The organism is Planomonospora antibiotica, assembly GCF_014647955.1.
GTDB classification, from domain to species: Bacteria; Actinomycetota; Actinomycetes; order Streptosporangiales; family Streptosporangiaceae; genus Planomonospora; species Planomonospora parontospora.
This window is the reverse complement of record NZ_BMQE01000012.1, coordinates 57672-171825: the sequence shown is the minus strand read 5'-3', so window position 1 is coordinate 171825 and position 114154 is coordinate 57672. Positions and strand designations below refer to the sequence as shown.

Here is a 114154-nt window from a genome sequence, read left to right as displayed (position 1 = left end):
ATCCTGTCCCCCGACCACGCGATCGGGTTCTCCCAGGGGTCGATGATGGCCCCGGACGGCCAGTGCAAGACCTTCGACGCCCGCGCCGACGGCTACGTCCGCAGCGAGGGCGTGGGCATCGTCGTGCTGAAGACCCTCTCCCGGGCGCTGGCCGACGGCGACCGCGTCCACGCGCTGATCCGCGGCGGCGCCGCGAGCAACGACGGGCACGGCGAGAGCTTCATGGCGCCGCAGGTCGCCGGCCAGGCGGCGGGGCTGGAGGCGGCCTACCGCGACGCCGGGGTGGACCCGCTCAGCGTCGCCTACGTGGAGGCCCACGGGACCGGGACCAGTGCGGGCGACCCCGTCGAGATCGCCGCGCTGGACGCGGTCCTGGGCCGCGGTCGTCCGTCCGGCCGGCCGCTCCTGGTGGGTTCGGTGAAGACCAACCTCGGCCACACCGAGGGCGCGGCCGGCGTCACCGGCCTGATCAAGGCCGTGCTGTGCGTCAAGTACGGCCGGCTGCCCGCGAGCCTCAACTTCTCCACCCCCAGCCCCGCGATCCCGTGGGATCGGACGGCCGTGCGGGTCTGCGACCGGGACCAGCCGTGGCCGGAGCAGGACGGGCCCCGCAGGGCCGGAGTGAGCAGCTTCGGCATCACCGGCACCAACGTGCACATCGTGGTCGAGGAGCCGCCCGCCCCGCGGCCGGAGGACGCGGACGGGGACCCGGGAGAGGCCGCCGGCCGCGGCGACCGGCCGGTGCTGCTGCCGGTCTCCGCGCGCACCCCGAAGGCGCTGGCCGAGCTCGCGGGACGCTACCGGGACCTGCTCGTCTCGACGGAGACGCCGCTGCACCGGGTGGCCGCCGCCGCGGGCGTACGGCGCAGCCACCACGACTTCCGGCTCGCGGTGGTCGCGGGCACCCGCGAGGAGGCCGCCGCGCGGCTGGACGCCTTCGCACGGGGCGACCGGCCCGACGGGACCTGCAGCGGGGAGGCGGAGGAGTCCGAGCGGGGGCACCGGACCGCGTGGGTCTTCCCCGGCCAGGGGGCGCAGTGGGCCGGGATGGGCCGCGACCTGCTCGCCGCCGAGCCGGTCTTCGCCGCGGCGGTCGCCGAGTGCGAGCGGGCCATGCACCCCTACACCGGCTGGTCGCTGACCGGTGAGCTCACCGCGGACCCGGAGGAGTCGCGGCTCTCGCGGATCGACGTCGCCCAGCCGGTGATCTTCGCGGTCCAGGTGGCGCTCGCCCGGCTCTGGCGCTCCTGGGGGTTCGAGCCCGACGCGGTGGTCGGGCACTCGATGGGCGAGGTCGCCGCGGCGCACGTCGCGGGGGTCCTGAGTCTCGACGACGCGGCGCGGATCATCTGCGGCCGCAGCCGGATCATCCGCACGACCAGCGGGCGCGGGGCGATGGCCGCCGTCGAGCTGACGGCCGGACGCGCCGGGGAACTGGCGGCGGCCGGCGGCGACCGGCTGGCGCTGGCGGTGCACAACGCCCCGGCCTCGTGCGTGCTCGCCGGGGACCCGGAGGCGATCGACGCCGTCCTGCGCGACCTGGAGGCCGAGGGCGTCTTCGGGCGGCGGGTGCAGGTGGACATCGCCTCGCACAGTCCGCAGATGGACCCGCTGCGCGGGCCGCTCCTGGAGCTCCTGGCGCCGCTGCGCCCGCAGGACGGCACCGTACCGATGTGGTCCACGGTCACCGGGCGCTTCCAGCGGGGCGCGGAGATGGGCGCGGAGTACTGGGCCGACAACCTGCGTCTGCCCGTGCTGTTCGCCGACGCGGTGCAGGGCCTGGCCGAGGCCGGGTTCGACACCTTCGTCGAGTTCAGCCCCAACCCGCTGCTGGCCCGCGCGGTCCAGCAGAACCTGCGCCACACCGGCGCCGCCGGGACGGCCGTCACCGCCCTGACCCGCGAGACGCCCGGCCCGGCCGCCGTGCGCGAGGCGGTGGCGGAGCTGTACGCCGCCGGCCGCGCGGTGGACTTCGGCCGGATGCAGCCGTACGGCTCGCACCGCGGCGCGCAGGCCGGGCGGGCCCGGGTCGCGCTGCCCGCCTACCCCTGGCAGCACGAGCGGTACTGGAGGACGCCGGGCCGGGTGGAGAAGGGCCGCGCGGCCTCCGCGTACGGCGCCGGCCACCCCATCGCCGGGGAGGCGCTGCGCCTGGCCCCCGGCGACCGGCTCGTGTGGGACTTCGATCTCGACCTGGACCGCCTGCCGTACCTCCTCGACCACCGCGTGCACGGGATGCCGGTCCTGCCCGGCGCGGCCTACCACGAGCTGGCGCTGGCCTGCGGCCTGGAGGCGTACGCGGGCGGGCCCTTCCAGGTGGAGGAGTTGACGATGGAGCGCGCCCTGTTCCTGACCCCCGGAGCCCCCCAGCGCGTCCAGGCCGCCCTGGAGGAGGCGGACGGGGACGGGAGCCGCCGCTGGACGCTCTACACCGCCGAGCCGGCCCCCTCCGGAGGACCGGTCGAATGGGCGCGGGCCGCCACCGCGCTGCTCCGTCCCCGCACGGCGGACGAGGGCGGGCGGGAGGACGGCATCGACGTCTGCGACCTGTCCGCCTACCCCGGGCGGTTCGACGTGGCCGGGCACTACGCGGCCTCGCGGCGCCGCGGCATCGAGCAGTCCGGGGCCTTCCGGGGCGTCGCGGCGCTCCACCGGGGCGACGGGGCGGTGGTCGCCGAGCTGACCGTGCACGAGGGCGTCGCCGCGGGAGCGGAGCGCTACCTGCTCCACCCGGCGCTGCTGGACTCGGCGCTCCAGCCGCTGATGACGCTGCTCGACACCGCCGGCGCCGCGCAGGACACCTATCTGCCGGTGCGCACCGGGGTGTGCCGGTTCCACGCCAGGCCGGAGGCGGGCCGCCGCCTGTTCTCCCGCGCGGTGCGCACCTCCCCGGAGGGGGAGCGGGACCTGGTCGAGGGCGACGTCCTGGTCACCGACGACGCGGGCCGCCCGCTCGTCTCCGTCACCGGGTTCCGGCTCAGGAGGCTGGCGTCCGACCTGCCGGAGGTCGTCGAGCGGAAGGCGGGCAGGCTGCTGTACGGCACGCACTGGCAGGAGCTGGAGGCGCTGCCGGCCCCCGTGCCGGAGGCGGGCGGCGAGCCGGGGGACTGGCTGGTCGTGAGCGACTCCCCGGCGGGGGCGCGGCTGTGCGCCCTGCTCGCCGAGCACGGCGGGCGGGTGGTGCTGGTCCGGCCGGGCGACGGCTACCGGTGGATCGACGCCGGGCACCGCGTGCTGGACCCCGGCTCGGAGGACGACTGGAGGAGACTGGTCAAGGAGCAGACCGAGGCCGGGGCCTGGCCGCCCCGGGCCGTCGTCCACCTGTCCGCCACCGGAACGGCGGCCGCCCCGGCGGCCGGTGCGGTGGCCGGGGCCGAGGCCGTGGACGGCTGCTTCGGCGTGCTGAACCTGGTCAAGACGCTCGCCGCCGACGGCGCGCAGCCCGCGCCCCGGCTCTGGCTGGTCACCTCCGCCGCGCAGGCGCCGGACGGGACCGAGGACGTCGACCCCGGCCAGACGGCCGTCTGGGGACTCGGCCGGGTGGTCCCCTACGAGCACCCGGAGCTGCGCTGCTCCCTGGCCGACCTGCCCGCCGACCCGGGCGAGGCCGTGCTCCGCGCCCTGCGCGACGAGATCCTGACCGGCGGGCAGGAGACCGAGCTCGTGCTGCGGGCCGGGAGCCGCCGGGCCGCCCGCCTCCGGCACCGGCCGCTCCCGGCCGCGCGGCCGGTCCCGGTGAGCTCCGGCGCGACCTACCTGATCGCCGGCGGGTTCGGCGGAGTGGGGCTGCTCACCGCCGAGTGGCTCGCCGCGCACGGCGCCCGCCACCTCGTCCTGGTGGGCCGGAGCGGCGCCCCCGCCGAGGCGCGGGACCGGATCGCCGCGCTGACCGCCGCCGGGGTGGAGGTGCTCGAGGCCGCGGCCGACATCACCCGCCGCGAGGACCTGGCCGGGCTCCTGGACGGGATCGCCCGGCGCATGCCGCCCCTGCGCGGCGTGGTCGACTCCGCGGTCGTCCTCGACGACGGGACGCTGGCCCAGCTCGACCGCGCCAGGTTCTTCGCGCCGATGCCGCCCAAGGTCGCCGGAGCGTGGTACCTGCACGAGCTCACCCGGGACCTGCCGCTGGACTTCTTCCTGCTCTACTCCTCGGCGGCCTCGCTGATCGGCTCGCCGGGCCAGGGCAACTACTCCACGGCCAACGCCTACCTCGACGGCCTCGCCCAGCACCGGCGGGCGCGGGGGCTGCCGGCCCTCAGCGTCAACTGGGGCCAGTGGGCCGCCACCGGGCAGGTCGCCAAGGCGGACAAGGACCTGCGCCTGGCCGAGCGCGGCTTCGACGGGTTCGCCCCCGAGGACGCGCTGGCGATCCTCGGGCGCCTGCTCGCCGATCCGCCGGTCCAGGCGGGCGTCATGTCCTTCGACCCCGCCAGGTGGACGCACTACTTCCCGGCCCTGCGCTCGGCCTCCCTGCTGCGGGAACTCGTGCAGGAGGGTCCGGCGGACGGGACCGCCGCGCCCGCCCTCACCCGGGAGGCGCTCACCGGGTGCGCGCCCGGGGAGGCCGGCCGGCTCGTCGTCGACTACCTGTGCGCGCAGGTCGCCGCGGTCGTCCAGCTCCCCAGGGAGAAGGTCGACGGGGCCCAGCGCCTGCACCGGCTGGGCTTCGACTCCCTGATGGCGGTCCAGCTGCGCAACCGCGTCGCCCTCGACCTGGAGGTGAGCCTGCCGGTCGCGGTCCTGCTGCAGCGCCGGTCGATCGCCGACCTCGGCGCCCTGCTGCTGGCCCGGATCGAGGACCCGGACGCCTCCGGCGACGGCCGGGGCTGAGCCTCCCCGCGTGCGCTCCGCGGGTCAGGCCGCGTACCGCGGGTAGCCGTAGCCGACGACCTCGGCCTTGGGGCGGACGCGCCGCTCGACCTTGCCGTTGCCGGTGTTGCCCTCGATCGTGGTGATCGTGCCGTCGCCGTTGTCCTCCTCGACCAGGCCGACGTGGTCGATGCCGGCCAGGCTGTCGCCCCGCTTCCAGTCGAAGAAGACGACCGCGCCCGGGGCGGCCTTCCCGCCCCAGCGGTCGTTGGCCTTGAACCACTGGGCGTAGGTCACGGTGTAGGCGTCCCATCCCACGGTGGGCCGGAGACCGGCCTGCTCGCCGACCCAGGAGACGAACATCGCGCACCAGGGGGCGTTGGCGTAGGCCCTGACGTTCCCGCCGTCGCGCTCGACGGTCTCCCGCGCGCGCTGGGACTCCATGTACCACTTGTGGAACCTGGTGCCGCCGCCCCGGTCGTTCTCCTCCACGCCGATCTGGCCCTCGGCGATCCTCAGCAGGTCCTGAGCGGTCACGCCGGGCGCCTTCGCGCCGGTGGCGGAGGGGGCCGGGCCGGTCGCCAGGGCGCCCGCGGCCAGGGCCACTCCGCCGGCGAGGCTCGCGCCCAGGACGGCGGCCATGACACGGGTACGGGTGGTGAACCGGGCGAAGGAGATCATGGAGGAAGGAGGTCCGTTCGTCGGGAGCGGGACGGTCCCGGCCCGGCTGTGGCGCTCGGCCGCCGGGCCGGTGCGGCCGGGAACCGGCCGCCTTCATCCATTGGGCCCGCGCGACGTAGCAGCAGGAGAGCGGGAGAGGTGCCGTACGGTTGCCCGCGGCGGGAAAGGCTCGTCCGGCCCGCCCCGGACGTCCGCCCTCAGCGCGACCCTCCCGGGAGGCCCGCCCTCCTCGCCTGCCGTCCCCGCCCGGTAGCGGCCGCGTCCTCCACGTGGCGGTCTCCTCCGCGGTGGCGTCAGCCGACGCGGAGCACCAGCTTGCCCCGGGTCCGGCCCTCGGCGAGGCGCTTGTGCGCCTCGCCCGCCCGCTCCAGCGGGAAGACCTCCTCGACCTCGATCCGGACCCGGCCGTCGTCGATCAGCTCCGCGATGCGGGCCAGCGCGGGGCCGTCGGGCTCGACGAGGAACGCGCTCGCCCGCAGGCCGCGCTCCTGCGCCCGCCGGGCCAGCTCGGGGGAGACGCCGGAGGGCACCGCGAGGAGCAGGCCGCCGGGGACCAGCACGTCCAGGGAGCGCGTGCCGGTGGCGTCGTGGTCGTCACCGATCAGGTCGATGACCACGTCGACGTCCTCGACGGTCTCCTCGAACCGGACCGAGGTGTAGTCGACGAGCTCGTCGGCGCCGAGCCCGCGCAGCCACTCGTGCTTGCCGGAGCGGGCGGTGCCGATCACGTACGCGCCGAGGTGCTTGGCGAACTGGACCGCGAAGTGCCCGACGCCGCCCGCCGCCGCGTGCACGAGCACGCGCCGGCCCGGCCGGATCCCGGCGGCGTCCACCAGGGCCTGCCACGCGGTCAGCGCGGCCAGCGGCACGGCGGCGGCCTCGTCGTGGCCCACCGAGCGGGGCTTGAGGGCGAACTGCCGGGAGGGGGCGGTCACGTACTCGGCGAAGGCGCCGGCCTGGCGGGGAAACCACGGCATGCCGTACACCTCGTCCCCGGGGCGCAGGTTGTGCACCCCGAACCCGACCTCCTCCACGACCCCGGAGACGTCCCAGCCGAGGACGAAGGGGGGCTCGCCCAGCACTCCGGCGATGCCCCCGCCCTCGCGGGTCTTGACGTCGACCGGGTTGAGCCCCGCGGACACCACGCGCACCAGGACCTCGGTGGGCAGCGGCTCGGGCCGCGGCAGGTCCACGGTGCGCAGGACCTCGGGACCGCCGAAGGCGTCCTGGCTGACAGCGCGCATGAGCGCCATGTTCTCCTCCTTGCCGATGGGGGTTGGCGACGCCGGCGACGCTATCCTGATGACCCCAGTAACCATCAAGGGCTTCTACTTACCTTTGGGAAGCATCCAGGGAGGAAGGGGTCGGCCGTGTCCATGACCTGCACCACGGGCCGCCACGACAAGCACGACGTCTACGCCGCCCAGTGCCCCTGCCGGGGCGTGCTCGACCTGCTGGCGAGCAAGTGGACGGCACTGGTGATCGGCGCACTGGAGGAGGGCCCGCGGCGCTTCGGCGAGCTGCAGCGCCGGCTGGAGGGCGTCAGCCCCAAGGTCCTCACCCAGACCCTGCGCCGCCTGGAGGAGTCCGGGTTCGTGGACCGCACGGTCTACCCGGCCGTCCCGCTGCACGTGGAGTACGAACTGACCGACCTGGGCTTCGGCGTCGCCGAACCGCTGGCCGCGCTGCGCGGCTGGGTCGAGCGGAACCTGGACGACATCCGCCGGGTGTGACATCCGTCGTCCCGGTCCGGTCCCGGCCTGTCCGCGGGCGTGCGGCCGCGCGCGGACGGAGTGGGATCCTGGGCGGATGGAAGAAGCGAGAAGCCGCTGGGCGGAGATCGCGGGCGAGGACGCGGGGGAGCGGTACGCGGCGCGGTTCGCCGAGCTCGCCGCCTCCGGGGCGGACGTGCACGGGGAGGCGCGGTTGTGTGCGGCGCTCGCGCCGCCGGGATCGCGGGTGCTGGACGCCGGGTGCGGCACGGGGCGGGTGGCGATTCGGCTGGCGGAGCTGGGCTACGCGTGCGCGGGCGTCGACCTGGACGAGTCCATGCTCGCGGTGGCTCGGAGCCGGGCGCCCGGGCTGACCTGGGTGAGGGGGGACCTGAGCACGCTCGACCCGGGCGCGTTCGGTCCGGACGTCTCCCGTCCGGGCGCTCCCGGCCGGGACGCCTCCGGTCCGCACGCGTCCGCGCCGGGCGCGGCCTTGCCGGACGCCTCCGGCCCGGGAAGGCCCTTCGACCTCGTGGTCGCCGCCGGGAACGTGATCCCGCTGCTGGCGCCGGGAACCGAGGCGCGGGCCGTACGGCGGCTCGCCGCCCTGCTGCGGCCGGGCGGCCTGCTGGTGGCCGGGTTCGGGCTGGACGCCGCGCACCTTCCGCTGGCCTCGGCCACCGTGGGGCTGACGGAGTACGACGCCTGGTGCGAGGCGGCGGGACTGGTCCTGGAGCGGCGTATGGCGACGTGGGACGGCGACCCCTACGACGGCGGGGGATACGCGGTGAGCGTGCACCGCCGGATCCCGGACGGGACAAGTTCGGAATAGTAGTAATTTCAACCCATGCGACTGGGCGTTCTTGATGTCGGTTCCAATACGGTCCACCTCCTGGTGATGGACGCCCATCGGGGGGCCCGTCCGCTGCCCGCCTACTCCCACAAGGTGGAGCTGAGGCTCTCCGAGCACGTCGAGCGCGCGGAGGGCGGTGACCGGCTCTCCGAGACCGGCGCGGCGCGGCTGCACGGGTTCGTCGAGGAGGCCCTGCGGATCGCCGAGGACAAGGGCGTCGAGGACCTCATGGCCTTCGCCACGTCGGCGGTCAGGGAGGCCGTCAACGGCGACGACGTGCTGGAGCGGATCAAGGCCGCCACACAGGTGGACATCCAGGTGCTCTCGGGGCAGGACGAGGCCCGCCTGACGTTCCTGGCCGTGCGGCGGTGGTTCGGCTGGTCCTCGGGGCGGCTGCTGGTGCTGGACATCGGCGGGGGATCGCTGGAGATCGCCTCGGGGATCGACGAGCAGCCGGACGTGGCGGTCTCGCTGCCGCTGGGCGCGGGCCGGTTGACCCGCGACTGGTTCACCGCCGACCCGCCGCCCGCCGAGGAGGTGCGGGCGCTGCGCCGGTACGTCCGGGCGGAGATCGCCCGCTCGGTGGGCGACGTCGCCCGGTACGGCCAGGCCGACCACGCGGTGGCGACGTCCAAGACGTTCAAGCAGCTGGCGCGGATCGCCGGGGCCGCGCCCTCGGCCGACGGGGAGAACGCCCGCAGGTCGCTCCGGCACGCGGACCTGACCGGGTGGACCGGCCGGCTCGCCGCGATGGACGTCCGGGAGCGGACAGGGCTCCCCGGGGTGTCGGCAGGGAGGGTGCGGCAGCTGCCGGCGGGGGCGATCGTCGCGGACGCCGCGATGGACCTGTTCGGCGTGGCGGAGCTCGAGGTCTGCCCCTGGGCGCTGCGCGAAGGGGTCATCCTGCGGCGGCTGGACGCGCTGCCGGGCTGAGCCGCCGTCCTGCCGTCCTGCCCGGGGTGGCGGCGTTGCCCCGGGGTAAGTCCTTCACACCTGGTCGCGGGAAGGTTTGCGCCTTCTTTGTGAGGTAAGAGCGCATGGTTATGAACAGCGCACAGGTGGAAGGCGCCGCGCGCAGAGCGGCGAACAGTCAGACACTGGACAGGCTGGCCCGTCTCGGCATGGCCTGCCGCGGCGTCCTCTACGGATTGATCGGATTCCTGGCGCTGCAGATCGCCTTCGGCGGCGGCAGCGGCGGCAAGGAGGCCGACAAGACCGGAGCGATCGAGATGGTCCAGGAGCAGCCCTTCGGGAACGTGCTGCTCTGGCTGATGGTGGTTGGCTTCGCCGCCCTGACGCTCTGGCAGCTCTCGGAGGCGGTGATCGGCCGGGGCCGGACCAAGGACCGGGCCGAGTCGGCCGGGCGCACGGCGGTCTACGCCCTGATCGTGGCCACGCTGCTGGGCCTGCTGCTGCGCGGGGACTCGGGCGGCTCCACCGACCAGCACTCCCAGGACCTCACCGCGCAGGTCATGGAGTGGCCCGGCGGGCGGTTCCTCGTCGGCCTGGTCGGGCTGGGCCTGATCGCCCTGGGCGCCTACTGGGTCCACAAGGGCTGGAAGAAGAAGTTCCTGCAGGACCTGCGGACCGGTGAGATGCCGGCCAGGGCCAGGGACCTGGCCGAGAAGCTCGGCATGGCCGGTTACCTCGCCCGGGGCGTGATCGCCGCGGTGGCCGGTGTCTTCGTCGTCCAGGCGGCGGTGACCTACGACCCCGACAAGGCGAAGGGGATCGACTCGACGCTCCGCTCGCTGGCCGAGACCCCGGTGGGCCCGTGGCTGCTGGGACTCGTCGCGGTCGGGTTGCTCCTGTTCGCGGTCTACTGCTTCTTCGAGGCGCGCTGGCACCGGGTGTGACGGAAGGAGGCGCCTGTGGCTGCGGAGGCGGGCACGCAGGAGAAGGCCCGCGGAGCAAGTCCGAGCTGACTGTCCGGTAAGCCATCCCATTCCTACTTTTCCGTGACATCGCACCTTCCGAGCCCCGCGTCTTCCCAGAGTCGCGGACAGCATCGGGAGGGCTGTATGGACCTGTCGGAGTACGACGAAGATCTCGGCGGAGAGCCGGGCGGAGAGCCGGGCGGGTGGATCGGCGGCGAATGGGTCCTCCGCCTGGCGGGCTCTCCCGAACAGGTGATGCGGGCCCGCCGCCTGGTCTCCGCGACCCTGGGCCGGGACCACCCGCTGCACGACGACTGCGTGCTGCTGACCAGCGAGATCGTCACCAACGCGGTGGTCCACTCCCGGTCCGGCAGGGGCGGGGCGTTCGTCCTCGGGATCTCCTGCTCGGTCCGCGGGGTGCGGGTGAGCGTCCAGGACGAGGGCTCCTCCTCGGCGCCCTGCGTCTGCCACGCCTCGGACGAGGCGACCGGGGGCCGGGGCCTCCCGCTGCTGGAGGCGCTGGCCCACCGGTGGGGCCTGGTCCGCCGGGCGGGTTCGAACCGGGTCTGGTTCGAGCTCGAACTGGAGTCGGCCGAGCTGTCCAGACCCCGCCTGGCCGGCGTCAGGTGAGCACCGGTCGTCTCCCGGACGAGCCGGAGGACGACCGGCGGGGTCAGAGGTAGAGACCGGTGGAGACGGCCGGGACGGCCGCGGTCCGCTGCGCGAAGCCGTCCCGCAGCGCGAACAGCTCGGCGAGGGTGGCCCCCTCGGGGGAGACGTCCTCGGCGGTGCCGAGCCAGGCCGCCGCCTCGTCGTGCGGCAGCGCGCCCACCTCCAGCTGGGCCAGGCAGCGGCCCGGACGGACCACGGCCGGGTGGAGGCGGGCCAGGTCCTCGTTGGTGGTGATGGCCACCAGCACGTCGCGGCCCTGGCCGAGGAGTCCGTCGGTGAGGTTGAGCAACCGGGACAGACCCTGTCCCGTGGCCTCCTTGGCGCCGTTCCTGATCAGCTCGTCGCAGTCCTCCAGAACCAGCAGGCGCCACTTCTCGCCGTCCTGGGCGGAGTCCGAGCCGACCGCGACCTCCATCAGGTAGCCGGGCGAACCGAACAGCCGCTCCGGATCGAGCACGCAGTCCACCTGGCACCACGACCGCCACTCGTGGGCGAGCGTGCGCAGCAGGGTGGTCTTGCCGGTGCCCGGCGGGCCGTGCAGCAGGAGCAGGCGGCCGTGCACCTCCGCGGGGGTGAGGGACATCAGCCGGGAGATCGGCTCGTGCAGCGAGCGCGCGTAGTTGCCGCTCACCTCCGCCCACGGCGAGGTGGTGATCGGCTTGCCGGAACGGCGGCTGCCGTGGTCGCTCTGCCACCAGAAGCCCATCTGGACGTGGTCGTCCTCGGGGGCGGGCTCGGTGGCGTCCCTGACGGTCTCCTCGATCACCGAACGGGCGAGCTCCTCGCTGACCGCGGTCACGCTGACCGTGGCCGAACGGCTCTTGTAGCGGATCACCCGCAGCGTCCAGCCCTCACCGGTCACCAGCCGCGACTCCCGGCCGTCCTCCTCCCCGGCGGCGCGGACGAGGGTCCCGCCGGCGGGCATGAGCGGTGCGTCGGAACGCACGCGCTCCAGGGTCGCGGTGCGGGCCCAGGGCTGCGTCCCCGTGGCGAACGGAGAGAGTGCGAGCGCGTCGATGACGTCCACCGCGGTGTCGCCGTCGTCGAGCCAGATGTTCATGGGCAGCTCCGCCTGCTGCTGCTCCGAGGGGAAAGGGACCTCCTTCAACACGGACATGCCGGTAATGATCCCGTCTGCGAGCGCGGAGGTCGATGGGTTTTCCGGTTTCCGTCCGTCCCGGAGGGCGCCGCACGGGCCCGCGCCGGGCCGTACGGCTCCGCGGAGCCTTCCCGCGGACCGCCGCCCGCGCGCCGCGCCGGGGTCAGGAGGTCCTGGCCAGGTCGCCGGTCTGGGTGACGATGCCGAGACCGGGGACGTCCTTCCAGGTGTAGGTGAGCAGCCGGCCCTTGCGGGTGAGCCAGACGGTCCCGGCGACGCAGCCGGTGCCCTGCCCCAGCTCGAACGTCAGCGTGTCCTCCTCGACGGTCTTCAGCGTGATCCGGCCCTTGCAGCCGTGGGCCGGCTCGGCCCACGCCGCGTCGTCGTCGCCGGCCACCAGCTCGACCTCGATCCTCGTCCCGCCCGGGGAGAGCGGGTTGGTCGAGGTGATGTCGTCACCGGCCCACCTCCCGGCGAAGGAGGCCGGAATCCCCGCGCTCGCGGAAGAGCAGCTTGACCGCGACGGGCTCGCCACCGGGCGTGTGCGCCAGGTAGACGACGCCCTGCCCGCCCTCGCCGAGCCGTCCGGCCAGCCGGTACTCGCCGAGGCGGACCGGGTCGTCGGGGGTCAGGGGGGTCGCGGTCATGCGGGCAAGGTAACCGATACCCGCCCGATACGGGTACGGTTCGCGCGTGTGTGGGCGGCGGTCCATCCGGCCGTCCCCGGATCTGTGCCGTCGTGCCACATCCGTGATCGGATCGTCTCCGGACCGCTCCGGATGCGCGTTCAGCGCCTTCGGCCCGGGGCGTCCGGGCCGGGCGGCGCCGTGCGGACCGGAGTCATCACGCCTGATCGGACCGGATCGGCGCGCTTCCGAGCCGGTCTCGGGAGGCCGGTCCCGCGGTGGGCAGGCGGACGGTGAAGACGGTGCCGCCGCCCTCCCGCGGGGCGGCGGTGACGGTGCCGCCGTGCGCCTCGACGACGGCCCGGGTGACGGCCAGGCCCAGGCCGGTGCCCGTGATCCCGGCCCGCCGGGCGGTGGAGGCGCGGAAGAACCGGTCGAACAGGCGGGGGTACTCCTCGGCGGGGACGCCGATGCCGGTGTCGGCCACCGTGACCGCGACCGTTCCGCTCCGGCAGGTCTCCGCCTCCCGGGGCGGGGACTTTCCTCCGTCGTGCTTCCGGCTTCGGCGGCCGTCGTGGTCGGGCGCGTCGTGGTCGGACGCGCCGTCCCCGGCGGCACCGTGGTCGGGCGCGCTGTGGCCGGGGGCGCCGTGGCCGGCGTCGCAGCCGGCGGTGACGGTGACGGTGCCGCCGCCGGGGGTGTACTTGATCGCGTTGGACAGCAGGTTGTCGAGGACCTGGCGCAGCCGTACCGGGTCGGCGCGGGCGGGCAGGTGCAGGGCCAGGTCCACGTCGACGGTCAGGTGCTTGGCCGCGGCGGCGGCGCGGTGGTCGTCGACGGCCTGGCGCACCAGCCGGGTCAGCGAGACGGGCCGGGGGTCGACGGCGATGTGGCCGGCGTCCAGGCGGGCCAGGTCGAGCAGGTCGTCGACGAGGTGCTGCAGGTGGGCGCTCCTGCGGTCGATGACGTCGGCGAACATGCGGGGTTCGTCGGTCAGGCCGGGCAGGTCGGCGAGCATCTCGGCGTAGCTGCGGATGACGGCGACGGGGGCGCGGATCTCGTGGCTGACCAGGGCGACGAGTTCGTCCTTCATCCGGTCCAGGTCGCGCAGGCGGCGGACCTGCTCGCGTTCCTGGGCGAGCAGGTGCTCGCGCTCCTCGGCGATCCGGTGGCGCTCGGTGACGTCGGTGGAGATGCCGTCGGCCAGCAGGCGGCCGCCCTCGCGGCGGGGGAAGGCGCGGGTCCAGATCCAGCGGGTGACGCCGTCCAGGCCGATGAGGCGGTACTCGGCCTGGACGGGCCGCCCGGCGCGGACCCCGGCGAGCAGCTCGCCGAAGGCCTGCCGGTCGTCGGGGTGGACCTGGTCGCCGATGACGGCGGCGGCGTCGACGCCGAGGGGGACGTGGCCGCCCAGGATCCCGGCGGTGCTCCCGCCCTGGTAGATCCAGCGGGCCGCGCCGTCCTCCTCGATCTCGGCGCTCCACACCAGGTCGTCGAGCTGGGCGACGACCCGGTCGAAGCGGCGCCGGCTGGCGGTCAGGGCCAGGGCGAGGTCCTCGGCGCGGCGGCGCTCCATGAAGCGGCCGACGTGCGCGCAGACGCCACCGAGCAGGTCGAGCAGGTCGTCGTCGGGTTCCTCGGCGGTGTCGGTGAAGAAGGTCAGCACGGCCAGCACCCGTTCGCCGCTGCGCACCGGCAGCCCGACGGCGGTGCGCAGGCCGGCCTCGAGCGCCTCCCCGTCGCGGACGAGCCGGTCCGGCTCGGTGTTCAGGTCGCGGATCCACACCGGGCGCGCAGCGGTGACGACCCGGCCGGGAAAGCCCTGCCCGGAGCGGACGGTCATCGCATCCGGGCCGGTGAAGGCCGACAGGTCCCGGCCGGGCCGCGTCCACGAGCCGGTGCGGGAGACGCGCTCCCCGCCGGGATCGACCTGCCAGTACTCGCCGCAGGCCCAGCCGAGCGTGCCGCCGATCGCGCCGATCACGCCGCAGGCGGCCTGCTCGGCGGAGCCGGCGTCGGCGAGCGCCTTGATCACGGCGTGCTGGGTGTCGCGGAGCGCGTGGAGGCGGTGCTGGGCGGTGATGTCATGGCCGACGTTCACCGCGCCGAGGCGCTGCCCGGTGGGGGAGTCGAGCGGGTGGCCGTTGACCAGGTAGCGGCGCGCGGGCCGTCCGGGACGGCGGACCATCACCTCCTGGCCGGTGAACCGCTCCCTCAGGGCCCGGACCAGGGGCAGATCCCCCTCCTTCAGCAGGTGCTTGCCGTCGGCGTCGAACAGCTGGTAGGCCTGTGCCCAGTGACTGCTGTGCACCGGGGTCTCCGGCCCCTGGAGGGCCTCGCGCATCGGCTGGTTGAACCGGACGATCCGGCCTTCGGTGTCGCACGCCGAGACCGGGACGTCGAGGCTGTCCAGCAGGGCCGACAGGAACATGCGCTCCTCCTGCAGCTCCTGCCGGGCCCGCTCCGCGGACCGCGAGGAGATCTCCGCCTCCGCCATCACGGCCAGGCTCCCCAGGGTCTCCAGCTCCTCCCGGCCCCACGCGCGGGGGCGGCCGTCGATCACGCACAGGGCGCCCAGGGGCTGACCGCAGGGGGCGTGCAGCGGCGTTCCGGCGTAGGCGGCCAGCTCACCGCGGGCCACGGCGCCGATGTCGCGCCACCGCTCGTCGCACCGGGCGTCGTCCACCGCCAGCGGGGCGTCGTCGACGAGCAGATGCCGGCACATGGACTGCGACAGGGGAACGTCCCGGGAGGGCGGGAGCCCTCCGGCCCCGGTGTAACTGAGGATGACCTGCCGGTCCTCGGCGATCAGCGTCACCAGCGCCGCCTGCACGCGCAGCAGCCGGACCGCCATCCGGGTCACCTGGTCCAGCAGCGGCACCCGGCGCGCCTCCAGCAGGCCGGTCGAGCGCAGCGCCTCGAGCCGCTCCGGATCACGGACGCGGTCTTCCGTCGTCATGTGCCCATCTCCCCGTGGATCTCTCGTCAGTGAGAAATCGGTAGATGTAAACCGTTTATGCCCTATGTTGTGCTGAGAATCCCATTTTCTGCTCGCCGTCCGCGGGTGAGGGCGGCCGGCGGAAGCGTTTGGACGCGCTTCTCGGGGAAAGGGAGTCGGGGCCTCCCCGTCCGGAGGCGGGCCGGGCCGGTGTCCGATCGGGAACCGGTTGGCGAACCGTCCCGTGTCGCACCGCGCGACCCGTTACGCTCCGGTCATTCCCCCGACAATCGAATCCCCCTGGAGAGATTCCGTGGCCATCGACCTCGTCACCCGGCGCGAATGGGGTGCTCGCCAACCGCGCGGTTCGTACACGCAGATCAGCTCCACCAGGGGCGTGAAGGTCCACTACACCGGCGGCCGGGTCGATCCCGGGATCGTCAACGACCACACCCGGTGCGTGGCCCTGGTGAAATCCATCCAGAACAGCCATATGGATGGAAACGGCTGGATGGACATAGGTTACTCGTTAGTGGTCTGTCCGCACCGGAAGGTGTTCGAAGGGCGGGGACCCAGGCGCCTGCCCGCCGCCAACGGCTCCGGGCTCAACAGCGGCCACTACGCCGTGCTCGGCCTGGTCGGCTCCTCCGGCCTGGTCCAGCCCACCGACAACATCCTGCACGGCATCCTCGACGCCGTCGAGTACCTCCGGGAGCGCGGCGGCGCGGGCCGGGAGATCAAGGGCCACCGCGACGGATACGCGACCTCCTGCCCCGGCGAGCCGCTCTACGCCTGGGTGCGGCGCGGCGCTCCCCGGCCCGGCGGCGCCCCCAACCCGCCCGAGCCGCACCCGTCGTTCCCCGGCCGGACGCTCAAGTACCCTCCGGTCATGGCCGGCGAGGACGTCCGCACCTGGCAGCAGCAGATGCGCAAGCGCGGCTGGGCCATCGAGGTCGACGGCCTGTACGGCGAGCAGTCGCGGGACGTGTGCCGGGCCTTCCAGGAGGAGAAGGACCTGACCGCGACCGGCGCGGTCGACCGCCTCACCTGGAACGCGACCTGGCAGGAACCGATCACCTGACCGCCGGCCGCGGCGCGGATCCCGTCAGCCCACCCCCTCCGGGCGGTGGCACGCCACCCAGTGGTCCTCGCCGATCCGGCGCATGACCGGTTCGGCGGCCGCGCACTCCGGCGCGGCCTTGGGGCAGCGGGTGCGGAAGCGGCACCCGCTGGGCGGCGTCACCGGCGACGGCGGCTCACCGCTGATCAGCCGCTCCGCCGGGGGCAGGCCGAGCCCGCCGCGCGGGATGGAGGCCAGCAGCGCCCGGGTGTAGGGGTGGGCGGGGCGCTCCACCAGGGCGTCGCCGGAGGCCAGCTCGCAGGTCTTGCCGAGGTACATCACCAGGATGCGGTCGCTGACGTTCCTGACGACGGCCAGGTCGTGGGCGATGAACACCAGCGTCAGCCGGTAGCGCTCCTTGAGCCGCTCCAGCAGGGTCAGGATCTGCGCCTGCACCGAGACGTCCAGCGCGGAGACCGGCTCGTCGCAGATCACCACCTCGGGGTCGAGCACCAGCGCCCGTGCGATGGAGACGCGCTGGCACTGCCCGCCGGAGAACTCGTGCGGCCGGCGGACGGCGGCGGTGGCCGGGTCGAGCCCGACCGCCGCGAGCATCTCGTCGACCCGGTCGGCGCCCGAGCCCCAGATCCGGGGGCCCTCGGCGACGATGTCGCGGACCCTGCGGCGGGGGTTCAGCGAGGAGACCGGATCCTGGAAGATCATCTGGAGCCGTCTGCGGGTCGCGCGCAGCGCCTCACCGCGCAGGGCGGTGAGCTCCACCCCGTCCAGCCGTACCGAGCCGCGGCGCGGCGGGGGCAGCTGCATGAGCGCCCGCGCGGTCGTGGACTTGCCGCAGCCGGACTCGCCCACGATGCCGAGGGTCTCGCCGCGGGCCACGTCGAAGCTCACCCCGGAGACGGCGTGCACGCTCCGCCCGCCCCCGGCGGGGAACTCCACGAACAGGTCCTCCACCCGGAGCACCACCTCGCCTGCGGGACGGAGGTGGGCGGTTCCGCTACCTGCCACGGCTGTCGGCTCCTTCGCTGAAGTCGCTGCGGCCACCGGGGCCGCCGATGCCTTCGGCGTCCTGGACGCCATCGGGGTCACCGGGGCCGCTGTCGTCGGCGGTGCCGCCGGAAGCCTGCGCCCCGATGCCCCGGGGGTACCAGCAGGCGTAGAGATGACCGGGCGTCCCGGCATGGAACAGCGGCGGCTCCTCGGCCGCGCACCGCGGCCGAGCGTGGGGGCAGCGCGGCTGGAACGAGCAGCCCGGCGGCGGGTCGGCCAGGTCCGGCGGGTGTCCCGCGATCACCCGGAGCGGGTGGTGGGCGGGGTCGGTCAGCTTCGGCACCGCCGCCAGCAGCGCCTCCGTGTACGGCATGCGGGCCCGCTCGAACAGCGCGGCGGCGGGCCCCCGTTCGACGACCCTGCCCGCGTACATGACGGCGACCTCGTCGGCGTGCTCCGCCACCACGGACAGGTCGTGGCTGACCAGCACCACGGCCATGTCGTTCTCCTCGCGCAGCCGCCGGATCAGCCGGAGCACCTGGTCCTGGACGGTGACGTCGAGCGCGGTGGTCGGCTCGTCGGCGAAGAGCACGTCCGGCCCGCAGGCCAGCGCCATCGCGATCGTCACCCGCTGCCGCATCCCGCCGGAGAGCTGGTGCGGGTAGCGGCGCATCACCCGCGCGGGCTCGGGGATGCCGACCGAGGCGAGCAGTTCCGTGCCGCGCGCCCAGGCGGCCTTGGCGCCCGTGCCGAGGTGGACGCGGAGCGGTTCGGAGACCTGCACGCCGATCCGGCGGACCGGGTTGAGCGCCGTCATCGGGTCCTGGAAGACCGAGCCGAACCGGGTGCCGAGGACCCGGCGCATCTCCTCGTCGCCCAGGCCGGTGATGTCGTTCCCGTCCAGATAGACCCTGCCGCCGCGCGACGCCCCGGTGCCGGGCACCAGGCCCAGGATGGAGCGGATCAGCATGGACTTGCCGGAGCCGGACTCGCCGACGACGGCCAGGGTCCGGCCGCGCCGCAGGGTGAGGGAGACGCCGTCGACGGCCCGGACGGTGCCGCGCGGGGTCGGCAGGTGCGTGCGCAGGCCGGCGACCTGGAGCAGCACGCCGGGCTCCACCCGGTGCGGCTCGGTCCCCTGCGGGGCGGCGGCGCCCCCGAGGACCTCGGGGTCCGCCCGGTTCCCGGGGTCCGTGAGGTCCCGGCGGGGCCGTACCGGGGCCAGGCCGCTCTGCCGGACGTCGGTGAGCGCCCGCAGCCGGTCGCCGACCAGGTTGGCGGAGAGCACGGTCAGGAACATGACGCACGAGGGGAGGAGCACCGCGTGCGGTGCGGTCTCCATGACGGGGCGGCCCTCGTTGATCAGACCGCCCCAGGTGGGGGTGGGCGCCTGGACGGACAGGCCGAGGAAGGCCAGCCCGCCCTCGGCGACGATGGTGACGGCCATGCCGACGAAGGCGTAGGAGGCGGCGGGCAGCGCCACGTTGGGCGCGATCTCGCGCCACAGGACGCTCCGGTCGCGGGCTCCCAGGGCACGGGCCGCGGTGACGAACTCCCGCTCGGCGAAGACCATGGTCGTGCCCCGGACGAGCCGGACCCACGCCGGGACGCCGAGCACGCCGAGCACGGCGAGCACGTTGACCAGGCTCGCCCCCGTGAACGCCACCACGGCCAGCGCGAACACCATCGCGGGGAAGGCGAGCGCGACGTCGTTGGCGCCCATGATGACGGCATCGGTCCTGCGCCTGCGGTACCCGGCCAGGACGCCGAGGGGGGCGCCGACCGCCAGGCCGAGCAGCACCGCGCCGACGCCCACGCCGAGGGAGACGCGGGCGCCGTGGGCGACCCGGCTCAGCAGGTCGCGGCCGAGCGCGTCGGTGCCGAACGGGTGCTCCGCGCTCGGGCCGGACCGGGGCGGACCGGCGAGGGTCTCGTCGTAGCGGGGCAGCGGGAGCAGGTCCGCCGCCGCCGCGACGGCGACGACCAGCGCCAGCCAGCCCGCCGCGAGCCAGAACGCCGGGCCCGGGCGCCGCAGGGGCCCCGGGCGTCCCGGCGGCCTACGCACGCCGGATCCTGGGGTCGACGGCGGTGTAGGCGAGGTCCACCGCGAAGTTGACGAGCACGTAGCCGACCGAGATCAGCACCACGCCTCCCTGCACTGCCAGATAGTCACGGGCGAAGATGGAGTCCACGACGAACCGGCCGACGCCGGGCAGGCCGAAGAGCGTCTCGACGATCACCGCTCCGCCGATCATCGCCCCCAGGTTGAGCCCGATGGCGGTGACCAGGGAGACGGCCGAGGGGCGCAGCGCGTGCCGCCACAGGATGCGGCGCGGGGACAGGCCGCGGGCGCGGGCCAGCGTGATGTGGTCCTCCTGGAGGGTGGCGATCAGGTCGGTGCGCAGCAGCCGGGAGTAGACGGCCGTCTCCGGCAGGGCGATGGTGACCGCGGGCAGCAGCACCGAGGTCAGGTTCCAGCCGAGGTCCAGCGAGATCGGCGTCCAGCCGGTCGCCGGGAGCAGTCTCAGCCGGATCGCGAACACGAAGATCAGCAGTACGCCGAGCACGAACACCGGGGTGGACAGCAGCCCGAAGCAGATCGCCGTCAGCGCGTGGTCCAGCGGCCCGCCCGGCCGCCGGGCGGCGGCGACCGCCGCCGGCACGGCGACGCCGAGCGCGACCAGCTGCGCGGCGGCCAGCAGCTCCAGGGTGACCGGGAGCCGGTCGGCCAGCGACTCCAGGACGGGGACGCCGGTGATGTAGGAGGTGCCGAAGTCGCCGGTGAGCAGACCGCCGAGCCAGGAGCCGTACCGGACGAGCAGCGGGTCGTCGAGGCCGAGCTCCCGGCGGAGCCGCTCGTGCGCCTCCGGGGTCGCAGCCCCGCCCAGGATCTGCCCGACCGGGTCGCCGGGGAGCAGGCTGAGCAGGGCGTACGACAGGAAGGTGACGACGAGCAGCACCACCAGGAGGCGGACCGCCCGGAACGCCGCGGTCATGACCGGCTGAGCCAGACGGAGCCGAACGGGTGGTAGGGCGTCGGCTGGCCGGTCAGCGGCAGTCCGGGCGAGCCGTCGGGCAGGGTGTGCTCGCCGATGCCGCGGACCCTGCTCCTGGCGATGACCGCCCCGGTGCTGAGGTGGTCGACGAAGATGTACGGCACCAGCTCGCGCAGCCGTTTCTGCACGGTGGCGTAGGCCCGCCTGCGCACGTCCGGCTGCGGGTTGGCCCGGCCGGTGTCGAAGGCGGTGCTGAGCTCGGCGTCCCTGATCCGGGAGACGTTGATGGAGATGTCGCCGACCGGGCGGGCGTAGTTCTGGTGCAGGTAGATGTACTCCCCGTCGGGGTCCTGCGCGCTGAAGCCCACCGTGAGCATGGCGTTGAAGGCGCCGGTGACGGCGCTGGCGACCATGTCGGCCTGGTCGGCCTGCTTGACGGCGACGTCCACGCCGGCCCTGCGCCACATGTCCTGGGCGAGCTCGACGCCCTGCAGGCTGTTGGGGTCGGGCGTGGTGTGCAGGGTGAAGGAGACGGGCCCCTTCTCCGCCTCGACCTCCTTGATCAGCGCGGCCGCCCTGGCCGGGTCGTAGGCGGGGTAGTCGCCGCCCGGGGCGTACCACTCCGACTCCTTCGACCAGGGGCCGTCGGCCGGCTCGGTCAGGCCGGCGCGCAGGGTGGTGGAGAAGGCCTTGCGGTCGAGGGCGTGCCCGAGGGCCCGGCGGACCCGCAGGTCGTCGAGGGGGGCGACGGCGGTGTTCAGCACGAAGGAGTATTCGGGGACGGCCATGCCGGCGGCCCGGTGGACCGTGTAGGCGTCCTTCAGCGCGCCGAACCTGGTGATGTCGTCGTCGCGGGTGGTGCCCATGGCGTCGATCCCGCCCGCCTCCAGGGTCTGGGCCCGGGTCTGGCTGTCGGGCAGGATCCGGAACTCGATCTCGTCGAGGTACGGCAGGCCCTTGCGCCAGTAGCCCGGGTTCCTGGTCACCACCATGCGGCTGCCCGGCTGGTACTCCTTGAACAGGAACGGGCCCGTCCCCACCGGCTTCCTGGAGGCGCCCTCCGGGTCGGCGAGCGACGCCCTGGGGACCATCATGCCGATCTGCGAGGCGAGGTAGTTGGGGAAGGCGACCCAGGGCCCCCGGAGCCTGATCTTCACCGTCATCGGGTCGACGGTCTCGACGGACTCCACCGGGGCGAAGACCGCGCTGGTGAGCCGGGAGGCCTTCTGCGCCTCCAGGTTGGCCCTGACCACCTCGGCGTCGAGCGGCTCGCCGTTGGAGAAGGCGATCCCCGGGCGCACCTTGACGGTCCACTCGTCGGCGTCCGCGCTGGGGGTCACGGACTCGGCCAGGTAGGGCTTCCACTCGCCTTTCGCGTCCATGCTCACGAGCGGTTCGATGATCGTCGTGGCCATGCTGTAGGTCTGCGAGGCGAAGGAGTCGGCCGTGGGGTCGAACCCTCCGGCGTCGGCGCTGAGTCCGTAGACCAGCCGCCCGCCCGGCACCGGGGAGGCTCCGGGGGCCCGTGAGGCTCCCGGCGGCCCCGTCTCCGCGGTGGGGCGCTCCCCGCTGCACGCGACCAGCCCCAGTGGGACGAGCGACGCCAGCGAGACCGCCGCGATCCTCAGACGTTTCACACGTTCTCCTCCCGGTAGCCCCCGAGAGCAATTTCACCGATAGTACTATCGGTGGAAAATCGCACAAGGCCTTCGCGCCGTCCGTTCGCGCCGCCGGCTCCGGAGAAGCCGCAGGTAGAGTTGTCGGCGGATCGGGGAGGGCATCACGGAGCAGGAGACGGGGTGGCAGTGGCCGACGCACCGCTGAGCCGCAGTGAGGCCAAGGACCTCACCCGGCGCCGCCTGATCCGCGCGGGCTTCGCCATCCTCGACGCCGAGGGCGAGGCGGGGCTGACCACCGTCAAGGTCGCCCGGGCGGCGGGCATCGCCCAGTCGAGCTTCTACGTGCACTTCAAGGACCGGCAGGACCTGCTGCGGGCGCTCGGCGAGCAGGCGGGCGAGCGGCTGCGGGAGGCGATGCGCGAGGCGCGGATGCGGTCGCGGGAGGCCCCCGACGACAGGGAACGGCTCCGCGACGCCTTCCGGCTCCCGCTGGAGGCCATCTGCCGTCACCCCGAGCTGTTCCGCATCGGCCTGCGCGCCCGGCACGACCCGGCGTCCCCGTTGCGGGAGTACGCCCTGGCGACCGCGGCCGCCTACCGCGCCCACTTCGTCGCGGACCTGACGGCCATGGGCTTCCCGGTCGCCGACGAGGGCGACCGGCGCCGCCTGGAGATGATCGCCGACGGGGTCGGCGCGCTGACCAACGCGATGGCCCTCGGCCATCTGGAGGGGCGCTACCCCGACCTGGAGGAGGCCGTCGACGTCCTGGTGACCTTCTCCCGGGGCTACCTGCGGCTGCTGCGGCCGCCGCACCGGCCGTTCAATGGGGTCTAGGGGCGGTGCCCGGGCGGGCGAACGCATACTATCCCCTGCATGACCGTCCCACCTGAGGAGCTCCGGCCGGCCGCGGACCTCCCGCCGCCCACCCGCGACGAGTGGCGGGAGCTGGCGCTCGGGGTCCTGCGCAAGTCGGGGGTGCAGGCGTCCTCCCCGGAGGAGGCGCTGGCCTCGACGACCTACGACGGCGTGACCGTCGCGCCCCTGTACGACGCCGCCGACCTGCCCGGCGACCCCGGCCTGCCGGGGGCCGCCCCCTACCTGCGGGGCGCCCGCCCGGTGCGCGGCGGCTGGGACGTCCGGCAGCGGCACGAGGCCGCCGACCCCGAGGCGGTCCTGGCCGACCTGGAGAACGGCGTCACCTCCCTCTGGCTGGCCCTGGCCCCCGAGGACCTGCCGCGGGTGCTGGAGCGGGTCCACCTGGAGCTGATCTCGGTCGTCCTGGAGGCGGGCGAGCGGACCGGCGAGGCGGCCGAGGCGCTGCTGGCGATCGCGGCCCGGCGGGCGGAGCCGGCGGGTTCCGGGGCCGCCGGGCTCACCGGGAACCTCGGCGCCGACCCGCTGGGCCTGCGCGCCCGTACGGGGAGCACGGCGCACACGGGGACGGGCACCGCGACGGGCGCCCGGACGGACGCCGTGACGGACACGGCGATGGAGGAGGCCGTCGCGCTGGCCCGCCGGTGCGCCGCGGACCTCCCCGGACTGCGGGCGCTGGTGGTGGACGCGACGCCGTACCACGACGCGGGCGGCGGCGACGCCGAGGAGCTGGGCTGCTCGCTGGCGACCGGGGTGGCCTACCTGCGGGCGCTGACCGGCGGCGGGCTGGGCCTGGAGCAGGCGTTCGGGCAGCTGGAGTTCCGCTACGCGGCCACCGCCGACCAGTTCCTCACCGTCGCCAAGTTCCGCGCCGCCCGGCGCCTGTGGGCACGGGTGGCCGAGGCGTGCGGGGCGGGCCCCGAGCCCGATCCGGCGGACCCGGGGCGCGCCCTGGCCGCGCAGCTGCAGCACGCGGTCACCTCCTCGGCGATGATGACCGCCCGCGATCCGTGGGTGAACATGCTCCGCACCACCCTGGCCTGCTTCGCCGCCGGGATCGGCGGCGCCGACGCGGTGACCGTGCAGCCGTTCGACGCCCGGCTGGGCCTGCCCGACGCCTTCTCCCGCCGCATCGCGCGCAACACCCACGCGCTGCTGGTCGAGGAGGCGCACGTGGCCCGGGTGACCGACCCGGCCGGCGGCTCCTTCTACGCCGAGCGGCTCACCGCCGACCTGGCGGAGCGGGCCTGGGCGTGGTTCCAGGAGATCGAGCGCGCCGGCGGCATGGCCCGGGCGTTGGAATCGGGCCTGGTCGCCGGCCGGCTGGCCGCGACCCGGGAGCGGCGCGCGGCGAACATCGCCCGCCGCCGGGACCCGATCACCGGCGTCAGCGAGTTCCCGAACCTGGACGAGCGGCTCCCGGAGCGGACGCCCCGGCCCGCCGCACCCGGAACGCCCCGGCCCGCCGCGCCCGGGACGGCCGGAGCCGCCGCGCCCGGGACGGCCGCGCCGGCCGGGGCCGCCGGTGCGGAGGGCCTGCCGGTCGTGCACCACGCCCGGGAGTTCGAGGCGCTGCGCGACCTGGCCGACGCCCAGGAGACCCGCCCGGCCGTCTTCCTGGCCACGATCGGCCCGGTCGCCGCGCACACCGCGCGTGCCTCGTTCGCCGCCAACCTGTTCCAGGCGGGCGGCCTGGCCACCGTCGCCTGCGGACCGCTGACCGACCCCGGTGAGATCGCCGCCGCGTTCACCGCGAGCGGCGCGCGGGTCGCCTGCCTGTGCTCCGGCGACAAGCTGTACGGCGAGCACGCCGAGGCGGTCGCCGCCGCGCTGGCCGGGGCCGGGGCGAAGCGGATCTGGCTGGCGGGCAGGGGGGACCACCCGAACGTGGACGGCAACGTGTACGCCGGGTGCGACGCCCTCGCCGTGCTCCGCGAGACCTTCGGCGACCTGGGGGTGGGCCGGACCGCTCCGGACGGCCCGGCCGGCCCCGGCGGCCCGGGGACGGACCCGGCCGCCGGCGGCGGTCCCGTGACGGCTCTCGACGAGAAGGGAGAGGCCCGATGACGATTCCCGACTTCTCGCAGATCGAGCTGGCGGGCGGGGCCGCGGCGCAGGCCGGGCCGGACCCGGCCGCCTGGGCGGAGGCCGTACGCCGGGCGACCGGGCAGGAGCCCGCCGACCTGGTGTGGGAGACCCCGGAGGGCATCACGGTCAAACCGCTCTACACCGCCGCCGACACCGCCGGCCTGGACTTCCCGCACACCTACCCGGGGATCGCGCCGTACCTGCGCGGGCCGTACCCGACGATGTACGTCAACCAGCCGTGGACCGTCCGGCAGTACGCCGGGTTCTCCACCGCCGAGGAGTCCAACGCGTTCTACCGGCGCAACCTGGCCGCCGGGCAGAAGGGCCTGTCGGTCGCCTTCGACCTGGCCACCCACCGGGGATACGACTCCGACCACCCGCGGGTGGCCGGCGACGTCGGCATGGCGGGCGTGGCGATCGACTCGATCTACGACATGCGGCAGCTGTTCGACGGGATCCCGCTGGACCGGATGAGCGTGTCGATGACCATGAACGGCGCGGTGCTGCCGATCCTGGCGCTGTACATCGTGGCCGCCGAGGAGCAGGGGGTGGAGCCCGGGCAGCTGGCCGGGACCATCCAGAACGACATCCTCAAGGAGTTCATGGTCCGCAACACCTACATCTACCCGCCGGCGCCGTCGATGCGGATCATCTCCGACATCTTCGCCTACACCAGCGAGCGGATGCCGAAGTTCAACTCGATCTCGATCTCCGGCTACCACATCCAGGAGGCCGGGGCCACCTGCGACCTGGAGCTGGCCTACACCCTCGCCGACGGCGTCGAGTACCTGCGCGCCGGGGTGGCGGCCGGGCTGGACGTCGACCGGTTCGCGCCGCGGCTGTCGTTCTTCTGGTGCATCGGGATGAACTTCTTCATGGAGGTCGCCAAGCTGCGGGCCGCCCGGCTGCTCTGGGCGCGGCTGGTGGCCGGCTTCGGCGCGAAGAACCCCAAGTCGCTGTCCCTGCGCACCCACTCGCAGACCTCGGGCTGGTCGCTGACCGCCCAGGACGTGTTCAACAACGTCGTGCGCACCTGCGTGGAGGCGATGGCCGCCACCCAGGGCCACACCCAGTCGCTGCACACCAACGCGCTGGACGAGGCGCTGGCCCTGCCGAGCGACTTCTCCGCGCGGATCGCCCGCAACACCCAGCTGCTGCTGCAGCAGGAGTCGGGCACCTGCCGGGTGATCGACCCGTGGGGCGGCTCCTACTACGTCGAGCGGCTCACCTGCGAGCTGGCCGAGCGGGCGTGGGCGCACATCCAGGAGGTCGAGGCGGCCGGGGGCATGGCCAGGGCGATCGACGCCGGGCTGCCCAAGCTCCGCATCGAGGAGGCCGCGGCCCGCACCCAGGCGCGCATCGACTCCGGGCGGCAGCCGGTCATCGGCGTCAACAAGTACCGCCCGGACGCCGACGAGCCCATCGAGGTGCTCAAGGTCGACAACACCGCCGTGCGGGCCAGCCAGCTGGAGAAGCTGCGCAGGCTGCGCGCCGAGCGCGACCCGCGGGCGGTCGAGGACGCGCTGGCGGCGCTCACGGCGGGCGCGGCGGGGGACGCCAACCTGCTGGAGCTGGCGGTGGCGGCGGCGCGGGCCAAGGCGACGGTCGGGGAGATCTCGGATGCGCTGGAGAAGGTCTTCGGCCGCCACGCCGGGCAGATCCGCACGATCTCCGGGGTGTACCGCGAGGAGGTGGGCTCGGGGGTGGAGGCGGTGCGCGCCGCGTGCGCGCGGTTCGAGAAGGCCGAGGGACGGCGGCCGCGCATCCTGGTCGCCAAGATGGGCCAGGACGGCCACGACCGCGGGCAGAAGGTGATCGCCACCGCCTTCGCCGACCTCGGTTTCGACGTGGACGTCGGCCCGCTGTTCCAGACGCCCGAGGAGGTGGCCCGCCAGGCGGTCGAGGCCGACGTGCACGTGGTCGGCGTCTCCTCGCTGGCGGCCGGGCACCTGACGCTGGTGCCCGCCCTGCGCCGGGCCCTGGCCGACCTGGACGCCGAGGACGTCATGATCGTCGTGGGGGGCGTCATCCCGCCCGGCGACTTCGAGGAGCTGCGGGCCGCCGGCGCCTCGGCGATCTTCCCGCCGGGCACCGTCATCGCCGACGCGGCGCTGACCCTGCTGGAGGACCTGTCGGCCCGGCTCGGCCATGCGTCTTGACGACTACCTCCACGGGGTGCGGTCCGGTTCGCGCCGCTGGATCGGCCGGGCCGTCACCCTCGTGGAGTCCACCCGGGCCGACCACCGGGAGCTGGCGCAGCGGCTGCTGGTCGAGCTGACCCCGCTGGCCGGCAGGGCCCGCAGGATCGGCGTCTCCGGGGTGCCCGGCGTCGGCAAGTCCACCTTCATCGACGCGCTCGGCACCCACCTGACCGGGCTGGGCCACCGGGTGGCGGTGCTCGCCGTCGACCCGTCGTCCACCCGGACCGGCGGGAGCGTGCTCGGCGACAAGACGCGGATGGCCCGGCTGGCCGCCGACGAGAACGCCTTCATCCGCCCCTCGCCCACCTCCGGGACCCTGGGCGGGGTGGCCAAGGCGACCCGCGAGGCCATGGTCGTCGTCGAGGCGGCCGGCTACGACGTCGTGCTCGTGGAGACCGTGGGGGTCGGGCAGTCGGAGACCGCCGTCGCCGACATGGTGGACACCTTCCTGCTGCTGGCGCTCGCCAGGACCGGGGACCAGCTCCAGGGCATCAAGAAGGGCGTGCTGGAGCTGGCCGACGTGATCGCGGTCAACAAGGCCGACGGCCCGCACGAGCAGGACGCCCGCAGGGCCGCCAGGGAGCTGGCCGGGGCGCTGCGGCTGCTCCGCACCGAGCGCACGGTCCCCGTGCTGACCTGCAGCGGGCTGACCGGGACCGGCCTCGCGGAGCTCTGGCGGCAGCTGGCCGCCCACCGGGACGCCCTGGAGGCGTCGGGCGAGCTCGCCGACCGGCGGCGGCGCCAGCAGGTCGGCTGGACCTGGGCCCTGGTCACCGACCGCCTCCTGCGGAGGCTGCACGACCACCCGGGCGTGGCGGCGGTCGCGGGAGAGGTGGAGCGCGGGGTCCTGGACGGCTCCCTCACCCCGGCGCTGGCCGCCGACCGCATCCTCGGGGCCTTCGCGGAGGACGGCCCCCGGCCCCGACCGTGCGGAGATCCTCACCCTGCGTGACGTGCGGAGGCCGGGGCGGGCCGTCAATTAAGGCGTTTCGGGTAACTCGCGGTTAAAGTTGCGGTTCTTCCGGTTTGGGGAGATTTCGGGGCAGAGGCGAGCTTGATCAATGGTAGTCGATCATGTGATACTTCGTCCCGAGAATTACGAATGTCGTGATGCGATCCGCTTTGAATGTGTAGCGCCTGAAAGAAGGTGAACGGCGAGACAGGCGCGGGCCGGGTCCGATCCGTGTCCGTGCAGAGAGCGCCGGGCACCGACCGCCGTCTCCGCATCTGCTGTCGCCGTACCGCTGGACACCGCGGACCCGCATCGCGCAGGTGGGAGACAGGCAGTGCCGATCGACGTGGACACCGGGCCTTCCCGGCGGGTGAGGTCCGTTCCGGTGCGCCGGGCGCTGCCGAGGCTGGTGCGCGACCCGGTGAGCGCTCTCGCCGAGTTCGCGCGGGAGGCCGGGGGAGAGGTCGTCCGGCTGCACCTGGGCCCGTTCCGGCCGTACCTGGTCACCCATCCGGACCACGTCCAGCAGGTGCTCCGCACGGAGTGGACGAACTACCAGCGTCAGGGCGTGTTCTGGAAACCCCTGGGGCGCATGCTGGGCAGCAGCATCCTCGGTGAGGGCGAGCCCTGGAAGTCCAGCAGGAAGGCGCTGCAGCCCCTCTTCACCTCCCGGTACGTCGCCGAGATCGCCGGCGAGATGGCCGCGACGATCAACGAGCGGGTCGGGGAGCTGGCCGGGTACGCCCGTGGCGGCCGACCGATCGACGCCGCCCGGGAGATGAAGGACATCGTGAACCAGGCCGTCGTCCGGGTGCTCTTCGGAGACAAGATCAGCCGCGAGGACGGGGAGCGCCTCGCGCCGGCCTACGACACCGCGGCGGGTTCGATCGGCCTCCGGTTGCTCATGCCGTTCGTCCCCTACTCGGTGCGCGTACCCGGCGACCGCGCCTTCATGGAGGCCGTCAGGACGGTCGATGACGTGGTGTTCCCGTTGATCCGCGAGGCGCGGGCCGACCCCGGTGACGGGACGGACGTCATCTCCGCTCTGTGCCGGGACCGCGGTAAGGAGGTCGACGACCGGCAGATCCGCGACGACCTGGTCAGCGTGTACGGCGCGGCGTCGGAGACCACGGCGATGACCCTCACCTGGCTGTGGCCGCTGCTGGACGCCCACCCGGAGGTGGCGGCGAAGCTGCGCCGGGAGATCGAGGACGTGGTCGGCGCGGGACCCGTCGCGCCGGCGCACGTTCCCGGCCTGGGCTACACGCGGATGGTCCTGCAGGAACTCATGCGGCTGTACCCGGCGGGCTGGATCTTCCCGAGGATGGCCATGGAGGACGGGGTGATCGGCGGAGTGCGGATCAGAGCGGGTTCACAGCTGCTGATCACGCCCTACGCCACCCACCGGCTGGACGGGTTCTGGGAGCGGCCGCTGGAGTTCGATCCTGATCGGTTCCTGCCCGGGAAGCAGGAGCGCAGACACCGGTACGCCTACTTCCCCTTCGGCGGCGGCCCGCACCAGTGCCTGGGGCAGCACCTGTTCTATGTCGAGGCGCCTCTCCTGGTGGCCGCCGTCCTGAGCCGGTTCCGCACCGCGGTGCGGAGTCCGGGGCCGTTCACTCCGGCCAGGAGCGCCTCCCTCCGTCCCGAGCAGAAGATCGAGCTGGACCTGACCGAGGTCGTCCCCGTCCGGAGAGCGTCGTGACGGCGGCCCGCCCCGGCCTCGCGGACCGGGTGGCGGCCGCGGAGAGCGGGACGGTCTGCGCCGTCGCGGGACGGTCCCAGCGGGAGATGAACGAATGGGCGCAGGTCTATCCAGGCCTGTTCTCCGCCAGGCCGTTCGACGCCGCCCTGTACAGCACGCTCTCGCTCGCCATGGCCTTCAGCGGGCCGTGGTTCACCGCCGGGCAGCTGCGCATGGCGAACAAGGCCTCCCTGTGGGCGTTCGGGCTGGACTGGCTCGTCGACTACGTCGCCACCTCGCCGCAGGAGGTCGAGGAGATCGCCCGGCGGTGCCTGGAGGTGGCCGCTGGAGCCCCGCCGGCCGACGGCGACGACCTGGCCCGCATGCTCGCCGACATCCGGGACGAGCTCGCCTCCTCCTCCGCCTTCCCCGAGCTCGGACCGGTCTGGCGGGACGAGCTGGAGCGGATGCTGGACGGGATGCTCGCCGAGTGGCGCTGGAAGGCGGACAAGACCGTCCCGACGTTCGAGGAGTACCTGGGCAACGCCGGCAACCTCGGTTTCTCCTTCGTGTTCGCCGCCCACTGGATCCACGTCTCGGACCGGGACGCGGTCGCGGACGTCGACCGGGTGCGGGAGGCGAGCCACGCCGTGCAGCGGGTCATCCGCCTCCTCAACGACCTGGGGACCTACGAGCGGGACGTCGCGTGGGGCGACCTGAACGCCCTGCTGCTCGACGTCACCCGCGCCGAGGTGGAGCGGCGGGTGGCCGAGCTCGCGGCGCGGAGCCGGGAGCTGGTCGAGCCGCTGCGGGACGCCCAGCCGGAGCTGGCGGGCTACCTGGAGCGGCAGATGGACTTCTGCGCCGGGTTCTACCGGGTCGGTGACTACTGGGGGACCCTTTGAGCGTCAGCGTGAACGTCGGTACGGTCCTCCGTCCGGAAGCGGGCGGGAGCGGCGACGCACCCGATCCGGCCGCCGGAGCCCGCGAGCTGGTCGCCGGTCTCCTGGCCCGGCCGTGGGGGCAGGTGTCCCCGTCGGTCTACGAGACAGGGCGCGTGGTGAGCCTCGCCCCCTGGCTGACCGGTCACGCCGAGCGGGTCGGCTTCCTGCTCGGCGCCCAGCGGGCGGACGGCGGCTGGGGCCGCCCCGAGGGCGGGTACGCGCTCGTCCCGACGCTGAGCGCGGCCGAGGCGCTCCTGGCGGAGCTGCGGCGCCCGTCCCCCTGCGCGGACCCGGTCGTGCTGGCCGGGGCCGTCCGCCGGGGGCTGGAGGCGGCCCGGCGCTGGTCGGGCCCGGATGGACCGCCGCTGCCCGACATGCCGGCGATCGAGCTGATCGTTCCGTCCCTGGTCTCCCTGATCGACGGGCACCTGGCCGACGGGCGTCTGGAAGACGGGTGCCCTGGCGCGCATTCGCAGAACGGGGCCCCGGACCGGGCGGACCCGGCCGGCGGGGGCCCGGGTCTTCCGGCGGGCATGGACGGCTCCAGGCTCTCCGCGGTCCGGGCCTGGCTGGAGGCGGGCGGGCGGGTCCCGCGCAAGCTGGTCCACGCGCTGGAGGTCGCGGGTCCCGCGGCGGCCGCCGCGGAGATCGTCCCGACACCGGTGAGCCCGGGTGTGGCGTCCGTCGGGGCCTCGCCCGCGGCCGGTGCGGCGTGGCTGGGCGCGGTGCGGGCCTCTGACGACCCGGGGCGGCTCCGCGCCGCGGCCGGGGTGCGGCGCTACCTGGAGGCGGTCGTGCACGGCTCCGGCGGGCCGGTGCCGTGCGCGATCCCCGTCACCGTGTTCGAGCGGGGCTGGACGCTGAGCTGGCTGCGCCGGGCCGGCGTGCCGGTGGACGTCCCGGCGGAGCTGGCGGCGAGTCTGCGGGAAGGGCTGGGCCCGGAGGGCGTCGCCGCCGGGCCGGGCCTCCCGCAGGACGCGGACACCACCTCCGTCGCGCTGTACGCGCTGGCGCTGCTCGGCGAGCCGCGCGAGCCGGACGGGCTCTGGCCGTACGAACTGGAAGCCCACTTCTGCACCTGGCAGGGGGAGGAGGGCTTCTCCCCGACCACGAACGCGCACGTGCTCGACGCCTTCGGCGCCTACCTGCGCGCGACCGCCCGCACCCCCGTCGCCGGAGGCGCCGCGTCCTCCGTGTCCTCCGTGTCCTCCGTGTCCTCCGTGTCCTCCGAGACCCCTTTCCCCGCGTCGGCGCCCCCGGCTCCGGCGGGCCATCCGGCGGCACGTTACGCGGCCGCGGCGCGGAAGGTGTCGGCACGGCTGCGCGGCTGCCAGAGCGAGGAGGGGAGCTGGCTGGACCGCTGGCACGCCTCGCCGTACTACGCCACGGCCTGCTGCGCGCTCGCGTTGCACGAGTTCGGCGGCGCGGGGTCGGCGCGGGCGGTGGACCGGGCCGTGCGCTGGGTGCTGGCCGGCCAGCGCGCGGACGGGTCCTGGGGGCGGTGGGAGGGCACGGCCGAGGAGACCGCCTACGCACTGCAGACCCTCCTGCTGACCCTCCCGGAGCGCGGGGGCGCGCCCGCGGAGACGGCGGAGGCGGTGGCGCGCGGCCGCCGCTTCCTGGCGGACGCCGCAGAAGGGGGGGAGGGGCCGCGGCTCTGGCACGACAAGGACCTGTACTTCCCCGCCGCGATCGTCCGGGCGGCCGTCCTGGGGGCGCTGCACCTCGCCGACGGGTTCCTGGCTTCGGGACGGACCTCTGCAAGGCGGTCATGACAGCTGTTATGGTTTATATTTACTGGCGGCAGTTAGGGCTCTAAAAGGGACAGACGGTTACATGTGGCCGGGGCTGCCTTGAGTGTAATTACCGGCGTTGCTAGGGTTCGGCGGGTGCGATGGGCTGTGCCCCGCCACTTCGGTCTTGTGGCCTCTGTGGATTCACGCGTCTATCGCCGTGAAATTTAATGCTATTTCTTTTCATTTTCCCAGGGTGGTGTCATGCGCTTGCGCAATGCGCGTCTGCGGACCAAGGTCACGGCGCTGCTGATGTCGCTCGCGGCCCTCTGGGCGTTCACCGCGTGGGTCACCGTCCGTGACGGTCTGAACATGCTGGGCGTGGCGACGCTGAACTCCGGTGTGGCCGAGCCGAGTGAGCGGCTCCTGGTCGAGTTGCAGGCCGAGCGGCGGCTCACGGTGACCCTGCTGGGAGCCTCCGGCGAGGACGCCCGGCAGCGCGAGGCGCTGATGGCCCAGCGCAAGCGGACCGACGAGGCCGGGGCGAACCTGCGTGAGCGCTCGTCCTCCGCCGACGTGGGACTGGCGGCGAGCGAAGAGCTCGTCCGGCGTATCGACGGGGTCCTCCGGCGGCTGGACGGTCTGGGCGCCGCCCGTCAGGCGATCGACGACAGCCGCCTGGACCGGCTCCGGAGCGCGGAGGCGTTCACCGGCGTCATCGACGCACTCCGGCGTGTCTACGACGCCATGGCGGTCCTGGACGACGAGGAGATCGCCAAGACCACCCGTACGCTCATCGACCTGACCGATGCCGCGGAGATCCTGGCCCAGGAGGACGCCCTGGCCGCGGGCGCTCTGACGGCGGGGCGGTTCACCGACGGCGAGCGTGTCCTGTTCACGCAGATCGTCGGCACCCAGCGTTTCCTCACCGCCCAGGCGGTGGCCGAGTCGCCCGCCGCCGTCCAGGAGGAGTACGGCCGGCTGACCCGCGGCGAGGATTTCATCCGGTTGCGCGCGATGGAGGACCTGCTGCTCCAGGGCCGGGCGGCGGGCCGGGTCGACGCCGGGCAGTGGACGGCCTCCGCGCAGCGTGTTCAGGCGGAACTGTGGCAGATCGTGCTGAGGGCCGGTGACAGGCTGGTCGAGCAGTCCACCCCGGTCGCCGCCGGCGTCATCGTACGGCTCGCGCTCGCCGGCGGCCTGGGACTCATCGCCGTCATCGCCTCAGTGGTCCTGTCCATCACCACGGCCCGCGCCCTGATCCAGCAGCTCGAGAAGCTGCGGGTCGCAGCCTGGGAGCTGGCCGACAAGCGGCTGCCCGGCGTGGTGGACCGGATCGGCCACGGTGAGGAGGTGGACATCGCGGCCGAGGCCCCGCCGCTGCAGTTCGGCGACGACCAGATCGGGCAGGTCGGCCAGGCGTTCAACGCCGTCCAGCGGACCGCGATCAAGGTCGCGGTCGAGCAGGCCCAGCTCCGCCGCGACATCGCCGACATCCTGCGCAACCTCGCCCGCCGGACCCAGGGCCTCGTGCACCGCCAGCTGACCGTCCTGGACACCATGGAACGGCGCGAGCAGGACCCGCAGGAACTGCGCGACCTGTTCCGGCTGGACCACCTGGCGACCCGCATGCGCCGCTACGCGGAGAACCTCCTCGTCCTGGCCGGGGCCGCCCCCGGCCGCGCCTGGCGGGACCCGGTGCCCATGCTCGACGTGGTGCGCGGAGCGCTGGCGGAGATCGAGGACTACACCCGGGTCGACGTGCTCCCGATGGGGGAGGCGTCGCTGGACGGGCGGGCCGTCGGCGACGTGATCCACCTCGTGGCCGAGCTGGTCGAGAACGCGGCCTCCTTCTCCCCGCCCTACACGACGGTGAAGGTCGTCGGGCACAGCGTGGCTCACGGCTACGCCATCGAGATCGAGGACCGGGGCCTGGGCATGAGCGAGGAGGACATCGCCTCCGCCAACGAGCGGATCGCCAACCCGCCCGAGCTCAAGCTGGCGGGCAACGCCCGGCTGGGCCTGTACGTCGTCAGCAGGCTCGCCGAGCGGCACGGCGTCCGGGTGACGTTCAAGGCCTCGCCGTACGGCGGCACCACCGTCGTGGTGCTGATCCCGCAGGGGCTCGTCGTCCAGGGCGCGGGCTCCGAGGACTCCGGCGGCGTGAGCGTCCCGGCGGCCCGCACCGGGGCCGTCCCGGCGACCCGGGCGGAGGCCGAGGGACGCGTGTCGGTCCCCGGGCGGGCGGAGGCCGAGGGACGCGTGTCGGTCCCCGGGCGGGCGGAGGCCGGCGCGGACGCCGCCGTCTCCGGTTCCTCCTCGCCCTCCATCCTGCCGCCGCCCGACACCAGCCACACCCCGGGCGGCCTGCCGCGCCGGGTCCCCCAGACCCACCTCGCCGTGCCGCTGCGCGAGGACGACCCGCTCCCGGAGCCGGAGCCGCCCGCGGAGGACGGCGAGCGTTCCCCCGAGGAGATCCGCGCCGCCTTCTCCTCCTTCCAGGCGGGAACGCGCCGGGGCCGGTCCGACGCCGCGCAGCTGCTCACCGGGGACGGAGGATCCGCGGACGGCGGCAGGCCGTCCGCGTGACCCCAGCGACGACCGTGATCCACGCGTGCCCGCGGGCGCCGGAGGCCGGAGCCCGAACGGCGAAGAGAGGACGACAAGTGGTGCAGGGAACAGGATCCGTCACCGACCTGGCCTGGTTGCTGGACGACCTGGTCACACGCGTGGCCGAAGCGGAGAACGGCATCGTCTTCTCCACCGACGGGCTGCTCATGGCCGCCTCGGCGGGGCTGAGCCCGGCCGACGCCGAGCACCTGGCCGCCGTGGGGTCGGCGATCCAGAGCCTGGGCAGGGGGGTCAGCGACCGGGTCGGCGGCGGAGCGGTGCGCCAGACCATCATCGAGATGCGCTCGGCCTACCTCGTCGTCTCCGCGGCCGGGCAGGGCGCCTGCCTGGCGGTGCTCTGCACGCACGAGGCCGACGTCGGCCTGGTCGCCTACGAGATGGCCATGCTCGTCACCCGCGTCGGGCAGTACCTCACCTCGCCCGCCCGGACGGCGGGTGCCCCGGCCAAGGGCGACGCGGCCGGATGAGTTCCCGCGACGAGCATCCCGACGTCCAGTGGGTCGACGAGGAGGCGGGCCCGATCGTCCGGCCGTACGTCCTCACCCGGGGCCGGACCGAACCGGCCCGCGGCCGGTTCGACCTCATCACGCTGGCGGTGACCCTCCGGCCCGTCACGCCGGGGGAGACGGAACTCGGGCCGGAGTGCCTGGCCATCGCGCGGCTCTGCGCCCAGCCGCAGTCGGTGGCGGAGATCACCGCGCACGTCAACCTGCCCGCGGGCACCGTCCGCGTGCTGCTCAGCGACCTGCTCGACCAGGGTTACATCACCCTGCAGGAACCCCAGACGGAGACGGACATGAACGACGAGAGGCTGTATCAGGCGGTGCTGGATGGACTCCGTGCGCTCTAGCCGCGACGCCGGGCGGGCCGTGCTGCCCAGGGCGATCAAGATCCTGGTCGCGGGCGGGTTCGGAGCGGGCAAGACCACCCTGGTCGGCGCCGTCTCCGAGATCGAGCCGCTGCGCACCGAGGAGACGCTGACCGACCGCGGGGTCGGGATCGACGACCTGTCCGGCGTGGAGGGCAAGGGCACCACGACCGTCGCGATGGACTTCGGCCGCATCACCATCGGCGACGCCTACCGGCTCTACCTGTTCGGCACCCCCGGCCAGGAGCGGTTCTGGTTCCTCTGGGACGAGCTGGCGCTCGGCGCGATGGGCGCGGTCGTGCTGGCCGACACGCGCAGGCTGGCCGACTGCTTCCCGTCGCTGGACTACTTCGAGCGGCGGGACACGCCCTTCATCGTCGCGGTGAACTGCTTCGACGGCGCCCGCCGCTACGACCTGGACGAGGTGCGGCTCGGGCTGACCCTCCCCGAGGACGTCCCGATCGTGCTCGGGGACGCGCGCAGGCGGCAGTCGGGCAAGGAGATCCTGATCACCCTGGTGGAGCACGCGATGAAGGTCCGCCTCGGCCGGGCCGCGGATCCGGGGAGGCTGGAGACCACCCGGTAGAGAAATATGTCCACCCGAGTAGGGATAAATCATCTCATCGGAAGGACGCGTTCCTGGCGGTCCGTGCGCGCCGTGCCACGATTGCGGCGATCATGACGAGCCCGCCCGAGGAGCATGCATGTGCGACGATCCCGCTCTCCCCCCGGCGGTGGCCGGGGCGCTGGACGACTACCGGACGCTGCTGGCCGAGCACGGGGTCACCTGGGGCGAGGACCCGATCTTCTACGTCAAGTCGATGGCCGCCGACGCCTACCTGATGGGGCCGCGCGACTTCTGGGGCGTCTGCCACCGGAAGGTCGCCGAGCGCCACCCGGACGCCGACCCCCGGGACCTGGAGGACCACCTCGTCGAGCTCGACATGGCCGAGGTGGTCAGGGACGTCCTCGCCGGAGAGGTGCTGGAGAACCTGGCGGTGCTCCGCCTCACCGGCGACGGGGCGGTGCTGGAGGCGAAGACGCAGGCCGTACTGGACGGGCGGCCCCTGGAGACGACCCTGCTCGTCGACTCCGCCCGCACCGGGCCCGCGACCGTGCTGGTGGACGGCCGCGCACACGAGATCACCCCGCGCGGCGCGCTGCTGGTCCGGATCACCTCCGGCAGCGAGGTCGCCGCCGACGGGTCGAGGATCGATCTGGCCCCGCTGACCCGCCCCGCAGCCGCCGCCCGCCTGCGGGTGCGCGCGGGCATGCCGTGCCGGTGGAGCGTGTACGGCGAGCACGGCCAGGGCTGGTACCCGGCCGGCGCCCCGCACCGCCGCGACGCCCACGTGCGCCCCTACTTCCACGGCGACGACCTGGTGCTCGACGTCCCCGCCGAGCCGCTCACCGTCCGGGTGGCCCGCGGCATGGAGTACGGCTCCGCGGAGGCGGCGGTCACCCCGGTCGCGGGGGAGGAGACGCTGGTCGAACTGGTCCCCGGGCGGCTCCACGACGCGGCGGCCCGGGGCTGGTACGGCGGGGACATGCACGTCCACCTCAACTGGGCCGGGGACATGGTCGGCACCCCCGGCCTGGCCGCGGCCATGCAGCACGGCGAGGACCTGCACGTGCTCAACCTGGTCGCCGGGAACGTCTCCTCGACGCGGGTCTACGACGCCGAGGCACTGGAGCACTGGGCGGGCAAGGACCTGCCGTGGTCGGACGCCACCCACCTGGCCCGGCTCGGCGTCGAGTACCGCAACGACCTGCTCGGTCACTTCTACGCCTTCGCCCCGGCCGCGCCGCCCTCCCGCTTCCACACCGGCTTCCTCGGCACCGCCGACTGGCCGCCCAACAGCACGGCCTGCGAGGAGCTGCGGGCGCTGGGCGCGGTCACCGGCTACAGCCACCCCTTCCACACCCCGGTCTCCGAGACCGACGGCCCGCAGGCGGTCCTGCACCGGCGGCGCAACTGCTCCTCGCGGGAGATCGTCGCCGACGCGGCGCTCGGCCTGGTCGACGCCCTCGACGTGCTCAACCACTCCTCGGTCGAGGCGACCGCCCTCGTCTACCGGCGCCTGCTCGGAGCCGGCAACCGGCTGGCGGTCACCGCCGGGACCGACTCCATGCTCTCCTTCGCCCGCCGGGGCTGCCAGTCCAGCCCGCCGGGCTGGGCACGGGTGTACGCCCGGGTGGAGGGGGCGCTCACCGCGGAGTCGTTCGCCGAGGCGATCCGGTGGGGCCGTACCTTCGGCACCACCGGACCGTGGCTGGAGCTGTCGGTGGACGGGCACGGGCCGGGCGACACCCTGGACCTGCGACCGGGAGCCCGGGTGACGGTGACGGCCAGGGCGGTCGGCCCGGAGGTGGAGCGGCTGGAGATCCGCACCGCCGACGGGGTGGTCGCCGCGGGACCCGGCGGCGGTGTGACCGTCGCGGGTTCCGTCGGTGCTGTGACCGTCGCGGGTTCCGTCGGTGCTGTGACCGTCGCGGGTTCCGCCGGTGGTGTCACCGCCGCGGGGCCGGGCGGCGGGCCGGGTGGTGCGCCGGTCACCGAGGTGACCGCGGAGCTGGTCGTGGACGAGCCGACGTACGTGGTCGCGGTCGCCTCCGGCGGGCCGCACGAGCGCAGCTTCCACCCCGTCGGCGTGTACGCGCACACCAGCCCGGTCCACCTCGACGCGGACGGCCGCCGGGTGGCCCGCCCCGAGGACGTCCGCTGGTGCCTGGAGTGGCTGGACGGACTGGAGGCGATGGTCCGCGAGGAGGGCCGCTTCGAGACCGCCGGGCAGCTCGCCGACCACCTGGCCCTGTACGACCGGGCCCGCGCGGTGTACCGGAGCCGGCTGCGCTGACCCCGCCCGGCCGGTTCCGGGGCCGCGTCCGGCCGGTTCCGGGGCCGCGTCCGGTCCGTTCCGGGCCGCGTCCGGTCCCTCCCGGGCCCCGGCCGGCCCGCTCCGGGGTCTCGCCCGGTCCCCCGGCGCCCCGCTCGGTACCCTGGCCCGCGTGAGGTTTCGAACAGGGACGGCCCTGACGCTGGTCGCGCTGCCGGTCGCCGGCTGCGGGGCGGGCTCCGCCGTCCGCGACCACGGGAAGGTGACCGAGGGGCGGATCGGCACGACCGTCCAGGTCGAGGTCGCCCCCGGCCAGCGCTTCTCCCTCGCGGTGGACGAGAACGCCTCCGTCGGGGACAGCTGGCGGATGGAGGCGCTGCCCGACGTGGCCGTGGCCTCGTTCATCAGCGACGAGTACGAGCACGAGGGCGAGCCCGGCACCACCGGCGGGGGCGGCACCCGCTACTTCGTCTTCAACGCCAAGCGCCCCGGCACGACCGCCGTCACCCTCTCCAACTGCTGGCGCTGCGCGGCGGACCGGGTCCCGGCCGACGAGCAGAGCCGCCGCCTCTCCGGCGCGGCGACCTTCCGGATCACCGTGCGCTGAGGCGTGCCAGTCTGGGAGGCATGAACCGACTGGCTGAGATCGACCTGTCCCGGAGACTGCACAAGAAGGAGGCGTCCGAGCGGCTCGACGCCGCGCTGCACCGCCTGCTGAGACTGCGCCTCATGCTCGGCGGCCAGATCGGGGACAAGCGCATCGGCCCGCCGCTCTGCGTCGTCTTCGAGGGCTGGGACGCCTCCGGCAAGGGCGGCGCGATCAAGCGGCTGGTCCGCCCGCTCGACCCGCGGCACGTGCGGGTCGCCCAGTTCGCGGCCCCGACCTACGACGAGAAGCGCCACCACTTCCTGTGGCGGTTCTGGCCCGTCCTGCCGGGCTGGGGCGGCATGGCGGTGCTCGACCGGTCCTGGTACGGGCGGGTGCTGGTGGAGCGGGTCGAGGGCTTCGCCACCGAGGACCAGTGGCGGCGGGCCTACGGCGAGATCGTGGAGTTCGAGCGGACCCTCGCCGCCGAGGGCATGATCCTCGTCAAGTTCTGGATGCACGTCTCGGAGGAGGAGCAGCTCCGGCGCTTCCAGGACCGGGCCGACGACCCGCTGCGCGCCTGGAAGCTCACCGCCGAGGACTGGCGCAACCGGGAGAAGCGCCCGCAGTACGAGATCGCGGTGGAGGAGATGCTGGAGCGCACCGACCACCCGGACGGGCCCTGGCACATCGTGCCCGGCGACGACAAGCGCCTGGCCCGGGTCACGGTGGTGGAGGCGGTGTGCGCGGCGGTCGAGGCCGAGCTGTCGGCCCGCGGCTACGACCTGAGCGACCCGGCCCCCGACTCGACCGACCAGGACTGACCAGGCGGAACGGGCGGTTGACGATGATTTTTCCTGCCACGACCAGGGGGGAGGGACAGTCCGGGGAAGGTGGCGGATGAGGCCGGGTTGCTCCGCGGAATGAGCGGGTAGGGCAGCCGATCCACGCCTACGGCCACCGAACGAGGAGAGGCGAATGACCTTCAATCCGTTGCAGGAGCGGGGAATCCCGCTCGACCGGCAGCTGCGCAACTGGCGTGAGCTGAACGTCAACCCGATCGACCCCGACCACTCCGATCCCTACACCCGGTGCCGCATCATCGCGATGAACGGCATCGAGGTCGAAGCGATCATGTTCAGCCACCACATGGCCCGGCACTGCCCGGATCCGCTGGTCAAGCAGCAGCTGGCCGAGGTCCGCTACATCGAGGCCCAGCAGCAGAAGGTCGTCAACTGGCTGCTGCCGGGACTGGCCTCGGTGCTGGAGACCACGCTCGCCTACGAGCAGGTCGCGGTGGACCTGACCGCCTGGGTCGCGCGGATGGAGCCGGACCCCTACCTCAAGCAGGCCTACCAGTTCGGCGTGCTGGAGGACTTCGACCACCTGTACCGCTACGCCAACCTGTTCGAGATGATCGAGCACCGCAAGGCGGAGAAGATCGTCGACGGGCTGACCGAGGTCATGCCCGGCCGCCCGACCTACCTGCACCACCGCCATCCGATCGACAACGTGCGCGCGCCGTACGACAGGAGCGTCACCGAGCCGATCTCGAAGCTGCACGCCCTGACGATCATGGCGGCCGAGCAGCAGACCATGAACTTCTACATGAACGTCGGCCCGACCTACATGGAGCCGATCGCCCGCCAGCTCTACCAGGAGATCGGGCTCATCGAGGAGGAGCACGTCACCCACTACGAGTCCCTGGTGGACCCGGGGGAGACGTGGTGGGAGATGCTGCTCAACCACGAGTACAACGAGTGCTACCTGTACCACTCGTTCATGGAGACCGAGTCCGACCCGAAGGTGAAGGCGGTCTGGGAGCTCCACCTCAACATGGAGCTGGAGCACCTGCGCATCGCCGCCGAGCTGTTCAAGCGGCACGACGGCCGCGACCCCGAGGCGGTCGTGGCCCCGTACCTGCCGGCCCCGGTGACCTTCGAGCCGAACAAGGAGTACGTGCGAGAGCTGCTGGCCACGCAGATCGACTACACCACGATCGGCACCGGCTACGTGCAGGAGATGCACGAGCGGTTCGAGAAGCTCCAGGCGTCCATCCACGGCGGGGAGAAGCCGCCGAGCGAGCTCGTCATCGACGAGAACCGCGCCAAGTCCGGCCGGGAGTACCGCCACCAGACGGAGGGCGAGCACCCGGTCGCCAGCCTCCGCGGCATCAGGTAGGCGCCGGTCGCGGGCGCCCGCCCGGCGCCCGCACACCGTACGGCCCGCACCCCTCTTCCCAGGGGTGCGGGCCGTACGGCGTGCGGGGCGGGCTCAGCCGTCCTTGCCCATCGCGTTGCGGATGGCGTCGCGGACCCGGTCCATCATCGCCACCGGGGTGCCGATCAGCAGGTTCTTGGTCGCCGACTCGACGCCGGGGTGGGGGTGGGTGGGGGCCATCGCCTCGGCGGCCTTCAGGCCGGCGGCCATCGCCCGGCGCTCGGTCTCGCTGGTGCGGGCGCGCAGCTGGGTGAACTCGTAGCGCTCCTCGCTCCTGGCGTGGGCGAGCACGGAGGCCCGCAGCACGGCCAGGTTCGTCATGAACCGGGAGTCCTCGGGACCCGCCTTGTCCATCTCCATCAGGAGCTTCTTGGCCTCGTGCTCCTCTGCCAGGCGGTCGTCCACCACCGCGTCCCCGCCCTCCAGCTTGCGGCGGGCGTAGGGGTGCACGATCTCCTCCTCGGCCGTCTCGTGCACGGCCAGCATCCGGACCAGCCGCTGGAACGCCTCGCCCCGTTCGGTGCCGGACGCCTTCTCGACCTCGTCGAACATGTCCCTGATCAGCGCGTGCTGCCGGATCAGCAGGTCGACGACGTCGTTCTCTTCCATCAGTTCGGGCACCGTCCGGTGCTCTGCCATGTCGTTCTCCCTTCGTGTACCGGTGGCCTACCCGTGTCCGCGGGCCGAAACCAGGCCGCTGCCGCACCCCTGCTCCGGGGCGTTTGCCCCGCGATGGGCGGGGCACCGGCGACGCATGGGAGAAGACGTGGAAGCAGGTGCGGGGCGAGACCCGGAGCAGGGGACGGGCACACCGTGGGCGGCGCGCTGCCACGGGGCGTTCAACGTTGCGTCGGGGGTGTGGCCGCTGGTGCACCTGCCGAGTTTCGAGAAGGTCTTCGGCCCGAAGGAGGACGACTGGCTGGTCCGCACGGTGGCCGGGCTGCTGGTCGGGGTGGGCTGGTCCCAGTTGCGGGGCGCGGCCACTCCGGAAGGCCGTGAGCACGCCCGGCGGGTGGGGATCGCCACGGCGGCGACCCTCCTGGCGATCGACCTGGTCTACGTGCCCAAGGGGCGCATCCGGGCCACCTACCTGCTCGACGCGGCGGCGGAGGCCGCGTGGATCCTGCTGTGGTCCCGCCGCCGCGCGGGCCGCGGGAGCACCGGCCGGAGTCCCGCCGGGCGGAGGTGAGCGCGGTGCGGGCGGGCGGCCGGCGGCCGGACACGGAAACCGGCACGGAAGCCGACGAAACCGGCGACATGGAAACCGGCGCGGAAGCCGACACGGAAACGGCGGAGGACGCTCGATCCCGTCCTCCGCCGCTTCCGTGTCCGGCACGTCAGCCCTTGAAGGCGTCCTTGATCTTCTTGCCGGCGTCCTTCACCTTCTCGCCCGCCTGCTTGATGTTCCCCTCGGCCTGGTCGGCCCGGCCCTCGGCGCGCAGGTCCTCGTCGCCGGTGGCGTATCCCACGTTCTCCTTGGCCCGGCCCTTGAGCTCCTCGGCCTTGTTGGAGATCTTGTCCTCGGTGCCCATGATCGTCCCTCCGTAGGTGCGTTCTCCGACGAGGACAGCCCCTATCCCCGCAGCCGCGGGGCAAACACCGCGGGCACCACTACAGGTCCAGTTCGGAGCGGCCGAACCGGTCGCGCAGGAAGCGGCCCTGGTCGCGCAGGGCCTGCTCGTCACCCCGGTGCACGGCGCGAGCGATCTCGCGGAGTGCGTCGTCCAGCAGGCCGAGCTGGGCCAGGAGCTCCTCGTGGGCGCTGCGCTCCCGGCCGTCCCGGCGTTCCAGCGCGTAGGCGCGGGGCAGGGCGGCGTAGGCGTCCAGGCTCGCCGGCAGGTAGTCGCGGATCGTCCGGGAGACGACGTGCAGGTGGTCGGGGGAGGCGGCCAGCGCCTCCGCCCGCTCCAGCATGCCCGCCAGCAGTCCGGCCAGGTCCTCCACGCGGGCCGTCACGTCGGCGGGGAACCGTCCGGGACCGGTCACCCGCCCGCGCAGCGCGTCCAGGTCGGCGCGGAGCGCGCCGGTCTCGGCCTCGGCGGGGGAGACGGCCGGCCGGGGCCGCTCGGGCGGGGCCAGCAGCGCGCCCACGCCGTACAGGCCGCCCACCACCAGCGGCCAGAGCGTGCCCGCCAGCCCGAGGAAGTGCGCCGCCAGGCCGGCCAGGGCGAGCGCGCAGCCGGCGATGTTCCGGGTGGAGCCGAGATAGCGCAGCACCCCGTCGCCGGAACCGGCCCGGCCCCTCCCGCGGCGGCGCCGGTCACTGGTAGCCACGGATCTCCTTGAAGGCCTCGGCCAGGGAGCCGTCGCGGGCGTCGAAGACGGCGCCCCCGGTCAGCGTCGCGACGCGTTCCATCTCCCCTGCGTCGCTCTCGCCGAACAGCACCACGAAGGTCCGCGCCCGCCGTCCCTGCGGGACCATCCGGTACAGCGACTCGAAGTCCTCGAAGGAGGCGCCGTCGGTGTTCTTCCCGTCGGTCATCAGCACGATCGAGGTGTAGTGGCCGGGATCGGCCCTGACGCTCTCCGCGTAGGCGGCCCGCAACCCGTCGTAGATCGCGGTGCCGCCGCTCGCCCGGAGTCCCTCGGCGTACCGCCCGATGTCCGCGAGCACCTGCTGCGGCGCGTTCTCGGGCAGGTGGAAGGTGCGCGTCTCGCCCACGCCCCCGCTGAACGGGATCATGGTCACGGTCTCGCGGGCGCGGAACCGGGAGAACGCCCCCGAGGCCGAGCGGTCGGCGCCGGTCAGCGTGACCAGGGCCCGGCGCAGCGCGTCGATCCGCTCGCCCTGCATCGAACCGGAGGTGTCCAGCACGAACAACGCGTGCGCCGGGGTCCGCATCTCGTCGAGGTAGGCGGTGATCAGCCCGTCGGCGGTGGCCCGGCGGTTGGGGAACGGCAGCTCCAGCAACGGCTCCGCGCCGAACTCCGGACCGGGCCGCACCCCGGGTACGGCGGGCCGCCGGTGGGTGCCGGTCATGATCTCGCGCTGCGTGTCCGGCGCGCGCAGCCAGGCGGCCAGCCTGCCGTACAGCTCCTTCTTCTCCGCCGGGGCGGAGGCCAGCAGGGTCAGCGGGTAGTCCGCGGTCACCACGCCGTCGGACGGGCGGACGAGGGTCAGGCCCTCCATGCCCAGCAGCACCGATTCGTAGTTGACGAGGCCGTCCACCCCGCCGCCTCGCGCGTAGGCCTCGGCCAGCCAGCCGGAGGAGCCCGAGGTGAGCTTCTGGGCGGCGAAGAACTCCTTGAGTCGCGGCGTCACCGCGGTGACCTGCTCGGCGGTCAGCGCCCCGGCCGCGCCCGACAGTCCGGCGGCCACGCCGACCAGCGCGGAGAAGCCGGAGTTGGACGAGGCCGGGTTGGTCATGCCGAAGGTGAAGCGCCCGTCGCGGGCGGCGGTGGCGATCTCCTCCCAGGTGGCTCTGCCGTCCGCCCAGCCGAGCTCGGCGGCCTTGGCGGTGCGCAGGCCGAGCAGCACCGGGGAGATCATGGTCCGCGTCTCGGTGGACAGCCGGGCCCGCGCGCCGTCGATCAGCGACAGGTAGCGGTTGGAGGAGAACCAGACGGCGTCGTACCGGCCGTCGGCGCCGCCGGACGCCACCTGCTCGGCCCCGTCCAGGGTGCCGGTGTAGGTGAGCTTCACCTTCACGCCGGACCGCTCCAGCAGCGGCTCCAGATCCGCCACCTCGCTGCCGGCCAGCACCCGCAGCACGTCCGGTCCGTCCTGCGGCTCGCCGCCGGCGCCGCACGCCGCCAGGCCGAGCACCAGCACCGCCGCCACCGCGGCGGCGACCGGCCGGCGCAGCAGCCCCGCCGTTCCCCGTGGCCTCCGTGTCCTGCCTGTCCTGCCTGCCCCGCGCGCGCTGCGGCGGGCGCCGCCGGGCGTCGCGCTCACCGGCCCGGCTCCGGCTGCTCGACGGCCCGCGAGGCCGCCCGCTCGACGTAGGTCCTGGCGTGCTCCAGCTCGACGGTCAGGCTCTCCACGGTGACGGCCATGTTCCGCACGGCCTGCGCGCGGAAGGAGTCGATCATGTCCATGGTGGCGTAGACGTCGTCGAACGCCCGGCGCAGCGTGTCCATGTCCACGGTGGTGGCGGCGGCCCGGTTCTGGATCGCGCCGGCCTGGGTGCGGAGCATCTCGCCGGTGGCCAGGATCAGGTCGCCGGTCATGGTGTTGAGCGCGGTGATCTGGTCCAGCACCAGCTTCTGGTTCGCCAGCGCCTGGGCCACGATCACCGCGGTGCGCAGCGCGGCGACCGTCGTGGTGGTCGCCCGGTCCACACCCTTGATCAGCTCCCGGTTGTTCTTGCGGACCAGGTCCAGAGCCAGGTAGCCCTGCACGGAGACGGCCAGCTGGGTGAGGATGTCCTGGTGCTTCTGCCGTACGGCGAACAGCGCGTCCGAGCGGAGCGCGGTCGCCCGCTCCGGGTCGGCCGCCTCCAGGTGGAGCAGGCGCTCCTCGATCGCGGCGTCGAGCGCGGCGGCCAGCACCGCGTACTCCTGCAGCCGGGTCATCGCCTCCCACAGGTTCGCCTTCTCGCCCTCGATCGCGGCGTTGTCCTTGAGCAGCTCGTCCTGTCCGGACTTCAGCGCCCGGACGATGTCATCGATGTGCCTCTGGGCGGAGGCGTACCCGGCGAAGTAGTCGCGGAGCCGGTCGCCGAACGGGATCAGCCCCAGCAGTCTGCGCGGCCCGCCCGCCGCCTGCTTCGGGTCGAGGTCCACCACGGTACGGCGCAGCTCCACCAGCCGTCCCGCCACCCGGGCCTGGGCGTCGGCGCCCTCGCCCCCGCCCGCGGACAGGGCCGCCACCGGCCGGCCGAGCATGCGGCCGGCCACCTGCGAGGCGGAGCGAATCTCGCCGTCGCCCATCGAGGCGATGTCGTCCACCCGGCGGGTGAAGTCCGGCGTACGGGGGTCCATCGAGGCCAGTTCCGCCGCGAAGTCACGGGCCTTGGCGGTCAGCTCGGCCCGGCGCTCCTCGGGCAGCGGCAGCATGTCCGCGGCCTGCTGCGCCGGGACGGCCGTCACCGGGGCGGGCGGGGTGAGCGTCAGGCCGTCCACCCCGGTTCCGGGTGGGGTGAGCGTCAGGCCGCTTCCGGCCGTGCCCGCGGCGTTTCCGGCGGTCCCGGCGTTCTCGGTGCTCCCCGTACTCTCTGTCACGGTCAGGACCCTCCCTCGGTCCGCGGTGCGGCGCCGCCGGCGTAGCGCCGTTCGATGCCGGTGATGAGCTGGTCCAGGTGCTCGTAGGCGGGCGGCTCGACCACGTCCACGAGGTTGCGCGCGACCGGCGCCCGGTGTTCGGCGACCAGGTCGGTGAACGCCTTGGGGTCGGCGGTGCGGAAGCCGTGCCGCGCGGCGAGGGCGCGCAGCTCGGGGTCCTCGGTCAGCAGCCGGCCGACCCGCTCCCCCTGCTCGCCGAGCGGCACCAGCGTGTGCTTGCTGAGCACGGTCGGCGCCGGGTACAGCAGCCGCATGTCGGAGGTGATCGACCCGTCGCCGGAGAACAGCCGGGAAAGGTACTGCGCCTCGTAGATCACGACCATCGGGGTCTTGCCCGACCCCATGACCAGGTAGTCCTGGAACGGCGCCTCGCTGGAGGCCTGCGAGTAACCCTGGTCGAGGAAGACCGGCGCCAGCTTCTCCGCCAGTCCGGGCACCTGCGCGGCGGAGTTGACCACGTCGTCGCCGTTGGCGACGTAGCTGGTCATCGCCAGGTACATGGCGGCGGAGTTGGAGGTCCGCACGTCGGTGGTGGTCAGCAGCACCCGCTTGCGCGCCGGATAGGCGGTGTTGCCGGGCAGCCGGTCCCAGCGGGTGCCCTCGGCGACCAGGTCGAGGTAGGCGGCGAGGTCGAGGACCTGGTGGCCCCGGCCGGAGTCGCGGACCAGCCCGGCGCGGGCCAGGACGCGGACGACCGGCTCGAAGGTGGCCACGGCCATGGGCGAGTGGAAGGGGGAGAAGACCCGGGTGACCTTCCGGTCCTTCCTGATCTTCTCCGCCGCGGGGAGGCTGGAGGGAAAGGCGAACGCGTAGCCGTCCAGGTCGGACTCCGTGGCGATCTGCCGTGACCCGGCGGTCTCCACCTCCACCCGCAGCCCGTGCTTCTCGAACGCCGCGCGCACCCGGGGGTCGTTGAAGAACGGCTCCTTCTCCGAGCCGATGACCCCCCGGACGACGACGGGCTCGCCGCCGCCGTTGCCGAGATGGACGGCGACCGCGACCACGGCGGCGAGCAGCAGTGCCAGGGCGATGCCGAGCGACCGCTTCATCGCACCCCATTTCATGGAAAACACTTTTGATGGGAATTATCTGGGGCGAATAAAAGAGGTGCGCGTGGGATATGGGGATGGTCGGCAGAATTAAGTGCCTGTTCATTTGCCCGTCATTCGAGAGGGTGGGGACGATGCGGTTGCGGGAGCGGCTCGGCAGGATGGACCGGCGGTTGTTCGCCGCCGTGGCGGGCGCGCGGCTCCCCGGCCTCGAACGCGTGGTTCCGGCCCTGTCACGCGCGGCGGACAACTCCCTGCTCTGGGCCGGCATCGCCGGGACACTGGCGGTCAGCGGCAGGCGCCCGCTGCGCCGGGCGGCGACCCGGGGCCTGCTCGCGGTCAGCCTGGCCAGCCCGCTGGTCAACCTGGTGGGCAAGCAGGCCTTCCGCCGGAACCGGCCGTCCCCGGACGGGCTCCCGCTCGCGCGGCTGGTCAGGATGCCGCTGTCCGCGTCGTTCCCCTCCGGCCACTCGGCCTCGGCCGCCGCGTTCGCCGCCGCCGTGGCCATGGAGGCGCCCCGGGCCGTCGCGGTCCCGGTCGGGCTGCTGGCCGCCGGGGTCTGCTTCTCCCGGGTCTACACCGGCGTGCACTATCCGGGGGACGTGCTGGCCGGGGCGGCCGTCGGGGTGGCGGCGGGAGTGCTCACCCTGCGGCTGTGGCCGGAGGCGGCCGAGGCGGGACGGGCCCGCGCCGCCGTCACCGCGCCTCCCGTCCGGCTCGACCCGGAAGGGGAGGGACTGGTCGCCGTGGTGGACGAGGGGGCCGGGCGCGGCGCGGGGGAGGAGGGTGGGGAGGCCGCGTTCGCCGGGGCGGAGGCCGGGACGAGGACGGCGGACGCGCTGCGCGCCGCGCTCCCGAGAGCCGAGATCTACGAGCCCGGCCCCGGGGACGACCTCGCACAGGTGGTGGGCGAGGCCGCCTCCCGCGCCAAGGTGCTCGCGGTGGCCGGGGGCGACGGCGTGGTGAGCCGGGTCGCCGGGCAGGCGCTGCGGACCGCCGTCCCGCTGCTGGTCGTGCCCTCGGGCGCGCCCGGTGACTTCGCCCGCGCGCTCGGGCTGCTGACCGTGGACGACGCCGTCGACGCCTACCGCTCCGGTGACCTGGTGACCGTCGACGTCGGGGAGGCCGCCGGACGGCCCTTCGTCGGCTCGGCGAGCATGGGCATCTACCCGGAGGTGCTGGCCCGCAGGCAGCGGCGGCAGGGCCGGATCGGCAAGTGGCCCGCGCTGCTGTGGGCGATGGCCGAGGTGCTCGGGCCGGGTGGCGCGCGCCCCGCCGACCTCGTCGTGGACGGCGTGCCGCGCCGGGTCTGGCTGGTCTTCGTGGGCAACTGCCGCCACCAGGTGCGCGGGGCGGCGCCCACCCGGCGCGAGCGGCTGGAGGACGGCCTGCTGGACGTGCGGATCCTGACCGCGGCCGGTCGGCTGCCGCGGGCGCGGGCCTTCCTCAGCGTCCTGACCGGCAGGTTCCGGCTGTCACGCCACTACCAGCAGTGGCAGGCCGACACGCTCCGAGTGTCCTCCCCCTCGGGCCGGGTGCGGCTCGCGTGCGACGGCGAGGTGTTCACCGTCTCCGGCGAGGTGGAGTTCGCCAAGCGACCCCGCTCGCTCCTGGTGTTCCGTCCCCTCGGCTGAGCGGCGCGACGCGTCCGGGCGGCGTCGCTCCGATGTCCGTACGGCCTCGGACCCCGAGCGTCCGGGCGGCCCGGTGGCCGTCGACCTCCGGTCCCGCCGTCCGGGCGGCCCGGGTTCCGGTGCCCGTACGGCCTCGGGCCGCCGTCCGGGCGGGAAAAGGGTTGACGCCTCCGGGTCCGCGACGTACCGTCGATGACGTCCTGTCGCCGTCATCTGGGGAGTCCGGTGGAGTTCTGAGGTTCGGACACCGCGCTGTGAGAGCCGCTCTGCGGCCCGGCGCGCACCTGACCTCAGTGGAGCCTCCCCGTCTCCGACGGCGCTTTTTTGTGGGCTCTTCCCTGCCGAGGCGTGCGTGCCCGCGGTGTCTCCCGTGTCCCCGAAGCCACGACACATTCCCGGGAGCCGCCCATGTCATCCTCCATCCCTTCCTCCATCGTCTGCGACCGCCTCTCGTTCGCCTGGCCGGACGGCACCGTCGTGCTGGACGGTCTCGACGCCGCCTTCCCGGCCGGCCGTACCGGCCTGATCGGCGTCAACGGGTCGGGCAAGTCCACCCTGCTCAAGCTCGTCGCGGGTGAGCTCGCCCCGCTCTCCGGGTCGGTCGCCGTCAACGGGGAGACCGGCCACCTGCCGCAGAACCTCACCCTGGCGGCCGGCCGTACCGTCTCCGACCTGCTCGGCATCACGGACCGGCGGAACGCGCTGCTGGCCGTCGAGCGCGGCGAGGTCGCCGAGCACGAACTGGCGGAGTACTTCGCGGTGATCGGCGACGACTGGGACGTCGAGGAGCGCGCCCGCGCCGAACTCGGCCGGCTCGGCCTCGGCCACGTCGGCCTCGACCGGACGGTCGCGACCCTGTCCGGCGGCGAGACCGTCATGGCGGGCCTGGCCGCGCTGCTGCTGCGCCGTCCCGAGGTGCTGCTGCTGGACGAACCGACCAACAACCTCGACCTGGACGCCCGGCACCGCCTGTACGCCGCGGTGGAGGCGTGGACCGGCGTGCTGGTGGTGGTCAGCCACGACCGGGCCCTGCTGGAGCTGGTGGACACCGTGGCCGACCTGTCCGGCGGCGCGGTCCGGATGTACGGCGGGAACCTGGCGGCCTACGAGGAGATGCTCGCCGCCGAGCGGGAGACCGCCGAGCGGATGGTCCGCACGGCCGGGGCCGACGTGCGGCGGCAGAAGCGCGAGTGGGAGGAGGCGCAGGTGAAGCTGGCCCGCCGGGTGCGCTACGGCAACACGATGTACGAGCGCAAACGCGAACCGAAGATCATCATGCAGGAGCGGAAGCGCCAGGCGCAGGTCGCGGCGGGCAAGCACCGCACGATGCACGCAGGCAAGCTCGCCGAGGCCCGCGACCGGCTCGGCGAGGCCGAGTCCGCGGTCCGCGACGACCCCGAGATCCGGATCGGGCTGCCGGAGACGGCGGTGCCCGCGGGCAAGACCGTGCTGACCGTGACCGGCCTGCGGACCGCGAGCGGGACGCTGGTGGAGGAGCTCGTCGTCCGGGGGCCGGAGCGCGTCGCGCTGACCGGCCCCAACGGGTCGGGCAAGACCACGCTCCTGCGCACGGTCGTCGGAGAGCTGGAACCGGTGGAGGGAGCCGTCGCGGTGGGCGTGCCCGGCGTGCGGTACCTGCCGCAGCGGCTCGACCTGCTGGACGACGGGCTCAGCGTGGTGGACAACGTCCGCAGGTTCGCGCCGTCGGCCACCGCCAACGAGGTCCGGGCCAGGCTGGCCCGCTTCCTGCTCCGGGGCGACCGGGCCGACCGGCCCGCCGCGACGCTCTCGGGGGGTGAGCGGTTCCGCGCCGTGCTCGCGGCGCTGCTCTCCGCCGAACCGCCGCCGCGGCTCCTGCTGCTGGACGAGCCGACCAACAACCTCGACCTGGCGAGCGTCCGGCAGCTCGCGCAGGCGCTGGGCGCCTACCGGGGGGCGCTGGTCGTGGCCAGCCATGACGAGCCGTTCCTGGAGTCCGTCGGGATCACCCGCCGACTGACCCTGGACCGGGCGGGCGCGCTGTCGGAGCAGCCGGCCTCCCCTGTCCGTGAGGAGGTTTGACGTGGGCTGATCAACCGGGCGATAGTGGGGCAGATGAGTCCCCTGGCTGCCCCCCGCACGCGCTCCCGCGCCGCGCTCGCCGCGACCGCCACCGCGGCCACCGCCCTGGCCCTGGCCGCCTGCACCTCCACCACCGGCGTCCGGCCCGTCGCAGGACAGGCCACCGCGAGCGGAGTGGTCGGATCGCTCGGCGCCCCGGCCGGCACCTCGTCCGGCGGCACCGCCGCGAGCGCCACGCCCTCCCCGTCCACCCTGACCGCGGAGGCCTACCGGGCCGAGCTGCAGCAGGCGCGGGGCCCGGTCCGGGACGCCCTCAGGAAGGTGGCCGACACCGGCGGGCTGAAGAACCTCGACAAGCGGATCGGCCAGGCCGCCACGGCGGTGAGCGAGGCGGCCTCCCGGCTGGAGACGCTGGCGGCCCCGCCCGAGCTGGCCGTCCAGCACGCCACCTACCTCGACGCGCTGCGCACGTTCGGCACGGCCCTCGACGGGGCGCGCCCGGACGTGCTGGCGCAGGAGACGTGCACCGGCCCCGCGGTGCTGACGAAGCTGGACCGCGCCGGCGACCTGGCCGACATGAAGGAGGCCGCCGCGGCGCTGACCGGTTACCCGGCCGACGTCGTCTCGGTGAAGGCCGCCAAACAGAAGACCCGCCGCCTGTCCAACGGGAAGATCATCCAGTCCGAGAGCCGTACCGGGCGGGGCTCGATGAAGGTGCACAACGGCGGCTCGCGCGACGCCGTCGTCGTGGTGATGCGCGGCAAGAAGAAGGCGTTCAGCCTCTACGTGCGCAAGAAGTCCAAGGCCACGGTCCCGGGCGTGCGCGACGGCAGCTACCGCGTCTTCTACACCACCGGCACCGACTGGGACTCCGGCGCCAAGGCGTTCACCCGCTCGTGCGGGTTCACCGAGTTCGGCAAGAGCGTGAAGTTCAGGACCACCAGCTCCGGCGGGTACATCCGCTGGAACAACTGGACGCTCACCCTGCACGCCGTCAAGGGCGGCACCGTCCGCTCCAAGCCGGTGGACCCGGACAAGTTCCCGAACTGACCGCCGCGGTTCTCCGGCGACCGCTCCGGCCGGGCCCGGCCGGAGCGGCGCGTGACCCCGCTCGGGTGCCCCTGGGCGCGTGATCCATCCGTACGCGAAGACGCCCGTGCGCGAAGAGGCCCGTACGCGAAGACGCCGGTACGCGAAGACCGCGACCTCTCCGAGGCCGCGGTCTCGTGTCATCCCCCCTGAGCCGATCGGGACCCGATCAGGACCCGATCAGGTGGAGAAGAGCATGCCCACCCAGCTGCGCTGGCGGTGGTGGCCGTAGTGGCCGCCGTAGTGCGGGGCCGGGGCTCCCCAGCCCGGGGCGCCGTGGGCCGGCGGCGGGGGCGGCGGGGCGGGGGCGGCGTGCTGCTGGGACCACTGACTCTCCATGCGGGTCAGCGTCTCGAGCTCGCCGTAGTCCAGGAAGATCCCGCGACAACCGTCGCACTGGTCGATGTGGACACCATTGCGCTCGTACGTGCGCATGTTGCCGCGACACTTCGGACACTGCATGTGGTCGATCTCCTTGCCTTGGCATCGGGTCGTCGTAACAACAACCTACTGCGTGTCAGCACTATGGCAGGCGCTCCGGAACCGGACAATCCTCTGGCAGGAGTCGATCAGCACCTGCTCCACCTCGTCCAACTCCCGCCCCGCCCGCCCGGCCGCCGCCACCGCCGCCGCCGCGAGCTGCACGGTGAGCGCCTGGGCCGGGAGGTCCAGCCGCTCCCACGGGTCGCCGCCGGCTCCCACGGCGCACCCGCCCGCGGCGCGGTAGGCCGCCAGGAAGCGGTGCCAGACCTCCGGCTCCAGCAGGCCGGCCGCGAACCAGGCCGCGGGCCGGGCCAGGTCCCAGGCCGGATCTCCGACTCCCAGGTCGTCGGCGTCGATCAGGATCCACTCGCCCCGGACGCGGACCATCTGCCCCAGGTGCCAGTCGCCGTGCGCCAGTGAGCACGGCCCGGCCGGGCGCTCCCCGGCGGCGTGCGGGAGACCGGGACCGGCCGGCCGTCCGTCCGGTCCGGGCAGCGCGGGCAGCCCGGGCAGGCAGTCGAAGGCGCGGCGCACGACGCGCTCGGCCGCGGAGGCGGCGGGACCGGAGGCCAGGCGGGCGACGGTCCTCCCGACCCGCGCGGGCCCGCCCGCGGGCGGCAGCGGCGGCAGCGCCCCGGCCGGTACGGCGTGCAACCCGGCCAGCAGCCGCGCCCCCGCCTCCCAGGGGGCCGCGTCCGGGTCCTCGGGATCCACCGGTGTACCGGCCGGCCAGACGGTGACCAGCCGGTCCCCGGCGGCCATGACCTCGCCCGTCACCGGCTCCAGGAGGATCCCGCGCAGTTCGGGACCGGCGACGGCCCGCATCCGCGCCTCCAGCGGCTCCCGTCCGGCTCCGGGGGCGTGCGCCTTGACCACCACGGACCCGGCCCGCACGATCACCACGTCCGGGCGGGTGGGCAGCACCACGGGGGGCGCGTCGCCGTACCGGAGGCCGATCCGGCTCAGTTCGTCGATCAGTTCGCCGCTCGCCCGCAGAGTCTCGTCCACCCCGCAAGTCTCGCCGATCCGGGAGGTTCCGCTCACTCGCAAGTCTCCCCTTCCGGGAGGTTCCGCCTATCTGGGAGGTTCCGCCCGCCCGGGGACATCGCCCATCCGGCGGACTGCTCCGCCCCGGGAGGCGGGCCGGGCTCCGCCCACCCCGCCCCGTCCTGCCGCGGCGGGCGCGTGAGCCGCAGGCGGGGCGCGTAAGGTGCTCGGCATGAGGATCGGATTCGCGGTGCCGGTGTCCGGGTCGTGGGCGACGCCCGCCAACATGGTCCGCATCGCCCGGCGGGCCGAGGAGCTCGGCTACCACGAGCTGTGGACCTTCCAGCGGCTGCTCTACCCGCAGGGCCACCCGATGGGCCCGGTCTACCGCAGCGTGCACGACCCGGTGGTCACGCTGGCCTACCTGGCGGGTGCGACCAGCCGCGTCCGGCTGGGCGTGGCGGTGCTGAACATGCCGTTCTTCTCGCCCGCGCTGCTGGCCAAGCAGCTCGCGAGCCTGCAGGCGGTCTCCGGCGGCCGGCTGGACGCCGGGCTGGGGCTGGGCTGGCTGCCGGAGGAGTTCGCCGCGTCCGGGACGCCGTTCGAGCGCAGGGGCGCACGCGGGGAGGAGTTCGTCGGCCTGCTGCGCAGGCTCTGGTCGGAGGAGACCGTGGCGCACGACGGCCGGTTCTACCGGCTGCCGCCGGTGCACCAGGCCCCCCGGCCCGACACGCCGCCGCCGATCCTGCTCGGCGGGAGCGCGGAGGTGGCGCTGCGGCGCGCGGGACGGCTCGCGGACGGCTGGATCAGCTCCAGCCGGGAGGACCTGTCCCGCATCGACGAGAAGATCGCCGTCGTCGGGGAGGCGGCCCGTGCCGCCGGACGCGACCCGGGGGCGCTGCGCTTCGTCACCCGGGGCGTCACCCGGATCCGGCCCGCCGGGGCCGCGGACCGCGCGCCGCTGAGCGGGTCGTTCGAGGAGATCCGCGAGGACGTGGCGGACCTGGCGGCCCGGGGTGTCACCGACGTCTTCCACGACCTGAACTTCGACCCGGAGATCGGCTCGCCCGACGCCGACCCGGAGGAGTCGATGCGCCGGGCCGAGGCCGCGCTGGAGGCCCTCGCCCCCTGACGGCGCGGTGCGCCGGTCACTATGGACCTGTCATCCTGGTTGTCTCCAGACAGGACCGAATATAGGACCGAAAAGCGGGTGACATCAGATCATGCTGGACGTGCGGAAGCCGATCGAGTGCTGGCTGTCGGACATGGACGGGGTGCTCGTCCACGAGGGTCACCCGGTGCCGGGGGCCGACGAGTTCATCCGCCGCCTGCGCGAGACGGGCCGCCGGTTCATGGTGCTCACCAACAACTCCATCTACACCCCGCGCGACCTGGCCGTACGGCTGCGCGCCGCGGGCCTGGAGATCCCGGCCGAGTCCATCTGGACCTCGGCGCTGGCCACCGCCCGGTTCCTCGCCGACCAGCGGCCCGGCGGCTCCGCCTACGTGGTCGGCGAGGCCGGGCTCACCACCGCCCTGCACGAGATCGGCTACGTCCTGACCGACCTCGACCCGGACTACGTGGTCCTGGGCGAGACCCGCACCTACAGCTTCACCCAGATAACGCGGGCGATCCGGCTGATCGAGGGCGGGGCCCGCTTCATCGCCACCAACCCCGACCCGGTCGGCCCCTCCATCGAGGGCTCCCTGCCCGCCTGCGGCGCGGTCGCGGCGATGATCACCAAGGCGACCGGCGTCGAGCCGTACTTCGTGGGCAAGCCGAACCCGATGATGATGCGCAGCGCGCTGCGGGCCATCGACGGGCACAGCGAGACCACCGCGATGATCGGCGACCGGATGGACACCGACATCGTCTCCGGCATGGAGGCCGGGCTCCACACCATCCTGGTGCTCACCGGGGTGATGGCCCGGGAGCAGATCGACCGCTACCCGTTCCGCCCGTCCCAGGTGGTGGAGTCGGTCGCCGACCTCATCGACGCGGTCGAGTGAGCTCCCGCGGCTGACCGCGGGGCGGCGGGAGGGCGGGGCCGCGCCGGGGCCGGACGGGCCGGCGGAGCGGGCCGGACGGGCGTGACCAGGAGGGATTCCGGGCGGCCTGGCTGGGAAGACCAGTGAGGTGACGATCGAGCGGACCGGGACGGGGAGCGGGACCGGGGACGGCGCCGGACCGCCCGCTGGAGTGCTGCCCGGCGGGGCGCTGCTGCAGGCGGTCTTCGCCGGGCTGGGCGAGGGCCTCTACCTCACCGACCGCGACGGGCGCATCAGCGCGGTCAACCCGCGGGCCGCCGAGCTGCTGGGCCGCCCGGCGGAGACGCTGCTGGGGGCGGACGCCCACGATCTGCTGCACCGGGCCGCCGACGGCTCGGTGATCCCCCGCTCGGCGTGCAGCCTGTGGCCGGTGCTGGAGCACGGTCTCGCCGTCCGGGGCGGGTGCGCCCGCTTCCTGTGCGGCGACGGGCACCTGCTGCCGGTGTCCTGGTCGGTCTCGCCGGTCCTGCGGGACGGCCGGATCCGCGCCGCGGCCGTGCTCTTCACCGACGCCACCGAGCACCTGGAGGCCGCCAGGCGCCGGGCCGACCGGCTGGCGGCGCTGGAACGGCTCGCCGACCGGCTGGCGGCGGCCACCGAGGCCGGCGCGATGCTGGCCCGGACGCCGGAGGCGGACGAGGCGCTGCGCCGGCTGGGCCGCCTGATCGTGCCGCGGCTGGCCGAATGGGCGGCGGTGGACCTGCGCACCGGCTCCGAGGAGCTCCGCCGGGTCGTGGTCGTCGCGCCCGAGGGCTACTCCGGAGACCCCGCCTGGGAGGGGCCGCTGCCGCCGGTCACCGACTCCTCCGGCGCGCCGCTGGCCCGCGTCCTGCGCGGCGGCGAGGCCCTGCTGCTCGGTCCCGACGACCTCGCCGCCTGCGACGACGAGCCGCTGGCGGCCGCCCACCGCGAGCTGGTCTCCGCCTTCGGCGCCACGTCGGTGATCATCGCACCGCTGCGCACGGCCCGGCGGACCCTGGGCGCGCTGACCGTGGCGCGCACCGACCCGGCCCGTCCCTTCGACGCCGCCGAGCTGGCGCTGGTCGAGGACCTCGGCCGGCGCGCCGGGCTGGCGGTGGACGGCGTCCTCCTGTCCGACCGGCAGCGCGAGGTCGCCGAGACCATGCAGCGCCATCTGCTGCCCCCGCTGCCGCAGGCGGGCCGGTTGGGCCTGGCGGCCCGCTACCGGCCGGCGCCGGAGGGCTCGGCGGCCGGAGGCGACTGGTACGACGTGCTGACGCTGGCCGACGGCGCGACCGCGCTGGTCGTCGGCGACGTGGCCGGCCACGACGTGCAGGCCGTCGCGCGGATGGCGCAGATGAGCAACATGCTGCGGTCCATCGCCTGGGACCGGGTGGAGCCTCCCAGCCTCATCGTGGACCGCCTGGAGAACGCGGTGCTCGCCGTCGGGGACCCCACCCTGGCCACCCTGGTCATGGCCCGGATCGAAGGCCCGGAGGAAGGCCCCTGGCAGCTGCACTGGACCAGCGCCGGCCACCCGCCGCCCCTGCTGGTCACCGAGGACGGCCGCGCCCGCTACCTGGAGTCTGCGCAGAACGTGCTGGTCGGAGCCGAGTGGCACGACGTCGGCGACCGCCACGACGCGATCGAGCCGCTGCCGGCGCGCAGCACCGTGCTGCTGTACACCGACGGTCTCGTCCACGCGCCGGGGACCGGACTGGACGCCGGCCTGGACCGGCTGCGCCGCCGCGCCGCGGCGCTGGCCCGCCGCTCGGTGGAGGGATTCTGCGACGAGCTGCTGGAGGGCGCGCCGCCCGGCGGCGTCGACGACATCGCCCTGCTCGCCCTGCGGGTGCCCGGTCCCGGTGAGGACGCATGACCGCCCCGTACGGCGGAGCCGCCCGCGCCGGGCACCGGCCCGGCGCCACGGTCCCGGCCGGTCCGGGGGACGCGGGCGGGGCGGGGCCGTGATGACGGAGGCACGGGACCCCGCCGAGGGGGCGGAGCACCTCCGGGAGGAGGACCGCAAGCGGCTGGGCGGCAGCCGCGTCGTGACGGACGACCAGGGGCCGGGCGAGTGGCGGGAGGCCGCCTCCCCTCCGGCTCCCACGGTCCTCATGGAGCCGGATTTCTCCGCCCTCGCCACCTCGGCCGCACTGGCCTGCGAGACCCCGATCGCGCTGGTCAGCGTGATCGGGACCGGCGACCGGCGGCTCACCGGCCGCGCCGGCGCCGGCACGGAGGCCCTGGACGAGCACGCGCTGTCGTTCTTCCCCTGCACCGTCCAGGGCCGCGAGCTGCTGGAGGTCCCCGACGCCCGCGACGACCCGCGCTTCCGCGACGATCCCGCGGTGACCGGGGAGCCGGGGGTGCGCTTCTACGCGGGGGTGCCGATGATCGGCCGGTCGGGGAACGTCCTGGGCGTGTTCTGCGTGATGGACCACCGCCCCCGCCGCCTCTCCGACGAGCAGCACCGGATCCTGCGCAGCCTGACGGCCGTCGCCACCGTGTTGCTGAAGACGTACCGCTACGCCCGCAAGTCCGACCAGATCATCCACGGCCTGCAGGACCTCAAGGACCAGTTCCTGCGCACCGTCAACCACGAGCTGCGCACCCCGCTGACCTCGATCCGCGGCTACCTGCAGCTGGTGCGGGAGGGCGGGCTGGACGAGGCCACCGAGCACCGCTTCCTGCAGGTGATCGAGCGCAACAGCGAGCACATCCTGGGACTGATCGACGAGCTGCTGCTGATGTCCAGCCTGAACGCCCGCACCGCTGTCTTCACCCCCGAACGGATCGACCTGGTCGCCGTCGTCCGCCGCGCGGTCGGCGACGCCGCCGCCGAGGCCGAGAGACGGGGCCACACCCTGCGGCTGGAGGCCCCGCCCTCGATGACGGCCTGGGCCGACGCCCGGCGGCTCCAGCACGCGCTGGACCACCTGCTGGAGAACGCGGTCAAGTACACCCCGGACGGCGGCACGATCGAGGTAACCGTGACCGCCGACCCCGCGCGCCGCATCCGGATCCGCGACACCGGGATCGGCATCCCGCCCGGCGAGGTGGAGCGGGTCTTCGAGGACTTCTACCGGACGCAGCAGGCCGAGGAGCTGACCGGCGGCACCGGGATGGGCCTGCCCCTCGTCGACAAGATCATCCAGCTGCACGGGGGCAGCATCCGCATCGACAGCGAGCCGGGGAAGGGCACCTCCGTACGCGTCACGCTGCCCGTCCCGCCCTCGGCTCCCTCTCCGGACTGACCGGCGGCCTGGATGCCTCCGCCGACCGGCCGGCGGCTCGGCGCGCCGCCCGGACCGGCCGGGGCGGGCCCGGGCAGCCAGAGATCAGGTCGGGCAGCCCGAGATCAGATCGGGCAGCCGGGTGACGGCGCCGGCGAGATAGTCGCCCAGCTCCCGGGGGACGAGGTTGAGGGCGCTGATCTCGCCGGGGTCGAGGGGGACCCGCACCACCTCGTAGACGCCGCGGGCGGGGTCGGCGAACTCCGGGCCGCAGCGCAGGGCGGGGTCCATGGAGACCAGGCGGCAGCCGTACACGTGCTGGAGCTTGACACCTTCCTCGCGCGGGCAGCGCAGGGTGGTCAGCGGGGTGACGGCCGAGACGGTGGCGCCGAGCTCCTCCAGGAGCTCGCGGTGGAGGGTGTGCTCCAGGGAGGCGTCCTCGGGCTCGACGTGGCCGCCGGGGGCGGACCAGTACAGCTCCTTGCCGGGCACGGTGCGCCGGAACAGCACGAGCCGGTCGTCGTCGAGGAGGACGGCGCGGACACTGGGAACGGGCGGCATCTTCCGGATTCTCGCATCCGCTCCCGCGGGGGTCTCCCCCGGGGAGTCGAACACCGGGACAAGGCCCGGTCGAAAGGCCCGCTCAGAAGCTCCGGTCAAACGGGCCCGGTCGAGGAGCCGGGTCGAGCGAGCCGGGTCGAGCGAACCCCCGCGGGAGGACGGCGCGGGCCGCGGACGTCGCGGCGGGGTCGAAAGGCGCCTCAGACGTCGCGGCGGAGCCGCTTGAGGTCGGAGCGGTGCTTCTTGGCGGCGATGCGGCGCTCGACGGCGCCCCTGCTCGGCTTGGTGGGGCGGCGCTTCTTCGGGGGCGGGGCGACGGCCTCGCGCAGGAGCTGCGCCAGGCGCATCTCGGCCGCCTCGCGGTTGCGCAGCTGGGAGCGGAACTCCGAGGCGGCGATGGTGACGACGCCGCCGGTCAGCCGGGAGGCGAGGCGCTCCAGTGCGCGGGTCTTGAGCAGCGGGGGGAGGGACTCGGTGGCGGCCAGGTCGAAGCTGAGCTCGACGCGGCTGTCGGTGGTGTTGACCCCCTGGCCGCCGGGGCCCGAGGAACGCGAGAAACGCCAGTGGAGCTCGGACTCGGGAACGGAGACCGAGCCGCTGATCTGAAGCGGACCGGGCATGGCGGACGACTCCTTCGGGCAGGGGGTGCGTGTCCAGCGTAGCGAGGGGGCACACCCGTCGATCAACCGGTTTATGCCCCGTTCGCCCCTTTCCCATCGGCCGATGGCCGCCCGCGCCGGTCTTGTGGCGCCCGGTTCCTTCCGCCACAGTGATGGCCGGTACGCAAGCCGTACATGTCGGTAGATGAGGGGCGAGGGCGCGTGGGTGCGATCGTGGGCGTGCACGGGATCGGGAAGTACCGGTACTACCGCGAGGCGGGGAACTCTGTCGCCGGGGCGGAGGCGGCGATGCGTGCCAAATGGGACCGCTACCTGCACCGGGGGCTCGCCGCCGGGGCGCCGCACGCGGGGGAGCGCTACGTCACCGAGATCGCCTACTACGCCCACCTGCTCGGCGAGCACAAGCAGGACGGAGACCCCCGCACGGTGCGGAGCATGGCGGCGGGGGAGCAGGAGGTGCTGGTCGCCTGGGCGCGTCAGCTCGACGCGGTCGGCGAGGGGCTGACCGGCGCGCTGCACCTGGTGGCGGGCTGGGTGCTGGAGCGCATGCCGGACCAGGCGGCGCGGTTCGCCGCGCTCTTCGCCCCCGAGGTGGCGGCCTATCTCGCGGCCGGGGGCGAGGCGAGGGCCGGTGCGCGGGCGGCGGTGGCCGAGGTGATCCGGCGCAACCGCCCGAAGGTGGTCATCGCGCACTCCCTCGGCAGCGTGGTGGCCTACGAGACGCTCTGGGCCCACCCCGACCTGGAGGTCGAGCTGCTGATCACCCTCGGCAGCCCGCTGGGCATGCGCGACGTGGTCTTCGAGCGCCTGCTGCCGGCCCCGGTGAACGGCCGGGGCGAGCGGCCCCGCCAGGTGCGGCGGTGGGTCAACATCGCCGACCGGCACGACATCGCCGCGATCCCGCCCGCCCTGCGGTCGTGCTTCACCGGGGTCGACCGGGAGGTCCTGGTCGACCTCGACCGGCTCGACTTCCACACCGTGGAGAAGTACCTGGGCTGCGGGGCGCTGGGCGAGCACCTGAGGCCGTACCTGTCCTGACGGTGGGGCCGCGGGTGCGGGTCCCCCTCCCGGTGGGGCCCGGCGCCCGTCCCGGCGGGAGTGTTCACCTTCCGGCAGGGAAGCGGGCCGCCCGCCGGCCCCGGGGCGTCCACCCCGGCGGGGAAGGCGCGCCCGGCCGTCCGACGGCTGTTCACCCCGCCTTGACGTGCAGGTCACGGCGGGGACAGGCGGGGCGGCTGCACTGGTGGCGTGGAGCAGAAGCCGTCACGCAGAGCGTTCCTGTCCGCCGCCGCGGGTGCCGGCGGCCTGTTGCTCGCCGGGGCCGGGCCCGCCTCGGCGGCCGCCCCGCCGGCGCGGTCCGGGGCCCTGGCCCGGGACCCGTTCACCCTGGGGGTCGCCTCCGGGGACCCGTCGCCCGGCGGGTTCGTGCTGTGGACCCGGCTGGCGACCGATCCGCTGAGCGGGGACGGCCACGGGGGGATGCCGGGCCGGGACGTGGACGTGCGGTGGCAGGTGGCCGCCGACGAGCGGTTCGCCGAGATCGTGCGCTCGGGCACCGAGACCGCGCGCCGGAGGCGGGCGCACAGCGTCCACGTGGAGCTGGACGGGCTGGAGCCCGGCCGGGAGTACTTCTACCGCTTCCGCGCCGGCGGCCACCTGTCGCCGGTCGGCCGCACCCGTACCGCCCCGTCGGCGTCGGCGGCGCGGGGGGCCGGGCTCACCTTCGCCGTCGCCGCCTGCGCGCACTACGAGCACGGCTACTACACGGCCTACCGCAGGCTCGCCGAGTCCGAGCCCGAGCTCGTGGTCCACCTGGGCGACTACATGTACGAGTACGGGCCGCAGGGGTACACCGCGCTCGGCGGCGGCGTCCGGGAGCACACGCCGGGCAAGTGCGAAACCCTGGCCGACTACCGGATGCGGCACGCGCAGTACAAGAGCGACCGCGACCTGCAGGCCGCGCACGCGGCCGCGCCCTGGCTGGTCGCCTTCGACGACCACGAGATCGAGAACAACTGGGCCGCCGGGGTGTCCAGCACCGGTGCCCCGGCGTTCGCGCGGCGCCGGGCCGCCGCCTTCACGGCCTACTACGAGAACATGCCGCTGCGCCGCTCCAGCGTCCCCGGCGGCGCGTCGATGCGGGTGCACCGGCGGGTGGACTGGGGCCCGCTGGCCCGCTTCCACCTGCTCGACACCCGGCAGTTCCGCGACGACCAGGCGTGCGAGGACGGTGTCCGGGCCGGCTGCGACGACCGGCTCTCCCCGGAGCGCACCCTGCTCGGCGCCGACCAGCGCGACTGGCTGCTCGGCGGGCTCGCCGCCTCGACCGCCCGCTGGAACCTGATCGGCCAGCAGATCCTGATGGCCCAGCGCGACCACCGGACCGGTCCCGGCAGCGAGGTCAACCTGGACTCCTGGGACGGCTACGCCGCCGAGCGCACCCGCCTGCTGACCGGCCTGCGCGACTCCGGCGCGGCCAACCCGGTCGTGCTGACCGGTGACGCGCACATGCACCACGCCGCCGACCTCACGCTCGACTTCGACGACCCGGACGCGGAGAAGGTGGCGGTGGAGCTGGTCACCTCCTCGGTCTCCAGCGACGGCGACGGCTACCGGGACGAGAGCCGGGTCGCCGAGATCGTGGCGGAGAACCCGCACATCTCCTACCTGGACCAGCGGCGCGGCTACCTCCTCTGCCGGCTGACCGAGGAGGAGCTCAGGGCGGACTTCCGCGTGCTGGAGTACATCAGCCGCCGCGGGGCCCCCGCGAGGACGGGCGCCCGCTTCACCGTCCCGGCGGGGGAGCGGACGCTCGACTCCCGCTGACCCGGACGGGCCGCCGACCATGCGGGGAGCCGGTCCGGACGGGCCGCCGACCATGCGGGGCCCGATCAGGCGGCGCTCGGTCCGGGCGGGTGCCCGATCAGGCACAGGGGCCCCGCCCGGAGGACGACCGGGTGGCGCGGCCGGCCGGGTCGGGCGACTGGACCGGCCGAGTAGGGGGAAAATCGCGCGATTTGCTGGAAAATGGGCCATATGAGTCACCCTGTTACGAGGTTCACCGCCGCGGCCCTGGCCGCCGCGCTGGGCGGCACCCTCCTCCAGACCCCCGCCGCGGCCGCGGGCCCGGCCGCTCCCTCGGCCTCCGTGACCGCCGTGGCCCCGGTGCTCACCGCGGCCGCCGGGACCTCCGGCGCCTCGGCGGCCGCCAAGCCGCGGTTCACCGCCTCGGTCCGCTACGACAAGTACGTCCGCCGGGGCGGTTACGTGACCTACCGGGTCAAGGTGACCAACAAGGGCGGTTACCGGGGCCAGGCCTACGCCCTGCTCGGCGGGAGCTTCCCGTCCGGGACCCGGCGGATCAAGGTGGTCGCCAAGCCGCGCAGCATCAGCTGCAAGACCAGAGGCCGGACCCTGAACTGCTGGATCACCTCGCTCGACGACGGCGACACCACCTCGGTGACGGTCCGCGCCTGGCTGCGCCCCGCCAAGCGCGGCAGGTACGTCCCGAAGTTCGGGGTCGCCTACACCGCGGACCACGACGCCGACCGGAACCGGCTGTTCCGCGCGATCCGCTTCAAGAAGCTCACCGGGACCCGGATCCTCTGAGCGCGTAGCCGAACAGGGCGCTCCCGGCGCCGGTGGCGAGAGTCCGCGCCGTCGCCGGGCGCACCCCCGGATGCGCCCCCTCCCGCGCGCCTCCGCGCAGCAGGACGAGCCGGCCCGAGGCCGGCGCCGCCACGACCAGGCCCCGCCCGGGCACGATGGCCAGCGCCGCGCCGAAGTCGCCTCCGCGACCGGTGACCAGCAGGTCGTTCCGCTTCGTCAGGCCGCCGGACCGGGTCCCGGCGAGCACCTGGACGGCGTTCTCCCCCGGTGCCCCGATCGCCAGCTCGTCGTCGCCGTCCCCGTTGAGGTCCCCGGCGGCCAGCGCCGCGCCGAACCGGTCGAAGTAGCGCGGCACGCCGTCGAGCCCCCGCTGGGACCAGGCCTCGGAGGCCGCGGTCCGCAGTCCCCGCGCCGACCCGTGGACGGTCATCACGGTCCCGTCGCCGTAGTCCATCGCCCGCTGGTTCGCGGTCAGGCCCTCACCCGGCACTCCGACGGCCAGGTCGGCGCGGCCGTCGGCGTCGAAGTCCCCCGTCGCCAGCGCGGCGCCGAAGGCGTCCCAGGGCTCGGCGGCGCCGGCGACGCCCGGACTGTCCTGGGTGAGGCGCAGGGCCTTGCGCCGCCGCACGTCGAGCACGGTGACCGAGCCCTCCCCGCTCTTGCGGAGGCTGTCGGCGGGCGCGCCCACCGCGATCTCGGCCCGGCCGTCGCCGTCGAAGTCGCCGGTCGCGAGCACCGACCCGAACTGGTCGGTCTTCCGCTCCCGCTGCCCCACCCAGCGGGTCCGCTGCGTGACGACGTACGGCCTGCGGCCCTCGGTCCCGTGCACCCCGACGGCGCCCCCGCCCAGCCCGGGGATCCCGATCACCAGCTCGTCGTCGCCGTCCCCGTCCAGGTCCCCGGCGGTCAGCGCCGCGCCGAACCGGTCGGGCCCGCGCCCGCGCCCCAGTTCCCCGGCGTCGAGCACCGCGCCGGGCCGCAGTCCGCCGGGCGAGCCGCGGAAGAGCTGGACCACGCCCCTGCCGTCGGAGCCCGGCCCCGGCCGGTCCTCCTCCGACACCCCGACGGCCAGGTCCGCGCAGCGGTCGCCGTCGAAGTCGCCGACCGCCAGCGCCGAGCCGAACGCGTCGCCGGTCTCGGCCTCCCCCGGCACCCCGGGGTCGTCCTGGGTGAGCCGCCGCTCGGTGCGCATGCCGTACAGGACCGTGACGGAGCCCGCGCGGGCGTGGCCGCCCACCTCCGCGTACGGCGCGGCGACCGCGAGGTCGGCGCGGCCGTCGCCGTCGAAGTCGGAGGGCACGCCGGAGCACGCCCGCAAACCCGCCGCCGCGACCGGGGCGGAGACCGTTCCGGTGGAAGGCCCCGGGGCGGGAACCGGGGAGGCGGGGAGGGCCGGGGCGGCGGGGGAGGCGAGGGCGGTGGCCAGAGCGGCGGAGGCGAGGAGCATTGCTCTCATAACCGGGATGTTCTCCGGCGTTTCGGACTCCCCTCCCTCCGCCACGTGAACGATATGTGGCCGGTTTCGGTAGAGCGCGTGCCAGGATGAGCAGATGGACATCGACCTGGCTGATCTGGGGTTCTGGCGCCGTCCGATGAAGGAGCGGCACGAGGCGTTCGCGAGGCTGAGAGAGCTGGAGCGGCCGGTGTTCTTCACCGAGAAGCGGGTGCCGCTGCTCCGGTCCGGCAGCGGGTTCTACGCGCTGGTGCGCCACGCCGACGTCGTGGAGGCCAGCCGCAACGCCAAGGTGTTCTCCAGCGAGCCGGCGGCGAGCAGCCCCGAGCCGCCGGGCTGGGTCAAGCACGTGTTCGGCGAGTCGATGGTCAACATGGATGACCCCCGCCACGCCCGGCTGCGCCGGATCGTCTCACGCGCGTTCAGCCCGAAGATGCTCGCCAACCTGCAGGGCGACATCGAGAAGGCCTGCGCCCGGATCGTCGACGACGCCGTGGCGGCGGGCCCGGGCGGCGACTTCGTCGAGCAGGTGGCCGCCCGGCTGCCGATCCATGTCATCTGCGACATGATGGGCGTCCCGGACGACCTGCGCGAGCAGGTCCACCGGCACGTGGACGTCTCCACCGCCTACACCGGCGTACGGCCCAGCCTCGCCCGGACCGTGCGGATGGCCGTGGGCAACATGCTGGCCCTGCTCGCCCTGCAGCGCATGGTGATCGGCCTGGGCCGGGAGCGGGCCGAGCAGCCCCGCGACGACCTGGTCTCGGCGCTGGTCACCGCCAACGTCGACGGGGAGCGGCTGACCGACCGCGAGCTCGGCTCGTTCTTCGCGCTGCTGCTCGTCGCCGGCAACGAGACGGCGCGCAACACCATGGCGCACGGCATCAAGCTGCTCACCGACAACCCCGAGCAGCGGCGGCTGCTCTGCGAGGACTTCGACGGCCGCATCGGCGGCGCGATCGAGGAGATGGTCCGCTACGTCTCGCCCATCATGCAGTTCCGCCGGACCGTCACCGAGGACTACGACCTGCGCGGCCTGCACCTGAAGCCGGGCGACAAGGTCGTGCTCTTCTACGGCTCGGCCAACCGCGACGAGACGGTCTTCCCCGACGCCGACCGGTTCGACATCACCCGCGAGGCCAAGGGACATGTGGGCTTCGGCGGCCCGGGCCCGCACTTCTGCCTGGGGGCCAACCTCGCCCGCCAGGAGATCCGGACGATGTTCCGCGAGCTGTTCACCCGGCTGCCGGACGTGCGGTCGGTGGGCGAGCCGGAGCTGCTGCTGTCGAACTTCGACAACAGCGTGCGGAGCCAGAGGTTCACCTTCTGAACGGACACATGGTTTCAGCTGCGTAAACGGCTATGGCTCACCTTCTTGGGCCGCTGCTGGGCCGTCAGCCGCAGACACGGGCCGCCGCAGCGCGGCGTCGATGGTGCTCTTCATCCGATGCTCGGACGCCGGCATCAGGTGGGCGTACGTCGGCAGGGCGAACGCCGCGCTGTGGTGTCCGAGCCATTCGGAGACGGCCTTGGCCGACTCGCCGTCACCGGGCCCGGAGGCGACCCGCTGACCGTGCAGCTCGCCTCGGCCAAGACCGGTAGCCGCGAGACGGGGTCTCGCGGTCGGCCGGACAAGCCGGCAGCGGTGACGTAGCCTCCGCAACGTGACTGCACACGCACAGGCGTCGGCGCGGGCCGCGCTCCCCGCCGACGAGATCACACGGGTCGCGGCGGCGTTCGACGTGGGAACACCCAGCGGGGCGGTGTTCCTGCCGGCGGGGATGATGAACCGCAACTGGCGCATCGAGACGCCGGAGGGCGTGTTCGCGCTCAAGGAGATCGCGGACGTGCCCGTGGCGAAGGCCCGCAGGAGCCTGACCGTCCTGCAGGCACTGGCCGCCGCCGGGCTGCCGGTGTGCCCGCCGCGGTCGACCGTCTCCGGCGACCTGGTCGCCGCCGTCGACGGCCGCTGCTGCACTGGTGGACGGCCCACCGCGACCAGGTGCGGGCCGCGTTCACCGCCCGCCCGTAGACGGCGGCGGCGGACGACCAGCGCGGCATGACCAACGACCCGGAGATCCCCACAACGGCATCGATCACCGACTACGTCGCGCGCCGTCTCGCCCTGGACTTCGTCCCCTACGGGGAGCGGGCCCGGCTGAGCGTGCTGACACCCGCCGAGCAGACCGCGCTTACCGCACACCGCGCCGCGGCCGCCGACGACGAGGCAGCAGCACCCCGGCCGCGCGGCCGGGGTGCCGGCCACCGTCTGACCCAGGCCTACGACCGGCAGTCCTGGAGTCGCGGCCGCTGCTCGAATTCAGGAAGATCGCTTGTGTGGCGAGGTCGGCCAGCACGTGCGCTCCGTACAAGCGGTCCCCGGCGGCCTTGGACAGGCGCAGCGCCTGCGTGAACGCGCGCTGCGCGGCGGCGTGGCCGCCGCCGTCGTCGTCGGCGCTGTACCCGAGGTGACTCTCGGCAGGTACGCCGAGGACAGCCAGGACAACAACCGCTCCTTCGAGTAGCCCACCCCCGAGGAGGGCCGGGCCGGTGACCCGGTCCGGTCGGCGGGGCCGATCCCGCGATGTGATCGAGCCCGCGATCAGGACCTCTTCGGCAGGTGCAAGGTTTCCCGCCGCCCGGAACGGTCGGAACGGAGCGCGAGCACCATCAGGACCACCGCGGGGAGTTGGTAGAGGTCCCCGCCGACCGCGGAGAAGACAGGCCACTGCGGTCCCCCGTCCATGGACTCCGCCGACCCCTCCACCAGGAAGAGCACGAGATGCAGGCTGTACATCGGGACCAGGACGGCCGCGAGGAGTCCGGCGGCGACCCGGCCGGTCCGCGGCCGGCCCAGCCGGGCGCCGAGCAGGCGCATCCCCAGCCCGAGCAGCACGTACGGCGCGACACCGAAGATCCCGGTGAACTGCACCTGGCGGATCAGTACGAGAGCTTTCAGGAGGCGGCCGCCGGAGAAGAGCTGGACCATCCCGTAGATGTCCCCGTCGTACTCTCCCGGGGGAGCCGGGGGAGTCGGCGGGGTCAGCAGTTCTTGCAGCTCCAGCCAGACCAGGTAGGCGACCGGAGCCGTCGCCCACAGCAGGGCGGCGGCCCACAGCATCCGAGATCGTCGTGTCACGCCGGGCGACTCTAACGGGGCACGGCGACGGTTTCGTCACGGCCGCGTCCGGTCGGCGATGGTGGAGGCGTTGATCGCGTCGGTGTGGCACCTGAAGATCGCGTTGGTCCTGTGGCTGACCAGGCAGACCTTTGCGGCTGTGCGGGTGATCTCGCCGAACACCACCTACCAGGTCGGCTCCGCGCTCGGACTGGCGGTCATGACCGCGATCGCCACCTCCTCCGGCGCCGACCGGCCGGCTGCGTCAAACGAGTCCACGAGAATCGAAATACGGTAGGGGGGTATTGTGTTATGAGAGGTGCGACCACGACGACCGGAAGGCGGGGACATGGCGGGATACAGCCACGACAAGCAGGACCACCTCAAGCGGCTGCGCCGTATCGAGGGCCAGGTGCGCGGCCTGCAGCGGATGGTCGACGAGGACCAGTACTGCATCGACATCCTGACCCAGGTCTCGGCGGCCAACCGGGCCCTGCAGTCCTTCGCCCTGGCGCTGCTGGAGGAGCACATGGCGCACTGCGTGGCCGACGCCACCGCCAGGGGCGGCGCCGAGGCCGAGGCCAAGGTCAAGGAGGCCTCCGACGCCATCGCCCGCCTGGTGCGCTCCTGACCGCCCTGACCACCGGATCAATCAGCAACGACAAGGAGTGATCATCATGACCGTCACCTACACCGTCGCCGGGATGACCTGCGGCCACTGCGTCAGCTCCGTCACCGAAGAGATCGGCGCCGTCCCCGGCGTCACCGGTGTCGACGTCGATCTGGCCACCGGCCGGGTGAGCGTGGACGGCGACGGCCCGATCGACGCCGCCGCGATCGCGGCCGCCGTCGCGGAGGCCGGATACGAAGTGGTGACGCCGCCGTGAACACCCCCGCAAACCTCGGGGCCTATGTCCTCGGCTGGATGACAAAGGAAATGAGATGTCCGAACCGCCCCACCACACCGCACACGGGCAGCAGGGGACCGGCGGTGGGCGTGCCGACCACCGCGGGCACGATCATCAGTCGCATGCCGCCTACGAAGGACACGCAGGGAACACCTCGAAGACGACCTGGCGGATGGCCGCCTCGGCCACCCTGCACTGCCTCACCGGCTGCGCCGTCGGCGAGGTCCTCGGCCTGGTCATCGGTACCGCGCTGGGCTGGACCACCGCCCCCACCATCATCCTGGCCGTCGCCCTGGCCTTCTTCTTCGGCTACCTGCTCACCCTGATCCCGCTGCGCCGCGCCGGGGTGGCCTGGGGCACCGCGATCAAGCTCGCCCTGGCCGCCGACACCGTCTCCATCATCGTCATGGAGATCGTCGACAACGGCGTCATGCTCGCCGTCCCCGGCGCCATGGACGCCGGCCTGACCACCGGCCTGTTCTGGGGCGCCCTCGCCCTCGCCTTCCTGGTGGCCTTCCTCGTCACCACCCCGGTCAACAAATGGATCATCGGCCGGGGCGGGGGCCACGCCGTCGTCCACGCCTACCACCACTGACACCCGCGCCACCGCGCACAGAGACGGAGAGCTCCCATGGCCCGGCCCGACCGCCGCGTACGCCGCACCCGGCGCGCCGTGCAGGACGCGCTGGTCGAGCTGATCCTGGACAAGGGCTACGGCGCGGTCACCGTCACCGACCTGATCAACCGTGCCGACATCGGCCGCTCCACCTTCTACTCCCACTTCACCGGCCGGCAGGACGTCCTGTTCGGCAACCTCGACGAGGTCGCCGACCACCGCGGTCTGGTCGCGCAGGGCGACGAGGTAGTCGCTGAGCGCGGGCCACAGCGACTGGTCCGCCGCGTAGAAACCGATCATGGCCGCCAGCCACTCGGGCGTGAGCACGAAGGCGGGGACGCCCGGCTCGTGGATCTTCCCGCGCTCGGCCCGGGCGATCAGCCCGTCGAGCACGTCCACCGGATCCTGCCCGCCGAGGGCGCAGCCGGAGCCCGGTCCGCGGCACCAGTCCGCGAACATCCGGAACGTCCGCTCCGCGGTGCGGGCCCTGGTCGTCAGGAAGTCCACCGGCCGGCGGAGGCTGTGGTCCAGGTTCCCCTCCAGCACCAGTGCGCGCAGCCGGTGGGGGAAGATCTCGGCGTACCGCTGGCCGAGCAGGGTCCTGTACGACAGCGTGTACAGGGAGATCGTCCGTTCGCCCAGCGCGGCGCGGATCGCCTCGACGTCACGGGCCGTGCTCTCGCTGTCGGCGTGGTCGAACACGGGTCCGGACAGTTCGTGGCACGCCTTGTCGTAGGCGTTCAGCCGGGCCAGCATGCGGTCGCACTCCTCGGCGGTGGCCGGGGCACCGACATGATCCACCGGGACGACCGCACCGGATCCGCCTCTCGTAGACGCACGTTCCGTCACTTTCACCCCGAAGATCATCGTTGTCAACGGCGGCCGTTCCGTTTCCGGGGATTCGGCCGGGACGTTTCCGGTGAACCGTACATTCATAAACAAATAATCAATTCATTTGACTGAATGATCTGCTCATGCTGTCATGGCGGCATGCTGTACGGCACACCCGCCCTGGACGCGGCGGACGAGAAGGTCCTCGCCGAGATCGAGGACATGCGCACCGACCTGCGGCACCGGCTCGCCGAGACGCACCGCTGGGACGGCCAGCTCCGCAGGCACCTGCAGGCGCTGGCCATCCAGGGGTCCAACGCGATCGAGGGCTACCAGGCCAGCGCCGAGGACATCGGCTCGATCATGGCGGGGGAGGAGCCGCTGGACGCCTCCCCGGCGGTGACCAGGGAGATCGCCGGATACCAGCAGGCGATGACCTACATCCAGCTGCTGTCGCGGGCCGCGGTCTTCCGCTACGACGCGGGCCTGCTGCACGCGCTGAACTTCATGATGATCGGCCACCACCGGGACAAGTCGCCGGGCACGGTCCGGCCGGGCGCGATCTTCATCAGCGACTCCGGCACGGGCGAGGTCGTCTACGAGGGGCCGGCCGTGGAGACGGTGCCCGGCCTCCTCGACGAGCTGCTCGACTGGCTCAACACGGGCGACCTGGACGCCCCCTGCTACGTCCGCGCGGCCATGGCCCACTTCAACCTGGTGAAGATCCACCCGTGGCGGGACGGCAACGGCCGGGGCTCCCGGGCGCTGCAGACCCTGGTGCTCGGCCGCGACCGCATCCTCACCCCCGAGTTCGCCTCGATCGAGGAGTCGCTCGGGCAGGGCCGTACGACGTACGACTACTACAACGTGCTCGGCGAGGTCGGCGGGAAGCGGTGGAGCCCGCACGGCGACACACTCCCCTGGGTCAGGTTCAACCTCCGCTGCCACCACATGCAGGCGCAGAAGGTCCGGCAGCGGCTGCGCGAGGCCGGCGAGGTGTGGACCGTGCTGGAGGAGGGGGTCGACGCCGACGGCCTGCACACCCGCTGCGTCTCGGCGCTGTACGAGGTCTTCGTCAACCGGCGGCTGCGCCGGACCATGTACCAGGCGGACGAGTCGCTCAGCCAGGGCCAGGCCGCCCGTGACCTGCGCGAGCTGACGGCCAAGGGCTGGCTGCGGCCGTACGGCGAGACCAAGGGCCGGTTCTACGCCCCCGGCCCGAGGATGGAGGTGATCAAGGCCGACTTCGCCGCCCGGCTGGTCCCCCTCCGCGACCCCTACCGGCGGGAGTAGCCCGCCGCCCTCGCCCGGCAGGCTCTTCTGGCCCCGGCTCCCGGCGTCAGCCGTACAACTCGAACGGGTTCACGACGGACACCCTCGTGCCCTCGAAGTCCTTGACGTTCCGGCTCACGAGCGTCCAGCCGTTCACCCGGGCCGTCGCGGCGATCAGGCCGTCCGCGGTCGGAAGCGGACGTAAGGCGTTCAGCCGTCCCCACTCCTCGGCCACCTCCGACGTGACGGGAGCGATGCGGTCGACGAACCACCGATGAAGGTCGTGCAGCCAGCGTTCCAGCACGGCTGCCTGGGCGGGGTCGCTGCGCCTGCGGCGCTCCACTCCGCAGCGGATCTCGCCGACGGTCAGGCTGCTGAGATGGAGCGTCGGTCCATGGGCGGTGCCGATCCAGTCCTTGACCTGAGGGCTTCCGTTCCGCTTGCGCGCCTCGGACACCACGTTCGTGTCGAGTAGATAACCGGTGCTCATCAGCCGAAGTCCACATCTCGGGGCAGGTCCCGGCTGCGCGGGAACTCGACGTCGTCGTCCCAGTCGGGCCTGGTGAGGAGGAAGCGTGCGAAGTCGGGGGCGTCGCCTTTGAGCCGGCGGTATTCGGCGACGTCGATGACGACGGCCACCTCTTCCCCGTGCCGGGTGACGATCTGCGGCCCCTCGTCCGTCGCGCGCCGCACGACCTCGCTGAAGCGCTGTTTCGCTTCCTGGACCTGCCATGCGGTCATGAGCCGACTCCTGTCTAGTCTGTCTAGACCTAGACTATACGGTCAAGACCCGGGCTACGAGGTGGTCAGCACGTTCTCCCGGACGGTGACGAAGGCGGCCAGTGCCGAGACCGCCATCATCGCCGCGCCGATCAGCATCGCCGTGCGGAAGCCCGCCGTGAAGGCGGCCGGGGAGGTGAAGGCGTCCCCGGTCAGCCCGGCCAGCGGCGGGATCGCGGCCACCGCGAGCAGGCTGCCGGTGCGGGCCACGGCGTTGTTGACGCCGCTGGCCACCCCGGCGTAGCGCTCCTCGGCGGCGGCCAGCACCGTGGCGGTGAGCGGTGCGACCGCCGCCGACAGGCCCAGGCCGAACAGGGACACCGGCAGCAGCACGTCCACCGCGTAACCGGAGCCCTCGCCGATCCGGGCCATCCAGAGCAGCGCGGCGGCGCAGAGCAGGATGCCCGCGGTCATCGGGAGCCGCGGCCCGATCCGCCTGGCCAGCTCGCCCGCGCGCGACGACAGCAGCAGCATCAGCACCGTCACCGGGATCATCGCCGACCCGGCGAGCAGCGGGGAGAAGCCCGAGGAGACCTGGAGCTGGACCACCAGCAGGAAGAACACCACGCCCATCGCGGCGTACATGACGAACGTGACGGCGTTGACGGCGGTGAACACCCGGGAGGCGAACACCCCGACCGGCACCAGCGCCTCCGGTGAGCGCCGGACCTGCAGCCAGGCGAACGCCGCGCCCAGTGCGGCGCCGAGGATCAGCGGGAGCGGGAGCAGGCCGATGAGACCGTAGGTGATCCCGGCCAGCGCCGCGGCGGCCAGCACCGCCCCGAGCACGTCGAACCGCCCGCCGGCCGAGGTGTCCCTGCTCTCCGGCACGTGCCGTACGGTGACCGCCACCACGAGCGCGGCCACCGGCAGGTTGATCAGGAACACCCACCGCCAGCCCGCCGTGTCCACCAGCCAGCCGCCGAGCAGCGGCCCGACCGCCGCGGCCACCCCGCCCAGGCCGGACCAGGCGCCGATCGCCCGGGGCCGGTCCCCGGGCTCGAAGGACGCCTGGATGATCGCCAGGGAGCCCGGGGTGAGCAGCGCCCCGCCGACGCCCTGCAGCGCCCGCGCCGCGACGAGCGTCTCCAGGTTCGGAGCCAGCCCGCACAGGGCCGAGGCCAGGGCGAACCAGACCACGCCGGCGAGGAAGACCCGGCGCCTGCCGTACCGGTCGCCGAGCGCGCCGCCGAGCAGGATGAGGCCGGCGAGCGTGAGCGTGTAGGCGTTGACCGTCCACTGCAGCCCCGCCATGCCGCCGTCCAGGTCGGCGCCGAGCGCGGGCAGCGCCACGTTGACGACCGTGCCGTCCAGCAGGGCGATGCCCGAACCGAGCACGGTGGCCAGCAGGACCCACCGCCCGGCGGGCGAGGCGAACCGGATGCGGCCGTCGTCCATTTCGATCATCGTCCTCGGTGTCCGTCGCGGCCCGCTCCGCCCGCCGGGTTCTCGGCCGGACGGCGGGGCGCGTTCCAGGAACGTGCGAACAACGGGCCGCACCGCCTGATTCCCCGCCGCGCGGTCGTGCCCCGCGATGCGGGAAGTGTCGGCGATCTCTGGTAGGACGGGTCCGTCGCGTTCCGCCTGACAGGAGCCCCGGATGGACCACAGCGAGTTCAACGACAGCGTCGGCAACCTCTCCGAGGGGGTCTACGCCGGACTGCCGATCGCGCACGCGCCCGAGCAGGACGGCGGGGAGCTTCCCGCCGCCGACCGGGTGGCGTGGCGGATCGCGGTGGAGACCTACGACCCCGAGGAGACCTTCGAGGAGCGGTTCGCCCGCTTCCTGGCGAAGGTGGACACCACGCAGGTCAAAGCGATGATCATCGGCGGATGGGCGGACGCCTACGACGACGACAGCTCCGCGGTCGTCCGGCTGCTCACCGGCAACGCGGCGCGGTTCCCGGCGCTGCGCTCGCTCTTCCTCGGCGCGATGCACTCGGAGGAGTGCGAGATCTCCTGGATCCAGCAGAGCGACGTCACTCCGCTGCTGGAGGCGTTCCCGCTGCTGGAGCGTCTGGAGGTGCGCGGCGGGAGCGGGCTGGAGCTGCGGCCGGTCCGGCACGGGGCCCTGCGGATCCTCCGGTTCGAGACCGGCGGGCTGCCCGCCGGGGTGGTGCGCGCGGTGGGCGCCTGTGAGTTCCCCGCGCTGGAGCATCTGGAGTTGTGGCTCGGCGTCTCCCACTACGGCGGCGACGCCACGGTCGCCGACCTGGAGGGCATCCTGTCGGGGGACCGGCTGCCCGCGCTGCGGCACCTGGGGCTGCAGGACAGCGAGATCCAGGACGAGGTCGCGGCGGCGGTGGCGTCGGCGCCGGTGGTGGCGCGGCTGGAGTCGCTCGCCCAGTCGATGGGCGTGCTGACCGACACCGGGGCCGAGGCGCTGCTGACGGGCCAGCCGCTGACCCATCTGAAGCGGCTGGACCTGCACCACCACTTCCTGAGCGACGCGATGGCCGAGCGGATCCGCAAGGCGCTGCCGGAGGTCGAGATCGACCTGACCGAGCGGGAGGACCCCGACGACGAGTGGCGCTACGTCGCCGTGGGCGAGTGACCGGGATGGTGAGGGGCGGTCTCAGCAGATTCGGCACCCTGCCTCCGGAGGGGTTCCCCTGCCTCGCCGACGTGGAGGAGGACGAGGACGAGCCGCTGCCGCGTGCGCAGGCGTGGTCGCTCTGGCTGAACGAGTACTACGACGGTGAGGAGCCTTTCGAGGACTACTTCACCAGGTTCCTGGCGGACGTGGACACCACGGTGGTCCGCGAGCTGGTCTTCCAGATGTGGGGATCCCCGCACGCCTCCTCGGAGCAGGCCGTTCGGATGCTCGCCGAGGCGGCGGAGCGCTTCCCCGCCCTGCGGGTGATCGCGCTGGGCGACATCCCCTCCGACGAGTGTGAGATCTCCTGGATCGAGCAGAGCGACGTCACGCCGCTGCTGGAGGCGTTCCCGAAGCTGGAGGTGCTGGAGGTCAGGGGAGGCAGCGGCCTGCGGCTGCGGCCGGTCCGGCACGAGTTCCTGAGGGTCCTGCGCTTCGAGAGCGGCGGCCTGCCCGCACGGGCCGTCCAGGCGGTGGGGGCGTGCGAGCTCCCCGCCCTGGAGCACCTGGAGCTGTGGCTCGGCGTCTCCCGGTACGGCGGCGACGCCGCGGTGGAGGACCTGGCGGGCATCCTGTCGGGGGAAGGGCTGCCGGCGCTGCGGCACCTGGGGCTGCAGGACAGCGAGATCCAGGACGAGGTCGCGGCGGCGGTGGCGTCGGCGCCGGTGGTGGCGCGGCTGGAGTCGCTGGCGCTGTCGATGGGCGCCCTGTCGGACGCCGGGGCGGAGGCGCTGCTGAACGGCCAGCCGCTGACGCACCTGAAGCGGCTGGACCTGAACCACAACTTCCTGAGTGACGGGATGGCCGAGCGGGTCCGCAAGGCGCTGCCGGGGGTCGCGGTCGAGCTGTTCGAGCGGGAGGGCGCCGGCAACGAGCGGCGCTATGTGGCGGTGGGAGAGTGACCCGGTGAGTCTTCTGAGAAATCCGGACGAAGGCCTCAGCCGTTTCGCGAGCCTCCCCATGTCGACCTTCGCGCACTCCGACGGGCCCGGTGACGGGCCGCTGCGGGCGGAGGCGTGGCGCCTCTGGCACAACTACGTGCACAGCGGCCGGGACGTGAGCTACGAGGGCTACTTCGCCGGTTTCGTCGAGAGCGTGGACACCGAGACCGTCCGTGAGCTGGTCCTCGGCTGCTGGGGCTCCTCCTGGGAGGACTCGGCGGAGGAACCGATCGGCCTGCTCACCCAGGTCGCCGACCGCTTCCCGAACCTGCGGCTCATCGCGCTGGGCGACATCCCCTCCGACGAGGCCGAGATCTCCTGGATCCGCCAGGGGGACCTGACGCCCCTGCTGGGGGCCTTCCCGCGGCTGGAGGTGCTCGAGGTCAGGGGAGGCGAGGGTCTCGGACTCCGCCCGCTCGCGCATGATTCGCTGAGAGCGCTGCGCGTGGAGTCCGGCGGACTCGACGGGGCCGTGGTCCGCGCCGTCGGCGGGTCGGACTTGCCCGCGCTGGAGCACCTGGAGCTGTGGCTCGGCGTCTCCGACTACGGCGGCGACGCCACGGTGGCCGACCTGGAGGGCATCCTGTCGGGGGACCGGCTGCCGGCGCTGCGGCACCTGGGGCTGCAGGACAGCGAGATCCAGGACGAGATCGCGGCGGCGGTGGCGTCGGCGCCGGTGGTGGCGCGGCTGGAGTCGCTGGCGCTGTCGATGGGGACCCTGTCGGACGCCGGGGCGGAGGCGCTGCTGACCGGCCAGCCGCTGACGCACCTGCGCACGCTCGACCTGCGCCACCACTACGTCAGCCCGTCCATGGCGGAACGGCTCGCCGGGGCGCTGCCGAGGACCGCCGTGCTCCTGGGCGAAGCGCGCAAGCCGTACGACTTCGACCCGGACGGCCGCTACGTGGCGGTGTCGGAGTGAGCGGCGGCCCGGCCCTGGCGGTCGTCGGCACGCCCGGCGACCGGCGGGTGACGATGTTCGCCGACGCCTGCGCCCGGTACGGCCTGCGCCCGCCCGCGGTGGTCCCGTGGACCTCCGTGCTGCGCGGCGAGGAGATCCGGCTGGAGCCCGGGACGCTCGTCCGGATCGACTCGCCCGGAGAGGATCCCGGGGCCGACGCGCTGCTGCGCGGGCCCGGCGAGCCGTCCCGGGTGGGCGGCGGCGCGCGCTGGCACGCCTCCCTCACCGCCGGGACGGCACGGGTCCGCGAGGCCGTACGGCGCACGCCCGGCGCGGTGCTGCTGGCCGACCCCGATGAGATCGCGGTGATGTTCGACAAGCGGCTCTGCCACGCCCGGCTGGCGGTGGCCGGGGTGCCGGTGCCGCCCGCGTTGCCCGGACCGGTCGAGGGCTACGCCTGTCTGCGGCGGCAGCTGGACGAGGCCGGATGGGGCCGGGTGTTCGTCAAGCCCGCGCACGGCTCCTCGGCCTCCGGGGTCATCGCCCTGCACGCCGCCGGGAGCCGGGTCAGGGCGGTGACGTCGGTGGAGCTGTCCGGCGGTGGGCTGTACAACTCGCTCCGGGTGCGCTCCTACGACCGGGAGGCCGAGCTGGCGGTGATCGTCGACCGGCTGGCGCAGGACGGGCTCCACGTCGAGCGCTGGTTCCCCAAGGCGGGCGTGGGCGGGCTCACGTTCGACCTGAGGGTGGTGGTCGTGGACGGCGTGCCCACGCACGCGGTCGTGCGCGCCGGCCGCGCGCCCATGACGAACCTGCACCTGGGCGGGGTGCGCGGCGATCTGGACGTGGTCCGCGACCGGCTCGGCGCGCCGGGGTGGGCGCGGGTGCTCGACGCGTGCGCGCGGGCGGCGGCGTGCTTCCCGGGGAGCCCGGCCGTCGGGGTCGACGTGATGGTCGGCACCGACTGGCGGAGCGTGGCGGTGGCGGAGGTCAACGCCTTCGGCGACCTGCTGCCCGGCCTGACCGGGCTGCCGGGGAGCGGGGCCGAGGGACTGGACACCTACGGCGCCCAGGTGCGGGCGGTCCTCGCCGGATGGCGCGGGCCTGGCGCGGAGGCGGGTTCGCGAGTGCGGACCCTCCGGGCGGGCCGGGAAGCGGAAACGGGCCAGGGCGCGGAGACTGAGGCGGGCCCGCGGCGGGCTGTACGGGCGGCCGCGGGCGCGGAGGCGGGGACGTGACGCGGGACATGAACCGGATCGTGGGGAGCCATGATCTGCTGCTGGTGACGCTCGACACGCTCCGCCACGACGTGGCCGACGGACTGCTCCGGGCCGGGCGGCTGCCCAACCTGGCGCGGGCGCTGCCCGGCGGGCGGTGGGAGCGGCGGCACAGCCCCGGCAGCTTCACCTACGCCGCGCACGCCGCGATCCTCGCCGGGTTCCTGCCGACCCCGGCCGCACCGGGACCGCACCCCCGCCTGTTCGCGGCCACGTTCCCGGGCAGCGAGACCACGGCGGAGGGGACCTGGGTGTTCGACGCGCCCGACCTGCCCGCCGGGCTGGCGGCGGCGGGCTACCGCACGATCTGCGTCGGCGGGGTGGGGTTCTTCAACAAGCTCACCCCGCTCGGGTCCGTGCTGCCGGGCATGTTCGCCGAGAGCCACTGGGAGCCGGGATTCGGGGTGACGTCCCCCACCTCGTTCGAGGAGCAGGTCGCGTGCGCCGAGCGGGCCGTCGCGCGGGCGGACGGCCCGGTGTTCCTGTTCGTCAACGTCTCCGCGCTGCACCAGCCGAACTGGTTCCACCTGCCCGGCGCGACCCGCGAGCACGGCGACGGCCCCGACAGCCACGCCGCCGCGCTGGAGTACGTCGACCGGCACATCGGCAGGCTCTTCGCACTGGTCAGCAGGGAGCGGCCGGGGTTCGCGATCGTCTGCTCCGACCACGGCACCGCCTACGGTGAAGACGGATATGTCGGGCATCGGATCGGCCATGAGGTGGTCTGGACCGTGCCCTACGGCGAGTTCGAGCTGAAGCAGGGAGAGTGGCGTTGACCCCGATTTTCACCCGGGCGACGGAGACGGCGGAGGCGGCCTCCCCGCCTGGAGGCGGCCGTGGACCGGATTCCGGCCGCACGCCGGAACCCGGTCGCGGGCCGGATCCCGGCTCGGCGCCGCTCTCCGATCCGCAACCCGTCCCCGGTCGGCGAACCGGCGGCGGAGGGCTCGATGGGCAGGCCGGCCCCTACCAGGGATACGTCTACGCCTACCCGCACAAGACGGCCTACCGGCCGCTGGACCCGCGTCCGCCGCTGCGGGAGGTGTGGGCGGGCGAGCCGACCGGCAGCCTCTTCCTCTACCTGCACATCCCGTTCTGCGAGATGCGCTGCGGGTTCTGCAACCTGTTCACCCGGACCGGCGCCCCCGAGGAGCTCGTCGCGGCCTACCTGGACGCGCTGGAGCGCCAGGCGCACGCCGTACGGGACGCACTGGACGCGCCGGGGTTCGTCACCGCGGCGATCGGCGGCGGCACGCCGACCTACCTGAGCGCGGGCGAGCTCACCCGGCTCTTCGACCTCACCGAGAAGACCATGGGCGTGGACCTGCGGGCCGTTCCCCTGTCGGTGGAGACCTCGCCCGCCACCGCGACCGCCGACAGGCTCGCGGTGCTGGCCGAGAGGGGCGCGACGCGCGTCTCCATCGGCGTGCAGAGCTTCGTCGACGCCGAGGCCCGCGCGGCGGTCCGGCCGCAGCGGCGGGCCGAGGTCGAGGCGGCGCTCGGCTGGATCCGGGAGGCCGGGTTCGAGGCGCTCAACCTCGACCTGATCTACGGGATCGACGGGCAGACCGAGCGGTCGTGGCGCCACTCCCTGGACGCGGCGCTGGCGTGGCGGCCCGAGGAGATCTACCTGTACCCGCTGTACGTCCGCCCGCTCACCGGTCTCGGCCGGCGGGCCCGCGACTGGGACGACCACCGGCTCGGCCTCTACCGCCAGGGCCGCGACCACCTGCTGGCCGCCGGATACGAGCAGGTGTCGATGCGGATGTTCCGGCTGCCCGGGACGGGGAGCGCCACCGAGTACTGCTGCCAGAGCGACGGCATGGTCGGCCTCGGCTGCGGCGCCCGCTCCTACACCTCCGGTCTCCACTACTCCTACGAGTACGCGGTGGCCGCCGGCCAGGTGCGCGCGATCATCGACGACTACGTACGGCTCGCGCCCGAGGAGTTCGCGGTCGCCAACGTCGGCTTCCGGCTCGACGCGGGGGAGCGGCGCAGACGCCATCTGATCCAGTCGCTGCTCCAGGCCGAGGGCGTGGACCCGGCCGCCTACCGGGACCGGTTCGGCACCGAGGCGGCCGACGACTTCGGCGGCGAGCTGGCGCTCCTCGCCGAGCGCGGCTGGCTGGAGCCGGCCGGCCGGCCGGAGGACGGAGCGGGCCGGCTCCGGCTGACCGCCGAGGGCCTCGCGCACTCCGACGCGATCGGTCCGGCGCTCTTCTCCGGCCGGGTCCGCGCGCTGATGGCGGAGTACGAGGCCCGATGAGCGCTCACCCGGTCCCGCCGGGCGGCGCCGCTCCCGGCGCTCCAGGGGACCTGGAAGGTCTCGACCGCTCCGGGAGCCCCGCCGGTCCTCGATCCCCCGCCGGTGCCGAGGTTCCCGGCGGGCCGGAGGTCTCCGGCCCGCCGGGAACCTCCGGAGACCCCGGTGACGGCGGCCACCTGTCGATCCTCTACCGGGGACCGCTGGCGAGCTGCGACTACGACTGCCCCTACTGCCCGTTCGCCAAGCGTCGCGACAGCCCGGAGCGGCTGCGGGCCGACCGGGCGGCGCTGGAGCGGTTCACCGGCTGGGTGGCGGAACGGGACCACCCGGTCTCCGTGCTGTTCACCCCGTGGGGCGAAGGGCTCGTCCGGTCCTGGTACCGCCGGGCGATGACCGGGCTCAGCCACCTGCCGCACGTCCGCCGGGTCGCCATCCAGACCAACCTCAGCAGCCGGACCGACTGGCTGGCCGGGGCCGACCTGGGCACGCTCGCCCTCTGGGCGACCTACCACCCCGGCCAGGTCGACTACGGGCGCTTCCTCGGCAGGTGCCGTGACCTGGCCGGCCGGGGCGTGCGGTTCAGCGTCGGCGTCGTCGGCCTGCCCGAGCACCTCGACCAGGCCCGCAGGCTCCGGGCCGACCTGCCGGAGGGGGTGTACCTGTGGGTGAACGCCGCCGAGGGACACCTCTACACCGACGCCGAGGCGGACGCCTGGACGGCGATCGACCCGCTGTTCCACTACAGCCGGTTCCCGCACCGCAGCGCCGGGCGGGCCTGCCGTACCGGCGACAGCGTCGTCTCGGTGGACGGCGACGGCACCGTGCGGCGCTGCCACTTCGTCCCGGCCGTGCTGGGCAACCTGTACGACGGGACGTTCCGGCGCCGGGCCCGGCCGTGCCCGGCGGCACTGTGCGACTGCCACATCGGCTACGTGCACCTGGAGCCGACCGGCCTGTACGACGTGTTCGCCGGCGGCGTCCTGGAGCGCATCCCGCACGGCTGTTGACACGCGCCGAGGTGGTTCCCGCCTGCGGCGCCTCCCCGGCGGGAGCGTTTCTCCGGCGGCGCCGGAGGATCTCCCGGTGGCGACGGCGAAAGAGCGGCCCCACGACCGTGGAACCGCTCTCTCACTGACCACCAGAAGGTCCCCCCATGGGAGGGGCGGTGTCTCCACGGGAGGACGGCCCCCGTTTCGACGGTTCACGTCCGGTCGTCTCCGGCCGGCGGAGACGACCGGGATGGATTTCTCCTCCGGCGCCGGCGTCCGGTGAGATGAAACCGGATGCGCCGCCGCGCTCAGTCGTCCAGGAAGAGGATCAGTTGGCGATGATGCCGAGGATGGCGATGTCGAGGAGGTCGTTCAGGACCTCGTTGTGGTTGCTGCGGTCGATGTAGGTGAAGTTGGGCCGGTCGTAACCCCGGCCGTAGTCCCCGTCGCCGGCCGACGCGGGGCCGGCGACCGCCAGGCTGGCGAGGCCCGCGACGCCGGTGAGGACCGCCCCGGCGAGAATGCGACGAATCATGGGTTTTCCTCCATGGGAACGAAACGGAGAACTGTCGGTGACCCCGGCGGCGGGCCGCGTCCGGCCGGCCGCTCGGCGTCGTGAACAAGCATCGCTCCCGGGAAGAGCGCCGTTCCGCCGGGTTCCTGCAGTGTCCGGCCAAGGCCGGGTGATGCTTTCTTGGCCGCCCCCGCTGTTTCGCCCGCGTCACCGGGAGGTATCAGGTCTCACGCTCGGGGTGGTAGTCGGCTTCGGGCATGCCGAAGGTCCAGGCGACGCCCTCGCGGGCGGTGCGGGTGGCGGGCGGGACCCGCAGCCAGTACTTCCGGAAGGTGCCGTCGGGTTCGGCGGTGGAGTTGACCACCTCGACCGTCACCACGGGCTCGTCGTCGGGCAGGTCGATCCGCCAGAGGACGCCGGTCTCGTCCCGGTGCAGCGGGGTCGCGCCCGACTCCGCCAGATAGCGGTCGTAGCCGAAGTGCTCCAGCATCACCCGGCGCAGCTCGGCGTTCTCCTCGGCGCGGATGCGCGCGGGGGACAGGCCCGCCATGGACGCGGCGAAATCCGCGGGGACGGGCATGCCGCCCCAGGCGTGCACCGCGAAGCCGTCGGGGAAGAGCAGGGCCGGACCGTCGGCGCGGTGCAGGCGGTGCAGCTCGTCGAGGTGCAGCTCGGCGGGGCGCTCGCAGACGACGGCCACCCGCTCGAACGGCCACCACCAGCCCGCCGACCGGGCCACTTGAGCGAGTCCCGCGGTCTCCGGCCTGCCCAGCGCGTCGAAGAGCGCCAGCCAGGCGGCGTCCTGCTGGCCCAGCACGGCGTCCAGCGTCGAACCCCGGAGCGCGGCCCCGGCCTCCTCGGTCTCCTCCGCCGCGGCGACGCCCCGCCGGATCTGCGCGGCCAGGTCACCGACCGGGCCCCAGAGCCGGCCTCCCGTCAGGGACCAGGCCAACGACCAGTCGGCGGTGCCGAGCGAGGCGTGCACGGCGGCCCTGGCCAGCTCCCACTGCCGGGTCCTGACCTCCTCGCGGACCGGTCTGCCGGCGCCCGGAGCGGTGGCGGCCCGCGCGCCCGCGAGCGGTGAGTCGACCCAGACGATCTCCTCGGGCTCCGCCAGCCCGGCGGTGCGGTAGGCCAGCCGCACCCCGGCCTCGGCTCCGGGGCGGTCGGCGGCTCCGGAGCGGAAGGCGACCTCCTCCCAGTCGCGGGCCGTGGCGGCCAGGGCGTCGGCGAGTTCGATGGTGACGGTCATCTCGTCGGTCTCCCGGGATCAGTCGGCGACGACGCGGAACGCGCCGGGGACGTATTCGCGCTGGCGCTGCACGCGGTACCACCCCTTGGGGAGGGGGATCGCGGCGTGCTCCTCGTGGACCACGCGGCCTCCGGAGGGAAGGTGGAGGAAGTCGGGGTCCATCGGATGCGGGCTCCGGACCAGGGCTCCGGGGCCGACGACGGCGTGGGCGTGGCCGGTCGCCTCGCCCAGGGCCAGCACCAGCCGGCCGCCGGGGTCGCGCGGCGCGGAGGGGGCCGTGCGGACGGCTGCGGGCACGGCCTCCTCGGGGACGGGCACGATCAGGATGTCGCCCTGGCGGTACATGGCTGGCTGGCTCCTCGGGTCGGGGTCGATCGCAAGCTAGCCCTCGCCACCGACATTTCACCGGTTCCGGGACGACGGACCCGGGCCTGCTCCCGGCCCGCGGTCCGGCGCGGCTCCCGGTCGGCCTTCCGGTCGGGAGCCCGGCCGGAAGGCCGACCGGGAGGAGAGCGGTCGAAACGGAGGCGGCGGGCGGAACCGGTGTGATTCCGGTCGGACGCGACGATGCACGTTTTTCCGAAGGGAATGAAAGAAAAGCGGCCCCACGGCCGGGAATTGGCCGTGGAGCCGCTCTCGATTGCGTTGATCAACGCGCCAGAAGTTTCCCCTGAATCGGGGTGGTGTTTACAGGGAAGACGGTTTCCTGGTTTGGAGGACATTCACCTGGTGAATGCTCCCGCTCGGCGGGGACGCCGGGGGCGTACCGTCTCCGGGCGGGCGTGTCCGATCTCGGGACCGGGCGCGCGCCGCCGCTCAGAGAGGATCAGTTCTCGATGATGCCGAGGAGCGCGAGGTCGAGGAGGTCGTTCAGGACCTCGTTGTGGTTGCCACCGTTGACGTAGGTGGTGCCGCGGTCGTGACCCCAGTCGCCGGCCGAGGCGGTCCCGGCGACGGCCAGGGCGCCGACGCCCACGAGACCTGCGATGGCCGCACCGGCGAGAATACGACGGATCATGATTTTTTCCTCCATGGGAATGGAACGGGGAACTTTTTTCGGCTTCCGCGGCGGGCCGCATCCGGCCGTTCGCAGGTCGCCGCGAATAAGCATCCCGTACCGGTGGAGTCGTTTCAGCGAATTAACGCCATGATTGATCAAAGCCTGGCGACGGTTCTTTTAAGGTCGTCGCCGGTTTTATGGATTCGCAGATCGCGGCCGTTGCCCTGATTCCGCCGGACCGGCTCCCAGCGCGCGGAGCACGAATCCGGAGACGATGTCCTCGGCGTCCTCCACCGTCACCGTGCCGTCGAGCAGCGGCAGCCGTTCCGCGCCGATGACGGCGAGGATGAACCGCGCGGTGGCGGCCACGTCGACGGCCTGGAAGTCGCCCGAGGCCACTCCGCCCTCGATGATGCCGGTCAGGATCCGCTGCATCGGCGCGACGTGCTCGGCCAGCCGCTGGTAGGCGTCGGGCCCCAGGGCGGCCGACAGGTCGGCGGGCCCGGGGTGCGGGTGGGCGAGCAGCCCGGCGAGCTGGAGCCTGACGAACGCCCGCAGCCGCTCGGCGGGTGGGGCGTCGTCTGCGAGCTCGCGCTCGTAGGCCTCGATGAAGTAGTGCGTCACCCGCTCGGTGAAGGCCAGCAGCAGCGCGGCCTTGTCCGGGAAGTAGTTGTAGAGCACGGTGCGGGTGATCCCCGCCTCGCCGGCCACGTCGGTCATGGAGATGGCGTCGATGCCCTGCCCCCGGGAGAGCCGCGAGACCGCCTGCAGGATGCGCTCCCGCGTCTGTGCGCGGTGCTCGCCTATCGTCGCGGCCGAAATGCGGGGCATGGGCCCATCGTCGCACATGCCCGGCGCGCCGGCCGGGGAGTCGCGCGGGGCGCCGGCCCGGCCGGCCGGGGAGTCGCGCGGGGCGCCGGCCCGGCCGGCCGCGCGGGCGCGGGCGCGGGCCCGGCTGCCCGTGCGGGCGCGGGCCCGGCTGCCCGTGCAGGCGCCGGCCCGGCCGACCGGCCGGATGACGGGACCGGTGACGGTCGGAGCGCCACGGTCAGGCCGCGAGCTCGGCCCGCGCCACCCGGCCGAGGTCTGCCAGGACCTCGGTGTTGAGCTGGTAGGCGAGCCTGGTCTCGCGGATGATGCGCTGCTTCTCGGGCTCGTCCACCGGCAGGGCGTCCAGCCGGGCTCGGTAGGCGTCCTTGAACCGGGGCAGGCTGCCGACCCGGTCGAAGCGGTAGAAGTCGACGCCGCCGCCGGGCCCGAAGCCGTAGATCTTCTCCAGCTCCATCCGGATGAACTGCCCGCCGGACAGGTCGCCCATGTAGCGGGTGTAGTGGTGGGCGATGTAGCCGCCAGGCCAGGCGGCGACCTGGTTGATCCGGGCGACCAGGGTGAGGGTCGGCTTGGAGGGCTCGATCCGGTCCGCCCAGCGGGCGCCGTAGACCGTCTCCAGATCGCGGACCAGCGCCTCCTCCCGGTAGAGCTCGGGCAGGACGAACGGCCCGGCGACCGGGTCGCCGGCGAGCTCCTGGGAGGCGCCGTCGAGCGCGACGTAGGTGAAGTAGTGCTGGGCCACCAGCTCGCCGTAGGCCTCGCGGCTGAGCCGCCCGGCCATCAGCGCCTTGAGGTAGCCGTCGTCCTCGGCGGAGGCGTGATCGCCCCAGGTGGCGGTCCTGAGTACTTCGGAGAACGGCGCCTGGCTCATGATCACTCCGTGTCGCAGGGGACTTTCATGACAGAGTGTCACAAAGAACCGGAGGGCGCGTCAAGGTGATGATGACACCTCGTCGTGAAACCTGGGACGCGGTGGCCCCCGGCCGGTCCTGCGCCGTGCGGTGGCTCCTGAACCGCTTCCGCGGTGCGCGGTGGTCCCTGAGCCGTCCTCCCGGCACGCGGCGTCCGCGCCCGGTGTACGGCGGGACCCCGGTGCGGGGCCCGCCGTCCGGGACGGCCCCGGCGTACGGCCCGCAGCCCGGCGCCGGCCGTACCGGCCAGGGCGAGCAGCGCGGTGACCACCGCCAGCCAGCCCAGGCGGTGCGCGAGCCAGCCGGGGTCGGAGGGGGAGGAGAGCAGTCCGGGGACGTTCCCGAAGCGGAGCGCCGCCACGGCGGTCACGGACAGGGCCGTCTGGTGCCAGAGGAAGATCGTCATCGCCGACAGGTTGACCAGCGCGGTCACCGCCCACAGCCGGGGCCGCCGCATCAGCCGGGCCAGCGGCCCGCGGACCAGCAGGGCCAGTCCCACCTGGGCGAGGCCGAAGCAGACGGCGGCGAGCGTCGGAGGGCTGAGGTTGGACACCTGCGCCCCGGTCACCCCCACCATGCTCGCCGGATACCCGAACGCGGCCACCAGGAGCGCCGCCCCGGCCGCACCCCCGGTCAGCAGCGCGGCCGCCGCCCGCCGCGAGGCGAGCACGCCGCCCGCCCAGCCCATCCCCAGCGCGTACGGCACCAGCCACCCGGCCGCGAGGTTCACCCAGCCGAGCCGGTCGAGCCAGGCGGGACCGCCGGGCCAGAACCTGGCCGCGTCCACGGCGAGCACCACCGCGACCGCCGAGGCGGCCGTGACACCCGGCCGCAGCCGCGCCAGCAGCGGGGTGGCGGCGGTCAGCGCGGCGAAGACCGCGAGGAACCAGAGCGGCGCGAGCGCCGGCAGGGCCAGGGCCCGGACCGTCGCCCAGGGCGTGCCGTGCAGCGTCAGCCCCGCGACGATCCCCGCCCAGACCAGCAGGAGCGGTGTCACCGGCCGGAGCAGCCGCGCGGCCCGGCTCCGCAGCCACGCCCGGACGTCCGGGGCCGAGCGCAGGCTCCGCGCCGCCGCGTAGCCGCCGACGAAGAAGAACACCGCCAGGGTCTGGAGCACCCAGGACAGCGGCGTGAACACCGGCAGGTGGGCCAGCGGGCTGGAGATCGCCAGCTTTCCGCCGGAGGCGGGCGCCCACGCGGTGACCAGCCAGTGGCCCAGGACCACCCCGAAGATCGCCAGTGCCCGGAGCGCGTCCACCCCGCGGTCCCTGCCCGCCGGCGTCGAGGCCTCGATCCGGCCCGCCCAGCCGGTCGCCCAGCCGGTCGCGGAGCCGGTCGCGGGGCCGGCCGGGAGGCCGGTGGTCCAGCCGGTCGCGGGGCCGGCCGGGGGGCCGACGGTCTCGAGGTCAGCCACGGGACACCTCGGAGGTCCGCCCGAGGGCGATCAGCGCGAGGTTGCGCAGTGACCGGCTGCCCGGCTCGAAGTAGTCGCTGTGCCCGGCGGCGCCCGTGGCGAAGATCCGGGAGCCGAAGCCGGGTCCCGCCGGATCGGGGCCGAAGCCGAGCGGTCCGAAGCGGACCTTGGGGACGTGGCGCATCCAGTCGTTCGTTCCGCTTCCCGCCCACAGGCGCGTCCCGCCCAGCTCGGCGGCGGACGACACCCGCAGGCCGGGGCTGCCGAACACCGCCAGGTCGGCGACTCCCGCCCCGGGCACGGCCCCGGCGCACACCACCGACCCGTAGCTGTGGCAGAGCAGGGTGACCCGCTTGCCGCGGAGCGCGTCGGAGACGTAGCGGCGCAGCGCCGGGGCGCCTCGCTCGGCGGCCCCGCCGGTGGCCACGTGCAGGCTGACGGTGGCCGGGCTGTCGTAACCGAGCCAGGCGACCACCGCCAGCCGCGCCCCGGGGTCCAGCTTCCGCGCCTGCGCCAGCAGCGCCCGGGCGCCGCCCCCCGGCGTGCTGTGCACCTTGGCCCGGCCGCCCTCGAAGGTGGCGGCGGTGGTGTCGGCGCCGGGGACGACGACGGCCACGTGCTCGGCCGTACGCAGGTCGCCGTAGACCTTGACGATCCGGTCGACCGGCGGTTGCGGGACGATCACGTAGGTGAGCGCGGTGATCGCGCTCACGGCGAGCACGGGGCGGAGCATGCGGGCCTCCTGTCGGGTTCCCGGGACGTTCCGGGGAACGGGACAGGACGCTATGAATCATGATCGATAACCCGCATCACCCCGCGGAGCCCACCGCTCCGTCACCCCGGGGAGGGACGGGGACGACGGACAGGCCCCTCGCGCACGGCAGGGGAGGGCGGGGCCGCGCGGCACCCGGTGGGGAACGCCCGGGACGGCGGGCTCCGCCTGCCGGGGCGGCCCCCCGGCCCGTGCCTCACTCGCCCGGGCGGACCACCCCGGTCTCGTAGGCGTAGACGATCGCCTGGGCCCGGTCGCGCAGGCCGAGCTTGGCCAGGATCCGGCCCACGTGCGTCTTGACCGTCTGCTCCGAGAGCACGAGCTCTCCGGCGATCTCCTGGTTGGACAGGCCGCGGGCGATCAGGGCGAGGACCTCGGTCTCCCGCTCGGTGATGTCGTCCGGCCGGGCGCGCGGGCGGCTCGGCCCGACGCGGGCGAACTCCGCGATGAGCCGCCTGGTCACCGACGGCGCCAGCAGCGCCTCCCCGGCCGCGACCACCCGGACGGCCTCGGCCAGTTGCTGGGCGGAGGCGTCCTTGAGCAGGAACCCGCTGGCCCCGGCCCGCAGCGCCTCGTAGACGTAGTCGTCGAGGTCGAACGTGGTCAGGATCAGGATCTTCGGCGCGTGGCCGCCGGAGGAGAGGATTTCCCGGGTCGCCGCCAGCCCGTCCATGACGGGCATGCGCACGTCCATCAGCACGACGTCCGGCCGGAGCTCGGCCGTGCGGGCCACGGCGTCCCGCCCGTCCACGGCCTCCCCGACGACCTCCATGTCGGGCTGGGAGTCCAGGAAGACGGTGAAGCCCGTCCGCACCATGCCCTGGTCGTCGGCGATGAGCACCCGGATCGTCATACGTCCTCCATGATCATGAATCGTCCGCGTTCGGGAGTATGGCAGTGACCGCGGAGGCCGGGAACGGCCGGCGCCCGGGAGCGCGGCGATCCGAGGTCAGGGATCGTCCGGGACGGGGAGCGCGGCGGCGACCGGAGGTCAGGGGGCGTCCGGGACGGGGAGCACGGCGGTGACCGCGAAGCCGTCGCCGGCCGGCCCGGCCCACAGCTTCCCGCTCAGCATGGAGACCCGCTCCCGCATCCCGAGCAGGCCGTGCCCCGCGTGCCGGGAGGGCTCTGCGGGCCCGGGACCGGCGGGGGAGCGGCGCCCGCCGTCGTCCGCCACGTGGATCTGGAGCTCGGCGGCGGTCCGGGTGATCCGCACCGAGACGGCCGAGCCCGGGGCGTGGCGCATGGCGTTGCTCAGCGACTCCTGCACGATCCGGTACGCCGACAGGCTCACCGCCGTCGGCAGCCCGGTCAGGTCGCCGCCGAGCTTGAGCGTCACGGTGAGCCCGGCCGAGCGCGCGGTGGCGACCAGTTCCTCCAGGTGGCCGAGGCCGGGCTGCGGCGCGGTGTCCCGCCCTCCGTCGGCGTCCCGCAGCACGCCCAGCACCCGCCGCATCTCGGTCATCGCGGTCAGCGAGAGCGTGCGGATCTCCGCCAGCCCCTGCTCCAGCAGCCGCGCCTCGCCCTGCGCCTTCAGCGGCACGGCCTCCGCCTGGATGGCGATCACGGACATGTGGTGGGCCACGATGTCGTGCAGCTCCCGGGCGATCCTGGCCCGCTCCTCCAGCACCGCCTGCCCGGCCAGGGCCTGCTCGCTGCGCCGCTCCTCCTCCGCCAGGAGTCTGACCGCCGTGCGCCTGGCCCGGACGTTGTAGCCGAGCAGGACGGCCGCGGTCACCCCGACCACGCCGAAGCCGGCCGTTCCGGTCTCATGGCTGAGAAGCTCGAGGAGCCACAGAGCGGCGGCCGAGACGATCCACACGCCGATGGTGATGTGCCGCTCGCAGCGGACCGCGACCGCGTAGACCACCAGCAGGTACATGATCACGGTCTGGGCGGTGTACGGCATGTCCAGGAGCGGGGCGCAGGCCAGCACGCTGACCGGGGTCGTCACGGCGGCCAGCCGCCAGGCCGCCAGCGGCCACCGGTTGCGCAGGGCCAGGGGCAGGGCGAAGGACGCGGCCGCGAACGGGACCTCCCACACGGGGGGTGGGAGAGGGCCTTTCACGTTCGACTCCAGCATGGAGTACCCCGCCTCGAACAGGATGTAGGCCAGCACGAGATCGGCCAGGAGGACCAGGTCGATCGTGCGGAACGGCAGCAGCCCGAGGAAGTTCGGCATGCGGGGGGCCAGCCGCCGGGGGCGGGGGTGGGGTGGACCCGCCGTACCGCTCCACAGCGTGTCGGCGAACGCGCGCGCCAGCCAGGCCAGAGGACTGCGGGCCCGGTCCCGCGGGGCGGGAGGGGAGGTCATCCGATCAGTCTAGGGAGGGGGCGCCGTCCGGGCGTCACCCCGGAGAGGGGCCCGCCGGATCACCCCGCAGAGGGACGGCGAGAAGCTGATTACACGATTACGATCGCTGACAGCGAACAGGCTCAAGACTGGGAACAATCAGCGGCTCCTGTTAATTGAGTCGGTATAACTCAACCCGATGGAGCCAAGATGAGTGAGAGCTTGAACCTCCCGGTCCTTCCGCTCGACGACGAGGTCGTGCTGCCGGGCATGGTGGTCCCCCTCGACCTGTCCGACACCGAGGTCAGAGCCGCCATCGACGCGGCCCAGGCCCTCGGCGAGAAGAAGCCGCAGGTGCTCCTCGTCCCCCGGATCGACGGGCGTTACGGTGCCGTCGGCGTCAGGGCGGTCGTGGAGCAGGTGGGCCGGCTGCCCGGCGGCGAGCCCGCCGCCGTCGTGCGCGGAGTGGACCGGGTCCGCGTGGGCGCCGGCACCACCGGCCCCGGCGCGGCGCTGTGGGTGCAGACCACCCGGGTCGAGCCCGTCGAGGCGGGGGAGCGCGCCGAGGAGCTCGCCAAGGAGTACAAGGCGCTGGCCACCACGATCCTGCAGAAGCGGGGCGCCTGGCAGGTCGTCGACGCCGTCAACGCGATGAGCGACCCGTCCGTCCTGGCCGACAACTCCGGCTACGCGCCCTGGCTCACCACCCCGCGCAAGGTCGAGATCCTCGAGACCGCCGACCCCGCCGGCCGGTTGGAGAAGCTGGTCGAGTGGGCCCGCGAGCACCTGGCCGAGCTCGACGTGGCCGAGACGATCCGCAAGGACGTCCAGGAGGGCATGGAGAAGCAGCAGCGCGAGTTCCTGCTCCGCCAGCAGCTCGCCGCGGTCCGCAAGGAGCTCGCCGAGCTCGACGGCTCCTCCCCGGAGACCGAGGAGGAGGACTACCGCGCCCGGGTCGAGGCCGCGGACCTGCCCGAGAAGGTGCGCGAGGCCGCGCTCAAGGAGGTCGGCAAGCTGGAGCGGACCTCCGACCAGTCCCCCGAGACCGGCTGGATCCGCACCTGGCTCGACACCGTCCTGGACATCCCGTGGAACGAGCGCACGGAGGACTCCTACGACATCGCCGCGGCCCGCGAGGTCCTCGACGCCGACCACACCGGCCTCGACGACGTCAAGGACCGCATCATCGAATACCTCGCGGTCCGGGGCCGCCGCGCCCGGCAGGGCCTCGGCGTGGTCGGCGGCCGCCGCAGCGGCGCGGTGCTCGCGCTGGCCGGGCCCCCCGGAGTCGGCAAGACCTCGCTCGGCGAGTCCGTCGCCCGCGCGATGGGCCGCAAGTTCGTCCGCGTCGCGCTCGGCGGCGTCCGGGACGAGGCCGAGATCCGCGGCCACCGGCGCACCTACGTCGGCGCCCAGTCCGGCCGGATCGTCCGGGCCATCCGCGAGGCCGGCTCGATGAACCCCGTCGTGCTGCTCGACGAGATCGACAAGGTCGGCTCCGACTACCGGGGAGACCCGACCGCCGCGCTGCTGGAGGTGCTCGACCCCGCGCAGAACCACACCTTCCGCGACCACTACCTTGAGGTCGAGCTCGACCTGTCCGACGTGCTCTTCCTGGCGACCGCCAACGTGCTGGAGGCGATCCCCGGCCCGCTGCTGGACCGCATGGAGGTCGTGACGCTCGACGGCTACACCGAGGACGAGAAGGTCGCGATCGCCCGTGACCACCTGGTCCCGCGGCAGCTGGAGAAGGCCGGTCTGTCCGCCGCCGACGTCGCGGTCGGGGAGGACGTGCTGCGCAGCCTCGCGAGCGAGTACACCCGGGAGGCCGGGGTCCGCTCCCTGGAGCGCTCGGTCGCCCGGATCCTGCGCAAGGTCACCGCGCAGGTGGCGCTGGGCGAGGCCGAGCTGCCGGTGACGGTGGACGACCTGGTCGCCTACCTCGGGCGCCCGCGTCACGTGCCCGAGTCCTCGCTGCCCGAGTCCCGCCAGCGTACGGCGGTGCCGGGCGTGGCCACCGGGCTGGCGGTCACCGGGGCGGGCGGCGACGTCCTCTACGTGGAGGCGTCCCTGGCCGACCCGGAGACCGGCGCCACCGGGCTGACCCTGACCGGCCAGCTCGGCGACGTGATGAAGGAGTCGGCGCAGATCGCGCTCTCCTACCTGCGCTCGCGCGGGGCGGAGCTGGAGCTGCCCGTCTCCTCGCTCAAGGACCGCTCGGTGCACATCCACTTCCCGGCCGGAGCCGTCCCGAAGGACGGCCCCTCCGCGGGCGTGACCATGACCACGGCCCTGGCCTCGCTGCTCTCCGGCCGCCCGGTCAGGAACGACGTGGCGATGACCGGCGAGGTCTCCCTCACCGGCCGGGTGCTCCCGATCGGCGGGGTCAAGCAGAAGCTGCTGGCCGCCCACCGCGCGGGCATCACCACGGTGCTGATCCCGGCCCGCAACGAGCCCGACCTGGACGACGTGCCGGAGGCCGTCCGCAACGAGCTGACCGTGCACGCGGTGAGCGACGTGCGGGAGGTCCTGGAGATCGCGCTCACCCCCGCCAAGGTCGCCGAGCCCGCGGCGGCCTGACGCCCGGCCGGGGATCGCGCCGGCGAAGCGGACGGGGAGTCATGGGCTATCCGGAAGATCACGATTTGCCCCATGACTCCCGGTCCGGGCCGGGGAGTTGGAAGAATCTCGGTCCGGCGGACGTGGACCGAGCAGAGAGCCTTTCATGAGCCCTTCGACGAGCACCGAGACCGACATCTACCACCCTTCGCTGTACGAGACCGCCATGCCCTGGGAGCGGTACGCCCGGCTGCGGGCGGACGACCCCGTCCACCGGCACGCCGAGCCCGGCGGCCCCGGTTTCTGGGCGGTCATGCGCCATGCCGACATCCAGCACGTCTCGCGGCATCCCGAGGTCTTCTCCTCCCACGCCGGGGGCGTCATGGTCCCCGACCCGAGCGAGGAGCAGCTCTCCCGGAACCGGCTCATGATGCTCTTCCAGGACCCGCCGGAGCACACCGCGACCCGCGCCGTCGTCAACCGCGGCTTCACGCCCCGGATGATCGGGAAGCTGGAGGAGCACATCCGCCAGATCTGCCACGAGCTGGTCGACGCGGCGCTGGCCCGCGGCTCGGTGGACTTCATCGCCGACGTCGCCGCGCCGCTCCCGCTGTACGTGATCTGCGAGCTGCTCGGCGCGCCCGCCGAGGACCGGGAGAAGATCTTCGCCTGGTCGAACGCGATGATCGGCGCCGACGATCCCGACTTCGCCGCCCAGGACACCGCGCCGATCTTCGAGCTGCTCGCCTACGCCTCGGCGCTCGGCGCCCGGCGGCGCGAGGAGCCGCGCGACGACATCGTCAGCAAGCTCGTCGCCCCCGCCGAGGACGGCTCCAGCATGGACGACCTGGCCCTCGGCGTGTTCGTGGTGCTGCTGGCCGTCGCGGGCAACGAGACGACCCGCAACGCCGCCTCCGGCGGGCTGCAGGCCTTCTTCGACCACCCGGACCAGTGGCGGCGGCTGCTGGAGGACCGGTCGCTGCTGCGCACGCTCCCCGACGAGGTCATCCGCTGGGTGTCCCCGGTGATCACCATGCGCCGCACCACGCTCACCGAGACCGAGCTCGGCGGCAGGACGATCCCGGCGGGGGAGAAGGTGGTGCTCTACTACCCGTCGGGCAACCGCGACACCGCCGTCTTCCCGGACGCCGACGTCTTCGACATCGGCCGCGACCCCAACCCGCACGTCGGCTTCGGCGGCGGCGGCCCGCACTTCTGCCTGGGCGCCCACCTGGCCCGGATGGAGGTGCGGGTGCTGTTCGAGGTGCTCGCCGAGCGCACCCCAGGCATCGCCCCGGCCGGTACGGCCCGGCGGCTCCGCTCCAACTTCGTCAACTCCATCAAGGAGATGCCGGTCCGCCTCCAGCTGTGAGCGGCATCACATGAGATGTCGGGAATGGAGTGACAGGAACGGCGTGTTGACGCCGACGTGAACGCGGCGCCCGACATCGAGGCGGCCCGGCCGGCCGGCCGGGCCGCCTGTCGTGGCGGGCGAATGCGCCGAATGCGCCGAATGTGCTGTCGGGCCGTGGAGACACCCCGCACGCGCTGAGACCCGCCCCGCCCGTTCCCTCCCGCCGAGAAGGCCCCGCCGACATGACCTGCCCCGCGGACACGCTCGTCCTGCGCCGTCTGAGCCACCTGCCCTTCCCTCCCGGCACGCGCTAGCCGTACCCCCGCCGAAGTCCTTTCTCCGTGCTGAACCGTTCCGTGTTGGGGGAACCGCTGTGATCGACGTGTCGGGCCTGCGCAAGGTCTATCGAGATAGGGGGCGCGAGGTCGTCGCCCTGGGAGGGGTCGACCTGCGCGTCCGCGAGGGTGAGATCTTCGGCGTGCTCGGGCAGAGCGGCGCCGGCAAGAGCACCCTGCTGCGCTGCGTGAACCTGCTGGAGCGGCCCACCGAGGGCACGGTCTCCGTGGCGGGCCAGGAGCTGACCGCGCTGCGGGAGGGCGAGCTGCGCCGGGCCCGCCAGCGGATCGGGATGATCCACCAGCACTTCGCGCTGCTGTCCTCCCGGACGGTCGCCGGGAACGTGGCCTTCCCCCTCGAGGTGATGGGCGTCGGGCGGGCCGAGCGGGCCCGGAGGGTCGCCGAGCTGCTGGAGCTGGTCGGCCTGGCGGACAAGGCCGGAGCGCACCCGGCGCAGCTGTCCGGCGGGCAGAAGCAGCGCGTCGGCATCGCCCGGGCACTGGCCGGCAACCCGTCGGTGCTGCTCTCGGACGAGGCCACCTCGGCGCTCGACCCGGCGACCACGCAGTCGATCCTGTCCCTGCTGCGGAACCTCAACCGCGAGCTGGGGCTCACCATCCTGCTGATCACCCACGAGATGCACGTCGTCAAGGGCATCTGCGACTCGGTGGCGGTCATGCGCGACGGCCTGGTCGAGGAGTCCGGGGCCATCCCCGAGCTCATCGCGCGGCCCGGCTCCCGCCTCGCCGCGGAGCTGTTCCCGCTGCCCCGGCCCGAGGCCGGGAACGTCACGATCACCTTCACCGGGCAGGCCGACGAACCGGTGGTCTCGGAGATCGTGCGCAAGTTCGACGTCGACGTGAACATCCTCGGCGGGGCGCTGGAGGAGGTGGCGGGCGTCTCGGCCGGCCGCCTGCGGGTGCGCCTGACCGGCGGCGAGCGCGAGGCCGCCCTCGACTACCTGACCGAGCGCGGCCTGCTGGTGGAGGTGACCCCGTGACCTGGGACGAGATGAGCCCCCTGCTGCTGGAGGCCACCGGGCAGACCACCCAGATGGTCGTCTGGTCCACGCTGTTCACCGTGCTGTTCGGGCTGCCGCTCGGCATCGCGCTGGTCGTCACCGACCGGGGCGGGCTGCTGCCCTCCCCGGTGCTGAACCGGGTGCTCGGCCTGGTGGTCAACCTCGGCCGGTCGCTGCCCTTCATCGTCCTGATGATCGCGGTGATCCCGCTGACCCGCCTCATCGTGGGCACCACCATCGGCACGTTCGCCGCGGTCGTCCCGCTGACCCTGGGCGCCGCGCCGTTCTTCGCCAGGCTGGTGGAGACCGCGCTGCGCGAGGTCGGCCGGGACACCGTGCAGGCGGCCCAGGCCATGGGCGCCGGGCGCGGGACCATCATCGGCAAGGTCCTGCTCCCCGAGGCGATGCCCGGCCTGGTGGCGGGGCTGACCGTGACCGTGGTGGCGCTGATCTCCTACTCGGCCATGGCCGGGGCGATCGGCGGCGGCGGACTCGGCGACCTGGCCATCCGGTACGGCTACCAGCGCTTCGAGACCACGCTCATGGTGGTCACGGTCGTGGTGCTGGTCGTCATCGTCCAGCTGGTGCAGACCCTGGGCGACGTCGTCGCCCGCCGTCTCGCCCGGCGCTGAACCCCCACCGCTCCCCAGGCGGTCCACCACGAGGGATATCCTGGGTTTTCCTATCTACAAATAGGGTTTTTACTCACCGAAGGAGCGCACAGTGCGCAGATTGTTCGCCATCGCGTCCGCCGCGACCGCCCTCGTCCTCACCCTGGGCGCCTGCGGCTCCAGTGACTCCGGCACCACCGGGGACACCGCGGGCAAGGCCTCCGCGCCCGCCGCGGGCGAGGTGCTCAAGGTCGGCGTCAGCCCGGTCCCGCACGGCCAGATCCTGAAGTTCGTCAAGGACGAGCTGGCCGCCAAGGAGGGCCTGAACCTGGAGATCGTCGAGTTCACCGACTACGTGCAGCCGAACGTGCAGCTCCAGGACGGCGAGCTCGGCGCCAACTTCTTCCAGCACCGGCCCTACCTCGACGACTTCAACGCCTCCAAGGGCACCAAGCTGACCTATGTCCAGGACGTGCACCTGGAGCCGCTGGGGCTGTACTCCAAGAAGATCAAGGCCGTGACCGAGCTCGCCGACGGCGCGACCGTCGCGGTGCCCAACGACGCCACCAACCTGGGCCGCTCCCTGAAGCTGCTGGCCGACAACGGCGTGGTCACCCTGAAGGAGGGGGTCGGCACCGCCGCCACCGAGCGCGACGTCACCGGCAACCCGAAGAACCTGAAGTTCCAGCCTCTGGAGGCCGCGCAGCTGCCCCGCTCCCTGGAGGACGTGGACGCCGCCGTCATCAACGGCAACTACGCGCTCGAGGCCGACCTCAAGCCCGCCTCCGACGCGCTGGTGCTGGAGAAGGCGGAGGGCAACCCCTACGCCAACGGCCTGGTCGTGGCCGCCGGCCACGAGCAGGACCCGCGCGTGGCCAAGCTCGCCGAGCTGCTCTCGGGCGCCGAGGTGAAGCAGTTCATCGAGCGGACCTACAGCGGTTCGGTCATTCCGGTGAACGCGGGCTGAGAACCGGCGGGACCCCGGACCGGAGATCCTTTCGCGGCGCTCCGCGCAAGATCGGGAAAAAGCGCTTATCGGATTTCCGGTCCGACCTCGCCGTTTAAGCGGCCTGTAAGCGGGCGGCGGTGGCCTGTAAGTGGACGGCAATCGCGTGGACGTACAACGGGAGCGTCAGAAAATCCTCATTCCCGAGAGGTCCCCTCAGATGCGATTCGCCACCCGTATCCTCGTCGGCGCCGGCGCGGCCACCCTCCTGGCCGTGGGCGCCCCCGTCGCGGCCAACGCCGCCACCCCGATCGAGAACGCCGCCACCGGCCCCGGCGGGGTCTCCGCCTCGCCGTACTTCTCCGACCACTGGGGCCCCTACGCCTCCGCCAACCACAAGGCCGTGGCGCAGGGCAAGGTCACGGTCACCAAGGAGTCGAAGAAGCAGGGCTACTGGAAGAAGTATCCCAAGGTCGTCAAGAAGTGCGTGTGGAAGAACGGCAAGAAGAAGTGCTTCTGGACCAAGACCTGGAGCAAGAAGTGGGTCTGGAAGTGGGTCCACGAGTACGACTACACCGTTCACGGCAAGCTCACCAACCACAAGTGGTGGGGAAACCCGAAGTACCGTTGCTCGTGGGCGACCTTCAAGGTCGAGGGTTTCGACGGCTCGACCTCCTTCAAGAGCTTCAAGAACTGCGGCAAGCCCGCGAAGTTCTACTCCTTCAGCGGTGAGGGAGCGCAGGAGATCTCCGTCAAGGTGAGCCGCGGCAACCACTTCGGCCCCAAGGGTTACTTCAGCGGCTGGGAGAACGTCTACAGCCACGCCTGATCGCACGGCCGTACCCGGCCGGCGGTACCTCGCAGCAACCGATGACACGGGGCCGCGACCTCCTGAAGGGAGGCCGCGGCCCCGTCCGGCGTTCCGGGGTAAGCGGGCACTTCCCGCGGATCATGGAACCGAGTAACGTTCGGTTATGCATCCGGGAGCCATCGCAGCCGTTTCGCCCGACAAGCCCGCTGTGATCATGGCGGGCTCCGGACGGGTCGTCACCTACCGCGAGCTGGACGAGGAGTCCAACCGCCTGGCCCAGCTGTTCCGCGCCTCGGGCCTGCGCCCGGGCGACCACATCGCCTTCATGCTGGAGAACCACCCGCTCTTCCTGGCGGTGGCCTGGGCGGCGCACCGGTCGGGCCTCTACTACACCGCGATCAGCTCCCGGCTGACGGCCGGAGAGCTCGCCTACATCGTGGACAACTGCGAGGCCAGGGTCTTCATCTCCTCCGCCGCCCTCGCCGACGTCGCCACCTCGATCACCGAGGCCACCCCCCGGGTCGAGACCCGTCTCATGCTGGACGGCACCGCCCCCGGCTTCGCCTCCTACGAGGAGGCGGTCGCCGCCCATCCGCCGACGCCGGTCGAGGACGAGTGCCAGGGCGCGGACATGCTCTACTCCTCCGGGACCACGGGCCGGCCCAAGGGCGTCAAGCCGGCCCTGCCCGTCGCCTCCCTCGACGAGCCCGGCCCGCTGCTCCAGCTGATCCAGTTCCTCTTCGCGCCCTCGGCGGAGAGCGTCTACCTCTCCCCGGCGCCGCTCTACCACGCGGCCCCGCTGCGCTACTGCATGAGCTTCCAGCGCCTGGGCGCGACCATCGTGGTGATGGAGCGGTTCGACCCCGAGCGGGCGCTCGCGCTCATCGAGGAGCACCGCGTCACCCACTCGCAGTGGGTGCCGACCATGTTCATCAAGATGCTCAAGCTCCCGGAGGAGACCCGCGCCGCGTACGACCTGTCGTCGCTGGCGTGCGCGATCCACGCCGCCGCGCCCTGCCCGGTCCCGGTCAAGGAGCAGATGATCGACTGGTGGGGGCCGATCGTCCACGAGTACTACGCGGGAACCGAGGGCAACGGCTTCCTCTACGCCGGTCCGGAGGACTGGCTCAAGCACAAGGGCACCGTGGGACGCGCGCTCCTCGGCGTGGTGCACGTCTGCGACGAGGACGGCGAGGAGCTGCCGCCGGGCGAGCACGGCACGGTCTACTTCGACAAGGGGCCGCAGTTCGTCTACCACGGCGACGAGGACAGGACGAGGGCGTCGAGGGACCCGAAGGGCCGGGGCTGGACGACCCTCGGCGACATCGGCTACCTGGACAAGGAGGGTTTCCTCTACCTGACGGACCGGCGCTCCTACATGATCATCTCCGGCGGGGTGAACATCTACCCGCAGGAGGCGGAGAACGTGCTCGCCGTCCACCCGAAGGTCGCCGACGTGGCGGTCTTCGGCGTCCCGGACGAGGAGATGGGCGAGCAGGTCAAGGCCGTCGTCGAGCCGGTCTCCATGGACCTGGCCGGACCGGGGCTGGAGGCCGAGCTGATCGCCTACTGCCGCGACCGGCTGGCGGCGTACAAGTGCCCCAGGTCGGTCGATTTCCGCGTAGAGCTTCCCCGCCACCCCACGGGCAAGCTCTACAAGCGCGTCCTGCGCGACGAGTACTGGCCCTCCAAGTCATGATTTTTTATCTTCCGTACGGCTTCCGTACGGCTTCCGTCCGGCCCTCTGACCACGGCTGATAAAGCGGCCGTCAGGAGGTGCGGATCATCCCGATCACGCCCTTAACCAGCTCTTACGTCCCTCCGCGCAGGATATGGACACCGGAGAGAACCGGTCGTCGCCGTGGTGTCCACGGAGGGACGCAGGACTGGGGGATGAACGAGATGAACGACAAGAAGAACGAGCAGGACACCACCCCGACCGAGGCGGCCTCCGGCGGCTGGAGCCAGTTCGGCGCGGAGCCGCCCCGGGCCGGGGGGTTCCCGGGCGGCCGCGCCACCGAGGCCGCCGCAGCCGCCGAGGCTGCCGGGCAGGGACGGACCACGCCGCTGCCGGTGCCGCCCCTCGGGGCTCCGGCGGGAGCGCCGACCGGAGCCCCGGCCGGGACGCCCGCGCCGCCCGTCGGGGCGCAGCCGCTCGGCACGCCCGCCGGACCGTCCGCGCCGCCGGCGACGCCGTCCGGGGTCCCGGCGCCGCCTCCCGCACCCGTCACGACGCCTGTCACCGCGCCTGTCACGGTGCCCGCCCAGCGGGGCCGGCTGAGCGGGATGCAGAAGCTGGGAGCGGGTCTCGCGCTGGCCGCCATGGCCGTGGGCGGTGGAGTGGCGGGGGCCTTCGCCGCGACCGCCCTGGACGACGGCCCCGCGCTCGTCTCCTCGGCGGCCCCGGTGGTCAGCGCCGCCGGCAACGCGACCACGGTCGCCGACGTCGCCGCGGCCGTCCAGCCCGCGGTCGTCTCGATCGAGGTCAAGACGGCCGCCGGGGGCGGAGAGGGCTCGGGCGTGGTGCTCTCCGCCGACGGGCTGATCCTGACCAACAACCACGTGGTGGGCTCCGCCGGCCAGGACGGCCGGGTGACCGTCAAGTTCAGCGACGGCAGGACGGCCCCGGCCAGGATCGTGGGCACCGACCCGGCCACCGACCTGGCGGTCATCAGGGCCGAGAACGTCTCCGGCCTCACGGCGGCCTCGCTCGGTGACAGCGACCGGCTCAAGGTGGGCGACTCCGTCCTGGCCATCGGCAGCCCGCTCGGCCTGTCCGGCTCGGTCAGCGCGGGCATCGTCAGCGCGCTCGACCGGACGGTGACCGTCGGCGGCGAGCGGGAGCAGCAGCTCCCGCCCGGCTGGGGCGGCGACCGCCGGCGGCAGAGCGCCGCACAGGTCACGACCATCGGCGGCGCCATCCAGACCGACGCGGCGATCAACCCCGGCAACTCCGGCGGGGCGCTGGTCAACTCCTCCGGGCAGGTGATCGGCATCAACACCGCCATCGCCACCAACGGTGGTGACGGCAGCATCGGCGTCGGCTTCGCCATCCCGATCAACACCGCCCGGCAGGTCGCCGACCAGCTCATCGAGACCGGCAAGGTCGTCCACGCCTTCCTGGGCGTCGGTCTCGCCGACGCCACCGGCGACACCGCGGGCGCACTGGTCAGCCAGGTCACCGACGGCAGCCCGGCGGCCCAGGCGGGGCTGAGGCAGGGCGACGTGATCACGAAGATCAACGACACCGCGGTCGAGGACGGGGACACCGTGGTCGGCGTGGTGCGCGGTCTCAAGCCGGGCGACAGGGTCACCCTCGTCTACCTCCGCGACGGCCGGAGCCAGACCGTCACCGCGACCCTGGTCCAGAAGACCGGGGAATGATCCGGACGGACCGCGTGCCGCCGGGGCCGCCGCGACCCCGGCGGCACGCCTGACGGCGTGGCCCCCGGGTCCGCGTCCCGGCTCAGGAGAAGCGCCGGCCCTCGTCGCGGCGGTAGGCCCAGACCGCCAGCGCCCCGGCGACCGCGATCCAGACGGCGAACATGACCATCGCGAGCGTCTGGGGGGTGCCGTATCCGACCGCGGCCCAGACCAGCTCGACCGCGCCCCGGCTGGGCAGGAAGGGTGCGACCGCGTCGATGAAGGCGGGGGCGTCCATCGGGTTCGTCAGCAGGCCGCCGCCCACCGCCATGGGGAAGAACAGCAGCTGCACGACCGCGATCGCCGCCTTGGACGGCAGCGCGTACCCGATGAACAGGCCGAGCAGCTGGAACGGGACCGACCCGAGCAGCAGGGCGCCCACCCCCAGGGCCAGCCGGGCGGGGGTCACGGTGGCCTCGGTGAACAGCGCGGAGATGACGAGGACCGGCAGCACCCCGACGAGCGTGAAGAGCAGCGAGTTGAGGATGCGGGCCCCGAGCCTCGGCCACGGCCCGGCGGGCAGGGTGCGGGTGTAGGGGTCCCAGGGCTGGACCCGGTCCTCGGCGACGCCGATGCCGTGGGTGAACAGGGCGCTGGACATCACCGCGAAGGTCATCATCGAGGCGGTGGCCAGCGTCGCCCCGACCGGATGGTCTCCGGCGAACGGGACCACGAAGAACAGCATCGAGGCGGCGGGGAAGAATCCGTTGCCGATCAGCGCGATCGGCACCCGGACCGTCTCCATGAACTGGTACCGGGTATGGGTGAGAAGGAGTGACATGGGGCCTCTCTCGGAGAAGGGGGGACGGCCGGAGGGCGGGGTCGGGGCCGGGTCAGGCCGCCTCGGACCCGGCGGTGATGGTCAGGAACGCCTCCTCCAGGGAGGTGGGGCGTACCTCCAGGCCGGAGAAGGGCACGCCGGCGCGGACCAGCTCGCGCACCAGCGCGTCGGCGTCGGAGGTGAGCAGGTGGGTGCGGCCGCCCTCGCGCTCCGTCCGCAGGACCCCGGGCAGCTCGGGCAGGTCGCCGGCCGTCAGGGTGACGCGGCGGACACCGGCGATGTCCCGCACCTGCTCGGTGGTGCCGTCGGCCAGGACCCGGCCCTGCCCGATGACCACGACCCGCTCGGCCAGCGCCTCGACCTCCTCCAGGTAGTGGCTGGTGAGCACCACGGTGCCGCCATCGGAGTGGAAGTCCCGGATGGCGTCCCAAAGCGCCCGGCGCGCCTCGACGTCCAGCCCCGTGGTCGGCTCGTCGAGGAAGACCAGCCGGGGGTCGCCGACGAACGCCAGCGCCACCGCGAGCCGCCGCTTCTGCCCGCCGGAGAGCCCGCCGACCTGGCGCCGCTCCAGCCCGGACAGGCCGAACCGCTCCAGCAGCGCCCCCCGGGCGACGCTCCGCGGGTAGTGGGCGGAGACGAAGTCCACGATCTCCCCGACCCGCAGGGTCGCCGGCAGCCCGGTCTCCTGCGGCGTGACGCCGATGCCGCGCCGCCGTACCGGATCGGCGGGGGAGCCGCCGAGCAGCTCGACGCGGCCGGAGGTGGGCCTGCGCAGCCCGCAGAACAGGTTGATCAGCGTGGACTTGCCCGCCCCGTTGGGCCCGAGCAGCCCGACCAGCTCGCCGGGGCGGACGCCGAGGGAGACGCGGTCCAGCGCCGTCACGTCCCCGTAGCGCCGGGTGACCTCCACGGCGCGCACCAGGGACTGCTCCGGCTCCGCGCCGGAGTCCGGCATCGCGCTCGGCGCCGCATCCGGTCCTGCGCCCAGTGTCGTCGTCGGTTCCGCCATCGCGGGACCTTCCTTTCTCGAATGTCGAACAGGGGTCAGGCGCCGGGAGGCGGCGCCGAGGTCGTGTCCAGCAGGGTGCGGATCGCCGCGGTGTACTCCTCGAAGGCGAGGCGGCCCCGGCGGGTGAGGGCGACGTAGGTGACCGGGGTGCGGCCCCGGTGCGTCTTGACGATCTCCACGTATCCGGCCTCCTCCAGCTTGCCCAGGTGCACCGAGAGGTTCCCGGCGGTCATGCCGAGCAGGTCCTTCAGGCCGGGGAAGGCGATCTGGTCCCCTTCGGGCAGGGCGTTGAGCGTGACGACCACCCGGAGCCGGGCCTGGGCGTGGATCACCGGGTCGAGCTCGGGGGTCACCAGCGGACTCTCCGGCTGAACACCAGGCCGACGACGATGAACCCGCCTCCGCCGCCCACCGCGATCAGCAACGCGTGCCAGCCCGTCCCGGCGGCCGTTCCCACGGCGTTGAGCACGGCCATCCAGATGCCGACGGCGAACATCGGCCGGTCGTGCCAGACGGCGGCGCCGGCCATGTAGAGGACGGAGACCAGCATGATCGACATGCTCGCCCACAGGAGGTTCCGCTCCGCCTCGGGGAGCTGGGCGGCGAACCGCTCCGCGATCATCGACATGGTGAGGAATCCGGTCGGCCAGGCGAGGCCGTACATCATGCCGCGCTGCTGGGAGGCGCCCCGGACCTGGTTGCCGGTCCGCCAGAGCACGAAGGCGTTGACCGCCCCGGCCAGCAGCATGGCCCCGAAGAGCACCGCCAGTGCGACGTCTATGGAGATCGGTGCGTACGGCCTGCCGGACAGGCCGTGGTGGAGGAAGAGCGTGCCGAAGCCGACCAGCCAGGCGAGCCCCCACGGCAGATAGAGCAATGACGTGTCGGGCACGAACCGGCGGACGGCCGCGGAGTCCTGGTTGTCGATCAACCGGAGCATCTCCTCCGGGCTCAGCGCTCGATCGTCTTCCTCCACGGCTTCCTCCTTGTCAACGCAAATCGGTTTGTGTTTCAAACTCGTGGTTTGAACTGTAAACTACATTGCTCCGCCAACTCAACCCTCCGGCCGGACGAATCGCCGTCGGCCGGACCGGTCCGCGATCGGCGGCACCGGCCCCGCCCGCGAGAATTTCCTCAGCGGGACCTGTCGATTCCGGCGCACGCCGTACGTCATGGGAGTGCGTACGGCACCCGCCGGACGGCACCGGAAAGGAGAACCATGAGATACGTGCTGCTGGCCGCCGGGGACGAGAGGCCCTGGGCGGAGGCCGGCCAGGCCGAGCGGGAGGAGATCTACGCCCGGTGGGGCCGCTTCGAGGAGATGCTGACGGCCCGGAACGCGGGCCGGGGCGGTGACGAGCTGGCCCACTCCGGCACCGCCACCACGGTCAGGAAGACCGGGGGGAAGGTGGTCGTCACCGACGGCCCCTACGCCGAGGCGGTCGAGCAGATCGGCGGGTACGTCACGATCGAGGTCGCGAGCATGGCGGAGGCGATCGAGTTCGCCGAGGCCTGCCCGTCCGACGTCGTGGAGATCCGGCCCGTCCCGGACAGGGGGTGACGGCGCCGTGAAGTACGCGCTGCTGCTCTACGGGGACGAGAGCAGGTGGGCCGCCGCCACCGAGGCCGAGATCAAGGAGGTCTCCGCCGCGCACGGCCGGTTCACGGACATGCTCACCGCCCGCGGGGCCTACCTCGGCGGGGAGGAGCTGGACCTCTCCACGACCGCGGTCACCGTGCGCACCGGCGGCGGACGGACGCTGCACACCGACGGCCCCTACGCCGAGACCGCCGAGCACCTGGGCGGCTTCTACCTCGTGGAGGCCCGGGACCTGGACGAGGCGATCGAGTTCGCCACGGCCTGCCCCGAGGAGATCGTGGAGATCCGTCCCGTGGTCGAATACCAGGGGTGAGCGTGACGATGGTCGAGCAGGCGTACCGGCGGCACTGGGCGCGCCTGCTCGCCCTGCTCACCGCGGAGCTGCGCGATCTGGACCTGGCCGAGGAGTCGCTGCAGGACGCCTTCGCCGCGGCCGTCGCCGCCTGGCCGCCGGAGCCCGGCAACCCGCCCGCCTGGCTGCTCACCACGGCGCGCAGGCGCGCGCTGGACCGGCTGCGCCGGGACGCCGTCGCGGCCAGGAAGCTGCCGCTGCTGGTCGTCGACGACCTGCCGGACCCCTCGGCGATCCCCGACGAGCGGCTACGGATGATCTTCACCTGCTGCCATCCGGCGCTGTCCACGGAGGCCAGGGTGGCCCTCACGCTGCGCTGCGCGGGCGGCCTGACCACCCGCGAGATCGCCCGGCTCTTCCTGGTCTCCGAGACCACCATGGCCGCCAGGATCACCCGGGCGAAGAAGAAGATCGCCCAGGCGGGCATCCCCTACCGCATCCCGGCCGGCCCGGAGCTGGCCGAGCGGCGCGACGGGGTGCTGGCCGTGGTCTACCTCGTCTTCACCGAGGGGTACGCCGCCACCGGGGGAGACCGGCTCATCCGCGCCGAGCTCGCCGCCGAGGCGATCGCGCTGGGCCGGATGCTGCGCGAGCTGCTGCCCGCCGACCCGGAGGCGGACGGGCTGCTGGCGCTGATGCTGCTGCACCACGCCCGCCGGGACGCCCGGCTGGGTCCGTCGGGGGAGCTGGTCCGCCTGCCCGACCAGGACCGCTCGCGCTGGCGCCGTGAGGAGATCGGCGAGGCGCTCTCCCTGCTGGAGGCGGCGCGTCCGGGCGGCTCCGGCGGCTTCCCCGGTCCCTACCTGCTGCAGGCCGCGATCGCGGCCGAGCACGCGGTCGCCGGGCGGGCCGGGGACACCGACTGGCCCGCCATCGCCCGGCTGTACGGCAGGCTGGAGGAGGTCACCGGGTCGGCGGTGGTCCGGCTCAACCGGGCCGTGGCGGTCGCCGAGGCCGACGGGGCCGAGGCCGGGCTGGAGCTCCTCGACGGGCTGGACCGGGCGATGGGCCACCACCACCTGCTCCACGCCACCCGCGCCGAGCTGCTGCGCCGCCTGGGCCGGGACCGGGAGGCCCTGGACGCCTACGGCCGGGCGCTGGAGGCCGTCGGCACCGACCCGGAACGCGCCTTCCTGCTGTCGCGCCGGGAAGAGCTGTCCGCCCGCTGACCTCGTCGCACAAGGCCGGCTCCGTCCATCGGCACCGTCCATCGGCACCGCCCGCCGGCACCGCCCACCGACACCGCCCGCCGGCTCCGCCCCGCGGAGAGGCGGCGCGGAGCCGGTGGACGGTGCCGCGCAGGCGGATCCGCGACGGCGGGACCCCGGCCCCGGACCGGCCCTATCCCCGGGAGACCAGGGCCTCCGACCGCCACAGGTCGCGGTAGTAGCCGGGGGTGTCCACCAGCTCCCGGTGGGTGCCCCGCTGGAGGACCGAGCCGTTCTCCAGCACGACGATCTCGTCCACCTCCTCCAGGCCGCGCAGCCGGTGCGTGACCAGCAGGGTCGTACGCCCCCGGGTGGCGTCCAGCAGATCGGCCATGAGCGCGTCGGCGGTCTCCTCGTCCAGCGCCTCGGCCGGCTCGTCGAGCAGCAGCACGGGCGGGTCGTTCAGCAGCGCCCGCGCCAGGGCGAGCCGCTGCAACTGCCCGCCGGAGACCGTCCGCCCGTCCTCCCCGAGCACGGTGTCCCACCCGGTCCGCTCCGCCCAGTCCGCCAGCCGGGCCCGCCGTACGGCCTCCGCCAGCGCCTCCTCGTCCGCCTCCGGCCCGGCCAGCCGGAGGTTGTCGCGGAACGAGGCCTGGAACACGTACGGGTCCTGGGTCAGGCCCGTCATGATCCGCCGGGCCTCGTCCGAGGGCAGGTCGCGCAGATCGACGGCCTCCCCGGTCCCGGTACCGGACGCGTCACCGCCGCCGGGTCCGGAACGGCCGTCCGCCCCTGAGCCGGACAGCCGGATCACGCCGGACTCCGGCTCCACCAGGCGCATCAGGGCCGCCAGCAGGGTGCTCTTGCCCGCCCCGCTGGGGCCGACGACCGCCACCCGCTTGCCGGGGGTGAGGGTCAGGCCGACGCCGTTCAGCGCGGGCGCGCGATCCGCCGCGTGGCGGACGACCAGGTCCTCGACCTCGACCGTGAGCGGCCCGCCGGGGACGGCCGCCGGCCGGGCCGGCTCGGCGACGGCGGGCGGGGTCGCGCGGACCTCCCGCAGCCGGCGCAGGGCGGCGGCCACCCCGGTCATGCGCTCGGCGGCCGTGATCATCGGAAGCAGGGGCTCGAAGGCGACCAGGGAGGTCAGCGCGAGCACGGCGGTCGCCACCGGACCGGCGCCCGCCCCCTGCGCGACCAGGACCACCCCCGCGACGGTCAGTCCCTGGGCGAGCACGCCCAGGCAGGTGGCCACGGCGCCCGTGCGGGCCTGGGCCCGCTCCAGCGCGGCCAGCCGGGCGTCCGCCCCGGCGGAGGCGGCCAGGGCCCGGTCGCCCGCACCGTAGGCGGCCAGGTCGGCCGCCCCGTGCAGCAGGTCGGCCACCCGGGCGGCCAGCTCGGCCCGGGCCGGGGCGATCAGCGCGGCCCGGCGCCGCGTGGCGGCCGCCACCCCGGCGGGCAGCACCACGCCCGCCACCAGCAGGCCGGCCGTCAGCACCAGCGCGGCCGCCGGGAGCAGGAACAGGCCGAGCACGACCGCCGCGACCCCGGTCGCCAGCGCCGCGACCGCCGGGAGCAGGCCGCGGACCAGTAGATCCTGCACGGCGTCGGTGTCGTCCACCATCCGGCTGAGCAGGTCGGCGCCCTTCTGGCTCGGCGGGCCGGCCGGGACGAGCGCCCGGTAGAGCCGTTCCCGGGTCGTCGCCTGGGCGCGGAGCGCCACGTCGTGCCCGGTCAGGCGCTCGCCGTACCGGAGGACGCCCTTGCTCGTCGCGAACGCGCGCACCCCGACGATCGCCACGCTCAGCGCCGCCAGCGGCGGCTGCTCGGCCGCCCTGGTGATCAGCCACGCGGCCGACCCGATCAGGGCCAGTCCGGCGAGCTCCGCCGCGACCCCGGCCGCCGCCGCCAGGGCGATCCGCCCGCCCATCCGCCTCATCGCGCCCCTCCGGCACCCGTCGTCACCGTGTCTCCGGAAGCCGCCGTGTCTCCGGAAGCCGTCGGGCCGCCGGGATCGGTCGTGCGGCCGGGAGGACCGGCTTCGCCGTGCACCGCCGGCGCGCCGGGGGAGCCGCTGTCGGACACGACCCGGCCGCCGGCGATCCGGACCACCCGGTCGGCCAGATCGATCATCGCGGGCCGGTGGGCCACGATCACGGCGGTCCGGCCCTCGGCCAGCTCGCGGGTGGCGGCGACGATCGCGGCCTCGCTCCGGCCGTCGAGCCGGGCCGTCGGCTCGTCCAGCAGGAGCAGGTCCGCCGCGGGCCGGCAGAAGGCGCGGGCCAGCGCGACCCGCTGCCGCTGGCCGGCGGAGAGGTTCACCCCGCGCTCACCGAGCACCGTGTCGTAGCCCTCCGGCAGTTCCGTCACGAAGCCGTCCGCGTGCGCGGCCCCGGCCGCCGCCCGGACCTGCTGGAGCGTCGCACCGGGGGAGCCGAGCCGGATGTTGTCGGCCACCGAGGCGGCGAACAGGTGGGGGCGCTGGGGCACGAACGCCAGCCGTCCGCGCCAGGTCTCCCAGCGCGCCCCGGTGTCCTCGGCGATTCCGGCGTCACCGGCGTCGCGCGCCACCCGGGTTTCCGTGCTCCCGGCTTCTCCGCCGTCCCGCGTCTCCCCGGCCCCCTCGGTTCCGGCGTCTCCGGAGGCCGCTGCGGCGGGTCTGGAGGCGGGACCGGAGAGCTCCACCCCGTCGACCAGGACCCGGCCGCTCTCCGGGGTGAGGAAACCCAGCAGCAGGTGGAGCAGCGTGCTCTTGCCCGCGCCGCTCTCGCCGACCAGCGCCACCCGCTCGCCCGGCGCGATGACCAGCGACACGTCCTCCAGCGCCGCCTCCGCCCGGCCCGGATAGCGCACCGTCACGTTCTCCAGCCGGATCTCCGGCGCCGCCGCGGGGCCGGCCGGGCCGAGGGCTCCGCCGCCGGCGGACCGGGACACGGTGGACCGGGGCTCGGGCTCCCCGTCGAGTACGGCGAACACGTCGTCGGCGGCGGTGACCCCCTCCATCGCGGCGTGGAACCTGGTGCCCATGTTCCGCAGCGGCAGGTAGGCCTCCGGGGCCAGCAGCAGCACCAGTAGCGCGGCGGGCAGGTCGAGCGTCCCGCCCAGCAGCCGGAGGCCGATCGGGACCGCGACCAGCGCGAGCGAGAGGGAGGCGGCCAGCTCCAGCACCAGCGAGGACAGGAAGGCCACCCGCAGCGTGCGCATCGTCGCGCTCCGGTGGGCGTCGGTGACCTGCCGGATCACCTCCGCCTGGTAGCGGGCCCGGCCGAAGGCGCGCAGCGTGGGCAGGCCGCGGACCACGTCGAGGAAGTGCCCGCCGAGGCGGGACAGGGCCCGCCACTGGCGCTCGGTGACGGCCTTGGTGTGCATGCCGACCAGCGCGCCGAAGACCGGGATGAGCGGGAGCGTGACGAGCACGATCACCGCGCTGGACAGGTCCGCGAAGACCAGCCGGGCGAGCACGGCGACCGGTACGACGCCCGCCACCGCGATCGCCGGGAGGTAGCCGTTCAGGTAGGGGTCGAGGGCGTCCAGGCCGCGCCCGGTCAGCGTCACCAGCTCGCCGGAGCGGTGGGAGGTCAGCCGGGCCGGGCCCAGGTCCCGCAGCCGGGAGAGCAGCCGGTGGCGCAGGACCGACTTCACCGCGGTGGTGGTGTGACCGGCGGCGATCCCCTGGGCGAGGCCGAGCAGTCCCCGGACCCCGACGACCACCGCCAGCAGGGCCAGCGCCGAGGTCTCGAACCTCCCGGAGAGGACGCCGGCGAGCAGCTCGGCCTGGACGAGGACGAGCAGCCCGGCGAGGATCGCCGCGGCCAGGCAGAGGGCCAGATGGCGGCGGACTGCTCGCTCGCCCCGCACCAGCCGCAGGAGGTCCTTGTGCATGTGAGCCCTAGAAGAACGAGGGGAACCGGCCGGCCGCACGCCGGGGACCGAACGTGCGCCACACCCATACTTGCGCACCCACCATGACCGGTGCGCACGGCAGGATCATGACACTGAGCACATTCAGCGTATCCACCGGGGCGGCGTGCTCCAGGAGCCACGGAGCGGCGCCGGCCAGCAGCGCCGCAGCGGGTGCGGCGGCCAGGCAGGCCGAGACGGCCAGCGCACCCGCGCCGCGGCCCGCGGCGGTCCCGGCCGCTCCATCGGGCAGCAGCCAGGAGGCGAAGGCCCGGCCGTGGAAGGCCAGCAGCGCCGCGAGCGCGGCCGCGCCCGCGAGGGCCGCCGGGGTGACCGACAGGCCGGTCGCCAGGGCGGTCAGGGCCGCGCCCCAGGAGAGGGCGAGCCCCCAGGAGCCCAGGCAGATCATCCGGTCCCACCCGGCGCGCCAGGTGGGGCCGTCCGCCCTGCGGCGGAACCAGAGCCCCGCGTCGCGCACGATCCAGGAGACCAGCAGGCAGACCACCAGCGGGTAGAGGCCGAACAGCACCTCGCCCTCGGCCTGCGGGTACACCCCGAAGAGCACTCCGGCCACGGCCACCAGCCACACCTCGCCCGCCAGGACGAACGGCGCCATCGCGGCGACGATCCGGTCCCGGCCCTCCTGGGCGCGGCCGAGGGCGGGCAGCAGCATGCCGAGGCCGATGTTCGCGCCCTCCAGGGCGAAGTAACCGATCAGCAGGGCGGCGAAGAGCACGGTCCAGAGGATGTCCATCGGTGCCTCCTTACAGGCTCAGCGCGGGGGTGCGCTCGGGCGGCGGGAGCGGGGCGGCGCCCAGGGTGGCGGCGGCGGGGCCGCGCCGCACCAGGCGGGCGATGAGCAGGTAGTCGACGACCGCGAGCAGGCCGAGCACGCCGGTGAAGGCCACCAGGGACGTGGTGATCATCGCCGGGGTGAGGCCGGGGGACATCGCGTCGGCGACGGTGAGCCTGCCGTACACCAGCCAGGGCTGGCGGCCGGCCTCGCGGGCGAGCCAGCCGAGGATCGCGGCCAGGAACGGCAGCGGGGTCATCAGCATCACGATCGGGTGCGCCCACCGCCAGCGCGGCAGCCAGCGGATGACGGGCAGCAGCACGAACAGCACGACGAGCTGGAGCAGGTATCCGATCATGATCATGAATCCGAGGCCGAGGCCGGCCAGGGGACTGTCGAACTTGCCCGGCTGGAACTCTCCGATCGGACCGAACTGCGCGTAGCCGAAGCCGACCGCGAGCACGGTGCCGATCGCGGCGACGGCCACGCCCAGCCGGAGGGACTTGGTGAAGAACTCCTGCTCGGCCGTCCTGCGGAACAGCTGGTAGGCGCTGGCCCCCATGATCACGGATCCGCCGGTGAGCAGGGCCGCGCCGGCCACGTGGGGCAGGGCCATGGCGAGCATGGGGTTGGTCAGCACGGCGCCGAAGTCCTCGACCACCAGCCTGCCGCCCCGTTCCACCGCCCCCGCCGGGTTCTGCAGGAACGCGTTGGCCGCCATGATCCAGAACGCCGAGACGTAGGCGGTCAGCGTGACGATCCAGATGCACGCCAGATGGAGCCGGCGGGGCATCCGGTGCCAGCCGAAGATCCACAATCCGAGGAACGTGGACTCCAGGAAGAAGGCGGCGAGCGTCTCGATCGCCAGCGGCGCGCCGAAGACGTCGCCGGCGTAGTGCGACAGCCCGCTCCAGCTCAGGCCGAACTGGAACTCCATCACCAGGCCGGTGACGATGCCGAGCGCGTAGTTGATCAAGTAGATCTGGCCCCAGAAGCGGGTCATCCGCTCGTGGACCGGCTTGCCGCCGAAGGTCCAGAGGGTCTGCATGACCGCCACGAGGGGGGCCAGGCCCAGCGTCAGCACGACGAACAGGAAGTGGAGACTCCCCGTCACCGCGAACTGCGTCCGGGCCAGGTCGAGTACGTCCATGGCGTCGCCTCCATCACATGTCTGTCTACCTATAGACACTCTACATGTAGAGAGCCTACATGTAGGTTGCCTATGCGAGAGGTAAGGTGATGGGCGTGAACACCGACGCGCTCCGCGGGCACATGGACGCCCTGCTGCTCTCCGTCCTGGAACACGAGCCCCTGCACGGATACGCGATCATCGAGGCGCTGCAGGCGCGCAGCGGCGGTGCGCTCAGCGTGCCGACGGGCACGGTCTACCCGGCGCTGCGCAGACTGGAGCAGGCGGGATACCTGGCCAGCGAGTGGGCCACGGTGGGCGGGCGCAAGCGGCGCACCTACCGGCTGACCTCGGCGGGCCGCACGGCCCTGGCCGGGGAACGCTCGGCCTGGCGGGAGTTCGCGGGCGTCATCGGCAGCGTGCTGGAACCGCGCGCCACGAAGTGAGCACGCCGCCCCGTACGGCCGGCCGGGTGCGCGGAGGCGGGCGCACGGCCTCGGTCGGCGGGGCGCGCGCCGGTCGCCCGCCTGCTTCTCACCCGGTCGCGGTCCGCCGCCGGGTGAGGGAGAGGCAGCGGGTCGCGCAGTAGAGCTGCAGGCCCCAGAACCCGTAGCTCACCACCGAGGCGGCGAGGCCGGGAGGGTAGTCGGAGAAGCCGTCCGGTCTGTTCGAGCCGTACATCAGGGCCCAGCACAGGACGAGCATGACCGGCATCATGGCCCAGACGAACAGCGCCAGCGCCCGGGCGACCAGCCGGGGCCGCCGGATCCTGCGCCGTCCCCGGCCGAGCGCGAGCAGCGCCAGCGCGCCGATCATCCCGATGACCATCTGCACGACGTCCACGGCGCGGGCCACCGGCACGAACCAGCCGGGCCAGGCGTCGTAGGCGGCCGGAGCCGTCGGGAACAGCTTCCAGACCGCGGTCCACATGACCGCGGTGAGCGGCACGGCGAGGAAGAGCAGGGCGGCCAGCCTCCGGCCCGCGGCGACGGACAGCTCCTCCTGGTAGCCCGGGGCGATCTCGTGGACGGCGCCGAACTCCTCGACCGCGGCCCGCTCGGCCTCGGTCCGCTCCAGGCCGCCGTCCTCCAGGGCCTCCGCGGCGTCGAGCAGGCTGTCGCGGGCCTCGGTGACCAGGTCGAGCCTGAGCCCCCTCGGCCCGCGGAGCGTACGGCCGAGCTCCGCGACGTAGTCGTCGATGACTCCGGCGTCCACCTGTTCCCCCTGCTCGCGCGGTCCCCGTCCAGGGGTGTCCGGCGCCCATCATGACCCCTGTCCGGTGCCCGCGCATCAGGGAGGACCCTGATGTGTCCCCGGA

General features: G+C 73.8%; 105 protein-coding genes. 61 read left to right on the top strand and 44 right to left on the bottom strand.

Going from position 1 to position 114154, the window contains the following annotated elements; all coding sequences use genetic code 11:
• Positions 1 to 4830: type I polyketide synthase (locus IEZ06_RS14435; RefSeq protein WP_189237186.1), on the top strand; the 4830-nt coding region annotated here is incomplete at its 5' end.
• A gap of 24 nt (positions 4831 to 4854) precedes the next feature.
• Here IEZ06_RS14435 and IEZ06_RS14430 read toward each other — a convergent pair.
• Entirely contained in the window at positions 4855 to 5490 is a 636-nt protein-coding gene (locus IEZ06_RS14430) for a CHAP domain-containing protein (RefSeq protein WP_189237185.1), read from the bottom strand.
• A 293-nt stretch (positions 5491 to 5783) separates the two neighbouring features.
• Positions 5784 to 6743, bottom strand: coding sequence for an NADP-dependent oxidoreductase (locus tag IEZ06_RS14425; protein ID WP_307811801.1), 960 nt, complete (start codon positions 6741 to 6743; stop codon positions 5784 to 5786).
• Between the two features lie 123 nt (positions 6744 to 6866).
• On the opposite strand from IEZ06_RS14425, the gene IEZ06_RS14420 reads away from it, so the two are divergent.
• The 5 genes from IEZ06_RS14420 to IEZ06_RS14400 all read left to right on the top strand — a co-directional run bounded on the left by IEZ06_RS14420 (position 6867) and on the right by IEZ06_RS14400 (position 10562).
• Positions 6867 to 7223, top strand: a complete 357-nt coding sequence (locus IEZ06_RS14420; RefSeq protein WP_229798137.1) for a winged helix-turn-helix transcriptional regulator — start codon at positions 6867 to 6869, stop codon at positions 7221 to 7223.
• Between the two features lie 76 nt (positions 7224 to 7299).
• Positions 7300 to 8034 (top strand): class I SAM-dependent methyltransferase, encoded by a 735-nt coding sequence (locus tag IEZ06_RS14415; protein WP_189237183.1) that lies wholly within the window; start codon positions 7300 to 7302, stop codon positions 8032 to 8034.
• Positions 8035 to 8049: 15 nt separating this feature from the next.
• Entirely contained in the window at positions 8050 to 8988 is a 939-nt protein-coding gene (locus tag IEZ06_RS14410) for a Ppx/GppA family phosphatase (protein ID WP_189237182.1), read from the top strand.
• Positions 8989 to 9098: 110 nt separating this feature from the next.
• The gene (locus IEZ06_RS14405) at positions 9099 to 9911 is read left to right on the top strand and encodes a DUF1206 domain-containing protein (RefSeq protein WP_189237181.1); all 813 of its coding nucleotides are present in this window, start codon (positions 9099 to 9101) and stop codon (positions 9909 to 9911) included.
• Positions 9912 to 10076: 165 nt separating this feature from the next.
• A complete protein-coding gene (locus tag IEZ06_RS14400; protein WP_189237180.1) occupies positions 10077 to 10562 on the top strand; it encodes an ATP-binding protein in 486 nt (161 codons plus the stop codon).
• A gap of 43 nt (positions 10563 to 10605) precedes the next feature.
• On the opposite strand, the gene IEZ06_RS14395 is transcribed toward IEZ06_RS14400, so the two are convergent.
• The 4 genes from IEZ06_RS14395 to IEZ06_RS14380 all read right to left on the bottom strand — a co-directional run bounded on the left by IEZ06_RS14395 (position 10606) and on the right by IEZ06_RS14380 (position 15288).
• The gene (locus tag IEZ06_RS14395) at positions 10606 to 11721 is read right to left on the bottom strand and encodes a DUF5925 domain-containing protein (RefSeq protein ID WP_229798125.1); all 1116 of its coding nucleotides are present in this window, start codon (positions 11719 to 11721) and stop codon (positions 10606 to 10608) included.
• A 145-nt stretch (positions 11722 to 11866) separates the two neighbouring features.
• Positions 11867 to 12100, bottom strand: coding sequence for a hypothetical protein (locus tag IEZ06_RS14390; protein ID WP_189237179.1), 234 nt, complete (start codon positions 12098 to 12100; stop codon positions 11867 to 11869).
• 58 nt (positions 12101 to 12158) lie between these two features.
• The gene (locus IEZ06_RS14385; protein WP_189237178.1) at positions 12159 to 12350 is read right to left on the bottom strand and encodes a hypothetical protein; all 192 of its coding nucleotides are present in this window, start codon (positions 12348 to 12350) and stop codon (positions 12159 to 12161) included.
• 196 nt (positions 12351 to 12546) lie between these two features.
• Complete coding sequence (locus IEZ06_RS14380) at positions 12547 to 15288, bottom strand: sensor histidine kinase (protein WP_189237177.1); 2742 nt, start codon at positions 15286 to 15288, stop codon at positions 12547 to 12549.
• 292 nt (positions 15289 to 15580) lie between these two features.
• Between IEZ06_RS14380 and IEZ06_RS14375 the strand changes: the two genes are divergently transcribed.
• Positions 15581 to 16348 (top strand): peptidoglycan recognition protein family protein, encoded by a 768-nt coding sequence (locus tag IEZ06_RS14375; protein ID WP_189237176.1) that lies wholly within the window; start codon positions 15581 to 15583, stop codon positions 16346 to 16348.
• 24 nt (positions 16349 to 16372) lie between these two features.
• Here IEZ06_RS14375 and IEZ06_RS14370 read toward each other — a convergent pair whose 3' ends face one another.
• From IEZ06_RS14370 to IEZ06_RS14355, 4 genes are read right to left on the bottom strand one after another with little or no spacing between them, the layout of a single operon-like run.
• Positions 16373 to 17353: an ABC transporter ATP-binding protein gene (locus tag IEZ06_RS14370; protein WP_189237175.1), complete on the bottom strand. Its 981-nt coding sequence runs from the start codon at positions 17351 to 17353 to the stop codon at positions 16373 to 16375.
• The gene (locus IEZ06_RS14365) at positions 17343 to 19400 is read right to left on the bottom strand and encodes a dipeptide/oligopeptide/nickel ABC transporter permease/ATP-binding protein (RefSeq protein WP_189237174.1); all 2058 of its coding nucleotides are present in this window, start codon (positions 19398 to 19400) and stop codon (positions 17343 to 17345) included. The genes IEZ06_RS14370 and IEZ06_RS14365 overlap by 11 nt, the downstream gene beginning before the upstream one ends.
• Complete coding sequence (locus IEZ06_RS14360) at positions 19393 to 20331, bottom strand: ABC transporter permease (RefSeq protein ID WP_189237173.1); 939 nt, start codon at positions 20329 to 20331, stop codon at positions 19393 to 19395. The genes IEZ06_RS14365 and IEZ06_RS14360 overlap by 8 nt, the downstream gene beginning before the upstream one ends.
• Positions 20328 to 21968 carry an ABC transporter substrate-binding protein gene (locus IEZ06_RS14355; protein ID WP_189237172.1) on the bottom strand — a complete coding sequence of 547 codons (1641 nt, stop codon included), beginning with the start codon at positions 21966 to 21968 and terminating at the stop codon, positions 20328 to 20330. The genes IEZ06_RS14360 and IEZ06_RS14355 overlap by 4 nt, the downstream gene beginning before the upstream one ends.
• A 162-nt stretch (positions 21969 to 22130) precedes the next feature.
• Here IEZ06_RS14355 and IEZ06_RS14350 point away from each other — a divergent pair, with 162 nt between their 5' ends.
• The 15 genes from IEZ06_RS14350 to IEZ06_RS14280 all read left to right on the top strand — a co-directional run bounded on the left by IEZ06_RS14350 (position 22131) and on the right by IEZ06_RS14280 (position 41528).
• Positions 22131 to 22784 carry a TetR family transcriptional regulator gene (locus IEZ06_RS14350; protein WP_189237171.1) on the top strand — a complete coding sequence of 218 codons (654 nt, stop codon included), beginning with the start codon at positions 22131 to 22133 and terminating at the stop codon, positions 22782 to 22784.
• Between the two features lie 39 nt (positions 22785 to 22823).
• Positions 22824 to 24890, top strand: a complete 2067-nt coding sequence (locus IEZ06_RS14345; protein ID WP_189237170.1) for a methylmalonyl-CoA mutase family protein — start codon at positions 22824 to 22826, stop codon at positions 24888 to 24890.
• Positions 24887 to 27070: a methylmalonyl-CoA mutase gene (gene scpA, locus IEZ06_RS14340; protein ID WP_189237169.1), complete on the top strand. Its 2184-nt coding sequence runs from the start codon at positions 24887 to 24889 to the stop codon at positions 27068 to 27070. Before IEZ06_RS14345 ends, scpA begins: the two co-directional genes overlap by 4 nt.
• A complete protein-coding gene (gene meaB / locus IEZ06_RS14335; protein WP_189237168.1) occupies positions 27060 to 28064 on the top strand; it encodes a methylmalonyl Co-A mutase-associated GTPase MeaB in 1005 nt (334 codons plus the stop codon). The genes scpA and meaB overlap by 11 nt, the downstream gene beginning before the upstream one ends.
• Positions 28065 to 28398: 334 nt before the next feature.
• Complete coding sequence (locus IEZ06_RS14330) at positions 28399 to 29769, top strand: cytochrome P450 (protein ID WP_189237167.1); 1371 nt, start codon at positions 28399 to 28401, stop codon at positions 29767 to 29769.
• Positions 29766 to 30653 (top strand): terpene synthase family protein, encoded by an 888-nt coding sequence (locus IEZ06_RS14325; protein ID WP_229798123.1) that lies wholly within the window; start codon positions 29766 to 29768, stop codon positions 30651 to 30653. The genes IEZ06_RS14330 and IEZ06_RS14325 overlap by 4 nt, the downstream gene beginning before the upstream one ends.
• A gap of 8 nt (positions 30654 to 30661) precedes the next feature.
• Positions 30662 to 32467, top strand: coding sequence for a prenyltransferase/squalene oxidase repeat-containing protein (locus tag IEZ06_RS14320; protein ID WP_189237166.1), 1806 nt, complete (start codon positions 30662 to 30664; stop codon positions 32465 to 32467).
• Between the two features lie 222 nt (positions 32468 to 32689).
• A complete protein-coding gene (locus IEZ06_RS14315; protein ID WP_189237165.1) occupies positions 32690 to 35014 on the top strand; it encodes a sensor histidine kinase in 2325 nt (774 codons plus the stop codon).
• A gap of 77 nt (positions 35015 to 35091) precedes the next feature.
• Positions 35092 to 35523 (top strand): roadblock/LC7 domain-containing protein, encoded by a 432-nt coding sequence (locus IEZ06_RS14310; protein ID WP_068893998.1) that lies wholly within the window; start codon positions 35092 to 35094, stop codon positions 35521 to 35523.
• Positions 35520 to 35906, top strand: a complete 387-nt coding sequence (locus tag IEZ06_RS14305) for a DUF742 domain-containing protein (protein WP_189237164.1) — start codon at positions 35520 to 35522, stop codon at positions 35904 to 35906. Before IEZ06_RS14310 ends, IEZ06_RS14305 begins: the two co-directional genes overlap by 4 nt.
• Positions 35887 to 36510: a GTP-binding protein gene (locus tag IEZ06_RS14300; RefSeq protein WP_189237163.1), complete on the top strand. Its 624-nt coding sequence runs from the start codon at positions 35887 to 35889 to the stop codon at positions 36508 to 36510. Before IEZ06_RS14305 ends, IEZ06_RS14300 begins: the two co-directional genes overlap by 20 nt.
• 118 nt (positions 36511 to 36628) lie before the next feature.
• On the top strand, positions 36629 to 38782 hold the full coding sequence (locus IEZ06_RS14295) for a CehA/McbA family metallohydrolase (protein WP_189237162.1): 2154 nt from the start codon (positions 36629 to 36631) through the stop codon (positions 38780 to 38782).
• Positions 38783 to 38933: 151 nt separating this feature from the next.
• On the top strand, positions 38934 to 39368 hold the full coding sequence (locus IEZ06_RS14290; RefSeq protein WP_189237161.1) for a protease inhibitor I42 family protein: 435 nt from the start codon (positions 38934 to 38936) through the stop codon (positions 39366 to 39368).
• 20 nt (positions 39369 to 39388) lie between these two features.
• Positions 39389 to 40171 (top strand): polyphosphate kinase 2 family protein, encoded by a 783-nt coding sequence (locus tag IEZ06_RS14285; protein ID WP_189237160.1) that lies wholly within the window; start codon positions 39389 to 39391, stop codon positions 40169 to 40171.
• A 154-nt stretch (positions 40172 to 40325) separates the two neighbouring features.
• Positions 40326 to 41528 (top strand): hypothetical protein, encoded by a 1203-nt coding sequence (locus IEZ06_RS14280; protein WP_189237159.1) that lies wholly within the window; start codon positions 40326 to 40328, stop codon positions 41526 to 41528.
• A gap of 93 nt (positions 41529 to 41621) precedes the next feature.
• On the opposite strand, the gene IEZ06_RS14275 is transcribed toward IEZ06_RS14280, so the two are convergent.
• Positions 41622 to 42206 carry a hemerythrin domain-containing protein gene (locus tag IEZ06_RS14275; RefSeq protein ID WP_229798120.1) on the bottom strand — a complete coding sequence of 195 codons (585 nt, stop codon included), beginning with the start codon at positions 42204 to 42206 and terminating at the stop codon, positions 41622 to 41624.
• A gap of 127 nt (positions 42207 to 42333) precedes the next feature.
• Here IEZ06_RS14275 and IEZ06_RS14270 point away from each other — a divergent pair, with 127 nt between their 5' ends.
• Positions 42334 to 42756: a hypothetical protein gene (locus tag IEZ06_RS14270; RefSeq protein ID WP_189237158.1), complete on the top strand. Its 423-nt coding sequence runs from the start codon at positions 42334 to 42336 to the stop codon at positions 42754 to 42756.
• Positions 42757 to 42904: 148 nt separating this feature from the next.
• On the opposite strand, the gene IEZ06_RS14265 is transcribed toward IEZ06_RS14270, so the two are convergent.
• The 5 genes from IEZ06_RS14265 to IEZ06_RS14245 all read right to left on the bottom strand — a co-directional run bounded on the left by IEZ06_RS14265 (position 42905) and on the right by IEZ06_RS14245 (position 47854).
• On the bottom strand, positions 42905 to 43099 hold the full coding sequence (locus IEZ06_RS14265) for a CsbD family protein (protein WP_189237157.1): 195 nt from the start codon (positions 43097 to 43099) through the stop codon (positions 42905 to 42907).
• Between the two features lie 79 nt (positions 43100 to 43178).
• Positions 43179 to 43841: a hypothetical protein gene (locus tag IEZ06_RS14260; RefSeq protein WP_189237156.1), complete on the bottom strand. Its 663-nt coding sequence runs from the start codon at positions 43839 to 43841 to the stop codon at positions 43179 to 43181.
• The gene (locus IEZ06_RS14255; protein ID WP_229798118.1) at positions 43828 to 45462 is read right to left on the bottom strand and encodes a vWA domain-containing protein; all 1635 of its coding nucleotides are present in this window, start codon (positions 45460 to 45462) and stop codon (positions 43828 to 43830) included. Before IEZ06_RS14255 ends, IEZ06_RS14260 begins: the two co-directional genes overlap by 14 nt.
• Positions 45459 to 46730, bottom strand: a complete 1272-nt coding sequence (locus IEZ06_RS14250) for a toxic anion resistance protein (protein WP_229798116.1) — start codon at positions 46728 to 46730, stop codon at positions 45459 to 45461. Before IEZ06_RS14250 ends, IEZ06_RS14255 begins: the two co-directional genes overlap by 4 nt.
• 2 nt (positions 46731 to 46732) lie before the next feature.
• A complete protein-coding gene (locus tag IEZ06_RS14245) occupies positions 46733 to 47854 on the bottom strand; it encodes a hypothetical protein (RefSeq protein WP_229798114.1) in 1122 nt (373 codons plus the stop codon).
• A 119-nt stretch (positions 47855 to 47973) separates the two neighbouring features.
• Between IEZ06_RS14245 and IEZ06_RS14240 the strand changes: the two genes are divergently transcribed.
• The 3 genes from IEZ06_RS14240 (at position 47974) to IEZ06_RS14230 (ending at position 52584) form a co-directional block, all read left to right on the top strand.
• Complete coding sequence (locus IEZ06_RS14240; RefSeq protein WP_189237155.1) at positions 47974 to 49473, top strand: bifunctional phosphatase PAP2/diacylglycerol kinase family protein; 1500 nt, start codon at positions 47974 to 47976, stop codon at positions 49471 to 49473.
• A 408-nt stretch (positions 49474 to 49881) separates the two neighbouring features.
• A complete protein-coding gene (locus tag IEZ06_RS14235) occupies positions 49882 to 51534 on the top strand; it encodes an ABC-F family ATP-binding cassette domain-containing protein (protein WP_203871952.1) in 1653 nt (550 codons plus the stop codon).
• 33 nt (positions 51535 to 51567) lie between these two features.
• Positions 51568 to 52584 (top strand): hypothetical protein, encoded by a 1017-nt coding sequence (locus IEZ06_RS14230; RefSeq protein WP_189237154.1) that lies wholly within the window; start codon positions 51568 to 51570, stop codon positions 52582 to 52584.
• A 219-nt stretch (positions 52585 to 52803) separates the two neighbouring features.
• Here IEZ06_RS14230 and IEZ06_RS14225 read toward each other — a convergent pair whose 3' ends face one another.
• Both IEZ06_RS14225 and IEZ06_RS14220 read right to left on the bottom strand, forming a co-directional pair.
• Positions 52804 to 53085 (bottom strand): TFIIB-type zinc ribbon-containing protein, encoded by a 282-nt coding sequence (locus IEZ06_RS14225; protein WP_068893987.1) that lies wholly within the window; start codon positions 53083 to 53085, stop codon positions 52804 to 52806.
• Between the two features lie 45 nt (positions 53086 to 53130).
• A complete protein-coding gene (locus tag IEZ06_RS14220; RefSeq protein ID WP_229798112.1) occupies positions 53131 to 54114 on the bottom strand; it encodes a phosphotransferase in 984 nt (327 codons plus the stop codon).
• 211 nt (positions 54115 to 54325) lie between these two features.
• Between IEZ06_RS14220 and IEZ06_RS14215 the strand changes: the two genes are divergently transcribed.
• The 4 genes from IEZ06_RS14215 to IEZ06_RS14200 all read left to right on the top strand — a co-directional run bounded on the left by IEZ06_RS14215 (position 54326) and on the right by IEZ06_RS14200 (position 59359).
• A complete protein-coding gene (locus IEZ06_RS14215) occupies positions 54326 to 55225 on the top strand; it encodes a TIGR03619 family F420-dependent LLM class oxidoreductase (RefSeq protein ID WP_189237153.1) in 900 nt (299 codons plus the stop codon).
• A 91-nt stretch (positions 55226 to 55316) separates the two neighbouring features.
• Complete coding sequence (locus IEZ06_RS14210; RefSeq protein ID WP_203871953.1) at positions 55317 to 56102, top strand: HAD-IIA family hydrolase; 786 nt, start codon at positions 55317 to 55319, stop codon at positions 56100 to 56102.
• Positions 56103 to 56229: 127 nt separating this feature from the next.
• The gene (locus tag IEZ06_RS14205) at positions 56230 to 57981 is read left to right on the top strand and encodes a SpoIIE family protein phosphatase (protein ID WP_189237152.1); all 1752 of its coding nucleotides are present in this window, start codon (positions 56230 to 56232) and stop codon (positions 57979 to 57981) included.
• Between the two features lie 91 nt (positions 57982 to 58072).
• Complete coding sequence (locus tag IEZ06_RS14200; RefSeq protein WP_189237151.1) at positions 58073 to 59359, top strand: GAF domain-containing sensor histidine kinase; 1287 nt, start codon at positions 58073 to 58075, stop codon at positions 59357 to 59359.
• A gap of 84 nt (positions 59360 to 59443) precedes the next feature.
• Here the strand turns inward: IEZ06_RS14200 and IEZ06_RS14195 are convergent, their stop codons facing one another.
• Both IEZ06_RS14195 and arfB read right to left on the bottom strand, forming a co-directional pair.
• On the bottom strand, positions 59444 to 59899 hold the full coding sequence (locus IEZ06_RS14195) for an NUDIX hydrolase (RefSeq protein WP_189237150.1): 456 nt from the start codon (positions 59897 to 59899) through the stop codon (positions 59444 to 59446).
• 200 nt (positions 59900 to 60099) lie between these two features.
• Positions 60100 to 60519 (bottom strand): alternative ribosome rescue aminoacyl-tRNA hydrolase ArfB, encoded by a 420-nt coding sequence (gene arfB, locus IEZ06_RS14190; RefSeq protein WP_189237149.1) that lies wholly within the window; start codon positions 60517 to 60519, stop codon positions 60100 to 60102.
• Positions 60520 to 60720: 201 nt separating this feature from the next.
• Between arfB and IEZ06_RS14185 the strand changes: the two genes are divergently transcribed.
• From IEZ06_RS14185 to IEZ06_RS14175, 3 genes are all read left to right on the top strand, one after another.
• Positions 60721 to 61557 (top strand): hypothetical protein, encoded by an 837-nt coding sequence (locus tag IEZ06_RS14185; RefSeq protein WP_189237148.1) that lies wholly within the window; start codon positions 60721 to 60723, stop codon positions 61555 to 61557.
• A 210-nt stretch (positions 61558 to 61767) separates the two neighbouring features.
• A complete protein-coding gene (locus tag IEZ06_RS14180) occupies positions 61768 to 63345 on the top strand; it encodes an alkaline phosphatase D family protein (protein ID WP_189237147.1) in 1578 nt (525 codons plus the stop codon).
• A gap of 210 nt (positions 63346 to 63555) precedes the next feature.
• Positions 63556 to 64128 (top strand): hypothetical protein, encoded by a 573-nt coding sequence (locus tag IEZ06_RS14175; RefSeq protein WP_189237146.1) that lies wholly within the window; start codon positions 63556 to 63558, stop codon positions 64126 to 64128.
• On the opposite strand, the gene IEZ06_RS14170 is transcribed toward IEZ06_RS14175, so the two are convergent.
• Positions 64106 to 65584 carry an FG-GAP repeat protein gene (locus IEZ06_RS14170; RefSeq protein ID WP_189237145.1) on the bottom strand — a complete coding sequence of 493 codons (1479 nt, stop codon included), beginning with the start codon at positions 65582 to 65584 and terminating at the stop codon, positions 64106 to 64108. The genes IEZ06_RS14175 and IEZ06_RS14170 overlap by 23 nt on opposite strands.
• A gap of 94 nt (positions 65585 to 65678) precedes the next feature.
• Here IEZ06_RS14170 and IEZ06_RS14165 point away from each other — a divergent pair, with 94 nt between their 5' ends.
• From IEZ06_RS14165 to IEZ06_RS14155, 3 genes are all read left to right on the top strand, one after another.
• The gene (locus IEZ06_RS14165; RefSeq protein WP_189237144.1) at positions 65679 to 66911 is read left to right on the top strand and encodes a cytochrome P450; all 1233 of its coding nucleotides are present in this window, start codon (positions 65679 to 65681) and stop codon (positions 66909 to 66911) included.
• A 334-nt stretch (positions 66912 to 67245) separates the two neighbouring features.
• The gene (locus IEZ06_RS14160; RefSeq protein WP_189237143.1) at positions 67246 to 67644 is read left to right on the top strand and encodes a protein kinase family protein; all 399 of its coding nucleotides are present in this window, start codon (positions 67246 to 67248) and stop codon (positions 67642 to 67644) included.
• Positions 67645 to 67938: 294 nt separating this feature from the next.
• The gene (locus IEZ06_RS14155; RefSeq protein ID WP_189237210.1) at positions 67939 to 68106 is read left to right on the top strand and encodes a hypothetical protein; all 168 of its coding nucleotides are present in this window, start codon (positions 67939 to 67941) and stop codon (positions 68104 to 68106) included.
• A 77-nt stretch (positions 68107 to 68183) separates the two neighbouring features.
• Here IEZ06_RS14155 and IEZ06_RS14150 read toward each other — a convergent pair whose 3' ends face one another.
• Complete coding sequence (locus tag IEZ06_RS14150) at positions 68184 to 68720, bottom strand: hypothetical protein (RefSeq protein ID WP_189237142.1); 537 nt, start codon at positions 68718 to 68720, stop codon at positions 68184 to 68186.
• Between the two features lie 70 nt (positions 68721 to 68790).
• Between IEZ06_RS14150 and IEZ06_RS14145 the strand changes: the two genes are divergently transcribed.
• From IEZ06_RS14145 to IEZ06_RS14120, 6 genes are all read left to right on the top strand, one after another.
• Positions 68791 to 68997: a hypothetical protein gene (locus IEZ06_RS14145; RefSeq protein WP_189237209.1), complete on the top strand. Its 207-nt coding sequence runs from the start codon at positions 68791 to 68793 to the stop codon at positions 68995 to 68997.
• Between the two features lie 51 nt (positions 68998 to 69048).
• Entirely contained in the window at positions 69049 to 69330 is a 282-nt protein-coding gene (locus tag IEZ06_RS14140) for a metal-sensitive transcriptional regulator (RefSeq protein WP_189237141.1), read from the top strand.
• Positions 69331 to 69376: 46 nt separating this feature from the next.
• Complete coding sequence (locus tag IEZ06_RS14135) at positions 69377 to 69586, top strand: heavy-metal-associated domain-containing protein (RefSeq protein WP_189237140.1); 210 nt, start codon at positions 69377 to 69379, stop codon at positions 69584 to 69586.
• Between the two features lie 55 nt (positions 69587 to 69641).
• A complete protein-coding gene (locus IEZ06_RS14130) occupies positions 69642 to 70202 on the top strand; it encodes a DUF4396 domain-containing protein (RefSeq protein WP_189237139.1) in 561 nt (186 codons plus the stop codon).
• Between the two features lie 78 nt (positions 70203 to 70280).
• Entirely contained in the window at positions 70281 to 71186 is a 906-nt protein-coding gene (locus IEZ06_RS14125) for a TetR/AcrR family transcriptional regulator (RefSeq protein WP_203871954.1), read from the top strand.
• A gap of 27 nt (positions 71187 to 71213) precedes the next feature.
• Complete coding sequence (locus IEZ06_RS14120) at positions 71214 to 72347, top strand: Fic family protein (RefSeq protein WP_189237137.1); 1134 nt, start codon at positions 71214 to 71216, stop codon at positions 72345 to 72347.
• Positions 72348 to 72393: 46 nt separating this feature from the next.
• Here IEZ06_RS14120 and IEZ06_RS14115 read toward each other — a convergent pair whose 3' ends face one another.
• The 3 genes from IEZ06_RS14115 to IEZ06_RS14105 are packed head-to-tail and all read right to left on the bottom strand — an operon-like array spanning position 72394 to position 74513.
• Positions 72394 to 72816, bottom strand: a complete 423-nt coding sequence (locus IEZ06_RS14115; protein ID WP_189237136.1) for a type II toxin-antitoxin system VapC family toxin — start codon at positions 72814 to 72816, stop codon at positions 72394 to 72396.
• Complete coding sequence (locus tag IEZ06_RS14110) at positions 72816 to 73067, bottom strand: type II toxin-antitoxin system Phd/YefM family antitoxin (protein WP_189237135.1); 252 nt, start codon at positions 73065 to 73067, stop codon at positions 72816 to 72818. Before IEZ06_RS14110 ends, IEZ06_RS14115 begins: the two co-directional genes overlap by 1 nt.
• Positions 73068 to 73121: 54 nt before the next feature.
• A complete protein-coding gene (locus tag IEZ06_RS14105) occupies positions 73122 to 74513 on the bottom strand; it encodes an MFS transporter (RefSeq protein WP_203871955.1) in 1392 nt (463 codons plus the stop codon).
• 193 nt (positions 74514 to 74706) lie between these two features.
• On the opposite strand from IEZ06_RS14105, the gene IEZ06_RS14100 reads away from it, so the two are divergent.
• From IEZ06_RS14100 to IEZ06_RS14070, 7 genes are read left to right on the top strand one after another with little or no spacing between them, the layout of a single operon-like run.
• Positions 74707 to 75660 carry an STM4015 family protein gene (locus tag IEZ06_RS14100; protein WP_189237134.1) on the top strand — a complete coding sequence of 318 codons (954 nt, stop codon included), beginning with the start codon at positions 74707 to 74709 and terminating at the stop codon, positions 75658 to 75660.
• Between the two features lie 5 nt (positions 75661 to 75665).
• Positions 75666 to 76604 (top strand): STM4015 family protein, encoded by a 939-nt coding sequence (locus IEZ06_RS14095; protein WP_189237197.1) that lies wholly within the window; start codon positions 75666 to 75668, stop codon positions 76602 to 76604.
• A 4-nt stretch (positions 76605 to 76608) separates the two neighbouring features.
• A complete protein-coding gene (locus IEZ06_RS14090; RefSeq protein WP_307811695.1) occupies positions 76609 to 77565 on the top strand; it encodes an STM4015 family protein in 957 nt (318 codons plus the stop codon).
• A complete protein-coding gene (locus IEZ06_RS14085) occupies positions 77562 to 78782 on the top strand; it encodes an STM4014 family protein (protein ID WP_229798110.1) in 1221 nt (406 codons plus the stop codon). Before IEZ06_RS14090 ends, IEZ06_RS14085 begins: the two co-directional genes overlap by 4 nt.
• An 8-nt stretch (positions 78783 to 78790) precedes the next feature.
• Positions 78791 to 79597: an STM4013/SEN3800 family hydrolase gene (locus IEZ06_RS14080; protein WP_189237194.1), complete on the top strand. Its 807-nt coding sequence runs from the start codon at positions 78791 to 78793 to the stop codon at positions 79595 to 79597.
• Entirely contained in the window at positions 79594 to 81087 is a 1494-nt protein-coding gene (locus IEZ06_RS14075) for an STM4012 family radical SAM protein (protein ID WP_268245600.1), read from the top strand. The genes IEZ06_RS14080 and IEZ06_RS14075 overlap by 4 nt, the downstream gene beginning before the upstream one ends.
• Positions 81084 to 82094, top strand: coding sequence for an STM4011 family radical SAM protein (locus IEZ06_RS14070; RefSeq protein WP_189237133.1), 1011 nt, complete (start codon positions 81084 to 81086; stop codon positions 82092 to 82094). The genes IEZ06_RS14075 and IEZ06_RS14070 overlap by 4 nt, the downstream gene beginning before the upstream one ends.
• 310 nt (positions 82095 to 82404) lie before the next feature.
• Here IEZ06_RS14070 and IEZ06_RS14065 read toward each other — a convergent pair whose 3' ends face one another.
• The 10 genes from IEZ06_RS14065 to IEZ06_RS14020 all read right to left on the bottom strand — a co-directional run bounded on the left by IEZ06_RS14065 (position 82405) and on the right by IEZ06_RS14020 (position 91084).
• Positions 82405 to 82611, bottom strand: a complete 207-nt coding sequence (locus tag IEZ06_RS14065) for a hypothetical protein (RefSeq protein ID WP_189237132.1) — start codon at positions 82609 to 82611, stop codon at positions 82405 to 82407.
• 199 nt (positions 82612 to 82810) lie between these two features.
• Positions 82811 to 83842 (bottom strand): DUF6745 domain-containing protein, encoded by a 1032-nt coding sequence (locus IEZ06_RS14060; protein ID WP_189237131.1) that lies wholly within the window; start codon positions 83840 to 83842, stop codon positions 82811 to 82813.
• 18 nt (positions 83843 to 83860) lie between these two features.
• Positions 83861 to 84187 carry a DUF8820 family protein gene (locus IEZ06_RS14055; RefSeq protein ID WP_068893971.1) on the bottom strand — a complete coding sequence of 109 codons (327 nt, stop codon included), beginning with the start codon at positions 84185 to 84187 and terminating at the stop codon, positions 83861 to 83863.
• A gap of 481 nt (positions 84188 to 84668) precedes the next feature.
• Entirely contained in the window at positions 84669 to 84860 is a 192-nt protein-coding gene (locus tag IEZ06_RS14050) for a hypothetical protein (protein ID WP_068893970.1), read from the bottom strand.
• A gap of 177 nt (positions 84861 to 85037) precedes the next feature.
• Positions 85038 to 85673 (bottom strand): TetR/AcrR family transcriptional regulator, encoded by a 636-nt coding sequence (locus IEZ06_RS14045; protein WP_189237130.1) that lies wholly within the window; start codon positions 85671 to 85673, stop codon positions 85038 to 85040.
• Positions 85674 to 85890: 217 nt separating this feature from the next.
• Positions 85891 to 86544, bottom strand: coding sequence for a biliverdin-producing heme oxygenase (locus IEZ06_RS14040; protein WP_189237129.1), 654 nt, complete (start codon positions 86542 to 86544; stop codon positions 85891 to 85893).
• Positions 86545 to 86582: 38 nt separating this feature from the next.
• A complete protein-coding gene (locus IEZ06_RS14035; protein WP_189237128.1) occupies positions 86583 to 87998 on the bottom strand; it encodes an acyltransferase family protein in 1416 nt (471 codons plus the stop codon).
• Positions 87991 to 88731 carry an alpha/beta hydrolase gene (locus IEZ06_RS14030; RefSeq protein WP_189237127.1) on the bottom strand — a complete coding sequence of 247 codons (741 nt, stop codon included), beginning with the start codon at positions 88729 to 88731 and terminating at the stop codon, positions 87991 to 87993. Before IEZ06_RS14030 ends, IEZ06_RS14035 begins: the two co-directional genes overlap by 8 nt.
• 235 nt (positions 88732 to 88966) lie before the next feature.
• Positions 88967 to 89623, bottom strand: a complete 657-nt coding sequence (locus IEZ06_RS14025; RefSeq protein ID WP_189237126.1) for a response regulator — start codon at positions 89621 to 89623, stop codon at positions 88967 to 88969.
• Between the two features lie 138 nt (positions 89624 to 89761).
• On the bottom strand, positions 89762 to 91084 hold the full coding sequence (locus IEZ06_RS14020) for a sensor histidine kinase (protein WP_189237125.1): 1323 nt from the start codon (positions 91082 to 91084) through the stop codon (positions 89762 to 89764).
• Positions 91085 to 91273: 189 nt separating this feature from the next.
• On the opposite strand from IEZ06_RS14020, the gene lon reads away from it, so the two are divergent.
• From lon to IEZ06_RS13980, 8 genes are all read left to right on the top strand, one after another.
• Positions 91274 to 93643, top strand: a complete 2370-nt coding sequence (gene lon / locus IEZ06_RS14015) for an endopeptidase La (protein ID WP_189237124.1) — start codon at positions 91274 to 91276, stop codon at positions 93641 to 93643.
• Between the two features lie 145 nt (positions 93644 to 93788).
• Positions 93789 to 94994 carry a cytochrome P450 gene (locus IEZ06_RS14010; RefSeq protein WP_189237123.1) on the top strand — a complete coding sequence of 402 codons (1206 nt, stop codon included), beginning with the start codon at positions 93789 to 93791 and terminating at the stop codon, positions 94992 to 94994.
• Positions 94995 to 95349: 355 nt separating this feature from the next.
• Entirely contained in the window at positions 95350 to 96312 is a 963-nt protein-coding gene (locus IEZ06_RS14005) for a methionine ABC transporter ATP-binding protein (RefSeq protein WP_068893963.1), read from the top strand.
• Positions 96309 to 96965, top strand: a complete 657-nt coding sequence (locus tag IEZ06_RS14000) for a methionine ABC transporter permease (RefSeq protein ID WP_373293855.1) — start codon at positions 96309 to 96311, stop codon at positions 96963 to 96965. Before IEZ06_RS14005 ends, IEZ06_RS14000 begins: the two co-directional genes overlap by 4 nt.
• Before the next feature lie 91 nt (positions 96966 to 97056).
• Positions 97057 to 97911 carry a MetQ/NlpA family ABC transporter substrate-binding protein gene (locus tag IEZ06_RS13995; protein WP_189237122.1) on the top strand — a complete coding sequence of 285 codons (855 nt, stop codon included), beginning with the start codon at positions 97057 to 97059 and terminating at the stop codon, positions 97909 to 97911.
• A gap of 199 nt (positions 97912 to 98110) precedes the next feature.
• Positions 98111 to 98719, top strand: coding sequence for a hypothetical protein (locus IEZ06_RS13990; protein WP_189237121.1), 609 nt, complete (start codon positions 98111 to 98113; stop codon positions 98717 to 98719).
• 145 nt (positions 98720 to 98864) lie between these two features.
• A complete protein-coding gene (locus IEZ06_RS13985; RefSeq protein WP_189237120.1) occupies positions 98865 to 100400 on the top strand; it encodes an acyl-CoA synthetase in 1536 nt (511 codons plus the stop codon).
• Between the two features lie 194 nt (positions 100401 to 100594).
• A complete protein-coding gene (locus tag IEZ06_RS13980; RefSeq protein ID WP_229798106.1) occupies positions 100595 to 102085 on the top strand; it encodes a S1C family serine protease in 1491 nt (496 codons plus the stop codon).
• Positions 102086 to 102167: 82 nt separating this feature from the next.
• Here the strand turns inward: IEZ06_RS13980 and IEZ06_RS13975 are convergent, their stop codons facing one another.
• From IEZ06_RS13975 to IEZ06_RS13960, 4 genes are read right to left on the bottom strand one after another with little or no spacing between them, the layout of a single operon-like run.
• Complete coding sequence (locus tag IEZ06_RS13975; RefSeq protein ID WP_189237119.1) at positions 102168 to 102905, bottom strand: ABC transporter permease; 738 nt, start codon at positions 102903 to 102905, stop codon at positions 102168 to 102170.
• A 52-nt stretch (positions 102906 to 102957) separates the two neighbouring features.
• Complete coding sequence (locus tag IEZ06_RS13970) at positions 102958 to 103914, bottom strand: ABC transporter ATP-binding protein (protein ID WP_229798104.1); 957 nt, start codon at positions 103912 to 103914, stop codon at positions 102958 to 102960.
• 35 nt (positions 103915 to 103949) lie between these two features.
• Positions 103950 to 104267, bottom strand: coding sequence for a transcriptional regulator (locus tag IEZ06_RS13965; RefSeq protein ID WP_229798102.1), 318 nt, complete (start codon positions 104265 to 104267; stop codon positions 103950 to 103952).
• A complete protein-coding gene (locus tag IEZ06_RS13960) occupies positions 104264 to 104890 on the bottom strand; it encodes a transporter (RefSeq protein ID WP_189237118.1) in 627 nt (208 codons plus the stop codon). Before IEZ06_RS13960 ends, IEZ06_RS13965 begins: the two co-directional genes overlap by 4 nt.
• Before the next feature lie 243 nt (positions 104891 to 105133).
• Here IEZ06_RS13960 and IEZ06_RS13955 point away from each other — a divergent pair, with 243 nt between their 5' ends.
• From IEZ06_RS13955 to IEZ06_RS13945, 3 genes are read left to right on the top strand one after another with little or no spacing between them, the layout of a single operon-like run.
• Positions 105134 to 105475 (top strand): YciI family protein, encoded by a 342-nt coding sequence (locus IEZ06_RS13955; RefSeq protein ID WP_189237117.1) that lies wholly within the window; start codon positions 105134 to 105136, stop codon positions 105473 to 105475.
• A gap of 7 nt (positions 105476 to 105482) precedes the next feature.
• On the top strand, positions 105483 to 105827 hold the full coding sequence (locus tag IEZ06_RS13950; protein ID WP_189237116.1) for a YciI family protein: 345 nt from the start codon (positions 105483 to 105485) through the stop codon (positions 105825 to 105827).
• Entirely contained in the window at positions 105824 to 107035 is a 1212-nt protein-coding gene (locus IEZ06_RS13945) for an RNA polymerase sigma factor (protein WP_229798100.1), read from the top strand. Before IEZ06_RS13950 ends, IEZ06_RS13945 begins: the two co-directional genes overlap by 4 nt.
• A gap of 172 nt (positions 107036 to 107207) precedes the next feature.
• Here IEZ06_RS13945 and IEZ06_RS13940 read toward each other — a convergent pair whose 3' ends face one another.
• From IEZ06_RS13940 to IEZ06_RS13925, 4 genes are read right to left on the bottom strand one after another with little or no spacing between them, the layout of a single operon-like run.
• Positions 107208 to 108953: an amino acid ABC transporter ATP-binding/permease protein gene (locus tag IEZ06_RS13940; RefSeq protein ID WP_189237115.1), complete on the bottom strand. Its 1746-nt coding sequence runs from the start codon at positions 108951 to 108953 to the stop codon at positions 107208 to 107210.
• Positions 108950 to 110896: an ABC transporter ATP-binding protein/permease gene (locus IEZ06_RS13935; RefSeq protein WP_189237114.1), complete on the bottom strand. Its 1947-nt coding sequence runs from the start codon at positions 110894 to 110896 to the stop codon at positions 108950 to 108952. Before IEZ06_RS13935 ends, IEZ06_RS13940 begins: the two co-directional genes overlap by 4 nt.
• A gap of 7 nt (positions 110897 to 110903) precedes the next feature.
• Positions 110904 to 111668, bottom strand: a complete 765-nt coding sequence (locus tag IEZ06_RS13930; protein WP_189237113.1) for a cytochrome d ubiquinol oxidase subunit II — start codon at positions 111666 to 111668, stop codon at positions 110904 to 110906.
• Positions 111669 to 111678: 10 nt separating this feature from the next.
• Positions 111679 to 112857 (bottom strand): cytochrome ubiquinol oxidase subunit I, encoded by a 1179-nt coding sequence (locus tag IEZ06_RS13925; RefSeq protein ID WP_189237112.1) that lies wholly within the window; start codon positions 112855 to 112857, stop codon positions 111679 to 111681.
• A 95-nt stretch (positions 112858 to 112952) separates the two neighbouring features.
• On the opposite strand from IEZ06_RS13925, the gene IEZ06_RS13920 reads away from it, so the two are divergent.
• Complete coding sequence (locus tag IEZ06_RS13920) at positions 112953 to 113282, top strand: PadR family transcriptional regulator (RefSeq protein ID WP_068894395.1); 330 nt, start codon at positions 112953 to 112955, stop codon at positions 113280 to 113282.
• A gap of 88 nt (positions 113283 to 113370) precedes the next feature.
• On the opposite strand, the gene IEZ06_RS13915 is transcribed toward IEZ06_RS13920, so the two are convergent.
• Positions 113371 to 114051 carry a permease prefix domain 1-containing protein gene (locus tag IEZ06_RS13915; protein ID WP_189237111.1) on the bottom strand — a complete coding sequence of 227 codons (681 nt, stop codon included), beginning with the start codon at positions 114049 to 114051 and terminating at the stop codon, positions 113371 to 113373.
• Between the last annotated feature and the right edge of the window lie 103 nt (positions 114052 to 114154).

Coding starts and splice junctions, on each gene's coding strand:
- IEZ06_RS14430 (WP_189237185.1), bottom strand. CDS start 5,490: ATGATCTCCTTCGCCCGGTTCACCACCCGTACCCGTGTCATGGCCGCC.
- IEZ06_RS14425 (WP_307811801.1), bottom strand. CDS start 6,743: ATGGCGCTCATGCGCGCTGTCAGCCAGGACGCCTTCGGCGGTCCCGAG.
- IEZ06_RS14420 (WP_229798137.1), top strand. CDS start 6,867: ATGACCTGCACCACGGGCCGCCACGACAAGCACGACGTCTACGCCGCC.
- IEZ06_RS14415 (WP_189237183.1), top strand. CDS start 7,300: ATGGAAGAAGCGAGAAGCCGCTGGGCGGAGATCGCGGGCGAGGACGCG.
- IEZ06_RS14410 (WP_189237182.1), top strand. CDS start 8,050: ATGCGACTGGGCGTTCTTGATGTCGGTTCCAATACGGTCCACCTCCTG.
- IEZ06_RS14405 (WP_189237181.1), top strand. CDS start 9,099: ATGAACAGCGCACAGGTGGAAGGCGCCGCGCGCAGAGCGGCGAACAGT.
- IEZ06_RS14400 (WP_189237180.1), top strand. CDS start 10,077: ATGGACCTGTCGGAGTACGACGAAGATCTCGGCGGAGAGCCGGGCGGA.
- IEZ06_RS14395 (WP_229798125.1), bottom strand. CDS start 11,721: ATGTCCGTGTTGAAGGAGGTCCCTTTCCCCTCGGAGCAGCAGCAGGCG.
- IEZ06_RS14385 (WP_189237178.1), bottom strand. CDS start 12,350: ATGACCGCGACCCCCCTGACCCCCGACGACCCGGTCCGCCTCGGCGAG.
- IEZ06_RS14380 (WP_189237177.1), bottom strand. CDS start 15,288: ATGACGACGGAAGACCGCGTCCGTGATCCGGAGCGGCTCGAGGCGCTG.
- IEZ06_RS14360 (WP_189237173.1), bottom strand. CDS start 20,331: ATGACCGCGGCGTTCCGGGCGGTCCGCCTCCTGGTGGTGCTGCTCGTC.
- IEZ06_RS14345 (WP_189237170.1), top strand. CDS start 22,824: ATGACCGTCCCACCTGAGGAGCTCCGGCCGGCCGCGGACCTCCCGCCG.
- scpA (WP_189237169.1), top strand. CDS start 24,887: ATGACGATTCCCGACTTCTCGCAGATCGAGCTGGCGGGCGGGGCCGCG.
- meaB (WP_189237168.1), top strand. CDS start 27,060: ATGCGTCTTGACGACTACCTCCACGGGGTGCGGTCCGGTTCGCGCCGC.
- IEZ06_RS14315 (WP_189237165.1), top strand. CDS start 32,690: ATGCGCTTGCGCAATGCGCGTCTGCGGACCAAGGTCACGGCGCTGCTG.
- IEZ06_RS14305 (WP_189237164.1), top strand. CDS start 35,520: ATGAGTTCCCGCGACGAGCATCCCGACGTCCAGTGGGTCGACGAGGAG.
- IEZ06_RS14300 (WP_189237163.1), top strand. CDS start 35,887: ATGGACTCCGTGCGCTCTAGCCGCGACGCCGGGCGGGCCGTGCTGCCC.
- IEZ06_RS14295 (WP_189237162.1), top strand. CDS start 36,629: ATGTGCGACGATCCCGCTCTCCCCCCGGCGGTGGCCGGGGCGCTGGAC.
- IEZ06_RS14285 (WP_189237160.1), top strand. CDS start 39,389: ATGAACCGACTGGCTGAGATCGACCTGTCCCGGAGACTGCACAAGAAG.
- IEZ06_RS14280 (WP_189237159.1), top strand. CDS start 40,326: ATGACCTTCAATCCGTTGCAGGAGCGGGGAATCCCGCTCGACCGGCAG.
- IEZ06_RS14275 (WP_229798120.1), bottom strand. CDS start 42,206: ATGGCAGAGCACCGGACGGTGCCCGAACTGATGGAAGAGAACGACGTC.
- IEZ06_RS14265 (WP_189237157.1), bottom strand. CDS start 43,099: ATGGGCACCGAGGACAAGATCTCCAACAAGGCCGAGGAGCTCAAGGGC.
- IEZ06_RS14245 (WP_229798114.1), bottom strand. CDS start 47,854: ATGAAATGGGGTGCGATGAAGCGGTCGCTCGGCATCGCCCTGGCACTG.
- IEZ06_RS14240 (WP_189237155.1), top strand. CDS start 47,974: ATGCGGTTGCGGGAGCGGCTCGGCAGGATGGACCGGCGGTTGTTCGCC.
- IEZ06_RS14235 (WP_203871952.1), top strand. CDS start 49,882: ATGTCATCCTCCATCCCTTCCTCCATCGTCTGCGACCGCCTCTCGTTC.
- IEZ06_RS14230 (WP_189237154.1), top strand. CDS start 51,568: ATGAGTCCCCTGGCTGCCCCCCGCACGCGCTCCCGCGCCGCGCTCGCC.
- IEZ06_RS14225 (WP_068893987.1), bottom strand. CDS start 53,085: ATGCAGTGTCCGAAGTGTCGCGGCAACATGCGCACGTACGAGCGCAAT.
- IEZ06_RS14215 (WP_189237153.1), top strand. CDS start 54,326: ATGAGGATCGGATTCGCGGTGCCGGTGTCCGGGTCGTGGGCGACGCCC.
- IEZ06_RS14210 (WP_203871953.1), top strand. CDS start 55,317: ATGCTGGACGTGCGGAAGCCGATCGAGTGCTGGCTGTCGGACATGGAC.
- IEZ06_RS14200 (WP_189237151.1), top strand. CDS start 58,073: ATGACGGAGGCACGGGACCCCGCCGAGGGGGCGGAGCACCTCCGGGAG.
- IEZ06_RS14195 (WP_189237150.1), bottom strand. CDS start 59,899: ATGCCGCCCGTTCCCAGTGTCCGCGCCGTCCTCCTCGACGACGACCGG.
- arfB (WP_189237149.1), bottom strand. CDS start 60,519: ATGCCCGGTCCGCTTCAGATCAGCGGCTCGGTCTCCGTTCCCGAGTCC.
- IEZ06_RS14175 (WP_189237146.1), top strand. CDS start 63,556: ATGAGTCACCCTGTTACGAGGTTCACCGCCGCGGCCCTGGCCGCCGCG.
- IEZ06_RS14170 (WP_189237145.1), bottom strand. CDS start 65,584: ATGAGAGCAATGCTCCTCGCCTCCGCCGCTCTGGCCACCGCCCTCGCC.
- IEZ06_RS14165 (WP_189237144.1), top strand. CDS start 65,679: ATGGACATCGACCTGGCTGATCTGGGGTTCTGGCGCCGTCCGATGAAG.
- IEZ06_RS14140 (WP_189237141.1), top strand. CDS start 69,049: ATGGCGGGATACAGCCACGACAAGCAGGACCACCTCAAGCGGCTGCGC.
- IEZ06_RS14135 (WP_189237140.1), top strand. CDS start 69,377: ATGACCGTCACCTACACCGTCGCCGGGATGACCTGCGGCCACTGCGTC.
- IEZ06_RS14130 (WP_189237139.1), top strand. CDS start 69,642: ATGTCCGAACCGCCCCACCACACCGCACACGGGCAGCAGGGGACCGGC.
- IEZ06_RS14120 (WP_189237137.1), top strand. CDS start 71,214: ATGCTGTACGGCACACCCGCCCTGGACGCGGCGGACGAGAAGGTCCTC.
- IEZ06_RS14115 (WP_189237136.1), bottom strand. CDS start 72,816: ATGAGCACCGGTTATCTACTCGACACGAACGTGGTGTCCGAGGCGCGC.
- IEZ06_RS14110 (WP_189237135.1), bottom strand. CDS start 73,067: ATGACCGCATGGCAGGTCCAGGAAGCGAAACAGCGCTTCAGCGAGGTC.
- IEZ06_RS14105 (WP_203871955.1), bottom strand. CDS start 74,513: ATGATCGAAATGGACGACGGCCGCATCCGGTTCGCCTCGCCCGCCGGG.
- IEZ06_RS14100 (WP_189237134.1), top strand. CDS start 74,707: ATGGACCACAGCGAGTTCAACGACAGCGTCGGCAACCTCTCCGAGGGG.
- IEZ06_RS14095 (WP_189237197.1), top strand. CDS start 75,666: ATGGTGAGGGGCGGTCTCAGCAGATTCGGCACCCTGCCTCCGGAGGGG.
- IEZ06_RS14080 (WP_189237194.1), top strand. CDS start 78,791: ATGAACCGGATCGTGGGGAGCCATGATCTGCTGCTGGTGACGCTCGAC.
- IEZ06_RS14070 (WP_189237133.1), top strand. CDS start 81,084: ATGAGCGCTCACCCGGTCCCGCCGGGCGGCGCCGCTCCCGGCGCTCCA.
- IEZ06_RS14065 (WP_189237132.1), bottom strand. CDS start 82,611: ATGATTCGTCGCATTCTCGCCGGGGCGGTCCTCACCGGCGTCGCGGGC.
- IEZ06_RS14060 (WP_189237131.1), bottom strand. CDS start 83,842: ATGACCGTCACCATCGAACTCGCCGACGCCCTGGCCGCCACGGCCCGC.
- IEZ06_RS14055 (WP_068893971.1), bottom strand. CDS start 84,187: ATGTACCGCCAGGGCGACATCCTGATCGTGCCCGTCCCCGAGGAGGCC.
- IEZ06_RS14050 (WP_068893970.1), bottom strand. CDS start 84,860: ATGATCCGTCGTATTCTCGCCGGTGCGGCCATCGCAGGTCTCGTGGGC.
- IEZ06_RS14045 (WP_189237130.1), bottom strand. CDS start 85,673: ATGCCCCGCATTTCGGCCGCGACGATAGGCGAGCACCGCGCACAGACG.
- IEZ06_RS14040 (WP_189237129.1), bottom strand. CDS start 86,544: ATGAGCCAGGCGCCGTTCTCCGAAGTACTCAGGACCGCCACCTGGGGC.
- IEZ06_RS14030 (WP_189237127.1), bottom strand. CDS start 88,731: ATGCTCCGCCCCGTGCTCGCCGTGAGCGCGATCACCGCGCTCACCTAC.
- IEZ06_RS14025 (WP_189237126.1), bottom strand. CDS start 89,623: ATGACGATCCGGGTGCTCATCGCCGACGACCAGGGCATGGTGCGGACG.
- IEZ06_RS14020 (WP_189237125.1), bottom strand. CDS start 91,084: ATGACCTCCCCTCCCGCCCCGCGGGACCGGGCCCGCAGTCCTCTGGCC.
- lon (WP_189237124.1), top strand. CDS start 91,274: ATGAGTGAGAGCTTGAACCTCCCGGTCCTTCCGCTCGACGACGAGGTC.
- IEZ06_RS14010 (WP_189237123.1), top strand. CDS start 93,789: ATGAGCCCTTCGACGAGCACCGAGACCGACATCTACCACCCTTCGCTG.
- IEZ06_RS13990 (WP_189237121.1), top strand. CDS start 98,111: ATGCGATTCGCCACCCGTATCCTCGTCGGCGCCGGCGCGGCCACCCTC.
- IEZ06_RS13985 (WP_189237120.1), top strand. CDS start 98,865: ATGCATCCGGGAGCCATCGCAGCCGTTTCGCCCGACAAGCCCGCTGTG.
- IEZ06_RS13980 (WP_229798106.1), top strand. CDS start 100,595: ATGAACGAGATGAACGACAAGAAGAACGAGCAGGACACCACCCCGACC.
- IEZ06_RS13975 (WP_189237119.1), bottom strand. CDS start 102,905: ATGTCACTCCTTCTCACCCATACCCGGTACCAGTTCATGGAGACGGTC.
- IEZ06_RS13970 (WP_229798104.1), bottom strand. CDS start 103,914: ATGGCGGAACCGACGACGACACTGGGCGCAGGACCGGATGCGGCGCCG.
- IEZ06_RS13955 (WP_189237117.1), top strand. CDS start 105,134: ATGAGATACGTGCTGCTGGCCGCCGGGGACGAGAGGCCCTGGGCGGAG.
- IEZ06_RS13940 (WP_189237115.1), bottom strand. CDS start 108,953: ATGAGGCGGATGGGCGGGCGGATCGCCCTGGCGGCGGCGGCCGGGGTC.
- IEZ06_RS13935 (WP_189237114.1), bottom strand. CDS start 110,896: ATGCACAAGGACCTCCTGCGGCTGGTGCGGGGCGAGCGAGCAGTCCGC.
- IEZ06_RS13930 (WP_189237113.1), bottom strand. CDS start 111,668: ATGGACATCCTCTGGACCGTGCTCTTCGCCGCCCTGCTGATCGGTTAC.
- IEZ06_RS13925 (WP_189237112.1), bottom strand. CDS start 112,857: ATGGACGTACTCGACCTGGCCCGGACGCAGTTCGCGGTGACGGGGAGT.